Genomic DNA, 86,199 nt, shown 5'->3' on the forward strand with positions numbered 1-86,199 from the left:
CGAACAGCGCCGCCATGAAGGCAGCCGGCGTGGAGGCGGGCGTGAAGGATCCCGAAGGCGGCCGGGTGGAACGCCTTGGCAAGTCGCTGGTCCCGTCCGGCGTATTCGTCGACAATGCGATGTCGCTGATCGATGCCGCCGCGCCCCCCGCGCGCCCGGCGGAGCGGGATCTTGCCTTCTCCAAGGCGCAGGAGATTCTACATCGCAACGGCGTGACCGCGGCCGCCGACATGGGGACCACCATCGAAGACTGGCAGACCTACCGCCGCGCCGGGGACGAAGGCCGGCTGACGCTGCGCATCATGGCCTATGCCGGGGGGCCGGACGCGATGGACCTTATCGCCGGGGCGCGCCCAACCCCCTGGCTCTATAACGACAAGCTGAGGCTGGGCGGCGTCAAACTCTATCTTGACGGGGCCCTCGGTTCGCGCGGGGCGTGGCTCAAGCTGCCCTATGCCGACGATGCGGGTAACACCGGCCTTCCCCTGATGTCGCAGGCGCAGTTGCGCAACACACTCGTCCGCGCCGCCATCGGCAATTTCCAGCCCGCTATCCATGCGATCGGTGATGCCGCCAATGCGGAGGCGCTGGCCGCGATCGACGAAATCGCTGAAAGTTACGGCGGCGATCGGCGCTGGCGGATCGAACATGCCCAGATCGTCGATCCCGCCGATATTGCCAAGTTCGGCAGACACGGAATCATCGCTTCCATGCAGCCGGTCCATCAGACATCCGACCGCCTGATGGCGGAGGCAAGACTGGGTGAAAGCCGCTTGCCCGGCGCCTATGCCTGGCGCAGTATCAAAGACGCAGGCGGTCGGCTCGCCTTCGGTTCGGATGCGCCGGTAGAGGCGGCCGACCCCTTCGCAGGCTGGGCCGCCGCGGTTACCCGCACCGATGCGGCGGGCGAACCGTTCGGCGGCTGGCTGCCACGGGAGCGGGTTACTCGGGAGGAAGCTCTGGCCGCCTACACCTCGGACGCAGCATTGGCGGGCTTTGCCGAAGACAGGTTCGGCAGGCTGGTGGTCGGCGCCCGCGCCGACTTCCTGCTGGTCGATAGGGATCCGCTCCTGGCGTCCGCCGACGATCTGCGCGCCACGCGCGTTCTGGAAACCTGGGTCGGCGGCACCCGGGTCTTCGTTGCAGGGGAAGAGGATTAGACTAAGGAGCGCCGACTTAATGTTTTGGAAAGCATGCCTCGACTAGGGCGCCCGCGGCGAAACATGGGCAGCCCATTGGAACCAAAGGACAAGGGTTGAATATGACCAGATTTCTTATCGCAGTTGCGGCGGCCCTTGGCCTCGTTTCGGCTCCCATGGCGGCTTCGGCCGTTGAACGTCAGTCCAAGCCTGCAACGCATTCGTCGAATTTGGCCGGGACGAATGCGGTCTTCTTTCTAGGGGGGATTGTCGCCGTAGTGGCGGCCGTACTGCTTTTGCCGGAAGAAGACGATACTCCGGTCAGTGCTTGAGAGTGTGGCTCCAGGGCTACAGATTACAGTGAAATATCGTGGTTTTTGAGTGTTACAGCGGATCGGTTGTGCCATTTTGGGTTGCTTGCTTTCGGTGAGCGCCCTATCAGAAACCACGAAGCGAGAAGAATCAGTTCTCCAAGGAGATAGAATATGAAGTTCCGCACTATCGCCACCGCAGTCGTCGGCACCGCACTGGTTGCCGCCCCCGTCGTGGCTGCTGACCGCGCTGCCGCTCCGGCTTCCGACGAATCCGAACTCGCCGGTGGCGGGATCGTTGTCGCCCTTCTGGCTGCGGCCGCCGTCGTCGCTGGTATCGTCATTGCGGTCGACGCTGCTGACGACGATGAGCCTGTCAGCGCCTGATCCCAGCGATCACGAAATAGAAAACGGGGCCATCCGGCCCCGTTTTTTTTTAGCGTTTTGCATTGTGGGTTTGGGAGCGTCGGTTTGGGGGCTTCCCAAATTCGGGCGAATGCACTTTCCCTAGAAAACCCGCAGCTATTCCGTGTCGATCGCAGGCTCCGCGTCGCCCTCGGCCTCTTTCTCCCGACGGTTGAGCAGCCACATCACGAAAAGCGATCCTTCGAAAAGCAGGATCAGCGGCACCGCCAGCATGAACTGGGACATGATATCGGGCGGCGTCGCGACCGCAGCGATGATGAACGCGACCACGATCATGTAGCGCCGTCCCTTCACCAGTTGGTCGCGCTGCACGATCCCCGCGCGGTTCAGCAGCAGCAGCAGCACCGGCAGCAGGAAGCTGATCCCGAACGCCAGGATGAACTGCATCACCAGGCTGAGATAATCGCCGACTGCCGGCAGCGCCTCCACCGTGAGACCGCCCGCCGAACCCTCAAAGCCCAGCATCCAGCGAAATGCCGTGGGCATGACGATGAAATAGGCCAGCGACGCGCCAAGCGCGAACAGGATCGGCGTCGCGATGATAAACGGCAAAAACGCCTTCTTCTCCTTGGCATAGAGGCCAGGAGCGACGAAGGCCCATACCTGATTGGCGATGATCGGGAAGCTCAGGAAGAATGCCGCGAACAGCGCGACCTTCAATTCCACAAAAAACTGCTCGTAGAGCTTGGTGAACACCAGCCTGCCTTCGCCCGGAGGAAAAGCGTCGGTCAACGGGCGGACCAGAAAGCCGAAAATATCCTTGGCGAAATACAGGCAGATGCCGAACGCCACGGCCAGCGCCAGCACCGCCCGCAGCAGCCTTGCTCTCAGCTCCACCAGATGGTCGAGCAGCGGAGCCTGCGATTCGTCGATGTCCTTGACGAATCCCATCGTCAGTCGTCCTTTTTCGGCGTGGGAGCCGGCGGCTCGGCAGGCGCGTTTTCCGCCGCTTCCGGCTCGGTGTCCGACCGGGGCGGAGGTGCATCTGTCGAAGGTGGAAGGGACGGGGTATCGAGCGGCGTCATGACGGCTGTCTGGTCCAGTGTTTCAGCGTCCGGATGCTCGGCCATTATGCGCTTGTTGCGCTCCTGCCATTCCTTCTCGATCTCCGCCAGCTCCGCCTCGCGGATCATGGCATCGACGCCGGCGCGGAAATGGTTGGACATGCGGCGCATCTTTCCCATCCATTTGCCCAGCGAACGCAAGGCCAGCGGCAGGTCCTTGGGGCCGATCGCGATCAGCGCCACGATCGCGACCAGAAGCAGTTCGGATGGGGCGATGTCGAACATCGGATCAACGATTTACCAGCGTGATCGGAAGGGTGATCAGCGCTTGTTCTCGACCGGGTCGGCGGATTGTGTGTCCTTCACCGTCTCGCCGGCCGGCTTGGCATCGTGCTGGGGCCCTTCGATCCGGCGCGAGGCCGTTTCGTCGGCATCGTCCTTTATGCCATCCTTGAAGCTTTTCAGACCCTTGCCGAATTCACCCATGATGTCCGACACCCGGCCGCGGCCGAACAGGACCAGCACGATGGCGAGGACGACAAGCCAGTGCCAGATGGAAAACGAGCCCATTGGTAATCTCCGATTGGCCGCGCGACGACGGCGACAGCAGTACGCCTACGATAATTAGGTCAATACCAGCCTAATTGCCACCCTCGGCATTCGCTTCACCGGTTTGGTCATCCAAGCGGTCCAGCAATCCCGCCGCGCGCAGTTCCGCCAGCCCCGGCAAATCCCTGCGACTGGTAAGGCCGAAATGGTCGAGAAACTCCGGAGTCGTCGCATAGATCGTGGGGCGCCCCGGAGCCTCGCGCCGCCCGGCGATCCTGACCCAGCCTTCCTCCATCAGCACATCGAGCGTTCCCGACGACGTCTGCACGCCGCGGATGGCTTCGATCTCGGCGCGGCTGACCGGCTCGTGGTAGGCGATGATGGCGAGGATCTCTGTCGCGGCGCGGCTAAGCTTTCGGGTCTGCTCGCGCGTGCGCCGCAACAGGTGCGCCAGATCAGGTGCGGTCTCGAAATGCCAGCGACCCCCCCGCTGGACGAGGTGAATGCCGCGCTCGGCATACTGCGCTTCCAGACCGGCAAGGGCCTGTCGCAGATCGGCTTTACTCGCATCGCCAAGGCATTGGGCGAGATCGTCCAGAGCCAGCGGCTCCTCGGCCGCGAACAAGGCCGCTTCCACAGCCCGTTCAAGCGGGTCGGTCATGCGATCTTTCGCAGGGTCAAAGGCCCGAACACGTCTGCCTGCGCGAGTTCCGCCCTGCCCAGCCGCGCCAGTTCGAGGGCCGCGACGAAGCTCGATGCCAGTGCGGATCGTCTAAGCTGCGGATCCGCATAGGGCGGCAGGAAATCTTCCAGCTGCATCCAGTCCACCGCGACGCCAAGCATCGCCGAAACGCGCGACAACGCGCTGTCGAGTGTGACCACGGGCCTCTCCCGCACCATGTGCACCACGGGCGCGGTGCGCGCGCGGACGCGTCCATAGGCCTCGAGCAAGGCGAACTGATCGCAATGCCATCGCGTCTTGACTTGGGTTTCGAGACCCTCGGGCGCCCCCCTCGTGAACACGTCCCGCCCGATGCGGTCGCGCGCCATCAACCGCGCCGACGCCTCGCGCATCGCCCCGAGCCGCTGGAGCCGAATTTGCAGTGCGAGCGCGAGCTCTTCGGCGCTGGGTTCCTCCTGCTCATCGCGAGGCAGAAGAAGCGCCGATTTGAGATAGGCGAGCCATGCCGCCATCACGAGGTAATCCGCAGCGAGTTCCAGCCGCAGCGCCTCCGCTTCCTCGATATATGCCAAATACTGATCGACAAGCGAGAGGAGGGAAATCTGCCGAAGATCGACCTTCTGGCGCCTCGCGAGGTCCAGTAGCAGGTCGAGCGGCCCCTCCCACCCATCTATATCGAGATAGAGCGCGTCTTCATTCTTTTCCACCCCGGCGATACCGTCCCACGCCTCGTGATCGGCGGTATCCGCGGGGAGGGCCTCCACCGCTACGCCCGTTCCGCGACCGCCAGCAGCGCGTCACGCTTGGCAAGCAGTTCGTCCGGCGAAGCACGATCTGCCGTTGTTTCCATCGCCTGATGCACCCGGTCGAGCCTGGCCATGCTCGCCTCGCCGAGATGTCCGCACCGTTCCGCGATGCCGACCATCTCATCCATCTTGGCCCAGCAGTTGAGGACCACGTCGCACCCTGCCGCAATTGCGCGCTCCGCCCGTTCGGGCACCGACCCGGACAGCGCTTCCATGTCGATATCGTCCGTGAGCAGGAGGCCATCGAAGCCGATGGAGCCACGAATGATGTCCCGAACGACGATGGGAGACAAAGTGGCGGGATTTTCGGCATCCCATGCGGTAAAGAGCAGATGACCTGTCATTCCGAGCGGCGCATCCTTGAGGCTCCGGAAGGGCGCGAGATCGGTTTCCAGTTCTTCCGCGGAGGCCGTGACTGTCGGCAGCGATTTATGCGTATCGGTCGTGGTGCGGCCATGGCCAGGCATATGCTTGATGCAGCCTACGACCCCTTCCAGCGCCAAGCCTTCCAGTATCGCGCGGCCCAGGGCCGCGACCTGCATCGCATCCTCCCCCAGTGCCCGATCGCCGATGACGTCGTGGGCGTCCGGGCGCCGCACATCCAGGGGGGGGTGATAATCGACGCTTATGCCCACTTCCGCCAATTCGTGCGCGATCAGGCGCGCGCCAATCCTGGCAGCTTCGATCGCACTTATCGGCGCCTTACGATAAAGGGCCGCATAGGCGTCTCCTGCCGGATGATCGCGCCATTCGGGAGGCCTCAAGCGGCGGACCCGCCCCCCCTCCTGATCGATGCTGATCATGAGCCTGTCTCGCCCGTGAATCTCTCGCAGGGAATCGGTCAAGGCACGCAGCGGCGCCCGATCGATACAGTTGCGCCCGAACAGGATGTAGCCCACCGGGTCTGCATCCTTGAAAAATGCGCGCTCATCATCCGTCAGTACGGGTCCAGAGCAGCCGAAGATTGCTGGCGTCATACCGTGATTTTCGCAGCCCGCCGCGCATCCGGCAAGGCAAGATCGGCAACCGGCGGGGGATAGGCGGTCGTCACTTCACCTGGCAGGCGATGCCGGCATCCTTCAAGCTGTTGCACAATTGCCTGGCTCCAGCGCTATCCCCGCCCCCGGCCTGCAGGCGATAGACCGTTCCGATATCGGCCCGCCCCCGAATGACGCGATGCGAGATGCCGGACAGCAGTTCCGTTCGCCGGATCAACGTCGCCCATCCGGCTTCCGCATCGGATCGCGAGGAATAGGCGCCGACCTGAACGGCGGTACCGGCGGGATAGCGCTCGTCGTCAGACTCTTCCGGAGAGGCTTTCGCCGTTGGCGTCGCTACCGGCGCGGTCTCCGGCGTCGGGGTGACCGTGGGTGTGGGTGTCGGTGTGCCCAGCCGCGCCTCTACCGCCTGCCCTTCGCCAACGGCATAGCTGAGATCGCCGGTGCCGGCGAACGTCTTGCCACCCGGATCTCGCGGCCGTTCCTTGTACGGGGTCTGCGGGGCAGCAATCAGCGACCCATCCGCCTCGGGCTCATCGGAGCCCACGCTGTGTGAAAGGTACCAGACGCCGCCCACCACGATGGCGAGCGCGACCAGCATGATCAACGCGATGCCGATCAGCCTGCCGGTATCCATACCAGCGGGTTCTTCTCCATCGTCGTCCGATTCGAGCCAGGGCAGCCGTTCGCCGGATTCGGCAAGTGCCAATTCGCCATCGCGACTGTGCGACTGCTTAAACCAATTCCCTGTGCTTCCCTCCCCCGGGCTGGTCATCGCTCCTACATCTCCTCCACCGCTTCGACTCCTAGAATGGCCAGGCCATTACGGATAACCTGGCCGACTTGAGAGGCTAGGTACAGCCTCGCCGCCGTCATTTCGGGGTCATCGGCCTGGATGATGCGGAGCGAAGGATCGTCGTTCCCCGCATTCCAGAAGCTGTGAAATGCCGCAGCGAGGTCAAAGAGGTAAAACGCAATACGATGGGGCTCACGGGCTGTGGCCGCAGCTTCCACCAGGCGCGGAAACTGCGCGACATCCCTGACGAGAGCCAGTTCCGCCTGACCCAGCCTTTCGAGATTGGCATCGGACGGCTCGACCCCAGCCTTGCGCAGTGTGGAACGGATGCGGGCATGGGCATACTGGACATAAAAGACCGGATTGTCCTTGGACGCTTCGATCACCTTGGCGAAATCGAAGTCCATCTGCGCATCCGGCTTTCGCGAAAGCATGGTGAAGCGCACCACATCCTTGCCGACCTCTTCCACCATGTCCGCGATGGTCACGAAGACACCGGAGCGCTTGGACATCTTCACCGGCTCGCCGCCGCGCAGCAGCTTGACCATCTGCACCAGCTTGACGTCGAAAGGCACGTCACGCCCGGCCCCCTGCGTCAGCGCGCTGACGGCCGCCTTGATCCTTTTGACGGTACCGGCATGGTCGGCGCCCCATATGTCGATCAGCGCATCGGCATTTTCGGCCTTCTGGAAATGATAGGCCAGATCGGCACCGAAATAGGTCCAAGTCCCATCGGATTTCTTGATCGGACGGTCCTGGTCATCGCCGAACCGGGTTGACCGGAACAGCGGCAGTTCGACCGGCTCCCAGTCATCGGGCGGCGCCTTTCCCTTCGGCGCTTCCAGCACGCCGTCGTAGACCAGATCGCGATCGCGCAACCACGCTTCCGCCTCGGCTGGTTTCCCGGCAGCTTGCAATTCGGCTTCGGAAGCGAAGACGTCGTGCGCGATGCCCAGCAGCGCGAGATCGGAGCGGATGCGGCCCATCATCTCGGCGACAACCTTCGGCTTGAAAACCGGCAGCCATTCGCTTTCGGGTGCCGATGCGAACTGGTCGCCGAATTCATCCGCCAGCGCCCTGCCCACCGGCACGAGATAGTCGCCCGGGTACAGGCCTTCCGGAATTGCGCCGATATCCTCGCCCAAGGCCTCTCGATAGCGCAGGTGCGCGGATCGGGCGAGTGTATCGACCTGCCCGCCCGCATCGTTGACGTAATATTCGCGGATCACGTCGTAACCCGCGAATTCGAGCAGACCCGCCAGCGCATCTCCAACCACTGCGCCGCGGCAGTGCCCCATGTGCATGGGCCCCGTCGGGTTGGCGGAAACATATTCGATGTTGACGCGCTTGCCGCTTCCTAGCGCGGAACGTCCATAGTCATTTCCCAGCTCGCCCACCGCACGAAGTTCGCGCCGCCATGCATCGTCGGTCACGCGCAGGTTGATGAAACCGGGCCCCGCGATGCTGGCCTCCACGATGTCGGGATCGCGATCGAGGTGCGCGACGATCTTTTCGGCCAGAGCGCGCGGATTGCTGCGCGCGGGCTTTGCGAGAACCATCGCGGCGTTGGTTGCCAGATCGCCGTGCGATAGATCGCGCGGAGGCTCCACCGTCACGCCGGACCGAGGGGCATCGGACGGAAGGGCCGCCTCCAGCACCAGGGCATCCAGCACGGCATCAATCCGCGCCGCAAAGGCGGCGTACAATGTCTGGGTAGCGCTCATGAAATCAACGCGCGACGTTATAGGCGAGCTGTTGCTGCGTCAGATTGAACCCGACCAGCAGTTCGAAGGTCGCGCGCTGAACCGCGGCGCGCACCGCCGGATCGGCCAGCGGATCGATCGCAGCGTCCTGATCGCCGGCCTCGCGCCGCCTGGTGATCTGCTCCCTGATGTCTTGAGGCAAGCTTGCCTCAGTCGCATTTACATAGGCGGCCGCCTGGGCGGTGGCCTGTGCGCGTTCCGCGCCATCCGCAAAGGCCAGGGTTACCCTGCCCACTTCCTTGCTGACCACCGCGCTGCCACCACGCAGGACGGTGACGAAATAAGGCAGCTCGACACTGCGTGCGCCCCTGGTGTCGGTCCGGCGCGCATAGACGTCGAAATCGGCCACGCTGTAGACCCGCTCTCCGGTTTCATTGCAGGAGGAGCGAAGGTTGGTGATTGCAGCGGTGACATCGATATCGGTCGCCAGTTGCTGTCCCCCACTGCGGAACATGGTGATATCGCCAGTATAATCGGGAATGCCCACCGCGGGGCACTTCGAACGCAGCGCCGTGATGCCAACGCCCTGATCGACGACGATATCGCCCTGCTTGGCGCAAGCGGACAGCGTGGCGGCGGTCGCAAGAATGAGGGCAAGGCGAACGGAACGGGTCATCATCGCGGCAGTAAACCTGACTTCAAAAGGATGTGAACGGACTGCGCGCCCTAGCTTGGCGCGGCGCGAAGCGCTAGGGGGCGCGGTATGAACGCTCCCTTGCGCCACCAGCCGGAAGCCGACCCGTTGCTTCCGCCGCTTACCGTCCTCATCGCCGCACCCCGCGGGTTCTGTGCGGGGGTGGATCGTGCCATCGAAATCGTGGAACGCGCGCTCGAGAAATACGGCGCCCCCGTCTACGTTCGGCACGAGATCGTCCACAACCGGCATGTCGTTGAAAGCCTGAAGGAAAAGGGCGCTATCTTCGTAGAGGAACTGGACGAGGTGCCGACCGATGCGCCGGTGGTGTTCAGCGCGCATGGTGTCCCCAAGAGCGTGCCTGCGGAGGCGGAGCGGCGCAACATGCTCTACGTGGATGCCACCTGCCCCTTGGTGAGCAAGGTCCACCGGCAGGCGGAGCGGCAGATCGAGAAGGGACAGCACATCATCTTCATCGGTCATGCTGGCCATCCCGAAGTCATTGGAACCATGGGGCAAGTTCCCGAGGGCCGCATCACGCTGGTCGAGACGATCGAAGACGTGGGCCGGCTTACATTCGGCGCCGACGAGAATTTATCCTTCCTCAGCCAGACCACCTTGTCGGTGGACGACACTGCCGAGATAATAGAGGCGCTGAAGGTGCGGTTTCCGGGCATTGTGGCTCCGAAGGCGGAAGACATCTGTTACGCCACCTCCAATCGGCAGGCGGCCGTCAAGCAGATCGCCCCCGCGAGCGATCTGGTGCTGGTGATCGGCGCTCCCAACTCTTCCAATTCCGTGCGACTCGTCGAAGTTTCTCGAAGGCTTGGAACCGACGCACATCTGATTCAGAGCGCTGCGGAAATCGATCCCGCCTGGCTTGAGGGGATCGGCACGCTGGGTCTTTCCGCCGGCGCTTCGGCGCCCGAGGTTCTGGTCCGCGAGGTCATCGCGAAGCTGGGCGAATGGCGGACGGTGGAAGAGCAGCAGGTGATGGCAGCCGAGGAAAAGATGGTTTTCAAGCTCCCCCGCCAGCTAACCGACTGAATTGGCTGTCTATACCCACCTCGGAGCCGAAGAGCTCGCGCGCCTCATCGCGCATTACGATGTGGGAGAGCTGGTCAGTGCGAAGGGAATTGCCGAGGGCGTTTCCAACAGCAACTGGCTGATCGAGACGCGCCGGGCCGGCAGGACCGCATCGCGCTTCATCCTGACGATGTACGAGCGGCGGATCGACATCGAAGAACTGCCTTTCTTTCTCAAACTACTGGATTTTCTTGCAGAACAAGGCTGCGCGGTGCCCGCCACCATCCATGACCGGGACGGGGCGCTTTGGCGGGAGATCGATGGCAAGGCAGTGGCTCTCATCGAATTCCTGCCCGGAATTTCCCCTTCCATGCCAACCGCTTCGCAGGCAGCCGCCGTCGGCGCGGCACTGGCGCGGGTCCATCTCGCCGCCGCCGGCTTCCCCGAGACCCGCGTCAACAGGCTCGGCCCGCAGCAGTCCTATTCGGTGCTGAAAAACGTCGATCACCCGCTTGCTGAAATATCCGAATGCGTGAAACGCGCCCTCGATCTTGCCTGGAACACTCTCGATTCCTGGCCGACCGATCTGCCCACCTCGATCATCCATTCGGACCTGTTTCCCGACAATGTGCTGATGCTGGGCGACAGGGTTTCGGGCATGATCGATTTCTATTTCGCCTGCACCGGAGCCATGGCCTACGATCTGGCCGTAACCCATGCCGCGTGGAGTTTCGATGCGCGCGGGGAGCGGCTGGATCATGCCATCGGCGCGGCGCTGCTTGCGGGATACGAATCGGTTCGCCCGCTGGAGCAGGCTGAGACCGAGGCCCTGCCCGTGCTGGCGGAGGGGGCCTGCCTTCGCTTCGTGGCCAGCCGCGCGGAAGACTGGTTCGACACGCCGGAGGGGGCGCAGGTTCAGCGCAAGGATCCGATGGATTTCCTGCGCCGCTGGGAAATCTATCGCTGCGAGGGTGCCGACGCCTTCCGCGGGGCCTTCCGGGCCGCGTGATCCGGCGCTAGGAGCCGGAGCCATATGAAACGGGTCGAGATATTCACCGATGGCGCCTGCAAGGGCAATCCCGGCCCCGGTGGCTGGGGCGCGCTGCTGCGGCTGGGCCAGCACGAGAAGGAGCTGTCCGGCTCCGAGCCCGATACCACCAACAACCGCATGGAGATGACCGCCGCGATCCGCGCGCTGTCCGCGCTGATCGAGCCGTGCGAAGTCGATCTTCACACCGACAGCAAATATCTGATCGACGGCATCACCAAATGGGTCCACGGCTGGCAGAAACGCGGCTGGATCAACGCCAGCAAGAAACCGGTCCGCAATGCCGATCTGTGGCACGAACTCATCGAACTGACGGCGACGCACCGGGTGGAGTGGCACTGGGTCAAAGGCCACGCCGGTCATCCGGAAAACGAGCGGGTGGACCGGCTGGCCAGCGACGCCGCCCAGGCTGCGACCTAGACGCTGCGACGCATCGCAACCGCTTCCTGGCGGACGCAATCCCGAAACTGGCAACGCACCGGGGCATCTGGGTCAATGTCGTTACATCGCGGCCTTAATGACCGCAGTTACGCCGAAAGCCGCAGGGCTCCACTCCTCGCCCCTCGAGCGCGATCAGGCCAAATCGCGCAGCTTCGCCGCCGGACTTAAATATCTGGCAGCGGCGGTCGTGGGCACGCGCAGTAATTCCAGGCAGGCGCCGCATTTGCCCAGGCAGCCATGGCTGCCGCTTCGATGGTCAGAGACAAGGTGGTGATAGTCCTCGATCGGGGCCGGCCTGCCGATCAGATAACCCTGTAGCTTGTCGCACCCCAGTTCGCTCAGAAGATAGGCCTGCTCCTCGGTTTCGACCCCCTCCGCGATGATCAACATGCCTAGGCCGCTGCCCAAGGCGACCACGGCCTTAACGATAGCGTAAGCTTCTCGACTCTCTGTGATCGCCCTGATGAAGGATTGGTCGATCTTCACCTTGTCGAACGGGAAATGCAGAAAATATCCCAGCGAGGAATAGCCGGTGCCAAAATCGTCGACGGCAATCCGGACGCCAAGGCCTTTCAGCCGACGAAGGGTTTCGATCGTCTTGTCCGTATTCTCGATCATGACGTTTTCCGTCACTTCCAGATCGAGCCTATTGGGGTCCAGACCCGTATCGGAAAGCACCTCTTCGATGAGCGATACGATGTCAGTCCGCTCCATTTGATAGGGCGAGAGGTTGACTGAAACCTTCAGCGGTTGCTGCCACCCGGCCGCCTCCTCGCATGCTCGTCTCAGAACCCATTCGCCCAGCATCGGAATAAGGTCCAGCCGCTCCGCCATCGGAATAAAGAAAGCTGGTTCTATTTCACCCAGCTTCGGGTGGCGCCATCGGCACAAGATCTCGAACCCGGTGATGCCCCCGGTGCGCAGGCAAGCAATGGGCTGGAAATGCGCATGCAAGCCACCCGCCAGGACAGCGTCGCGCAGATCGTCCTCGATCTGCCGACCCAATGGCTGGATTTGTCCTATGGTATCGTTCCGCGGCACGAGGTCATCGTTACCAGCCTGGAAAGGATAAATTGGGGACTTCGCATTACGCACTCATACCTATTTCCCTCATGGGATTAAAGGTATTCACTTGCGGCGTATATATGCAGTTTCCGCTATAAAGGTTTGAATGTGAACGAAGACAGTGCCGAAAACGCCGATCGTTCAGCTCAAAGAAGGCTTGAAGGCATCGTCGCCAGTGCGATGGATGCGATCATCACCGTTAACGAAGAACAGAGGATAATCCTGTTCAATCCCGCCGCCGAACAGATGTTCGGTGTCGACCAAGCTGTTGCGATGGGACAACCCATTTCGAGGTTCATTCCCGCCCGCTATCGCGAGGCGCATGACGGCCATATCCGCCGCTTTCGCGAAACCGGCGCGACCGGCCGAAGGATGGGGGCGCTGGGTGCGATCAGCGGGCTGCGTGAAGATGGAACGGAGTTTCCCATTGAGGCATCCATTTCGCAGGTGGATTTGCAGGGCGAACGCCTGTCGACGGTTATCTTGCGCGACATTACCGAACGCATCGCCAACGAGGAGGCACGGTTGCTGCTGGCGCGGGAGGTCGATCATCGGGCCAAGAATGCGCTGGCCGTGGTTCAAGCCCTCGTTTCCCTGACCACCGCACCCAGCAAGGAGGAATTCATTGCGGCGCTGCGCGGCCGCGTCTCCGCCCTTGGTCGAGCCCACAGCCTGCTGGCACAAAACAGGTGGACCGGGGCAGAACTGGCCAAGATAATTGAAGACGAGACGGCCCCCTATTGTAAACCCGGCCAGACAAGGGTCCGCAGTTTCTCCGTTTCACTCCTCCCGCATGCTGTTCAACCTGTCAGCCTGCTGATCCACGAATTGGCGACCAATGCAGTCAAATACGGGGCCTTCTCGGTCCCGTCGGGCCGGGTGGATGTGTCCTGGTTCATCGACGAGGATGATGCGCTGGTCGTCAGCTGGATTGAAACCGGCCTGTCCGCCGCTCCTAAAAAACCCGAAAGCAGCGGTTTTGGCTCTACCCTGATCGACACGGTGACGCGTCAACTGGGCGGCGAGGTTTCCACGCAGTGGGAGCGGGACGGGGTGCATGTCGTTGCTCGCCTTCCAGCGGCAAGCTATCGTCGCAACGCGTCGGCAAAGGACACCGCCGAGGCAAAGGAATCTGCCAATCTCCCGGAGAAGAAAAAACGCGGACGCCTGCTTATCGCGGAAGACGAATTGCTGGTGGCGATGGAATTGTGCCAGGCGCTGGAGGCCAACGGGTGGGAAACGATCGGGCCAGCCGCGACTGTGGAGGATGCGTTCCGCATCCTGGCCAACGAGCCGCGGCCCGACGCGGCGATACTTGACATCAATCTGAATGGTGAGGTCGTTTACCCGGTGGCCGATCTGCTGAACGCCAAGGGCATACCCTACCTCTTTTGCACCGGTTATGAAGCAGCCGGCGGGGGACCGGCGCATCAGAATGCCCCCATACTTAAAAAGCCGACCAATCTCGACAGTCTTCTGGCGGAGGTGCAGATGCTGATCGATTATCCGCCGCCGCCTAATGGCATTCAGGCGGCCTGATCGGTTGGACGCAGATCGCTCGAGAGGTTTCTCTCAGGCGAATCGCGCCGGCGAATAGAGCGCGGCGTCCAGACCCCGCGTGATCGCATCGCGGCCCAGCCCCAGCAGCTCCTGCGCCGCCAGCCGGGCCGCCGCGGGGGCCGTCTGGATGCCAAAGCCTCCTTGCCCCGCGAACCAGGCAAAGCCTTCCACGCGCGGGTCCGGGCCGTAGACGGGCAGGCGATCGGGGGCGAAGCTCCTCAGACCGGCCCAGCGCCGCTCCACCGCCAGCACGCGCCAGTCCACCACCTGCTGGAAACGGTCGATCGCCTCGGCCACCGCGAGTTCCTCGGGAGCGGCGTCGCAAGGCTCGCTGGGCGTTTCGTCGTGCGGGCTCAGCCACAACCGCCCGGCATCGGGCTTGAAATAGAACCGTCCCGCGATGTCGAGCACCAGCGGAAGGTCTTCGAGTGGTGCGGGATCGGTGCGTAGCTGCGCTATGGTCCGGCGCAGCGGCTGTATGCCGAGCGGTTTCGCGCTCGCCAGTCCGGCGATCTCGTCGGCCCACGCGCCTGCCGCGTCGACCACGGTGGCGGCGGTGAAACGTTCGCCCCGCTCGGTTTCGATCCGCCATGCGCCAATGTCCCGGCGCATCTCCTTCACCCGGGCACTCATCTGCGCCGCAACACCGCGCCGGCGGCCCATGGAGAGATAATGCTGGTGAAGTGCCGCCACGTCGATGTCGGCGCAGGCCGGTTCGTGGATAGCGCCGGTCCAGTCCTCCCGCAGACGGGGCAGCATCCCGGCAAGCTCCGCGCGGTCAAGGCGGGCGATGGTAGCACCGGTATCGCCGAACCGCTGCATGAAGCCATCCAGCAGGCTTCGATCCGCATCGCGCCCGATGTAGAGCGCGCCGCGCCGGGTCAGGAAATCATGCTCCCTCAGGTAATCGCCGGACGCGAGCGTGAGTGGCACGATCTCCGGGCCGCCGTAGCATTCCTCCCAAAAGGCTGCCGAGCGTCCGGTGGTGTGGTAACCGGGCGCGCTTTCCGCCTCTAGCATCAGCACGCTGGCGTGAGCGGCCAACTCGGCGGCCACGCTGGCGCCGGCCATTCCGGCACCGATCACTGCGAAATCGAATGCGGTCACGGCGTTGCGGCGGGGGCCACCGCGTCCAGGAAGCGGGCAATCTCGTCCATCACCTTGTTGCGCACCCGATCGGCCTCCCGCAGGATCTCATGCCGCGCTTCCTGTCCGAACTGCACCAACCGGGCTTCTGGCATGCGCGCGCAGGCCCGCTGGATAGGACCGAAGGGCACCAGCTCGTCGGCGGTGGTGGCGATCATCAGCGTGGGAACCGTGGCATGCTCAAGGACGCCGGGCGCGAAGAGGGCGCGCGAGGAGGCATAGGCCGCCGCGACCCAGCCCCAGCTTCCCGGCCCCATCGACACCTCGGGCCTCTCGCGCCGCCACCATAGCTCGTCCTCGTAGCGGTCTGCGTCATGCGTCAGCAGATCGCCGCGCGCCGAAGGCGCTTCGCCGGGCTTCTCGCTCCATTTCCAAGCGGGGCGCGTTGGGCCGCCGATGCGCGCCATCAGCCGCGCGATGGCGTGCAGCGCGGCGATCGGCAGCGGCGGTCCCGCCATGCCCAGCATGGGCGCGGACAGCACCAGCGCATCGGGATCGACGGCGTGTTCCGCCACCGCCCGCAGCGTCAGATGCCCGCCCATCGAATGACCAGACAGGACATGTGGGCTAGGCGTATCGGCCTTCCACGCGCGCCAGAAAGCGGCCAGATCACCGATCCACTGGCAGAAATCCTCGATATGGCCGGTGGTCTCGTCGCTCCCCAGCCGGCCCGATCCACCCTGCCCGCGCCAGTCGGCGGCGGTCACGCGCCAGCCGGCGCGATGCCACTGGTCCAGCGTCTCGAGATATTTTTCGTAGTGATCGCCCCGCCCAGGCATGAACAGGATCGAGCCGCGCGCGCCACCGGCCCGCCCCGGCCAGTCGATCCGGCGGATGGGGTGTCCGTCGGGCGCCTGCCAGACGGATTCACGCGCCTCGGCAGGTATCGCCCGCCGGTCGAACGGCGCCGGTGTTTGCGCAGTTATGCCGTTGTCCATCCTGTGCGCCCGCCCGTCCTTCAACCCGCAGAATTGTGGTTACCGTTTGGTAAGCCCTGCCCTGTAATCGACATGGCCCATACGGTTTTACCGGGGGTCCCATGTCGCTCGACACGATTTACTACGGATTGCTGGCCGCACTGGCAATCGCGCTGCTCTACGCCGCGTTCACCGATATCCGCCGCCGCCAGATCGATAACTGGCTGAACATCGCCATCGCGGCGAGCGCGCCGCTGTTCTGGTGGGCCAGCGGGCTCGACCTATGGCCCGGCGTGGCGCTGCAACTGGGCGTGGCGCTTGCCGCCTTCGCCGTGCTGGCCGGCCTGTTCGCCATCGGAATGATGGGCGGCGGCGACGTGAAGCTGCTGACCGCACTGGCACTGTGGGTGCCGCCGCTGGCCTTCGTGAACCTGCTGTTCGTCATGGCGGTGACCGGCGGCATCCTGACTATCGTCCTCGGCAGCTGGCACGTGGCGCGGCGGCGCAAGGATCGATTGGCGGTCCCCTATGGCATAGCGATCGCCCTGGGCGGCCTGTGGACCATCGCGTCCGAAGGCATGGCGCGCGGCGGGACCGCAAGCCTTGGTTTTGCCTGACAACGCCATCTTAACCACTGCCGCCCTATTGAGCGGAAACCATGATTGCCCGCGTGCGCTTGCCGGGGCCGAATAGAGGGTTCGATTCATCCATGGACAGGAAAAAAGTGGTTCTGCTGATTGCGGCATCGATCGTTGCGATCGGCACCGCCTTCATGGCGCGAAGCTTGCTCACGGGATCCGCCGCGCCTGTGGCAGAAGCCGCCGTGGTGCCGCTCGCAGAGCCCGTTCCGCAGGGTCCAAAGGTGCTGGTGGCGCAGCGCGCGCTTACTCCGGGCACCATCATCACCGCCGATTCGCTTTCCTTTCAGCCCTGGCCGGGCGAACTTGTGAAGGACGCCTATTTCCTCGAGGGCGAGGCGGACATGAACAAGCTGCTCGGCACGGTGGTGCGCTTCGCCATCACTGCCGGTGAGCCCGTGACGCAGGGTGCGCTGGTCGCGCCGGGCGATCGCGGCTTCCTTGCAGCCGCCCTGTCCCCCGGCATGCGCGCTGTGACGGTTCCGGTGAACGACCTGTCGGGTGTCGCCGGCTTCGTGTTTCCGGGCGACCGCGTCGACATGATGCTGACGCAGAGCGTGGAAGGCGACGGCGGCGAGTTGAAGGCGACGGAAACGATCCTTCGCAACCTTCGCGTGCTGGCGACGGACCAGGCGACGTCCCAGGAAGTGGTGGAAGGCCGCGTGCAGGTGCGCAAGAGCACCACCGTCACCCTCGAAGTCACCCCGCGCATCGCGGAAAAGGTGGCCGTCGCCCGCAACCTCGGCACCCTGGAGCTCTCGCTCCGTTCGCTGGCCGAAAATCAGAACGACCTCGAACGGGCACTGGCATCCGGCGCGATTAAGGTGCCCGACGATGCGACGCCCGAAGAGGAGGAGCGGATCCTGCGCCGGGCCGCCAGCCGCCCGATGGATGGCCGCACCAGCTTCGTGACTGGCGGCGACGTATCGCGCTTCCAGACGGCGCGGCTCCCGGGAACCGACAAGGCCGCCCCCCAGCCCCCCACCGTCACCATCAACCGTGGCGGATCGCAGGAAGTTCATGTGATCGGCGGCGGCGGTGGACCGGTCGCAGCGCCGAGGAGCGGCATTCCGATGGCCCCCGGCGGTCCCGTTCCGACCACGCTGGTGTCCGGCGGCCAAGTGGCCAGTGCCGGAAACGCCAGCCGCCCGAACGGCATCGTACAGTGAAAATGCCCGCTGAATTTCTCCTGCAAAGGCGATCGATCATGACTTCTCGCATCTCCGCACCCCTGCTCGTGGCCGGTATGGCGCTGGCACCGATGGCCGCGCCACTGGTCCCCGCCGCACAGGCCCAGACCGTAACCGGTCCGACATCCCAGGATCTCGTGCTCTCGATCGGGCGCGGACAGCTCGTCAGCATCAAGAGCGGCACCATGAGCGATATCTTTATCGCCAATCCCGCGATTGCCGATGTCCAGATCAAGTCGCAGAAGCAGCTCTATATTTTCGGCAAGGGCGCCGGGACAACCACGCTCTACGCCAGCAACGCGCGCGGCGACATCATCTGGTCGGCCAATATCCGCGTCGGCTCCAACATCGACAGCATCGACCAGATGCTGAACCTGGCGATGCCCGAAGCGAAGGTATCGGTCGCCACGATGGGGTCCAAGACCATCCTCTTGACCGGCACGGTCGCGGCGCCGGAAGACGCCGCCGAAGTGCAGCGCCTGGTGGAAGCCTTCACCGATGGTAGCATGCAGGTGATCAGCCGCCTCAAGACGGCCACGCCATTGCAGGTCAACCTCCGCGTGCGAATAGCGGAAGTGAACCGCAACTTCGCCCGAAGCATCGGCACCAACCTGCTGACCGTGGACCGAGGGACCGGTGACGGCTTCAAGTTCGGGATCACCAACGGGCGCAAGATCACCACCAATTACACCGTCGGTAGCCCCGGCGGCCTGGGTGTGGGTGCAGGTGACGGTCCAGCAAACGCGACGGACGTCACCGGGAACGGCACGGGATCGACCATCGCCGCGTTCGGCCGATTCCTGGGCTTGGACATCGGTGCCGCGCTCGACCTGGCGGAACAGGACAACCTGGCCACAACGCTGGCCGAGCCGAACCTCACCGCACTGTCGGGCGAAACAGCAAATTTCCTGGCCGGCGGAGAAATCCCGCTTGTGACCAGCAGCCCGCTCTCGGGCCCGACCGTCACCTACAAGCCCTTCGGCGTCAGCCTCTCCTACACTCCGGTGGTTCTCGCCAATGGCCGCATCTCCCTGCGCGTGAAGCCGGAAGTCTCCGAGATTTCGAGTGTGTCCAACGTGGGCGGGATCCAAACGGCGGCGCTTTCCACGCGCAGCGCCGAAACCACCGTGGAGCTGGGTTCGGGCCAGAGCTTCATGATCGCCGGCCTGATCCAGAACAATGCGATCAATTTCATCGACAAGGCTCCGGGCCTGGGCGACGTTCCGATTCTGGGCAGCCTGTTCCGTTCGACCAGCTTCCGCCGCAATGAAACCGAACTGGTGATCGTAGTCACGCCCTATCTGGTGAAGCCGGTGGACGATGCGGACATCCGCCTGCCCACCGATGGTTTCCACAGCCCGACCGAACTCCAGCGCCTGCTCGGCAATCAAGCCCACGACAACCAGCCCGGATCCGATCGTCCCGCACCGACCGCGATCGAGACCGGCGCGGTCGCCAATCCGACACTCGGCGCAGCGCCGGCGGCACAAGCCGCACTCCCTGGCTCGCAGCCCCGGCGCGAGGAAAAGGTCGCGACCGCCGCGCCCGGCTTCAGCTTCAACTGAGAGGAACGTCCATCATGCGCACTTCCAACCGTTTCCTCGCCAGCGCCATCGGCCTTTCGCTGGCCTTCGGCCTCACCGCCTGTGGGGGTATGCCCACCAACCGGACGGTGTACAGCGTGCACCAGCCGGTGGTGGAACGCAGCTCCATGGCGCTGGACGTGACCACATCTCCCGATGGCCTGCCGCTTTACGAACAGCGCCGCGTGGCATCCTGGTTCGAGACCATGGATCTCGATTACGGCGATCGCGTCTCGGTCGACGACCCCAGCGGCAATGAGGATGCACGCGCCGCGGTGGCACTACTCGCCGGTCGTTACGGCATCATGCTGGCAGATGGCTCCCCCATTCCCTCTGCTGAAATCGCGCCCGGACAGGCGCGCATCATCATCACCCGCTCGCGCGCCAGCGTGCCCGGCTGCCCCGATTGGTCGGCCTCCAGCGACTCAACACTCGGCAACGGGCTGAGCGCGAATTACGGTTGTGCCACCAATAGCAATCTGGCCGCGATGGTCGCCAATCCCGAAGACCTGATCAAGGGCCAGAAGGGATCGCCAGACACCTATATCGACACCTCGAAAACCACGATCGACACCTATGGGGAAAGCGTCGGCAAGGCGGTTGGCCAAGTCAGTGGCGGCGTCGGCGGAGGGAACTGAGATCATGAACGCACCCTGGAAGCCCGGTATGCCCGGCAATCGCGATCCCTTCGCCGCTTTCGTCTGCGATGAGGCCAGCCTGGATGTTCTGCGTCCCGTCGCCATCGAACTCGGCTGGGCGCCCGAAAAATGCAACAAAGGGGGCTTGCGCAACGCGGTCCAGGCTCTCTCCGTCAGTGCCAGCCCCAACATCCTGCTGGTCGATCTGTCGGAAAGCGGCGACCCGCTGAACGACATCAATGCGCTGGCCGAAGTGTGCGAGCCCGGCACGGTGGTGATTGCCATCGGCCAGGTCAACGACGTGCGCCTCTATCGCGATCTCATCGCCAGCGGCATTCACGATTACCTGCTCAAGCCTCTGGCGGCGAGCGCGGTGCGCGATGCGCTGAACAATGCGCAGGCGGTGTTCATGGCACCCAAGTCGAGCGATCCGGATTCGGCCAAGCGCCACCTTTCGACGGCCGTAGTGGGCACTCGTGGCGGTGCCGGCGCCTCCACGCTGGCCACCTCGCTTGCCTGGTATTACGCCAGCAAGAAGGGTTATCCCACCGCGCTGCTCGACCTAGACATCCATTTCGGGACCGGCGCGCTGGCGCTGGACCTTGAGCCGGGCCGCGGCCTGACCGACGCCATCGACAATCCCAGCCGCATCGACGGACTGTTCATCGAGCGCGCCATGATCCGCGCGCAGGACAATCTGGCCATCCTGTCGGCGGAAGCGCCGATCAATTCGCCCCTTATCACCGATGGCGCTGCCTTCCTGCAGTTGCAGGAAGAATTCCGGACCGCCTTCGAGATGACGGTGATCGACCTGCCGCGCAACATGCTGATCAATTTCCCGCATCTCTTCAACGAGGTGAACGTGGTGGTGATCTCTACCGAGCTTACCTTGGCATCGGCGCGCGACACCATTCGCCTGCTATCGTGGTTCAAGACCCAGGCGGCGCATGTCGCCCCGCTGATCGTGGCGAACAAGGTCCAGTCGAGCGCGCTTGAGATCAGCAAGGCCGATTTCGAAGCATCCATCGAACGCAAGATCGATTACTTGATCCCCAACGACGTGGCGGCAGCGGCGAAGGCGGCGAAGCTGGGACAAGCGCTGATCGAAGCATCCCCGCAGAGCAAAGCCTCTGCCCAGATCAAGGCGCTGGCGGACCATATCCATAGCTTCGGCGAAGATGGCGAAGCGGGCGATGCCCCGTCGGGCGGTAGCCGGTCGAGCGATACGAAGAAGTCGCTTCTCGCCGGGCTCTCGCTGAGCCTGGGCGCGAAGAAGAAAAAGAAGGCCAAGGAGGCGGCGTGAGAGCCGCCGAATTGGAATGGCCGGGGCATGAAGGCGATTGCGCCCCCGCCGGGATGCAGCGGATGAAGACGGGAGCACGGTCATGATCCAGCTCATGCTGGTTGCGGTGGGGATCGTTGTGATGTGCGGCCTCGGCTATGCCGCCTTTGCCGGTCCCTCGACCGGAAAGGCCGGCAGCCGTCGCCTGAAGCAGATCCGCTACCGCCACTCGGAAAGCGCCGAGGCGAAGGTGGAATCCCAGCTCAAGAAAGCGATCGCCGCACGCAAGCCCGCTGCGCATCACCTCGCCGGGTCTGGTTCGCGCGTCGAAGCGATCGCCATGCGTCTCGACCGGACAGGCAAAGGGTGGACCCTGACGCAATACGCCTATTCCTCCGCCGGAGTGGCGCTGGCCGTTGCGCTGCTCATCTATCTGAAGACCAGTTCTTTCGCTCTGTCGCTGGCGATCTGCCTCGGTGCCGGCGCCGGTATTCCCCACTTCGTGGTCAACAAGACGATCACCCGGCGTACCGCCAAATTCAATGCCAAGTTCGCCGACGCGATCGAACTGCTGGTGCGTGGCCTACGGTCCGGCCTGCCCGTCGCCGAGACGCTTCAGGTCGTGAGCCAGGAAGTGCCTGGCCCGGTTGGCGAGGAGTTCAAGGCCATCGTCGATCGCACCCGCGTGGGCCGTACTCTTGAGGAATCCCTGCAAGTCGCGGCGGACAAGCTGGGCATTCCCGAATTCAACTTCTTTTGCATCACCCTGGCGATCCAGCGTGAGACCGGCGGCAACCTCGCCGAAACGCTTTCGAATCTTGCCGATGTTCTGCGCAAGCGCGCGCAGATGAAGCTCAAGATCAAGGCCATGAGCTCGGAATCGAAGGCATCCGCCATGATCGTGGGCGCGCTGCCGTTCATCGTCTTCGGCCTGATCACCTGGATCAACCCGGGCTACACCGCCCAGTTCTTCACCGAAGAGCGCCTGATCGTGGCGGGCCTGGGGGGCGGTATCTGGATGGGCCTGGGCGTTTTCATCATGGCCAAGATGGTCAGTTTCGAGATCTGAGGGCGAGCGCATCATGGAATCCACCCCCGGCCCGACGCTGCTCGGCTTCGATGTTATCTACATCGGCACCATCATGGCCGCGGTCGCGGCTCTTGCCGTCATGTTCGCGGTCTATACCGCGGTCACGATCAAGGATCCGATGGCCAAGCGCGTCAAGGCCCTCAACGCCCGGCGCGAGGAACTGAAGGCGGGCATCGTCACCGCCACGGCCAAGAAGCGCCAGAGCCTGGTCCGCAAGACCGAGAAAACGGAGCGGGTCAAGGACACGCTGAGCAGCATGAATGTGCTGCAGCAGAGCCAGGTCGAACAGATGGTGCAGAAGCTGGCTTGGGCCGGCATCCGCAACAAGGAACTGGCCGTCATCATCATCGGCTTGCGGCTCGTGCTGCCAGTAGTCCTGGGCCTCGCCGGTTTTATTTTTCTCTATGTCCTCGAGGTTTACCCGGACTGGCAGATGAAGCGCGTCATGGCGATGGGTGCGCTGATATTCGCAGGATACAAGGGGCCCGAAATCTATCTCGGAAACCTGGCGAAAAAACGCACCGATGCCATCCGCAAGGGGCTTCCGGATGCGCTCGACCTGCTGGTGATCTGTGCCGAGGCTGGCCTCACCGTCGATGCAAGTTTCAGCCGGGTCGCCCGCGAGCTGGGCCGCGCCTATCCCGAACTGGGCGAGGAATTCACGCTTACCTCGATCGAACTTTCGTTCCTGAACGAGCGGAAGAAGGCCTTCGACAATCTGGCGTTCCGCGTGAACCTGGAAGCGGTCAAGGGCGTGGTCACCACTATGGTCCAGACAGAGCGTTACGGTACGCCGCTGGCTTCCGCCCTCCGTGTCCTGTCAGGCGAGTTCCGCAACGAGCGCATGATGCGCGCCGAGGAAAAGGCCGCGCGGCTGCCGGCGATTATGACGGTGCCGCTGATCCTGTTCATCCTGCCGACGCTGTTCATCGTCATTCTCGGCCCGGCGGCTTGCAGCATCGCCGACGCCTTCACCACCACGGGCACCTGACGATCATATTGATGCGAGACGAGATGCGGAGCGGGAGCGGTTCGCTCCGTTTTCGCTAACTTTCTAGATTGGCGGCGTCGAAGTCTCCGGCGGCTTCGCGCACGCGCACGAGCATGTCCGTGAGCGCCGCGCGCTGCTTTTCGTCGAGGACCCCGAACAACTCATCCTCGATGGCTTCGGCGAGCGGCATCACGCGGCTGCGTACGGCACGCCCTTCGACCGTGAGCTCGAGAAGATGCGATCGCCCGTCGCGTTCATTGGGCGTTCGCAACGCGAGCCCGCGATCTTCCAGGGTACGGCAGGCGCGGTTCACCGGCACTTTGTCCATGAGCGTGAGCCGGCACAAATCGCGCTGGGTTAAAGCTCCGGAATCGCCCAGCACGGCCATCACGCGCCACTCGGTCGGCTTCAGCGCGAAACGCCGCCGGTACTGTTCTGCGATGCGCGTGGATACCGCATTGCTGGCGATCGAAAGCTGGTAGGGGAGGAAATCAGCAAGGCGCTTGGCGGGACGGGATTGGGCTTTCATGCCCCTTCCCTATCCCGCCGCCTTGCGATTTCAAGTTGCAAAGGCAACCAATGTCCCGGTTACCGCGGAGACATTCGGATCGCGCCGTCCAGCCGCACGTCTTCTCCGTTGAAATAGCCGGTTTCGATCATGCACATGGCAAGCTTGGCATATTCCTCGGGATTGCCAAGCCGCTTGGGGAACGGCACCGAGGCGGCAAGCGCCTCTTTAACCTGGGGCGGCGCGGCATTCATCAGCGGCGTGTTGAAGATGCCGGGCAGGATGGTGTTGACGCGAATTCCTTCCCTCATGAGATCGCGGGCGATCGGCAATGTCATGCCCACGACGCCCCCCTTCGACGCGGAATAGGCCGCCTGCCCCATCTGGCCATCTTCGGCAGCCACCGATGCGGTATTCACGATGGCACCGCGATCCCCATCTTCGCTCAGGGGATCCAACGTCATCATGCCGGCGGCCGATTTCGCGATGCAGCGGAACGTGCCGATCAGATTGACCTGGATCACGAATTCGAAAGCGGACAGCGGAAAGTGCTTGATCTCGCCGCTCTGCTTGTCGCGGCTCGCTGTCTTGATGGCGTTGCCGATCCCCGCGCAGTTCACCAGGATACGCTCTTGGCCATGCGCCTCGCGCGCCTTCGCGAAAGCCGCGTCAACTTCTTCCTCGCTGGTGACATTGACCTTGCAGAAAACGCCGCCCAGTTCGCTGGCGAGCGCGTTGCCCTTCTCCTCGTTCATGTCGAACAGGGCGACCTTGGCCCCCTTGGCGGCCAAGGCCCTTGCGGTTGCGGCGCCCAAACCTGAAGCGCCGCCGGTCACGATGGCGGGGGTATTGCTGCTTACGTCCATTTTTCTCTCCTGATCCTTAGATTAAAGAGCCTCGATGATGGTGACATTGGCTACGCCGCCGCCTTCGCACATCGTCTGCAGGCCATATTTCTTGCCCCGCGCCCTCAAGGCGTGGACCAGCGTTGCCATCAGCTTGGTACCGCTGGCGCCCAGCGGATGCCCGAGAGCGATGGCGCCGCCGTTCACGTTGAGCTTTTCGGGATCGGCGCCGGTGTGCTTGAGCCAGGCAAGCGGCACGGGCGCGAAAGCCTCGTTCACCTCGTAAAGGTCGATGTCGCCGATCGACATGCCCGCGCGCTTGAGCGCACGATCGGTGGCGAACAATGGCTCTTCCAGCATGATCACCGGATCTCCCGCCGTCACGGTGAGGTTGTGAATACGGGCGAGCGGCGTCAGGCCATGCGCCTTCAGCGCCGCCTCGCTCACCACCAGTACGGCGCTCGAACCGTCGCAGATCTGGCTGCTGGTGGCGGCCGTCATCCTGCCCTCGGGGCTGAGCAGCTTGACGCCCGCGATGCCTTCCAGGGTGGCGTCGAACCGGATGCCCTCATCGACGGTATGGCAATCCTCACCTTCAGGCGTCTCGATCTCCACCGGGACGATTTCATCCTTGAATGCGCCCACTTCGGTCGCGGTAGCCGCCTTCTGGTGGCTGGCCAGCGCAAAGCGGTCGAGATCGTCCTTGGAGAAGCCATGCTTCTTGGCGATCATCTCCGCGCCGGCGAACTGGCTCCACTGAATGCCTGGATATTTTTCTTCCAGCCCCGGGGATTTGTAGTGCCCCAGGCCTTCCTTCATGTGCAGCGTTGCGGTGCTGCCCATGGGCACGCGCGTCATGCTCTCCACACCGCTGGCGATGACGACGTCCTGCGTGCCGCTCATCACCGCCTGCGCGGCGAACTGGATGGCTTGCTGGCTGGAGCCGCATTGCCGGTCGATGGTGACGGCCGGCGTGGATTGCGGCAATCGCTTGGCGGCAAGCACGGCGTTGCGCCCGACCTGCATCGCCTGTTCGCCGCCTTGGCCCACGCATCCCATCACCACATCCTCGACCGCCGCCGGATCGATTCCAGTACGCTCCACGATGGCGTCGAGCGACTTGGCCGCGAGGTCAACGGGATGAACCCCGGCAAGGCGCCCGCCCCGTTTCGCGCCGGCGGTACGAACGGCTTCAACGATATAGGCGTCTGGCATCTGTAGTTTTCTCCCAAGTCCGTCGGCAACGGCGCGAATTGTCGAAAGATAGTACGCATAAGGTGGCCGGTTGCAACCTAACAGCGCATGGGGCCGACCTGTTTTCACCGAAGGTATCTTCACTTCACCAAGTACAAACCTCGCCGTAACATGCTCAACCAAGCATCCAAATTGATGTGTCAAAATTGTCACGATCAGAACGTGTATAGCGCGAAAGCGCGACAAAACTGTTGCAGGTCGGCGTATCGCACCTGCATTACGCCAACTTCAGCCCAACCGATTGGGCCAGAAGTTCGGTTGGATATGCATCCAACAGGGGCAACCACTAGCGACCTAAGGTCACAAGGGGACAACATGAAACTCACCAGTTATCTAAAGATATCGGCTGCACCGGCGGTGCTCGGTCTTGCGCTGATTGCTCAGCCAACACTTGCGCAAGATACGGATACCGTTTCGGCCGATGAGCGGCCCACCGGCACCGCGATTGTGGTCACGGGTTCGCGCATCGCTTCACCTACCGTTGAATCGCCTGCACCGCTTCAGGTCATCGATGATCAGGTGGTGGACGACGCCGGTGTGACCAATATCCAAGAGCTTCTGCTCGAGAACCCGGTTTTCGGCACTCCAGCTCTTAGCCGCACGAACTCGGCCTTCTTAACCTCTGGAACGGGCGTCGCCACCGTCGACCTCCGCGATCTCGGCTCCGACCGTACGCTGGTTCTGATCGACGGGCGCCGCGTTGTTGCTTCGCTTCCGGGTTCCGCTACCGTCGACCTCAACGTAATCCCCACGCAGTTCATCGAACGGATCGACATTCTGACCGGTGGCGCCTCGGCCCTGTATGGGTCTGATGCTATCGCGGGCGTGGTGAACTTCGTTTACAAGACCGATTTCGAGGGCGTCGAAGCCAACGCGCAGTACGGCATCACCGAGCGTGGCGACGATGCGCGCTATCAAGCCAACGTAACTGCGGGCGCCAACGTCGCTGACGGTCGCGGCAATATCATGCTGCACTTGGGCTACTCCAACGAAGAAGGTTTGCTTTCTCGTCAGCGTAGCAACACGCGCATCGACGATGGCGATCGCGCCGCGTTCGTTACTGGGGATCTGGCCGACTTCGGAGTTGTAGCAGAACCGTTCTTCTCAAGCTTTCCTCCGCAGGGTCGCTTCATTGTTGGACAGCGCTTTAACGGGAGTGGAGATGTAATTGGATCGCTTTACACTTTCACCTATGGTCCCAATGGTCAGCTTCAGCCGTGCTTCCAGGGCAACGCTTCGGCAGCGTGCAGCAGCGCTCGTCCAGCTATCGCAGATAATCCCGCCACACCGAACGTGAATGAAGCTTCGCCGGCAATCCCGGGGATTGGTACCGGATTTGGTCCCAATGGTTTCAACCGCCAGAACTTCCGTACTCTGGCGGTTCCAGTAGAACGCTACCTTTTCGCCGCTCGCGGCAACTACGAGCTCACTGATGACGTTGAAGCGTACTTCGAAGGGACATTTAATCGGACGACCTCTTCGCGTATTATTGAGCCCTTTCCTCTCGAATCCGGCGGCGCGAACGGTGTCTTTCCGACGGGTGGCGGCTACAATATCGAGAATTATCTTCCCGGAACCAACACGATTGTCGCCAATCCACTCGTCCCTGCAGCTATCCTAGCTCAAGCGAACGATACTAATGGCGACGGCCTTCGTGACATTGGCTTCGCTCGCCGCTTAAGCGAGTTTGGTCCGCGTGCGGGGACGACCTCACGTGACTTCTACCGCTTCGTTGTGGGCGCTCGTGGTGACTTCCTCGACAATCGGTTCACCTGGGATCTCAGCTACAACTACGGTGAAGTTGCTGAAAACCAGACCTCAAGTGGGCAGGTCAACGTCGTTAACTTCCGTGATGCCCTCGCAGTTCGTTCGGAGGTCGGTGACGAAAATGGAAACGGAATCGCTGGTGAAGCGATCTGTGTGAGTGCAGAAGCTCGCGCCAACGGTTGTGTGCCAGCTAACATTTTCGGTGCCGGGGCCCTCTCACAGGCCGCGATCGACTATATCCAGGCGCAGGGCACTTATCAGACCGGCATCCGTCAAAGTGTCGTGCAAGGTCTCGTTTCCGGTTCGCTGTTCGACCTGCCTGCCGGTCCAGTCGGCATCGCTGTCGGCGGCGAATACCGGAAGGAAAGCTCGTTTGAAGATAACGATGCGCTTACCAACGCGGGTTTGAATGCAGGCAACAAGTTGCCTGACACCAGCGGCAGTTTCGACGTCTCGGAAGTCTTCGCCGAAGTGAAGATTCCGATCCTCGCTGATACCCCTGGTTTCGAACTGCTCGAGATTGGTGGTGCGATCCGCTACGCTGACTATTCTACAGTCGGTGGTATCACGAGCTACAACGGCACAGTAACCTGGCAACCGTTCACTCCGCTACGTCTTCGTGGTACCTACGCCAAGTCGGTCCGCGCTCCGAACGTTGGTGAGCTATTCTCGGGACTCTCGCAGACCTTCCCAAGTGGTTTGACCGATCCTTGTGTTGGAATTGGTGCTACCGGCGGTGGAGCCACCGGGGATAATTGCCGCGCAGACCCAGGGGTCGCTGCAAATATCGCAGCCAATGGTGTGTTTACGCTCAACCAAGCTGACCTTCAGGGCATCAGCGGCTTCAACGGTGGCAATCCCAATCTGGAAGAGGAAGAGTCGGAGTCCTATACCTTCGGTGGCGTTTTCGACGCTCGCTCGCTCGGTCTTGGTAACCTGACGCTCACAGCTGACTACTACAATATCAGCATCGACAATGTGATTGCATCGTTCCCACGTCAGTTCAGCCTCGACCAGTGCTACGGTCAGGGCAACCAGACCTTCTGTGACCTTATAACGCGCCGTGGTGCGCCGACTGCGGTCAACAGCGCGGGTTCTATCGATCTGATTAACGCTCTCGCTGTTAACGCGGCCATTCTCGAGACGGAAGGTTTGGACGTTACCCTGAACTACAGCACCCCCATTGGTCTTAGCATCAATGACCGGGTGTCGGCGCGGGTGGCATACACTCACGTGTTCCGGAACGACTACACGCCGCTTGCAGGAGAGGATGTCGATCCAGCTGCAGGAGAAATCGGAACTCCCGAGGACAAGTTCACTGCGAACGTTGCGTATGGAAACGATGACTTCCGTCTGACCTTCACCGGCACCTACATTGGGCGCTCCTATGAAGATCAGAACTTCTGCGCTGCGTTCGATGCTGAGCCGAAATGTGTAGGCGTAGGGGCCGAGTTCTATCTTGACACCCAGGCGACCTTCTACGCTTCGGATATCCTTGAGTTCTACGTCGGTGCGGATAACCTGCTCGACAACGATGCGCCGAACCTTCTTTCCGGTACGACGTTCAATGTCACCGGTACGGATACCGCAGCGGATGTGTACGACGTCTTCGGTCGTCGTTACTACTTCGGTGTTCGGATGCGCTTCTGATCGCATCAGACCTGGAAACGAAAGGGGCGGCCATTGGCCGCCCCTTTTTTTGTCAGTCGTGCAAGTGAAACAGAGCGCAAAATCAGATCATGTAATCAGTTGGTCGAACCTTCCACCAACCTAAAAAAAAGGGCGCGATGAAAGCGCCCTTTCAACCTACGATGGTAGATTTCACTCGATACGTTTGACGCGTGCGCCGCGGCTGCCGCCTATTTTCGCCATGTAACTCCCCAAGGCCGCGCGTTTGATTGTGATCGTATCCCCCTCCTGCACGTTCCCCAAATACACCTTATCGGTTTGTTCCCAGACCGCACCATCGGCAAGCTTTAAAACGAGTCCGCGCTGACCTCTTCCAACTCCCGCAATTGTGGACGAAATTTCGCTGAATTCCTCCTGTTCACTCTCATCGCCGTCCCTGGAACCAAAAAGCTTTATTCTCGGAAGCGAAAGACCAAAGAGTCCACGCCTCACGTCGCGTACTTCCTCTCTACTCACAATCACGACGTCCCTTTGCCGGCGGGCTTCGTCGAGAGAGGCAATTGATTTATCGAAACAGACTAGCCGCGCATCCTCGTCGGCAATAGATCGACATTGCAAAACATTTTCGAAGACCTCGGGCATTCGGTCTCCACCTGCAGTGTTGTTTTGCGCGAGCGCTGCTGTTCCCGTCACAAACAAGGAAACGCACGCAACCGAGTTCGATAAATTCACTTAGTTTTCCTCCGGCCAACACGGGTCTCGATGTGAACTATGCCCATCCTGTCATTCCGATCAAGCTATCCCAGGGAAGGTTCATTTTTTCCAGCCTCATCTTGGTTGATTTGACATTCGAGACGGCTGGCGACTGTACGTCCCCGTATTTCAAGCTATTGTCATCACCAGCGCCCCGTCGCCCTCGTCGATCTCGACCGTTGCACCGTCGGGCACGTCGCCTTTCAGGATCATGTCGGCGAGAGGATCCTGGAGATAGCGTTGCACCGCGCGCTTCAACGGCCGGGCGCCGTATACTGGATCATAACCCACCCGCCCGAGCCAACGCTTGGCGGCTTCAGTCAGGTCGAGCGTGATCTTGCGATCCCGCAGCAGCTTCTGAACGCGATTGACCTGGATTTCCACGATCGGCGCCATGTGTTCGGCCGCAAGGCGGTGAAACAGGATGATCTCGTCGAGGCGGTTGAGGAACTCGGGCCGGAAATGCGCCCTCACGACATCCATCACCTGCGGTTCGACGCTATCGACATCGGCGCCATCTTCGATCTGGGTCAGGAACTGGCTGCCAAGATTGCTGGTGAGGATGATCAGCGTATTGGTGAAGTCTACGACACGGCCCTGCCCATCCGTCAGGCGCCCGTCGTCGAGAACCTGTAGAAGCACGTTAAATACATCCGGGTGTGCCTTTTCCACCTCGTCGAAGAGCACGACCTGGTAGGGGCGGCGGCGCACCGCCTCGGTCAGGACCCCGCCCTCGTCATATCCGACATAGCCCGGGGGCGCGCCGATCAGCCTGGCAACCGCGTGCTTCTCCATGAATTCGCTCATGTCGATGCGGACAAGCGCCTGATCGTCGTCGAACAGGAAGCCCGCCAGCGCCTTGGTCAGTTCGGTCTTGCCGACGCCGGTCGGACCCAGGAACAGGAAGCTGCCCAGCGGGCGGTTGGGATCCTGCAATCCTGCGCGCGCGCGTCGCACGGCCTTGCTCACCGCGCTCACCGCCTGCTCCTGACCGATGACGCGCTTGCCGATGATGTTCTCCATATCGAGCAGCTTCTCGCGCTCTCCCGCCATCATCCGATCGACCGGAATCCCGGTCCAGCGGCTGACTACCCCGGCGATGTCGTCTTCGGTCACCTCTTCGCGCAGCATCGCGTTCTGAGACTGGCTTTCGACCTCCTTCAGCCTTTTCTCCAGTTCCGGAATGCGACCGTACTGAAGCTCTCCCGCCTTGCCGAGATCGCCCTCGCGCTGTGCCTGCTCAAGTTCGAGGCGCGCAGAATCCAGTTCCTCCTTCACCCGCGCCTCGGCATGGATCTTGTCGCGTTCGTTCTGCCAGCGGGTGGTGAGCTCGCTCGACTGCTGCTCAAGATCGGCCAGCTCCTTGCGCAAGGTCGCCAGCCGATCCGCGGAGGCATCGTCGGTTTCCTTCTGGAGCGCCTGCTCCTCGATCTTGAGCTGAATGATCCGGCGGTCGAGGTTTTCTATCTCCTCCGGCTTGCTTTCCACCTCCATGCGGATGCGGCTCGCCGCTTCGTCCATAAGGTCGATGGCTTTGTCGGGCAGGAAACGGTTCTGGATATAGCGGTTCGATAGCTGCGCGGCGGCCACAATCGCGCCATCGGTGATGCGGACTCCGTGGTGAAGCTCGTACTTCTCCTTGATCCCGCGCAGGATGCTGATCGTGTCCTCAACACTGGGCTCGTCGATATAGACCGGCTGGAACCGCCGCTGAAGCGCCGGGTCCTTTTCAACGTATTTCTGATATTCGTCGAGCGTGGTTGCGCCGATGCAATGCAGCTCGCCGCGGCTCAGCGCGGGCTTGAGCAGATTGCCGGCGTCCATCGAACCTTCGCTTGCACCCGCCCCGATCAGCGTGTGCATCTCGTCGATGAACAGAATGATCTGGCCGTCCGCGCCCTTCACCTCATCGAGCACCGCCTTCAGCCGCTCCTCGAACTCGCCGCGATATTTCGCCCCAGCGATTAGCGCGCCCATGTCGAGCGCCATCAGTGTGCGGCCTTTTAGGCTGTCGGGCACGTCGCCATTGGCGATGCGAAGCGCGAGGCCTTCGGCGATGGCGGTCTTCCCGGTGCCGGGTTCTCCGATCAGCGCGGGATTGTTCTTGGTCCTGCGCGCAAGGATCTGAACCGTCCGCCGAATTTCCTCGTCGCGTCCGATAACGGGGTCGAGCTTGCCGTCGCGGGCTGCCTGTGTGAGGTCGCGGGCGTATTTCTTCATCGCGTCATAGGCGTTTTCGGCACTGGCGCTGTCCGCCGTCCTCCCGCCGCGAAGCTTGGTGATGGCCTCCTCGAGCGCCTTGGGTTCGACGCCCGCCGCCTTCAGCGCCTGCCCCGCGGCAGTGGTGCTCGAAAGCGCCAGGGCAAGCAGCAGCCGTTCCACCGTGACATAGCTGTCACCCGACTTTTCGGAAATCTGCTCGGCCTGATCGAGAATGCGAACGGCATCGTTGTCGAGCCCGGGGGTCTGCTGCGCACCGCCACCGCTCACCGCGGGTATCTTGGCAAGCGCGGCATCGATCGAATCGACCGCAGCTTTCGCATTGCCGCCGGCACGCTGGATCAGCCCGGCAGCCATCCCCTCATTGTCTTCGAGCAGGGCCTTCAGGAGGTGCGCTGGGCTGATCCGCTGATGGCTCATGCGGATGGCAACGGTCTGCGCGCTCTGGAGGAAGCCCTTTGCGCGGTCGGTGAATTTCTCCAAGTTCATCCATATCCTCTTGCGATTAGCCACCCCTAGATAGTGTTGCTATTATGCAACACAACCCCCGCGAGCGATGTCCTGACGGTGTGTTACCTGCATATAGGGGCGGCCTTGTGACCGACAAGCGCCGCGGCCCTTCCCTTCACCGCTGCGGCGTGTAGGTAACGCAGGGTCAGGAGAGGCCGGAAAATGAAAATTGTCGGACGGATTGCGCTCGCACTGGTGGCAGTTGCGGTGATTGCGATCGTAGCGCTGATGGTGTGGGAACCGTTCTTCGCGCAGGAGGCCGAGGGTTACGAACGGCCACAGCGTAGCTATCGGGCCGAGATAATCCGGGACGAATTCGGCGTGCCCCATATTCACGGCAAGACCGATGCCGATGTCGCCTACGGCGTTGCGCAGGCCCACGCAGAGGATGATTTCGCCACCCTGCAAGACGTGGTTGCCATGTCGCGCGGGCGATATGGCGCCATCGCCGGCCAGGATGGAGCAGCGGTGGATTATGTCTATCATTTGCTCGGCGCGCGCGACACTGCGCGCAAGCGTTACCCCCTCCTCCCCGCGGACACGCGCGCGCTGTTCGAAGCCTACGCCGTCGGTCTCAACGATTTCGCCCGCAAGCATCCGGGAGAGGTCAAGCTGGCCCGCCTGTTCCCGATCAACGGACTGGACGTGGCGACGGGTTTCGCGCTGCGCCAACCGTTCTTTTTCGGCCTCAATGGCGTGATCGAACCACTGGTCAACGGCGAGCCCCTGCGCCCCGAGAACGGCCCGCCAATCCCCCTCGACAAGCCCGCCGAAAGCCCGGTCGAACCAATGACCGTGGAGCCGGCCCGTTCGAGCCGGACAGGCCCGATGCCGTTGCCCTGGGGCGAGGACGCAGCGCTGGCCGGGTCCAATGCATTCGTGGTTGCCCCCAAAGCCAGCGGCGGTCCGTCGATCATGGTGTCAAACAGCCACCAGCCTTGGCGCGGGGGCGTGGCATGGTATGAACTGGTCGTAGAGAGCGACGAGGGCTGGCACTTTGCCGGCGCCAATTTCCCCGGCAGCCCCTATCCATTCCTGGGCCACAACGAACATCTGGGCTGGACCAATACGGTCAACCGTCCCGACATGGTCGATATCTACAAGCTGGTGCTGGATGACAGCGGCAAGAACTACAAGCTGGGCGACCGCTGGCTGCCCTTGCAGGAAGAGACCGTCACCCTCCCCGTCAAGATCGGCCCCCTGGTGCTGCCGGTTCGCCGCACGGTCTACCGCAGTGCGCACGGGCCTGTGATCATCAACGACAACGGCGCCTTTGCATTCAGATACGGCGGCATCGACCAGCTCGAGCAGCTCGATGCGTACTACCGCCTCAACAAGGCCGAAGATCTGGAAGAGTGGCAGGCCCAGCTGGCGCGCATGGCGGTACCCTCCACCAATTTCCTCTATGCGGACGAGGAAGGAAATATCGCGTATATCTATAACGCTGCCATACCGCAGCGGCTTCCCGGCCACGACTGGCGCGGCATCTTGCCGGGGGACGATCCCTCGCTCATCTGGACCGGCCCGGTCAGCTACGATGCCTTGCCGAAATACGTAAATCCGGCAAGCGGGTGGCTGTTCAACGCCAACAACACCCCGTTCTATGCCGCAGGACCGGGCAGCGATCTGGACCCGGACAGCGTGCCGCCCGAAATGGGCGTGGAACTGGCCATGACCAACCGGGCGAGACGATCCTGGCGACTGATGAGCGCGGCGGAGCAGCTCGACCCCGACACGCTGGAGCGGATCAAGTTCGACACCATCTATGACGAGGCGGGCTATGTCGCGAAGATGCTCTCCGACATCCGGGGCTTCGACACGGGTGACGACGAGCAACTGGGCGCCGCGCGGCGGCTGCTGCTGAACTGGGATCGCAGTGCCGACAACATCGGCCGGGGAGACGCGCTCGCCCTGCTGATGGTGCGCGAATGGATGGCATCGAGCTACAATAGCAAGCCGTGGCCCGATACGGGCGAAGAGCTCCGCCGTTCGGTCGACCATCTGATGACGCATTTCGGTAGACTGGATCCACCGATGAGCGAACTGCTGCGTCTGCGGCGAGGCCCTGGCCCGTGGGCCATCGACCTTCCGCTGGATGGCGGATCGGACACCTTGCGCGCGTCGACGACCTGGGACGTGGCCGACGACGGCCGCCTGGTGGTCAAACATGGCGACAGCTTCATCCAGTGGGCGGAATGGTGGCCGGGTCAGCGGGTGAGGTCTAAATCGATCCAGCCTTTCGGTGCGGCGGTCACACGCCCCGACAATCCGCATTTCACCGATCAGGGTACGCTGTTCGTCCAGCACCGCTTCAAACCGGTCCATTTCTGGCGTGAGGATATCCTCGCCAATGCTGCGTCCAAGAAAATAGTGGCGCACAGATGAAAGGGCCTTATTCTGGCCCGAAACCGATAATTGAGGGAATTTCATGCGTTTGAAGCTTGTCCTGGGCTCCAGTATCGCCGCACTTGCGCTGGCGGGCTGCGCCACCACCGCGCCGATGGCAACCCAATCGTCCATGGCGGCTCCGGTGGCGGCATCGGAAGCACGGGCGGCGCCACTTTCGACGCTGGTCGACGAAGTCTCCATTCCTTACGAGAAATTCCAGCTGCAGAACGGCCTGGATGTGATCGTCCATACCGATCGCAAGGCGCCTATCGTGGGCGTGGCCGTCTGGTACAATGTCGGCTCCAAGGACGAGCCGGAGGGCAAGACGGGCTTTGCGCACCTGTTTGAACATCTGATGTTCAACGGTTCGGAAAACGCGCAAGAGGATTATTTCCAGTACCTCCAGGAGATGGGCGCCACCGATTACAACGGCACCACCAATTTCGACCGAACGAATTACTTCCAGACCGTACCGCGGCCGGCGCTGGAACGCGCGCTGTGGCTGGAAAGCGACCGCATGGGTTATCTGCTCGGCGCTGTGACGCAGGCCAAGCTCGATAACCAGCGCGGTGTCGTCCAGAACGAGAAGCGCCAAGGCGACAACCAGCCGGGCGGGCTCGTGTTCTACGAGATCATCCAGACGCTGTTCCCCGCGCCGCACCCTTACGATCACTCCCCGATCGGCTCCATGGCCGATCTGGATGCCGCCTCTATGGCCGATGTTCAGGACTGGTTTCGCGACAATTACGGTCCGAACAACGCCACGCTGGTACTGGCGGGGGATGTCTCGGCGGCCGAAGCGCGCCCTATGGTCGAGAAATATTTCGGCCCGATCGCCAGGGGGCCGGTCAACGACCCCGCGCAAGCCTCCGTGCCGGAACTCGCTCAGGACGTGCGCACCGTGATGAAGGATCAGGTCGCGGCGACCGACATCACCAAGTACTGGGCCGTGCCCGGCATAACTGATCGCGAGCTGACGGCGCTAAGCGTCGGCTCCAGCATATTGGGCGGCCTCGCCTCCAGTAGGCTGGACAATGTTCTGGTCCGTGACGAGAAGCTCGCCGTCGGCGTTTCGGCTTTCAACTACGCGCTCCAGCGTGTCGGCATCCTGGGTGTGGGCGCCACCGCCAAGCCCGGCGTTGCCACCGAAGTCGTCGAGAAGCGTCTCAACGAGCTCATTGCCGATTTCATCGCCACAGGTCCGACCCAGGACGAGGTCAATCGCGCTGCGACCAGCACCGTCTCCGGCACGATCCGCGGTTTGGAACAGGTTGGCGGTTTCGGCGGAAAGGCCGTGACGCTTGCTACCGGCGAAGTGCTGGCAGGTGATCCGGACTTCTACGCCAAGCAGTTGGAAATCCTCGCTTCCATTACCCCCGCCGAAGTCAAGTCGGCGATGGAGCGATGGATGACCCGCCCGGCGCTGACTTTGATCCTGGAGCCCGGCGAGCGCGACGGCAGCTATGAGGAAGCCGCCTCCGTCGACGGAGATGGCTCTTCGGAAAAGACCGGCGCGCAAGGCGAGATCACGGTGACCAAGGAGCGCCCTGCCCCGCCCATCGCGAGCGTTGCCGCTCTCGATTTCCCCGATGTCAGTCACACACAGCTCGCCAATGGCATGCGCCTGCATTATGCGCAGCGCGACGCGGTCCCCGCAACCTATGTGACCTTGTCCTTCGACGCCGGCTCCGCCGCCGATCCGGCTGACAAGCGTGGGCTGGAAGGCTTGGCTCTCGATCTTTTCGACGAAGGGACCGAGACAATGTCCTCGCAGGAAATCGCCGAGGCACGCGAACGGCTGGGTGCGGCAATCTCGCTTGGCGGCGGTGCGGATCGTTCGACCTTCACCCTCTCGGCCCTGTCCGCAAACCTTGTCCCCTCGCTTGAGCTGCTGGCGGATATCGTACGCGATCCCGCACTCGACCAAGGCGAACTGGAGCGGCTGCGCACAAGAGCCCTCACCGGTATCGAGCAAGAGCTCAAGACCCCGCAGAGCATCGCCGCACGCACGCTCACGCCGCTGATCTACGGCAAGGACAGCCCCTATGCCGGCCCCGACAGCGGTACCGCCGCTTCGGTCGGCGCCATCACCCGCGCGGATATCGTTTCGTTCAAGGATCGCTGGATCCGCCCCGACAACGGCGAGGTCTTCGTGGTTTCAGACCGTCCGCTGGCTGAGATCGTCTCGGCACTCAACACGGCCTTCGGGGACTGGCAGGCGCCCGCCGTGGCCAAGGGACAAAAGAGCTTCGCCTCGACCACCGGACCCGGCGATGCAGCGGGCCGTATCATCCTCATCAATAGGCCCAACTCTCCGCAGAGCTACATTCTCGGCGGGTTGCTCACACCCGCGTCGGCCAATGATGAAACCTACGTCGATTTCCTCAACGCCAACAACGCGCTGGGCGGCAATTTCCTGTCTCGCCTCAACATGAACCTGCGTGAGACCAAGGGGTGGAGCTATGGTGTGCGCGGAGGCCCTCAGACCAGGCAGAATGCGGTGGCCTATACGATCTCCGCACCGGTCCAACAGGACCGCACGGGCGATGCGCTGACCGAACTCATTCGCGAAACGGGTGAATTCCTCGACACCAAGGGTATCAGCGATGCCGAACGGACGCGCATCGTCGCTGCCGAGATCGGCGAATTGCCAGGCCAGTTCGAAACCTCGGGCTCGATCCTGTCGGCGATGCAGAGCAACGCGCTCTACGGCCGGCCGGACAACTACTACGAACTGCTGGCCGATCGTTATCGCCAGCAGACCAGCACCAGCCTCGATTCCGCCATCCGGGGTGCGATCGATCCCGAACGGTTCGTGTGGGTGGTGGTCGGCGATGCCAGCAAGGTGCGCTCGCAGCTTGACGCGGTCGGCTTACCCGTGGAAGTGCGCGAGATGTCGGGTAACTGATGTCCAGTTGCCAGCAATCAATTTCAGAGGAGAGCGTTCATGTCCGTTGAAGGAACCTACAACACCACCGTGAAGAGCCCGATGGGCGATCAGAAGGGCACGCTCACCGTGAATTGCGGCGAAGGCAACAGCTGGAGCGGCAGCATGGCCGGCGGCATGGGTTCGATGGATATCAAGGACGGGACCGTCGATGGCAACACGCTGCACTGGACCATGGACATGACGGTGCCGATGCCGATGAAACTGACCTGCGAAGCGACCGTGGAAGGCGATACGCTGGCCGGCAAGGTCAATGCCGGCGCTTTCGGCGACATGCCGCTGACCGGCGAGCGCGCCTGAGCCGCTTCGCGCCTTATAGGTGATCAGCAGGGGGTGTCGGTGGCTGAAGTGGCCTCGGCACCCCTTCCTTTTGCCCGCTCGACCGTGACGACCCCATCCATGCCCCTCGAACTCGGCATCGTGCTGCCGACTTTCAACGAGCGCGCCAATATCGCCACGATGGTGGACCGCATCGCCCGGGCGCTCGAAGGCGTCGGGTGGGAGGCGATCTTCGTGGATGATCACAGCGTGGATGGAACCGCCGATGCGGTGCGCGCGATTTCCCGCACCGATCCGCGGATCCGGATCATCGAGAGGATAGGCAGGCGCGGCCTCGCGAGTGCGGCGATTGAGGGAATGTGTGCTACGAGCGCACCACTGGTCGCCGTGATGGATGCAGACCACCAGCACGATCCGAATTTGCTGGTCGCTATGCTGGAGGCGCTGCGGTCGGGCGACTACGACCTCGCCTATGCCAGCCGCTTCGCCGCGGGATCGAGTACCGCGCGATGGAACCGGCCCGACCGTGAACGTATGTCCGGCGTGGCGAACGATCTCGCGCGCAAGCTGACCGGCGTAGAGCTGAGCGATCCGATGAGCGGCTATTTCATGCTTCGGACCGAGGATGTGCGGTCCCGCGTGGACCGGCTATCGGGGATCGGCTTCAAGATCCTGCTCGACATCCTGGCGACATCGAAGGAACCCATGCGGGTCAAGGAACTGCCGCTCGATTTCGCCGCGCGCGAAGCGGGGGAAAGCAAGCTCGACCGCGTAGTGGCTTTCGAATTCCTGGTGGGCCTGTACGATAAATGGCTGGGGCGGATCATCCCGACGCGCTTCGCCCTGTTCGGCACCATCGGCGCGATGGGCGTATTGGTCCACATGGCGGTTCTGTTCGCCTTCTTCCAGACCATTCACGTGGGTGCGGGCAAGGCCGTTTTCACCGATTTCGCCATCGGCCAGACCATCGCCGCGCTGGTCGCCATGACGTTCAACTTCACACTCAACAACGCATTGACCTACGCCGACCAGCGCCTTCACGGCACCGGCCCGCTGCTGCGGGGCTGGCTCAAATTCGCGCTGACCTGCTCGGTTGGCCTGCTCTCCAACGTTGGCGCTGGGGCACTGCTGGTGGAGATCGGCGTGCAGCCCTATCTCGCTGGGCTCGCGGGCATTCTGATCGGCTCGGTGTGGAATTACGCGCTGTCGAGCCGCTTCGTGTGGGGCAAATTCGGTTAGAGCTTTCCTCGCAGCGCCTGATAAGCGGCGGCGGTCACCGTATTGGCGAGATTGAGCGAGCGGATATGCTCGCTGCGCATCGGCAGGTGAAACTGCCGCCCGGGATAGCGCCGCCAGATGTCTTCCGGAATGCCCTTGGTCTCCCGCCCGAACACGAGCATCGCATCATCCGGGTAGTCCGCATCGAAGAACGATGTGCTGGCATATTCCTCGAACAGGAAAAGCTGGTCGGCACGCGGAGACCGTTGTTCGACAAAATCCTCCCAGCTGCGGTATTCGCTAAGACGCACGTGAGGCCAGTAATCCAGCCCGGATCGCTTCACGCGCGCGTCGGAAATCACGAAGCCGAGCGGGTGGATCAGGATCAGCTCCGCATCCAGCGCCACGCAAGTCCGCCCCACCGCGCCGGTGTTTCCGGGAATTTCGGGCTGGACGAGGATTATGGAGAGCATCGCGTCCTGATAAGGCCAAGAGCGAACAGCGCCCAGCCGATCGCAAGCGCGGCGCTGGAAAGCAGTACCAGGGCTGCTGTCACCATCTCCGCCAGCGGCGCGGCCGCGAAACCTGCTCCTGCCAACGGCAGTACCTGGCTCGCCCCTGTCAGGGCCGCGAGCGTGAGCCCCAGCCACAGACCGACCATGCCCGTGGCCAACGCCCAGCGTGCGACCGCTTCGCTTTTCGCGTCGAACGTGCAGTAGCCCCAAAAGAGACCCGCGATCATCAGCGCCATGCCGCTCTGCACCGCATCGAGGTGAGCCGACAGGGCCATGCGCGGATTCGTGAACGCGGAGATCGCTCCGCCCTGAACCAGCCCCGCCAGAAACAGCAAAGCCCCTGTCACCGCCAATGCCTTCGCGTGGCGCGAAAGCTTGTGGATCGTCACCCCAGCTTGTCCTTCAGCAGCTGATTGACAACCGCCGGGTTACCCTTGCCCTGCATGGCCTTCATCGTCTGGCCCACGAAGAAGCCGAACAGCTTGTCCTTGCCGCCGCGGTACTCGGCCACCTTGTCCTGGTTGGCAGCAAGCACCTCGTCGATGACCCTCTCTATCGCGCCGGTGTCGCTGGTCTGCTTCAGGCTCTCGGACTCGGCTATTTCGGCGGGGTCGCGTCCCGACTTGAGAACGATTTCATAAATTTCCTTGGCCTGACCGCCAGAAATCTCGCCCTTGGACTGCATATCGAGGATCGCGGCCTGCGCTTCCGCCGTCGCATGTGCGGGGTTGGCCTCAGCCCCCAAAGCATTCATCACCCCCGGTGCGACCGAAAGAGACCAGTTCGCGACCTGGGTTGCGACGTCTTTTTCCGACTTGCCGGTGCCCTTTGCAGTTGCGGAGAGCAGCGTTTCGAACCGGGCGAAAGTTTCGACCTCGGCGGTCAGTTCGCGCGCGTTGTAGGGGGTGAGACCCAGCTCATCCTCATACCTCTTGCGCTTCGCATCGGGGAGTTCGGGGAGCGACTTGCGGCAATCCTCTAGAAACGCGTCGTCCAGCTCGACCGGCAGCAGGTCAGGATCGGGGAAGTAGCGGTAATCATGCGCATCTTCCTTGCTGCGCATCGACCGCGTGGTGCCAGTGTTCGGATCGAACAGGCGGGTTTCCTGAACCACCTTTCCGCCATCCTCGATCAAATCGACCTGGCGGCGCGCCTCGTGCTCGATGGCCTGCATCACAAAGCGGACGGAATTCACGTTCTTGGTCTCGGTTCGCGTGCCGAATTCCTCGCCCGGCTTGCGGACGGAAACGTTGACGTCGGCCCGCATGGAGCCCTCCTCCATATTGCCGTCGCAGCTTCCGACATAGCGCAGAATGGAGCGCAGCTTGCGGACATAGGCGCCCGCTTCGGCGGGGCTGCGCATGTCGGGCCGGCTGACGATTTCCATCAGCGCGACGCCGCTACGGTTCAAATCGACATAGCTCATCGACGGGTGCTGATCGTGCATCAGCTTGCCCGCGTCCTGCTCGACATGGATACGCTCGATGCCGATGACCTTGTCTTCGGGAATACCGGCCTTCTCGTCCGCCTCGATCAGGAGCTGCCCCTCGCCCACGATGGGGTGGTAAAGCTGGCTGATCTGATAGCCCTGCGGCAGATCGGCATAGAAGTAGTTCTTGCGGTCGAAGCGCGAATATTTGTTGATCTCCGCGTCGATCGCCATGCCCGTACGCACCGCCTGCCGGATACATTCGCGGTTCGGCACCGGCAGCATGCCCGGCATGGCCGCATCGACCAGGCTGACCTGGCTGTTGGGCTCAGCGCCGAAGGCGGTGGCCGCTCCGCTGAACAGCTTGGAGTTGGAGACGACCTGCGCATGAACCTCGAGGCCGATCACGACCTCCCACTCACCCGTTGCGCCCTGAATGCGGTATGTGCTCATTTCCACTCTCACGTCATCCCAGCGGAAGGCTGGGATCTTTCTCAATCACGTCCGACCCGACGGACAGCGATCCCAGCATCCGCTGGGATGACGGATATTACCACCACTTCTCCGGCCGCGCCGCAAACCCGGCACGTTGTTCGATCGCCAGTCCCGCATTCAGCACGCCCTGCTCATCGAAGGGTTTGCCGACGATCTGCAAACCCAGCGGCAGGCCGTCGCCGTTCGTCATTGCAGGCACGCTCATCGCTGGCAGGCCGGCGAGGCTGGCGGGGACCGCGAAGACGTCGTTCAGATACATCGTCAGCGGATCTTTATCGAGGCTGCCCAGCGGGAAGCTGGCGGTCGGCGTCGTGGGCGCCAGGATCGCGTCGCATTCGGCAAAGGCGTTCTCGAAATCGCGCGCCACCAGTGTGCGGACCTTTTGCGCCTGCGTGTAATAGGCGTCGTAAAAGCCTGCGCTCAGCACATAGGTGCCGATCAGGATGCGGCGCTTGACCTCGTCCCCGAAACCGGCGGCGCGGGTCGCGGCGTACATGTCCTGCAAGCCCGCCCCCTCGGGAAGGTCGCGCAGGCCGTAACGCACGCCGTCATAGCGGGCGAGGTTCGACGAGGCTTCGGCAGGGGCGATGATGTAGTAGGCGGGCAGAGCGTATTTCGTGTGCGGCAGGCTGATGTCGACGATCTCGGCACCCGCATCGCGCAGCCATTCCTTGCCGCGTTCCCAGCTGTCGAGAATTTCGGCGTCGGTGCCGTCCATGCGATATTCGCGCGGTATGCCGATCTTCTTGCCCTTGAGATCGCCAGACAGGTTCGCTTCCCACTCTGGAACCGGCATGTCGAGGCTGGTCGCGTCCTTGGGGTCGAAGCCCGCCATTGCTTCCAGCATGATCGCGCAATCGGTGACATCACGCGCCATCGGTCCTGCCTGATCCAGACTGCTGGCGAAGGCGACCACGCCCCAGCGGCTGCAGCGACCATAGGTCGGCTTGATCCCGGTGATTCCCGTAAAGGCGGCGGGCTGGCGGATCGATCCGCCCGTGTCGGTGCCCGTGGCGGCTGGCGCAATGCGCGAGGAGACTGCGCTGGACGACCCGCCCGAGGAGCCGCCCGGGCTCATCGCGGCATTGGTGCCTTCCTTTTTCCATGGCGAAGAGACGTTGCCGAAATAGCTCGTCTCGTTGGAGGAGCCCATCGCGAACTGGTCGAGGTTGAGTTTGCCCAGCATCCCCGCCCCCGCGTCCCATAGGTTCTGCGACACCGTGCTTTCGTATTCGGGCGTGAAGCCTTCCAGGATGTGACTGGCTGCCGTGGTCTGGACGCCCTTCGTGGCAAACAGGTCCTTCATGCCGATGGGGACGCCGCCCATCTTGCCCAGCTTTTCACCCTTTGCCCGCTTCGCATCGGTGGCGTCGGCGCCGGCGAGCGCATGATCGGGCGTGGTGACGATGAAAGCGTTGAGCTCGCTGGCGGCGGCAACGGCTGCGTTGAAGGCTTCCGCCACTTCGCGCGCGGTAAAATCGCCGCCGGCAACGCCATCGCGGATGGCCTTGACGCCAAGATCGGTGAGGTTGGTCATGATTATTCGATCACCTTGGGTACGCCGAAGAAGCCGTGCTCGGCGGCGGGCGCATTGGCCAGCACGGCGTCGCGCTTGCCGCCGCCCGTCTTCGGGTCGGCATCAACGACATCGTCGCGCAGGCGCAGGTGGTTGGGGATAACGGCGGTCATCGGCTCAACGCCGGTGACGTCCACTTCACCGAGTTGTTCGACCCAGTTCAGGATGCCGTTCAGTTCGGGGACCATGCGCTCCAGCGCGGCATCATCCATCTTGATGCGCGCCAGATTCGCGATCTTGGCTACGGTTGCTTTGTCTACGGACATGAATGCGCGTTAGCCGCGCGTTTCGCCACCTTCAAGCGGCGGGTTTATTGCGGCGGTGCCGGCACGCCCTGACCATCGGCACCCTGCTGCATCTGCATGGCCTGCTGAAGCACCTGCAGGCGCTGCTGGAAATCCTGTTCGCTCATGAAGTCGACCAGTTCGACTTCGAACGTGAGGTCGGAATTGGGCGGGATCACGTCATTGCCCTGCTGGTCCTTCTGCCCTTCGGCTCCGTATCCCTTGTCCGCGGGGATATGGAAGACATACTTGCCACCCTTCTTCATCTGGACGGCGGCTTCCGAAAAGCCGGGGATCATGCGCGAGAGGGGAAGCGGGCTACCCTGCGGAAAAATACCTTCGATCGGGAGCGGGACATCCTGAGACCGGTCGAACTCCGTTCCATCATCCAGCGTGCCGACGTAGCGCACGAACACCACATCGTCAGGACCTGGGCTGGCGCCGCTGCCTTCCGCCACGGTTTCGACGTCCACGCCGTGCGGCAGCGCAGCCCAGGCCAGACCGGCGCCCAGCAAAACGGCCGCAGCAACGCCCAGCCACAGCTTGGTGAGAGAGCCCTTCTTGATCGGCTGCAGGGGCACGCGGGTGATCTCGGTCATGAAAAGGGTCCTGGAATGCGAAAGGGCGCGGAATGATCCGCGCCCTCATGGCTTGGCTCAAATTGCTTGGCAAGGGTCGCATTGCAGGCCGGATATGGCCCGCAATGCACGGGATCACTTGATCCCGTCACGCTCCATGCGCTTGCGCTCCATCTTGCGAGCCCGGCGAACCGCGGCGGCCTTTTCGCGCGCGCGCTTCTCACTGGGCTTTTCGTAGTGGCGGCGCAGCTTCATTTCGCGGTACACACCCTCGCGCTGCAGCTTCTTCTTGAGCGCGCGCAGGGCCTGGTCGACGTTGTTATCGCGAACGATGATCTGCATAAAAGTCCAACACCTCAATCTTACGGGCCTGAGCCCGCTGATGCGGACCTGCCTCCTTAGCCGGTTGCTTTCGTCGAATTAACGAAAAACGCGCCGAATCCATTCCGGACCGGCTCGAACGTGCGCCCGATATAGGGATGGACCGCGAAATGCAAGCGGTAAGAGCGGCGCATAGCTCTTTCCCCCTCCCCCCACCATCGCTAAGGGAAGCCCGGCATGCCCGCCTCCCTTTCCCCACTCGCCGCCACCATTAACGTCGCCGTCGGCGGCGCGTTCGGTGCCGCGCTGCGCTATCAGCTCGGCCGCGCGATCACCCATTGGCTGGGGCCGGTCGCCGTGACGACCTTTCCCTGGGCCACGCTGGCCGCCAATGCGGTTGGCAGTATGCTGATGGGTTTTCTGGCCGGCTGGTTCGCCCGCCACGGTCAAGGCAATGGAGAGCAACTGCGCTTGCTGCTGGGTGTGGGGCTGCTGGGCGGCTTCACCACCTTTTCCTCCTTCAGCCTGGAACTCGTGCTGCTGGTCGAACGGGGACAATACACCCTGGCCGCGCTTTACGCATTCCTGTCGCTGGCGCTCGGCGTGTGCGGACTGTTCGCCGCACTTATGGTGATGAGGGTGGCGGCGTAATGGCAAACGATGTCCGTCAGTTCACCGTGGGCGAAGACGATGCAGGTGTTCGGCTCGACCGGTGGTTCAAACGCCATCTGCCACAGATCGGCTTCGCGACGGTCAGTCGCTGGGCGCGCACCGGGCAGATCCGGGTCGATGGCAAGCGCGCGAAGCCCGACGACCGGCTGGAGCCGGGGCAGCAGATCCGCGTCCCGCCCGGCGGCGAAGCGAAGACCCGCAAGGGCCCTGAACGCAAGCCGCTGAGCCCGGAGGATCGCGAGGCGGCTACGGCCATGGTCATTCTGGAGACGCAGGCGGCGCTCGTGCTCAACAAGCCGCCCGGGCTCGCAACCCAGGGCGGCACGAAGACGACGCGGCATGTCGATGGGCTGCTGGATGCTTTTGCGGATGAGGACGATCCGCGCCCACGGCTCGTGCACCGTCTGGACAAGGACACCAGCGGCGTACTCCTCGTTGCGCGCACGCCGGGCAGCGCAGCGTTCTTTTCCAAGCGATTTTCCGGGCGCAGCGCCAAGAAGATCTACTGGGCGCTGGTGACGGGCGTGCCGGACGTTCGCGCAGGCACCATCGATGCACCCCTGGCCAAGCAGCCGGGATCGGGCGGCGAAAAGATGCATGTCGACCACGAAGGCGGCCAGCCGGCGAAGACGCGCTATCGCGTGGTGGATACGGCGGGCAAGAAAGCCGCATGGCTCGAACTGGAGCCGCTGACGGGTCGCACCCACCAGTTGCGCGTCCACTGCGCGGCAATGGGGCACCCGATCGTGGGCGATGGAAAATATGGTGGGCAGGATGCTTTCCTGACCGGGACGATCAGCCGCAAGATGCATCTTCATGCGCGCCGACTGGTTATCGATGCGCCCGGTGGTAGCTCCATCGATACCACTGCCGAGCTTCCGGAACATTTCGCGGCGAGCATGGAACAACTGGGTTTCGATCAGGCCGCAAGCGATGCCGAACCCTTGCGCGAAAGCCCGCCCGAACGCTCCAAGGAAGAGAAGAAGCAGGCGGCACGTCAGCACGCCAAGCAATATCGCAAGGCGCGTCGGGGCGAACGGAGGACACGGGTCACCGGCAAGCCCGCGAAGGTCAGCCCTGCCAAGGGGCCGGGCGGAGGAAAGGGCAAAAAGAGCCGCTGATGCACCCCAATCCCGTATTCCGCAGCGAGGATCGCGCGCTGTTCGAAACGCTTATCGACCAGATCGGCTTCGGAATGATCTTCCTGACCACACCGGACGGGCCGCGAGTGGCGCACACACCTTTGTTATCTACCGGCGACGGGGCGGTGCAATTCCATCTGTCGCGGGGCAATGCGCTAACCCGGTATCTCGACGCATCGACGGCGCTGGTTACGGTGAACGGACCCGATGGCTATGTCAGCCCACGCTGGTACGATGATCGCAACACGGTGCCCACCTGGGATTATATCGCTCTTGAAATGGAGGGCCGGGTCCGGCGAATGGAGGAGGAGGGCCTGGAAGCTCTGCTCCACAGCCTGATCGAGCGGTCCGAGGGGCGGATTTCCGGTGACCCCTGGCGGGCGCAAGAGGCAAGTGAGGGCTTGTGGCAGAGCCAACTGCGGGGCATCATCGGTTTTGAAATGGAAATACTGGCCTGGCGCCCGACGCTGAAAATGTCGCAAAAAAGAACCGCACGGGAACGCGAAACGATCGCACGAGGCTTGGAGCAGAGCGGATCGACCGCACTTGCCCATCTGATGCGGACCTTGGCATGAGGGCCGTGGCGGCCAAGACCGCGACACGTCTGGTGGTGTTCGATTGTGACGGGACGCTCGTGGATGGGCAGTCGGCAATCTGCGATGCCATGGAAAGCGCGTTCGCCGCCGCCGATCTCCCTCCCCCCGAACGCAACGAGATCCGCCGTATCGTGGGTCTAAGCCTGCCGCAGGCTATCTCCCGCCTGGCCCCCGACGGCGCTCCCGAAGGGCATGCCCGGGCGATCGAAATCTACAAAAGCAATTTTCGCTCGGCACGGACCGAGGGGCGGCTGGAAGAACCGCTCTATCCGGGTATCGCGGAATTATTGCAGCGGCTTTCCGCCAATGGCCGGATGCTGGGTGTCGCGACCGGCAAGAGCGACCGAGGGCTGTTTTCCTGCCTGGCCCAGCATGGCGTGAGCGAGCTTTTCCATACGTTGCAGACTGCCGATCACCACCCGTCCAAACCCGATCCCGCAATGCTGCAGGCCGCTTTACAGGAAGCTTACGTGGATCCGCAGGATGCCGTGATGATCGGCGACACCATCTTCGATATCTCGATGGCCGTGGCCGCCGGCGTGCGCGCGATTGGCGTTGCGTGGGGATATCACGATCCGGCAGAACTCCTTGCCGCAGGAGCGGTCGCCGTCGCGGAAACGGCGGAAGAGCTGGAGCGGCTGATCGATGGCTGACAAGGACCCCGCGCGCGCGCGCTATTACCTGATGGCGGGCCATCGCCTGGTAGGCGCGGTGATGCTGATCCTGGGCATGGCCGTGTTTGCCGGCGGGCTCGATTGGGGGACGCCGGTCGGGCTCGTGCTGTTGTTCTTCGGCTTTCTCGATTTCCTTGTCGTCCCGACAATGCTGGCGCGCAGATGGCGCAGCCCGTCCGAATGAAGCGTTTCTACAAGGAAGCGCGATCGGTCGATACCGGGATTGGCTGGCAGGTCGAGCTTGATGGGAGGCCCATCAAGACTCAGGGAGGCGGGCCACAGGTGGTGCCGGGGGAGAACCTGTCGCATCTGCTTGCGGCGGAATGGTCGGCCCAGGGTGAAGAGATCGATCCACGCAGCTTCCGCCATCGCGACATGGCCGACTATGCTATCGATAGCGTGGCACCGGACCGCGACGCCGCGGTCGAGGGGCTGCTGCGTTATGCCGAGACCGACACGCTGTGTTATCGTGCCGATCCCGACGAAGCGCTGTGGAAGCGACAGCAGGACGTTTGGGAGCCGCTGCTGACGTCATTCGAAGATCGCGAGGGGATCAAGATGCAGCGTGTCAGCGGCATCATCCATCGCGCGCAAGATCCGCGCGCCATCGAGGCCATTCGCGGTCGCCTGCATGAATTGGACGATTTCACACTCGCGGCGCTGACTACGCTGACGTCCCTCGCCACCTCCCTAGTGATCGGCCTGGCGGCGCTGGACGGTGCCGATGGAGAGTTTCTCTGGAGCGCCGCCAATCTCGAAGAGGAATGGCAGGCGGAACTGTGGGGCAGCGACGAGGAAGCACAGGCTAGACGCCAGACCCGCAAGGACCAATTTCTTGGCGCGCTCGATTTCGCCCAGGCCGCCGCCGCAGCATAGGTGCGGGCGCGCGCAGTGTGAATACGCTGGTCTAAGAGACCCGTGATGAAAGGGTCATTCCATCGATCGTCTAGGCCCAGTGTTTGCGGAAGCACTGGTCGCATCGGTGTCACTGAAGCAAAAACTTATCCTATGTTAATGCGCGAGGTATTTGCACTCTCGCGCGCAGATGATACCCGCGAGGCGTGCCGGATGATGAACTGCCCGAAATCGATGCCGTGCGGTTTGCCACCATCGTGGCGCATTCGTCCGATGCAATCGTCTCCAAAACGCTTGAAGGGGTTGTAGAATCCTGGAACCCTGCCGCGGAGAGGCTGTTCGGTTGGTCCGCCGAGGAGATGATCGGCGAATCGATCCGTCGAATCGTGCCGCCCGATCGCCAGGACGAGGAAGACGCCATCCTCGCCCGCGTTTGCAGCGGCGACATCGTACCCAAGTTCGAAACCATGCGTCTGACCAAAAGCGGCAGCGAGATTCCTGTCGCCGTCACCGTATCCCCGATGCGGGATGCCAGCGGGGCCATTGTCGGAGCCTCTAAGATCGCAAATGATCTGCGCGAACAATACAATCTGCGCGAAGGACTGAAGGAAAAGTCCGACCAGTTCACCGCACTGGCCGAAAACATCCCGCAACTTGCCTGGATCGCGGATCCCAAGGGCTACATCTACTGGTACAATCGCAGGTGGTTCGACTTCACCGGGACGACGCTGGAGTCGATGGAAGGCTGGGGATGGCGCAAGGTCCACCATCCCGATCATGTCGACCGCGTGGTCGATAAGGTCCAGCGAGCCTGGGACTCCGGCGAGCCGTGGGAGGATACCTTCCCGCTCCGCCGGCACGATGGCGTCTATCGCTGGTTCCTGAGCCGTGCGAACCCGCTCCGCGACGAGGCCGGCAACGTCATTCTTTGGTGCGGCACCAACACCGACATTACCGATCAGCGCGAAGCTAGCGAGCGCATCGGGTTGCTGATGCAGGAGGTCAATCACCGCGCTCGCAACATGCTGGCGATCGTGCAAGCCATCATCAGCCGGTCTTCGGGCCGCTCCGCCGAAGCCCTTTCCACTTCGTTGCGCAACCGAATCAGGGCACTCGCATCCAGTCAGGAATTGCTTAACGGCGGTGACTGGTCGGGGGCCAGAGTCAAACACGTCGTCGGCACGCAAGTCTTGCATGTCGCCGAACCCGGCAGCGATCAGCTACGGATTTCAGGCGATGATGATCTTGTGATGCGGGCTCAGCCGAGCGAAGCGCTGGGGCTGGCCATCCATGAACTGGCGACCAACGCGCTCACATATGGTTCGCTTTCGTCGCCGACGGGTCGCGTCGATATCGCCTGGTCGCTCAATGGCACGCCTCACGACGGAGAATTCGAAATCACGTGGCAGGAAAGTGGGGGGCCCAAGATCACCTCGCCCTTGTCCAGCGGGTTCGGGACCATTCTCATGAAGCGAAATGTGGAACTGGCGTTCGGCGGCAAGGTGAAACTGGAATTCGCCGAGGAAGGCCTACGCTGGAGTGCCAGCGGGCCGGCGCATAAAATCCTGACAGGTGAGAGGGAACCGGTCGAGCTCGACAACCTTTTCGATCTGCGCCGGAAAAGATAACCACCCAGCCCTTCGCTGAGCAAGCGTTGGCCGGTTAAACCCCGGTCACTCCCGACCCTGTCGGAAGCGCACGGCCGCTAAAGCATCCAGGCTGCAACCTCGGCCGCAACGCGGTTGGCGACATCGTTAAGCGCGGTGCCAACGGGTGCAGCTTCCGGAACCACGCCGGGAACCCGCGCCTCGAAGCGGCGAGTGGTAAGACTGCTCCCGGCGCCCGATTTGGCGGCGTCGAGCACCAGAACAACCTCGCCGGTTCTTGCATCATAGCCGAATTCGCGCAACGTCCCGGACAAGCGCGTTTCCGCCTGCGCGCCCGGATCGTCGCCGTCGATGACCAGCCTGTTCCCGCGCGAACGGATCGTCTCTGCGATCAGGCGGCCCAGAAGACGAGCGGGTTTTTCGTTCCAAACCGCGTCTTTCACATAAGCGATCTCGCTGTCGGTGACCTGCACCGGAACGCGCGTCACATCCAGTTTGGCGGGCGCCTCGAACTCGGAAAGCGCAATTGCGGTCCGGGCATTGCCGGTGGAGGTGGACCCTGCCGGTGCGGTGGCGCTCGGGGTAAGCGTAATCAGGCTATCGGGCGTCTTGCCCCCAAAGCTGACGCAGCCGGTGAGCGCGATGAATGCCAGCGCCATTGTTATGGGGCGGAAGGGCGTGGTCATGGGGTTCCTCATGGCTCGTAATCCGGCAGCTTGGGCCCGCCAAGCAATGCGCCCGCGCCCTTGTTGTCGATCTTCTCGGTCACCTGCCGCAATGCCTTGCTCGTGGCGCGCAGATCACGCAGCGTGGCTTCTGCCGCCGGAAGCGTGCTTTCGGTCAGTTGCTTGGAGGCGGGGCGCGCCTCTGCCAGCGTCTGGTTCAGCGATTCCGCCGCGCCGCTCGCCGATTTGAGCGTTGCGCGCAGCTGGTCCGCGATCTCCGCCCCCTGGTCGTTCAGCAGCCGGTCGGTCGACGCGGTCACCTTCTCGAACTGGTCCAGCGCCTCGCTCGCCTCGCGAAGGGTAACTTGCAGTTCCGCCATGGTGCGTTCGACCTGCGGGCTGGCATTGGCGAGATTTTCGCTGATGCGATTGGTGTTGGCGAGGATGCCGGACAGCTCTTCCTGATTGCGATCGGATAAAAGCTGGGTCAGACGCTCGGTCAATGTCGCCAGTCGCTCCAGCAGAAGCGGTGCGTTGGCCAGGATTTCCCCGAAACCGCCCGGCTTGGGAGGAATGATGGGAACACCCTCCGTACAGGCGGTGGTGTCGCAGGTGATAGGCGGCCTGCCGCGGCGTGCGCCGTCGAGCAGGATGGTGGATACGCCCGTGAAACTGGACTGCATCGTGGCCGTCGTGCCGACCAGGATCGGCACGTCCTGCCCCACCTTGATTCGAACACGGACGAATTCGGGGTCCTTTTCCCACAGCCGGATCTGGTTGACCTGCCCCACTGGAACACCGGCAAAGTTCACTTCCGATCCCTTGGCCAGGCCTGACACCGACTGCTTGAAGAAAATGTCGTATTCCTTCTGGTCGGCGGTGCCCAGGCGCGCGAGCCAGACGATGAAGGCGGCCAGCATCGCCAGCAACACCAGCGTGACCGCACCGACCCAGATATGATTTGCCCTGGTTTCCATCCGTCCGCTCTATGCCCCTTCGCCCTTGTCGTTGTCCAACGCTTTGATCGCATTGGCGGCGACGGGCTTGTCCATGTGTTTGCGAAGCTCGTCGAGCGCCTGCGCGGTCAGCGCGGCGCGGCCACGTGGCCCGTTGAAATACTCCTGGATCCAGGGATGGTCGAGCTTCATCAGGTTCGGCACGGTGTCCACCGCGATCACCTTCTTGTCCGCCAGCACCGCGACCCGGTCGCAAATCTCGTGCAGCGTATCGAGATCGTGCGTGATCAGGAACACGGTGAGACCGAGCGTTTCCTTGAGTTCCTTGGTCAGCTGATCGAAGGCCGCCGCGCCGATCGGGTCCAGTCCAGCGGTAGGCTCGTCGAGGAACAGCAATTCGGGGTCGAGCGCCAGTGCACGGGCCAGGCCGGCGCGCTTTTTCATCCCGCCGGAAAGCTCACTGGGGAACTTGCTGACCGCCTCTTCCGGCAAGCCCGAAAGGCGCACCTTGTAGCGTGCGATATCGTGCATCAATTCGGGAGAAATCTCGGAATAGAACTGCTTGAGCGGAACCTCCACGTTCTCGCCCACGGTCAGGGTCGAAAACAGCGCGCCGCCTTGAAACAGAATGCCCCAGCGATTGCGCACGCCAAGCACTTCATCCGGCTCGCCGTCGGTGATCGACCGTCCGAACACGTCGATATGGCCCGCGGAAGGAATTTGCAGGCCGATGATCGAGCGCATCAGAACGCTCTTGCCCGTGCCCGAACCGCCAACCACGCCCAGGATCTCACCCCGCCGGACCTTGAGATCGAGGTTTTCGTGAATGGTCTGATCGCCGAACTTGTTGACCAGGCCTTCCACCACGATGGGATAATCGCCGCGATAGCGCTCGTGCCGGCCCAGAACGGGCTCGTCACCCTCATCCTCCTGGGCGCGCTCAATCTCTTCTGCGTCTTCAGCCATCAGCCCCACCCTATATTGCTGAAGAACACCGCGAAGAACGCATCGATCACGATAACCGCGAAGATCGCCGAAACCACCGCCATCGTCGTGCGCAGGCCGACCTGCTCCGAATCGCCCTTTACCTGCATGCCGTTATAGCACCCCGCCAGAGCAACGATCAGGCCGAACACGGGCGCCTTGATGAGCCCTACCCACAGATCGTAGATCGGCACGACTTCCTGGATACGGGTCAGGAATGTGAGGAAGGGGATGCCGAGCATCACGTCCCCGATCACGGCCCCACCGATTATCGACATCAGCGACGCATAAAATCCCAGCACGATCATCATGAAAACGCAGGCCAGGATGCGCGGGATCACCAGCGCTTCCATCGGGGAAATCCCGATGGTGCGCATGGCATCGATTTCCTCGGTCAGATTCATCGTGCCGATCTGGGCGGCGAATGCGCTGCCCGATCGGCCGGCCACCATGATCGCCGTCATCAACACGCCCAGTTCGCGCAGGGTAATCCGGCCGACCAGATTGACGGTCAGCGTTTCCGCGCCGAACTGGGCCAGCTGCACAGCGCCCTGTTGCGCGATGACGACCCCGATCAGGAAGCTCATCAACCCGACGATGGGAAGCGCGGACACGCCCACCACCTCCAGTTGGCGGATGAAAGCGTTCATGCGGAAGCGGCGCGGATGGCGGATCACGCTGCCGAACGCCATGATGAGAGCGCCGAGAAAACCGACGATTCCGGTGAAACCCTTGCCGGCATTGCCGACCATTTCGCCCATGCGTTCGGGTACGCGGGTGAGCATCCCTTCGCGAGGCGCGGCAACGGCCACATCCGAATCGAACCCGCCGACCGCACCGAGCAGACGCTGGGCCCGATCGTCGGCGCCGGCGATTTCGGCATCGTGCTCGTTCGCGATCCGGCTTGCCAGCCACGCGCCCGCCGTGTCGATCTCGCTTATATCGGACAGATCCACCGTCGCCACATCGCGGTCGCGCGCGGCGTTGACCTCTTTTTCGACGGCACCGATGGTCGAAACGAGCCATGGGCCGGACAGCGCCATGGTGGCGCCCCCCTCCCCTTCCTCGATCTCGAATGCGGCTGAGCGCTCCATAGCTGCCACGCTATGCGCAGGTTTCGCCGGCTAAACAAGTCGCTCTCGCCAGTGACCCACGCCCGTGTTGCGTGCGCGCGGGGGCGCTGGCATGGGCCGTCTCACGATGACCGATACAAACGAAACGCTGTCCAAAACCTTCGACCCCGCCCAGATCGAGGCGCGCTGGTATGCGCACTGGGAGGAAAACGGCTGCTTCCGGCCCGAACGCCCGGATGCCGAGCCCTTCACGATCGTGAACCCGCCCCCCAATGTGACGGGCAGCCTGCATATCGGCCACGCGCTCGACAACACGCTGCAGGATATCGTCATCCGCTACGAACGGATGCGCGGCAAGGATGCGCTGTGGGTAGTGGGCACCGACCACGCGGGCATCGCCACGCAAATGGTGGTCGAGCGCCAGCTTGAGGCGAAGCAGGACAAGCGCACCAACTATTCGCGCGAAGAATTCATCGACAAGGTGTGGGAATGGAAGGAAGAAAGCGGCGGCACGATCACCCGCCAGCTCCGCCGCCTCGGCTGCTCGATGGACTGGAGCCGCGAGCAGTTCACGATGGACCCGCACTTCACCAAGGCGGTGCTTAAGACCTTCGTCGATCTCCACAATGACGGTCTCATCTATCGCGACAAGCGGCTGGTGAACTGGGACCCGAAGCTCAAGACCGCGATCAGCGATCTGGAGGTCGAGACGCAGGACGTGCAGGGCGGCTTCTGGACCTTCGAATATCCCTTTGCCGATGGCAGCGGTTCCATCCGCGTGTCCACCACGCGGCCCGAAACGATGCTGGCCGACATGGCGGTAGCGGTCCACCCGGATGACGAGCGCTACAAGGACCTCGTCGCGCGCGGCGTGAAGGTGAAGCTGCCGATCACGGGACGCGAAATCCCCATCGTGGCCGACGAACACGCCGATCCGGAACTGGGCAGCGGCGCGGTGAAGATCACGCCGGGGCACGATTTCAACGACTTCGAAGTGGGCAAGCGCGCCGGCATCCAGCCGGGCGAAATGCTCAACATGCTCGATGCCAACGCCGCCATCTGTCAGACCGCCGACGGGCTGGTGCCCGAGGAACTGATCGGCCTCGACCGGTTCGAAGCGCGCAGCCGCGTGGTCGAAATGCTCAAGGACAGCGGCAATCTCGTCCCACATGTCACCATGGACAAGGAAGGCAACGAGGCCGAGCAAGACTTCGAACCGCGCACCATCCCCACCCCCTTCGGCGACCGCGGCGGCGTTGTGATCGAACCTTGGCTGACCGACCAATGGTACGTCGACGCCGAAAAACTGGCCAAGGCCCCGATCGAGGCGGTGAAGAACGGCACGGTCGAGATCGTCCCAAAGAGCTGGGAAAAGACCTTCTTCAACTGGATGGAGAACATCCAGCCCTGGTGCGTCAGTCGCCAGCTATGGTGGGGCCATCGAATCCCGGCTTGGTACGATGAGAATGGCAAGGCCTATGTCGCCGAAACCGAGCAAGAGGCGCAAGCGCAGGCGGGTAAAGGCGTTGCCCTTACCCGCGACCCCGACGTCCTCGACACCTGGTTCTCCTCCGCGCTGTGGCCCTTCGCCACGCTCGGCTGGCCGGACAAGACCGACCTTCTCGACAAGCATTATCCCAACAACCTGCTGATAAGCGGTTTCGACATCCTTTTCTTCTGGGATGCGCGGATGCTTATGCAGGGGATGCATCTGACCGGGCAGGCGCCCTGGCCGCGCCTGTACCTCCATGGCCTCGTCCGCGCCGCCGATGGCGCGAAGATGTCGAAATCCAAGGGCAATGTCGTCGATCCGCTGGGCCTGATCGACCAGTACGGCGCCGATGCGCTGCGTTTCTTCATGGCGGCAATGGAAAGTCAGGGCCGCGACATCAAGATGGATGAAAAGCGGGTCGAGGGATATCGCAACTTCGCCACCAAGCTGTGGAACGCCACCCGCTTCTGCCAATCCAACGGCATCGGCGCGTCCAGCACCATTGCCGCGCCGGAGGCAAAGCTCGCCGCCAACCAGTGGATCATCGGCGAGGTGGCCGAGACTGTCGCCGAACTCGACAAGGCGATGGCCGATCTGCGCTTCGATGCGGCTGCCAACACTATCTATCACTTCACCTGGGACCGGTTCTGCGACTGGTATCTGGAGCTGATCAAGCCGGTTTTTCAGGGCGATGCCGACAGCCCCGCCGCCGTGGAAACCCACGCGGTCGCCGGCTGGGCGCTCGACCAGATCCTGGTCATGCTGCACCCTTTCATGCCCTTCATCACCGAAGAGCTGTGGCATGCGCAAGGCACGCGCCCCTACGATCTGATCGTGGCCAAATGGCCCGAACCCGAAGCATCCGTCAGCAAACACGCCACCGATGCAATCGACTGGGTGATCGCGCTCACCACCGCCACCCGTGCGGCACGCAACGAGCTGGGCATTTCGCCGGGCGAGAAGCTGCCCGCTTTCTGCCCCAACCCGTCCGAAACGGCGACGGGCGTGATCGACCGCAGCTCTGCCGCCATCGAACGTCTGGCCCGGCTCGCCCCGATCACCGTCGGCGAGCCCCCGGCGGGCGCGGCAATGCAGGTAACGGCGGGCGAGGACGTGTTCATCGTTCCGCTGGAAGGCGTGATCGACATCGCAGCGGAAAAGGCGCGGCTGGAAAAGGCGCTTGCCGCCTCGCAGAAGGAGGCAAAGTCGCTGGAAGGGCGTCTGAACAACGCCAATTTCGTCGAACGTGCCAAGCCCGAAGCTGTGGAGAAGGCCCGTGCCGACCATGCCCACCACGCGGCGGAGGCGGAGCGCCTGGAGGCGGCACTGACTCGCCTCGGCTAACGAAAGGATTTTCCTACACACAGCCGATTGTGCCATGCGGGAAAGGATGATGACTGCGCGTCCGCCCCTCTCCCGCATCGCATGCGCCCCGTGCGCGAATTGTATGCGACCAAACCGGAAAGTGACACTTTCGCGCGGTCGATCGGGCCTAATTGCTCTTTTGAAACAATCGATTGTGGCGATTTACGGCTCTGCGTCAGTTTTGCAAAACCCCCCGGTGCGCGGTCCACGCCAGGGGTTGGGATGGTTTTAGTCCTCGCCACGCAGACGCCGGGAGAACCCGAGATCTTCGCCTCGGTTCAGGGCGAAGGGCCGAGCGCGGGCATGCCTGTCGCCTTCGTGCGGCTGTCGCGCTGCAACCTTGCCTGCCAATGGTGCGACACCGCCTACACCTGGCACTTCGAGGGCGACGAGCGTCCGCACCGGTCCGGCGAGACCTTCGACCGAAGCGCCAATCAGGTGACGATGGAGGTCGTGGACGTGGCGGAGCGCATCCGCGCACTGGGGCAGAAGCGCCTCGTCGTCACCGGCGGAGAACCGGGTCTTCAGGCCGGGCCGCTGGCTCAGCTTCTGGAAGACCTCGAGGATATGACCGTCGAGATCGAAACCAACGGGACCACCAAGGCCCCACCCCGGCTAGACATCCGCATCGACCAGTACAACGTCAGTCCCAAGCTCTCCCATTCCGGCAATCCGGCCGAGCTCGCCCTGATCCCCGAACGCCTGGCTGCCTATGCCGCCGATCCGCGCGCCTTTTTCAAGTTCGTGATCGCCGAACCGTCCGACGTGGAGGAGGTGCTGGCGCTTCAGCGCAGCTACGCGATTCCGCCAAGCCGCATCTTCCTCATGCCGGAAGGCACCGACAGCGCCACGATCCGCGCCCGCGAGGAATGGCTGGCGCCGCTTTGTCTCCAGCATGGCTTCCGCCTCAGCGACAGGCTCCATATTCATCTTTTCGGCGATACCCGCGGCACATGAGACCGCCCCGCCCCGCCGCGCAGCCCCGCAGCCTGACCGAAGGGCCAGTCATGAAGACGCTGATCCTCTTCAGCGTTCCGACGCTCGGGTCCAACCTGCTGCAATCTCTCAACGGATCGGTCAATTCGATCTGGGTCGGGCGCTTGCTGGGCGAAGCCGCGCTGGCTGCCACCGCCAATGCGAATATCGTGATGTTCCTGGTGTTCGCCGCAGTCTTCGGCTTCGGCATGGCTGCGACCGTCAAGATGGGCCAGGCCTTCGGGGCGGGCCAGATGGATCAGGCGCGGCGCACCTTCGGCACCGCCATGGGGCTGTGCGTGATCCTGGCGGCTCTGGTGGCCGGCATCGGCTGGGTCATGGCGCCCGCCCTGCTTCGATTGCTGGCCACACCGGGGGAGGCGTTTCCACTGGCGCTCACTTATCTGCGCGTGATCTTCATCGCGATCCCCGGCGCGATGGCATCGGTCATGCTGGCGATGGGTCTGCGCGGCGCCGGTGACGCCAAGACGCCTTTCCTCTTCATGGGATTGAGCGTGGTGCTGGACATTGCCTTCAACCCGCTGCTGATCGCCGGGATCGGACCCTTTCCGCGTCTGGGCATCGCGGGATCGGCGCTGGCGACGGCATTGGCGGGCTATCTCTCGCTGCTGGCGCAGATCGTCTATGTCTATGCGCGCGACCTGCCGCTGCGCTTGCGCGGTGCCGAGCTTTCCTATCTGATCCCACGGCGAGTGGAGCTGGGCTACATCCTGGGCAAAGGTCTGCCGATGGGGGCGCAGATGCTGCTGGTCTCATCGGCCGGAATAGTGGTGATCGGGCTGGTGAACAGGGAAGGCCTGCTGGCGGCGGCGGCCTATGGTGCCTCGCTCCAGCTGTGGACCTATCTCCAGATGCCCGCGATGGCGATCAGCGCCGCCGCCAGCGCGATGGCCGCACAGGCGATAGGCGCCGGCCTTTCCGATCGGATCGACCAGATCACGCGCGCGGGCATCATCGTCAACGTGTTGCTTACGGGCGCGATGACCGCCCTGTTGCTGACCTTCGACCGGTCCGCGCTGGTCCTGTTCCTGGGGCCGGACAGCCCGGCGGTGCCGCTCGCCCGCCATATCCAGCTTCTGGCCAGTTGGAGCTTCATAATTTTCGGCGTTACCATCGTGCTGTTCGGCACCATGCGCGCCGGCGGCGTCGTGATCGCGCCGCTGATCGTGCTTGCAATCGGATTGTTTCCGGCCCGGCTGGGCTTCTATTACGCCTTGCGCGGCAGTTTGGGGCAGGACGCGCTGTGGCTTTCGTTTCCGTTCGGATCGCTGGTCGCGGTGCTTCTCGCCATTGCGGCCTATCGACGCAAAGGCTGGCGGGAGAAAGCGCGCGCCATATTGCCGGAACGCGCAGCCAAGGAATCGCAGGCCGACGGGGAGACCGCCGGGCGCTTCAAGCCCGAGCTATAGGGCGCTTGGCGGCTGGCCTCAGCCCTGGCTTCGCCAGCGCTGGACGATACGGCGGACCGACTCTTCTTCGCCCCCCGTGCGTGCCCACAGCTCAACGAAGCTGGGATCGTCGGATGCCGGTCGCTTCGCCTCGTCGAGTGTGTCGAAACTCACGCGCATGGGTATGGCGACACCCTCGCCGCAGATGATGCATTCGCGATTGCGCAAGGCGGGGATCGCGTCGAGGAAGCCGCGTGCGCCTTCGGGCATGGCGGCCTTGACGAAGTTCTGGTCGCGCTCGTTGTTGAGGCGCATCGAAATGATAGTGCCGCACTGTGACAATACGCCTTCGGCAAGATCGCTGGGGCGCTGGGTGATGAGGCCGAGGCTGATCCCGTATTTCCGCCCTTCCTTCGCAATACGGCTGAGGATCTTGCCCACGGAATTGCCGTCCGCGTTCTTTTCGCTCGGGACGTAGCGATGCGCCTCCTCGCAGACCAGCAACACCGGGCGCGTCTTCTCCTCGCGGCCCCAAATGGCGAAATCGAACACCAGCCGGCTGAGCACCGCCACGACGGTGGCGGTGATGTCCGAGGGGACGCCCGACACATCGATGATGGCGACAGGGCGCCCATCCGAGGGCATGCGAAAAATCTTGCCGATGAACTCCGTCATGGTGTCGCCAACCAGCATGCCGGAGAACATGAACTGGTAGCGCGGATCTGCCTTGATCTCGTCCAGCTTGTTCTTAATCCGCATGTAGGGGGCGGAGTTCGTCGATTTATCCAGCTTGCCCATCTGCGTCTGGATCTCGTTGGCGAGGTCCGAGAGCAGATATGGGATCGGGCTGTCGACGGTGATCTTGCCCATTGCCCCGGCCAGCCGGCTTTTCGTGCGCGCCGCGAGCAGACACTTGGCGAGAATGTCCGCGTCCACATTGCGGTCGCTGCCCGTCGCCGTCAGCAGGACTTCGCAGTGCTCTTCGTAGTTCATCAGCCAGTACGGCATCTGAAGGTTCGACACGTCCAGGATCATGCCGGTGTTGCGGAAGGCCGACGCGTATTCGCCATGGGGGTCGATCATCACGATATGACCTTCGGGCGCGGCTTCGCATATGCGGTGCAGGATAAGCGCGGCGCTCGTCGATTTGCCCGTCCCCGTGGAACCCAGCAGCGCAAAGTGCTTGCCGAGCATGGCATCGATATAGATTCCTGCGCGGATATCCTTGGTCGGATACACCTTGCCTATCGTGATCGCATCGCGTCCGTCGCTGGCATAGACCTGGCGCAGATCCTGCGTCGTGGCGGGATAGACAAGCGCGCCTGGCACCGGATAGCGCGTCACACCGCGCTTGAAGCCGTGGAGCTTCCCGGTGAGTTTTTCCTCCATTCCCTCGCCTAGAAAATCGATGTTGGCGAGAATCGAATTCTGGGCGCGGCCCTGCTTCTGATTGCGGACATTGGCGAGCAACCAGGTCTGGCCCACGCGAATCTTGATCTGGCTCCCGACCTGCCCCGCCAGCGCGACCGATGGATCAGGATCATCCATGCATTCGTTGAGACGAATGAGATCGATTGCGATCTGGGATCCCGAACCCGCAATCTCCAGCACCACACCGATCGGCTCCAGCGCATTTTCGCTGACGACCTCGGGGGCTGGTTCCGGCGCGGGCGGCGGCGCCGCCTTCGGCTTGACCGGTTCAGGTCGCGGCGGCGCGCGGTCCGCCAATTCCTTCGCACTGAGCGGCTGGAGACCGGCGGAAGCAGGCTCGGGTGCGGGCGTGGGCACATAGGTGCGAGGCGGCTCTGCCGGTCCCGATGGCGCGGGCGCCCCACCGTTGCGCAACCGATCGCGCAATGCATTGCGGCGTGGCGGTTCGGGAGTCCCATTCTGTGCGCGGTCGAACGTACGAAAGGATTCGTGACTGGCGTCGGTCATCAGGTCCCTTGGGCTGGGGGCGGCAGATCGAGCCACACATAGGATCGGCGCGGTTAAGATCGGGTCAACTCTGCCGCGAAGGGGAGGGCCCGCAGACGCGATCAGATGAGCGCGTAAAATCGCCCGGCCGCCCAGCCCATGGCGATCGAAAGCGCCACGGCGAAGAGGCCATAGAAGAGCGGCCAGCTGTCGGCGAACCAGACGATGTCCCGTTCCACGCCGACTTTCTTCACCTCCACTTCCGACATTGCAGAAGCGATGACCCGCCCATCACGCACCGCGAAGGTTTCCGCCGTATAGAGACCGGTGACCACGCTGGAGGGGAGTATAATGCGCGCCTGATAAAGCACTTTCTCGCTCACCGTGACCCCGCCGATATTCTCGTAAAACAGCCCTTCTCGCAGCCGCCGTTCCACGAGCCCCGCTGAAAACCGCGCCTGCTCCTCCGGATCGATCACGCCGCTCGGTGAAAGCTGGATATACTTGGTCCCGAACTCGTAAATCGCGGCGGTTCGATCATCGACGATCTCGTCGATGGGCCGGGTGCTTGCCACTCCGAAATAGGATGGCACGCTGCGAAAATCGGTGCTTGCCGCATTGACCCAGATACCACCAAAACGCTCCTTCTCTCGCAGTCGAATGGGTTCCGACGGGCCCTGAAGCACCACCACGACATCGTAATCGGTGGTCGCAGCGCGACCGGCGGGGTCCAGAATTGCGCCGAAGAGCAGCAATTCGGTGCCAGTGAAGCCCTGGCGAACCTCGATCTCATGCTGGCTGACTTCCGGCACCAGAATGGGATCGCGCTGGCCCATCAGCAGCAGCGAGGCTGCCAGCAGGAGAAATGCGCGGATCACAGCGGCGTGATCGTGAAAATCTCAGCCGGTCGCACGCCAAGCTGAAACAACATGACGAAGGCGATGGCGAGAACGATGACGGCGAGCACCAGACGAAGTGCCTCCGGTCGCCAACGGCCGGCAAACTGGGTCCCCATCTGTGCGCCGGTCACCGATCCGATCAGCAAAAAGAGGACGAGCACCATGTCCACCGCATGCGTAGTCAACGCATGCATCATCGTAGTCAGGATGGTCACGAACACGATATTGAAGAGGCTGGTGCCGACCACGACATTGGCGCTCATGCCAAGAATATAGAGCATGGCCGGGACCAGAATGAATCCGCCGCCCACGCCCATCAGCATGGTGAGCATTCCGGTCACCAGACCCAGGATCAATGGCGCGAGCGGGGATATGTAAAGGCCCGAGCCATAGAACCGCCACCGCCCCGGCAACGCGGCGACCAGGGGATGGTGGCGGCGACGGCGCGGCTGGGTGGCGGATGCGGAACCCCGGATTGCCTGCCAGGCCTCACGCGCCATCAACGATCCGATCGTGCCCAGCAGCAGGAAATAGAGCGCGTTGATGACGACATCGATCTGCCCGATCGACCTGAAGAAGCGAAAAAGAAGCGCTCCCATTCCCGACCCCAGGGCACCGCCCGCCACCATGACCAGACCCATCTTGTAGTCGACGCCGCCGCGCTTCGAATGCGCCATAAGGCCCGACACGCTGGCCCCTGTGACCTGCGTCGCGGCCGAGGCCGCCGCCACCGTAGGCGGTATCCCGTAGAAAATGAGTAGCGGTGTTGTCAGAAACCCGCCGCCTACGCCGAACAGGCCCGAGAGCATGCCGGTCAGCAGGCCCAGGCCGACGATCACCAGCCCGTTCACCGAGAGATTCGCGATGGGCAGGTAAAGGTCCATGCAGCGCGCCGTATCGCAGCCGGCCGCAGGTTGGAAGGTGGCGCGCGCGGCTGCGCGCCTCGCTAACCGCGAGCTATCCGTGCGGCATGTTCCTGAACCAGAGCGATCATGTTGGGCACGCCCTGCGTCCGGTTGGAGCTCAGCTGGTTTTTGAGGTCGAAAGGCTCCAGCGCTTTGGCGACATCCATTTGCGCAACCTCGGCGGCGGGCTTGTCCTGTACGGCGGCAATCACCAGCGCGACGATCCCTTTGGTTATGGCCGCATTGCTGTCGGCCAGAAAGTGGAGCCTGTCCGCTTCTCCGGTGGGATACACCCATACCTGCGCCGAACAGCCCCGCACCAGAGTGGCGTCCGTTTTTAGAGCGCCCGGCATCGGTTCGAGTTCGCGGCCCAGTTCGATGAGCAGCCGATACCGGTCATCGGCATCGAGGAAATCATATTCTTCTGAAATGTCGGAAAGGGAACGCATGGTCTTGCGCCCTTATCGTAAGCACCATCACCCGGAAAGGCCGCCGGGTCGTGTGAAAGCGAAATAGATCACGTAGAACCAGGACAGAAAACCGTGGACGACCGCCCAGACGATGGATTTATGCAGGCTCCAGCTGATCGCGACCGCGATCGCGCTACCCAGCCCGATCCCCGCGCGAGCGGCATCGCCGCGCGCCGTGCTCACAGATCCACCCCGCTAGCGATCGCTTCCAGCTTACGGATACGTTCCTTCAGATCGCTGATCTCGATCCGCGCCGCGCCCAATGGAGCGCCCTTGTCGGGATCGGAAGCATTCCTGCGCTCCAGTTCACGCTCCTTGAGCGCCAGCCACCCCTGCCAGGCCCTCAGCAACGCCGCGACCACGATCACCAGCCCCACCAGGGCCGCCGCGGCAATAACTAGCAAAGGATCCACCATGCTCACCTCCTGATGGTTTGCAATCAACCGTCCTGCCGGTCGCGAAGCGCCTCGATATCGGCGGCGATCTGTCGCGTTTGCTGGGACGAAAGCGAATTGTTGTCGGTCGCGATGCGTTCGAGAACCTTGATCCGTTCACGTAACTCGGCGATCTCGCGTGCCTGCTCGGCGGCGTCGGTGGGCGGAAAAACCGGGTTGCCGTCCTCGTCGCGGGTCACCCCCAACGCACCGTCGTTGCGTCGCGAATAGATGGTCACCAAGGCCCAGATGGCCACAATGACGACGGCGGCAGTCCAGAAACTCATTGCAAGGCGCTCCCCTTGGATCCGGTATCGCGAAGATCCTCGATCTGCATGGCCAACTCGTTGCCCTCGTCGACCGCGATGCGTTCGAGCACGCGCATACGCTGTTCGAGCCGCTCCACCTGCGCCGCATATTGCGCGGCCTTCTCCGCGGTTCGCTCAGCGGTGATCTCCATCTGACGTTCGCGATGTTTCAGCCATATTTTCAATGTTTCCATGCCGATGCCCAGAATGACGGGCAGTCCCACCACGATAAAGGCGACGAGTACCATGGCTTGGGCAAAGCTCATCAGTTCACTTCCCTTCCGTCGCGAAGGCGATCGATCTCATGCGTCAGCTGGTAACCGCTGTCGGTGACGATGCGCTCCACATTGGCCAGGCGGTCCTTGACAGCACCCAGTTCGGCCCGAAGTTGTGCGTTGTCCTGAGTGAGCAGCTTCACGCGCTCTTCAGACACCTTGTCCTTGGGATAGATGGCCTTGCCCCAGCTGGATTCCAGCGGATAACCGTTCTTGATGCGCAGCCATGTCGTGAGCACCCACCCCCCGGTCCCTACCAGGGTGACCACGGCGATCAGCGGCGCGAGCATGCTGAGAGCCTCTATGATATGCGGTTCCATCACGAGTCCCCCTTTGCATCGACGGTCCCGCGGAGCGCCTTGCGCTCGTCGTGACGCAGCGCCTCGATTTCCTCGCTCAGCGAATAGCCGCGATCGGTGACGATCTTTTCCAGAACGATCATCCGGTCCTGCATCGTATCGAGCTTATCGTGCAGCATGGCGTTCTCCTCGCGCAGGCGCTTGGTCTCACCGCTGTCGATCTTGTCGCTCTTTCCGCCCCATTCGTCTTCCAACGGGTAGCCATGCTTGGCACGGATCCAGTTGTTTATCAGCCAGCCAAGTGTCGCGACCAGCACGATGACGGCGATGAACATATTATCCATTACACGGTCTCCTTGCGCGCGAAGTCCAGGCTTACGCCATTGTCGGCACTTTCAACCGAGCGACTGTCCCGCAGCGCTTCGATCTGCGTCGCAACGTCATAGCCCTTGTCGGTCACGATGCGTTCGAGCACACGGACGCGGTCTTCGAGTTCCTGAACCCGGCTGGCGTATTGGGCAGCGCGTTCGGCCGTGCTGTGGGCGGCGGCGCTCGCGTTGATCTGCGCCATTTTCAACTGAGTCTTGGACCTGATCGCCACCATGGGGATGCCGCACCCCATGACTATGCCCGCGATCGGTATGAGTATGCCCAAATCCATAGCTTTGCCTTCCCCTGTTACCTCGCCCTCAGCGCAGGCGTTCGATCTCCGCATTGAGGCGCGGGTTGCTGCTGACGTAGAAGCTTTCGACTTCGGCCAAGCGGCGATCGATGTCCTTCATGCGGCTGCGGATTTCGCGCGCCGTGCGCTTCGGGCTCTGCCGCACGCCTTGCCAATACTTCTGTTCCTTCTGGTCGGAATAAAGGTAGGGCGGCTTCTTCTCCAACAGCATTCCGGCGATGAAATAAGCGGGGATCATGATTCCGGCGAGCGGCCCCATCAGCGCAAGAAGTACAGTGAAAATGCGGATCCAGAAGACGTTTACTCCGGTGTAGTCGGCGATCCCCGAGCACACACCCAGGAGCTTCGCATTCTGCTTGTCTCGATAAAGAGTGGTACGAGGTGTGTTCACCGGCTCAGTCCTTTCTTCTCGGCCATCAATTGTTCCAGCTCGCGCAGTTGCTGGTTGTCCGATTCCAGGTCGGCGACGAGGCGTCTGGGCTGGAATTCGGGGTTGTCGCTCGCCACCAGTCGCTCGACCGTGTCCATCCGCTCGTCCAGCCTCTTGGCCAGGTTGTAGAGCTCTTCCAGCAGCACCTCGTCGTCAGAAGTGATGGTGGCGGATGTCTTCCACTTCGTGATGTAATGAAGGATGATCCACGGCAGCGCGATAAAGATCGCGACGATTGCAAGTACCTCCTCCATGGCTCAACCCTCCTGCTTGCCGTTGTCGCCCTTGCCGAGCGCGCGTTTCATCTGTTCGAGTTCGTCATCGATCACGTCGGCGCCTTCGAGCGCAGCGATTTCGTCGGACAAGCTCGGCTTACCGTTGCCATCCGCGATCTGAAGCGCATCGGCGCGTCCCTCGGCGTAATCCACCCGGCGCTCGAGCTGGTCGAATCGGGCGAGCGCATCGTCGACCCGCTCGTTCGTCATCAGGCTCCTGAGCTTCACGCGGTTCTCCGCGCTTTCGAGCCGCGCCGCGATTGCCGTCTGTCGGCTGCGCGCTTCGCGCAGGCGGTTCTGCAGCTTCTGGATGTCCTGCTCATAGGCGCGCAGTGCATCGTCGAGCACCGCGATCTCGGCCTTGAGCTGCTCCGACATGTCCGTGGCCTTCTTGCGTTCGACCAGGGCCGCGCGCGCCAGATCCTCGCGATCTTTGCTCAGAGCGAGCTGCGCCTTTTCGGACCAGTCGGCCTGCAGCTTGTCCAGCTTGATCGTGTGCCGGTGCATCTCCTTCTGGTCGGCGATCGTGCGGGCGGCGCTCGCGCGGACCTCGACGAGGGTTTCCTCCATCTCGAGGATGATCATGCGGATCATCTTCTGCGGATCGTCCGCCTTATCGAGCATGTCGTTAAAATTGGCCGCGATAATATCGCGCGTGCGGCTGAAAATACCCATCAGAGGTGCTCCGTTGGAGAAAAATTCATCGATTTTGGCCCCCACCTTGGCGGTGTCCGTCCAGTCGGAGGCGGACATCGCCTCGCCCTTGCCGCGCTGTGTCGGCGTGGGCGAGCGACGCAGACGCTCGACCTCGACCTCGAGGCGCGAGCGGCGCCGGGGCTCCTCGCCACCGGGTCTATCGCCGCGGTCCTGGGTCACGCGAGTTCCGTGGTCTGCATGGCGGCAATATGCGCCGTTGGCGCCGACACCGCAATCTGAGTCGACATGACGACGAAAACCGTCATCGCCGCGATCGAAGCCAGGGCAGCCTGGCCAAGACGGGTCGAAAAGAAGCGGCGATCGTACATGGTGGGTTCCTCCCGATTGGTGTTGCAAACAGTTTTGCAACGGCCATGCCAAACCCCGCGAAAGGCGGAAATTCGTCGTTTGTCGAGTGATATGGTGCTTTGGTATCGGGAATTCTTGCCAAGAATCGGTGAAAAGCACTATTCTGCGGTCATGGAGCGGGAAAATCAGTTCATCGGTCAGTCCTCGGCATTCCTCGACGCGGTGGAGCGGACGAGTCGTGCCGCTCCGATGCAGCGCCCGGTCCTCGTAATCGGGGAGCGCGGAACCGGTAAGGAACTGATCGCCGAGCGCCTGCATCGCCTTTCCTCTCGCTGGGACGAGCCGCTCGTCACCATGAACTGCGCCGCGCTGCCCGAGACTCTGATCGAAGCCGAGCTGTTCGGGCACGAAGCGGGTGCCTTCACCGGTGCTACCAAGGCGCGCGTCGGCCGTTTCGAGGAGGCCGACCGGGGCACGCTATTTCTCGACGAACTGGGCACATTGTCGATGGGCGCGCAGGAACGGCTGCTGCGCGCGGTGGAATATGGCGAAGTGACGCGCATCGGCGCATCGCGTCCGATCCGGGTGAGCGTGCGCATCGTCGCTGCCACCAACGAGAACCTGCCGGCCAAGGCGAAGCGCGGGGAATTCCGTTCCGACCTGCTCGACCGGTTGAGCTTCGAGGTCATCACCCTCCCACCTCTGCGCGCGCGCGAAGGAGACGTGCTGGTTCTGTCCGATTACTTCGGGCGCCGCATGGCCGCGGAGCTGGGATGGGACACCTGGCCCGGCTTCGCATCGCATGTCGCGGAAGAGCTGGCCGCCTATGCCTGGCCCGGTAACGTGCGGGAATTGCGCAATGTCGTGGAGCGCGCGATCTATCGCTGGGACGATCCGGAGGAGCCGGTGGGGCACGTACAGTTCGACCCCTTCGACAGCCCCTGGAAGCCCGCGCCGCCGCCGCCTGCAGGCGCGGCGCGCGGCCATACGGAGGCCCCACAAGCGGCGGTTTCGGGCCCGGATTACGGATCGATCGACGATCTGCGCGGGGCCGTGGAAGCGCACGAACGCGCCATTCTGGAGCATGCGCTGGGCAAGCATCGCTGGAACCAGAGGCATACCGCGCAGGCGCTGGGCCTCAGCTACGACCAACTGCGCCACTGCATCAAGAAGCACAGCCTGTTGCAGGAAGATTAGGGCCTCGATCGCACGCACCCTCCGCCCGAAATCGACACCACACGCCGAAGTGTTCACAGGCCAGCGTGGTTGGGGATTGCCTTTCGCATCGCCCGCGCCTATCTGGACTCGCATCCCGACATTGTCGCAACTTTGAAGGGCTGGCGCCGCAAGGGGCCGGCACGAAACCGCGTTGCAGCAATGCGAACCGACAAGTGGAGCGCAATGGCCGATATCGCACGCCTGACCGAAGTCATCGAACCCGAAGCCGCCGCGCTCGGGCTTGATCTGGTACGCGTGAAGATGATGCCGTCCGAAGCCGGCGACGGCGCGCTGGCGCTGCAGATCATGGCGGAGGACCCGGCGACGGGCCAGCTCATCATCGACCAGTGCGCCGCGCTGAGCCGCCGCGTGTCCGACGCGCTGGACACGCTGGAGGAACAGGGCACCGTTCTGGTCGAGGGTGCCTATCACCTCGAGGTCAGCAGCCCCGGCATCGACCGCCCGCTGACCCGCGCGAAGGACTTCGCCGAATGGGCGGGCCACGAAGCGCGCATCGTCATGGACACGGGCTATGACGGCCAGCGCGTGTTCAAGGGCGATCTCAAGGGTATCGAGGGCGACATGGTCGCCCTCGCGGATCGCAAGGCGGGCGAAATCGCCGTGCCGCGCGATCAGATTCATTCGGCCCAGCTCGTCCTTACCGACGCGCTGATCGCCGCCACCCGCCCGCTCGACACCAGCGGCGCGGATGAAATCGTTGAAATCGAAGACATCGAAGAAGAAAAGGCAGACAACTGATGGCCAGTGCCATTTCCGCTAACAAGGCTGAACTGCTCGCGATCGCCAATTCGGTCGCATCCGAGAAGATGATCGACAAGGCCATCGTCATCGAGGCGATGGAAGAGGCGATCCAGAAGGCCGCCCGGTCCCGCTACGGCGCCGAGAACGACATCCGTGCCAAGCTCGATCCGATGAGCGGCGACCTGCGCCTGTGGCGCGTCGTCGAAGTGGTCGAGGAGGTCGAGGATTACTTCAAGCAGGTCGATCTGAAGGCCGCCGAAAAGCTCGACAAGAACGCCAAGCTGGGTGACTTCATCGTCGATCCGCTGCCCCCGGTCGATCTGGGCCGCATCGACGCCCAGAGCGCCAAGCAGGTGATCTTCCAGAAGGTCCGCGACGCCGAGCGCGAGCGCCAGTTCGAGGAATTCAAGGATCGCGCCGGCGAGATCATCACCGGCGTCATCAAGTCGGTCGAGTTCGGCCATGTGATCGTAAACCTGGGCCGCGCCGAAGGCGTGATCCGCCGCGACCAGCAGATCCCGCGCGAGGCCGCGCGTGTTGGCGAGCGCGTCCGCGCGCTGATCACCAAGGTGGAGCGCAACAACCGCGGGCCGCAGATCTTCCTCAGCCGCGCGCATCCCGACTTCATGAAGAAGCTGTTCGCGCAGGAAGTGCCCGAAATCTACGACGGCATCATCGAGATCAAGGCCGCCGCCCGCGATCCGGGCAGCCGCGCCAAGATCGGCGTCATAAGCCATGACAGCAGCATCGACCCCGTCGGCGCCTGTGTCGGCATGAAGGGCAGCCGCGTCCAGGCGGTGGTGCAGGAACTGCAGGGCGAGAAGATCGACATCATCCCCTGGAGCGAGGATCAGGCGACCTTCATCGTCAACGCGTTGCAGCCAGCCACGGTCAGCCGCGTGGTGCTGGACGAAGAGGATGGCCGCATCGAGGTGGTGGTCCCCGACGATCAGCTTTCGCTGGCCATCGGGCGCCGCGGCCAGAACGTGCGCCTCGCCAGCCAGCTCACCGCCAACCAGATCGACATCATGACCGAGGAGGAATCCTCCGCCAAGCGGCAGAAGGAATTCGCGGAGCGGTCCAAGATGTTCGAAGAGGAACTGGACGTGGACGAGACACTCTCCCAGCTGCTGGTGGCCGAAGGCTTCGCCGAGCTTGAAGAGGTCGCCTATGTCGAGATCGAGGAACTGGCAGGCATCGAAGGCTTCGACGAGGAGCTGGCCGAAGAGCTCCAGAGCCGCGCCATCGAAGCGCTGGAGCGGCAGGAAGCCGCACACCGCGAAGAGCGCAAGGGCCTGGGCGTGGAAGACGCGCTGGCCGACATCCCTCATCTCACCGAGGCCATGCTGGTCACGCTGGGCAAGGCAGGCATCACCACGCTCGACGATCTGGCCGATCTCGCCACCGACGAGCTGATCGCCAAGAAGCGCGAAGCGCCGCGCCGCCGGTCCGGCCCCGAAACGGGCCCGCCGATGCGCCGCGATCGCGACCGCGCCCGTCCCGAGGACAAGGGCGGCGTGCTGGGCGAATACGGTCTGAACGAGGAACAGGGCAACGAGATCATCATGGCTGCCCGCGCGCACTGGTTCGAGGACGAGGAGCCGACTGCCCAAGCCGAGCCCGCCACCGAGGAGGCCGCGCATGCGGACTCCGAACAATGAGCGCCTGACGCCCGACATCGCTGACGGCCGGCCGGCTCGGGGTTCCGAGCCGGAGCGGCGCTGCATCCTCACGGGGCAGAACGGGGCGCGCGCCGCGCTGGTGCGGCTCGCCGTGTCGCCCGATGGGCTGGTGCTGCCCGATGCGCAGGCCAAGGCGCCCGGACGCGGCGCCTGGATCGGTGTGTCGCGTGCGGAACTGGAAGCCGCGCTGGCCAACGGAAAGCTGAAGGGTGCGCTGGCACGCGCGTTCAAGACCGGTGGGCTGGACATTCCCGGCGATCTGCCCGCGCGCACCGAGGCCGCCCTGCGCCGCGCGCTTGCCGATCGGCTGGGGTTGGAAATGCGCAGTGGCGCCATCATATTGGGCACCCAGCGCATTGCCGAAACGGCGCGGGCCGGCGGCGTCGCGCTGCTGCTGCATGCCAGTGATGCCAGTGAAGACGGGCGCAAGAAGCTCGATCAGGCCTGGCGCGTGGGTGAGGAACGCGAAGGGTCGGGCGACAGGGGCACAATCTTGCCTCTGGACCGGGAGGCTTTGTCTGTGGCACTGGGCCGCGACAATGTCGTCCACCTAGCGCTGGCCGACCCCAGGGCGGCCGAGCGGATTTTGAGTCCGCTTCAGCGCCTGCTGCATTTCCTTGGGGCCGAACCGGGGCCTGCGGAAGCCGATTTACGGGGCGAGCGGCCATCGCACGCCCTGGACGATGACGAGATTTGAAGGACCGACGAACCAGATGAGCGAAGACACCGACAAGCCAACCCGCAAGCCGCTGGGCCTCAAGAGGTCCGTGGAAGCGGGTGAGGTCAAACAGACCTTCAGCCACGGCCGCACCAACAAGGTGGCGGTCGAGGTAAAGCGGCGCCGCAAGCTGGTGAAGCCGGGCGAGGCCGCGCCTCCGCCGCCCCCGCCCCCGCCGCCCGCTCCGGAGCCGACACCGGCCACCGCACCCGCGCCCGCGCCGGTCGCCAACAAGCCCGCGCCCAAGGCCCCTGCCGGGGAAACGCCGCAGGAACGCGTCGCCCGTCTCCAGCGCGAGGCCGAAGACGATCGCATGCGGCAGGCCGAAGAGGCCCGCAAGCGCGAGGAAGAACAGGCCCGCGCCGCCGCCGAGGAAGAAAAGCGCCGCGCGGAGGAAAACCGCAAGGCCGAGGCCGAAGCCGCCGAGCGTGGAGAAGAAGAGCCCGCCGCCGCCGAAGCGACAAGCGAAGAGCCCGAGGCAGCGGAAGCGTCCGAGGCCGAGGCCCCCGCAGACGACAGCGCGACTCCGGCCCCCGTGCCGCGTCGGTTCACTCCGGTGCAGCGCCCGGAGCCCAAGAAGCCTGCCAAGAAAGCCAAGGACGACAAGCGTGCCGCCACCGCGACGCCGGAACGCGCCGAGGGCGCCGACAAGCGCCGTTCGGGCAAGCTGACCGTCACCCGCGCCCTCAACGAGGACGAAGGCCGCCGGGCCCGCAGCCTCGCCGCGCTCAAGCGTGCGCGCGAGAAGGAACGCCGCATGCATGGCGGCGGTTCGTCCAAGCCGCGCGAGAAGCAGGTCCGCGACGTGGTCGTCCCCGAGGCTATCACGGTGCAGGAACTCGCCAACCGCATGGCGGAAAAGGGCGCCGACCTGGTGAAGGAGCTGTTCAACCTGGGCATGATGGTCACCGTCAACCAGACCATCGATCAGGACACGGCGGAGCTGCTGGTCGAACAGTTCGGCCACAACATTACGCGCGTTTCGGAAAGCGATGTCGACATCGATACCTCCGTCGATACCGATCCGGAGGAGTCGCAGAAACCGCGTCCGCCGGTGGTGACCATCATGGGCCACGTCGATCACGGCAAGACCAGCCTGCTCGATGCGCTGCGCGGCACCAATGTGGTGCGCGGCGAGGCGGGCGGCATCACCCAGCACATCGGCAGCTATCAGGTGAAGACGAAGAGCGGCGACAAGATCACCTTCCTCGACACCCCGGGCCACGCCGCCTTCACGGAAATGCGTGCGCGCGGTGCCAATGTCACCGATATCGTGGTGCTGGTTGTGGCTGCCGACGACGGCATCATGCCGCAGACGATCGAGGCCATCAATCACACCAAGGCCGCGGGCGTGCCCATGATCGTCGCGATCAACAAGATCGACAAGGACGACGCCAACCCCAAGCGGGTGCGCGAACGCCTGCTCGAACATGAGGTGATCGTCGAGGATATGGGCGGCGACACGCAGGATGTGGAGATCTCGGCCAAGAACAAGACCAATCTCGACGAGCTGCTCGAAGAGATCGCGCTCCAGGCCGAACTGCTGGAGCTGAAGGCCAACCCCGATCGCGCAGCGGAAGCCACCGTAATCGAGGCGCAGCTGGACAAGGGCCGCGGCCCCGTGGCGACCGTGCTGGTGACGCGCGGCACGCTGAAGCGCGGCGACACCTTCGTGGTGGGCGTGGAAAGCGGGCGTGTACGCGCCATCGTCGACGATCAGGGCAAGCAAATCAAGGAAGCCGGCCCGTCCATGCCGGTCGAGGTCCTGGGCCTCGGCGGGGTGCCGGGTGCGGGCGATGTGCTGACCGTGGTCGAAAACGAGCAGCGCGCGCGAGAAGTGGCGCAGTATCGCCAGGAAAAGGCGACCGAGAAGCGCACCGCGCTGGCCCCGACCAGCTTCGACACGATGTTCGCCGGCCTCCAGTCGAACGTCATCGAGTTCCCGGTGCTGGTGAAGGCCGACGTGCAGGGTTCGGTCGAGGCGATCAACTCCGCGCTTCACGGCCTGTCCAACGACGACATCAAGGTGCGCGTGCTTCACGCGGGCGTCGGTGCGATCACGGAAAGCGACGTGCAACTCGCCGCGGCCAGCAATGCGCCGATCATCGGCTTCAACGTGCGCCCCAATCCCAAGGCGCGCGAACTGGTGAAGCGCGACAATGTGGAGATGAAGTACTACGACGTCATCTATCACCTCACCGAGGACATCACCAAGGAGATGCTCGGCGAGCTCGGCCCGCTCAAGGTCGAGAACGTGGTGGGCCGCGCCGAGGTCAAGGAAGTCTTCAAGTCAGGCAAGCGCGACAAGGCGGCCGGTCTGCTGGTGGTGGAAGGCGTCATCCGCAAGGGTCTCCATGCCCGTCTCACGCGCGAGGACGTCATCGTCTCGGCGACGACCATCGCCTCGCTACGGCGCTTCAAGGACGATGTGGACGAAGTCCGCTCAGGCCTGGAATGCGGCGTGGTGCTGGCTGATACGAACGACATCAGGGCCGGCGACCAGCTCGAGGTCTTCGAGGTCGAGGAGCGCGAGCGCACCCTCTGATCCCACGACACAACCGAAACAAAAAAGGGGCGCCCTGGATAGGGGCGCCCCAGTTTTTGGAAGGGTCACTTTCGCGGCGCAGGCCCGGGGGGAAGGGAAGGGTCTTGGCCCGCGCCGCGTTGTGTTACAGTCTATACGGCCAAAAGCGCGCCAGGTTGCGTCGCGTTTTGTCGCAAGTTGTCCGGAGAGCGCACATATGCCGCATCGCGTCGCCCTGCTGGGATCGATCAACGTCGGCGGCAATCGTCTCACGATGGCGGAGCTGAAGGCCGCGCTCGAAAAGGACGGGTTCGAAGACGTGTCGACCGTCGTCGCCAGCGGCATTATGGCGCTGTGGAACCAATTAGCGCCTAGCAGGGAGAGATCACTCGCGATCGCAGACAGTGCTTCACTTCTGATCTTGTGGCCGGGTCCACCGTATCGGCCATCTAGGCCTTCAATACGGGGATCTGCTGGTTGGATGCAACGAGCGCAGTCAGTTGCGCGATGAAGTCGTTCCCCAGCCCCTCCCGCCGCACATAGAGGCGAGACAGATGCTTCCAGTTCAGCGCGATGACGGAAACGGTCCTGAACCTGTGATCGTGGCTTCCAGATTGTGCCATATGCAGCATACCGGCGAGGACCCAAGTATCGTGGTCTTCAGTCGGCAGCATTAGCATGTTCGTTTCCACCTGCAGATCTTCTCTTATCGAAAGTTCGTAGGCGAACTGCTTTATCGCGTCAGGCGTTTGTGGAAGAGAGTTCGCGTCCAGCAAATACCATTTTGCGTCGGCGAGTATGATCCGTCCCGACCGGTCGAGTAGGATGTCAGGACGCTGCGGCTTGAGGCTGAATTCGTGCCCATTGATAAGGTAAGCTGGCTGACTAGCCACTTCTGCATGCGATACCGGACTGCCTAGGTTCGCCATGGTCCTGACGCAGATGTCTTCCCAGACTGTATGGAAGGACGAAATGCCATATGCCATGACCGAAGAGCCAGCGGACCAAGTTTCGGTTGTCCAGTCGCGTAGCAATGCGATGAGCTCCATATCCTCGTCGCGGTTTGTCGTCGCTGCGTAATTGTCGATGCTGCTTTCTATCAGGTCCGGTATCGCGATAGCGTCGCCTTGATCGAGGATCTGATGGCATTCGTGCCAGAGGTCTGTCGAACTTGGTGCCAACAAGTCAGCGAAGGGGCCAAGCCGCTTCTGTAAATCAAGGAGCGCGATTGCCTGGATCTCGGCTAGTGAACTTATCGCGGATGAATTGATCCGGGTTACGGGGGCGGGATACACGACTGAGCCGTTAGAATGCATTGCCGGCGTCGAGCTGATCGTTCGATCCCAATCGATCGCCTCGAGCACCATTCTATTCTGGACCACCGCCTCGTGATGGAAGCCGCGATCTAGTGTCCATGTCGTCAGCGCTTTGAATGTGTCCACGATCGTTCCGATCTTCATTCGATCAGCGTCTTGCGAGAAGTCGGCCGATGAGCGCGTGCGATCGGTGCGATGCCGATAGTCGATTATTGTTTGCAGGATGAGGTCGGCGTCTTCCATCCTGTGCGCTCGACTGGCCTTCGGGAAGGAGAACCAGACCGAACGTCCTGTCGCAAGCACGCCCACGAAATTGAGAGAGAACTGGCGCTTTCCGCGCACGGTGCCAGTATTTCTGAGTATCCCGTCAGAGAGTAAGGATGAGAATACAGACCGATCGCCATCGAAGTTCGATATCCAGTCGGCCTCCGAAGCGACGCTGCCTTCCGATAATATGCCGAAGCCGTCAGGCATAGATCAGTTAGAGAGAGGCCCGATGACGGAACCCTCTCCGGCCTTCCATTTCTCCCGAACCTCCGCGAGAGTCGCGCAGTCAACGAATATCTGCGGGGCTCTTGTCTTGAGAACGTCGTTCCAGAGATAGCCCCAGAGTTCTTCGAATACCGCGTTCGGATCGGTTAGCTTCCGCGCCGAGATCATGTAGGCGCCGACGAACTTGTCTTCAGCTATGCCCCCGGCGTCGAGAAGCCGCTTGTTGACGGCGTTCCGCAGGACGCTCCACGCGACGTCCTGACCGCCGTAGCGAACGGGAATATCGTCGAAGCTGCTTCCTTCGAGATACGAAACGTAAGTCTTCGACCAGCGGCGGAGGAAGGCGGCGTCCAGCTGACGGGCGTTCTGGTCGGCCCTGTTCATAGTGGCCCAAATGTATAGGTTGGCTGGCAGGCGAAGTTTTCCTGCGTCGACGTTTGCATGTTGGACTTCGTTGAGCAAAAGCCAGGATTCGATGTCCGGCCTCGCGTCTACGTCGTAGACGCTTAGTCCGGTTTCCGGTCCGTCCTCGATCCTGTCGAGCAACTGTAGAACGTCCCCCATTACGTGGGCCGCCACGGCGCGACTGAGTTCTTCGATAATCAGAACCACTGACTTGTCGGGGAAGTCGCATGCGAGCCTGTATGCCTTGAGGAAGGCGCCTGGCTGGACGACGTATTGAATGACTGGTTCGCCTGGGACGTCGATCGTCGAGCCGATGTATGATGAAGGCTCGTCGGTGACCCGATAAATCGACTGCGGCCTCAGACCGCCTACGAAGTCGTAATAGCTCGTTTCCTGGAAAAACACCGTCCTGACAGTGAAGTGGGCTTTCTTAGCGTCCTCATTGACAAGATGACTTTTCCCCGACCCGGGGCATCCGTATACGATCCGCTGCAGCGGCTGTTCCAGCGGATATGTTCCGTTTGGGTTCTCGGTGACCGTGGCGGCAGATTGGCTAGAAGGACTTGTGGTCGACTGGGTTGCCCCAGCCCGGTTTGCCTGCACGATCGCCAGCGAGTTTCTGTCAATCGACGGGCCGAAGGTATATTCAGTGACCGGGGCTCCCTTCCGCGCCGGAGTGATGGCTTTTGTGCTCCCGCCGGTTCCGACGATATAATCTTCCTTTTTAAGGATATTGATCAGTGCGTGGGGAGTCCTATCCAAATCGTTTGGATCGATATACTCCCAGAGCTTGTCCGGCGGAAAGCAGTAGCCGGCGCCCTCATCCGCATAGAGAGCGCGCACGGCGTCATAGAGCTCGTCCACGTTGTCGTCCCCTTTAGGCGGCCGTTTCTTGAAGACGCTCGGCCAGCGCTGCAGCCAGCGCCCGTGCCACAGGCGGCGGCACCGAATTGGCGATCTGGCGATGTTGATCTAGGTTCTTGACTGAGCCGGACCTGCCGCGGATCGGACCTTCGAGAATGTAGTCGTCCGGAAACCCGTGCAGCCGCATATATTCGCGGGGCGTCAGATAGCGGTCCTGCGTGGGATGGAAGAAGATCTCTCCACAGCGCAGAGTGTTGCTCTGCTTCTTTCGTCCGAGGCGCAGAAATTTTGTAGTGTCTTTTTTGGTAAGTCGTCCCTTAACCTCGATCGGTGCGTCTTCCATCTTGGCCAGGAACTTGCCTTCGCTGACGAAGCTGATTCGATGCTTATCGCCATCGGGCGTCACATCGATGTGATTCGCGAACTTGGGCGTTTTGCCCTTCGCGACTGGCTTGGGGAGGCCAGAGATCGCCTCGCCCACCGTCCTGAAGCTATCTGGTTCGTGATCGGGCTGAGGAAAGGAAAAGGCATCGCCCTTGGTAGCGATGATGAAGATGCGCTGACGAAGCTGTGCCACCCCAAATTCGGCGGAATTGATGACGCGGCATGCGACTGCGTATCCCAGATCTTCCAACGCTTTCCGCAACTGCCGAAGCGCGCCGCCACGAACACCGTTGAGATCGGGCGCGGACTGCAGCGCTTTAACGTTCTCGATGAGAATGGCCTTGGGCTGGAGAATACGGGCATAGTCGACCATGGCGAAAAGGAGACGGCCGCGAACGTCGTTCAGATTGTCCTTCTTGCCGATCTGGCTGAAGGATTGGCAAGGCGGCCCCCCGTAGAGGACGTCCAACTCACCCGGCTTTAGGCCGTGCCGAACCATCAGTTCGTCCTTGTCGACTTCGGTGACGTCAGCGTTGATGATCTCAGCCTCGGGGAAATAGCGAGCCCGGTTAGCTTCGAGGGTCAAGCAGGCCTGATCATCGATTTCGACGCACGCCAGCGTGCGATATCCTGCCTGATGGAAGCCAACATCGAGACCGCCGCCGCCCGAGAAGAGCGAGATCGCCGTAGGTTGCCTGCGAACCTCATCCATGACGCTCCCGACGTCCGGCCCTTCGCCGAAGTCGAAGCCATTCTGGGACTGGTCATCAAGCATATTATTCTCCCGGAACGTAGGCAGAACAATGGCGGGCGGTTGCCTGCGGTTCCTACGTGCAGGCATTATAGGATGGAATGTCTGCTATCTGCAAATGCGATGATTTGTATATGTATTTTATGATCATATGCCGTTCCGGCCTCTAGGGTTAACTGACCACAACCATAATTGGTCGGACGCCGCAGGAAGGCGCCGATAGAGAGCTTGCTTAGCGCCGTAAGATGCATTCACATCTCCAGATGCGTCCAGGGCACTCGAGCTTTAGTCAGACGTTCTGGATTTCTTGGCGAGATGTTGAGCGCCCTGCTTGCCAGTTGCTTCTTCCAAAGATGCAGGAATGTGTATCCACTCCGCCTCGAGAGCCTTGAGGCATTGCATCAAGAACACCGCAGTGAAACGGCCGCGGGCAACCTTGTTCCGCAAGTTCACCTCGTTGTCGTGCACGCCTATTTCCTCGAGCCGCTCAGCCAAGACGGCATAGGAAACACCTCGCTGCATCATCGCTGCGCGAAGGGTGTTCTTCGCGAGAGCTTCCCAGACTTTCTCGTCATTTGCCATCGACGCGGCTCCTCCTTTGCGAACCTTGTAGGACGTAGTTTCCGCTACGCCAACCGGCGATGCATATGATACTGAAGGCGAACGCCATCATATATGATGGTAATTTCTCTGGACAATCCCGCCATACCACCATATATGCTGGTATTCACTACCAGAACCCATGGCGCAGCACTTCCTCCTTTCTCCACAATGCCGGTCGATGAGTCTTCTCACCATCGCCGAAATGTCGGAGGACTCTGCCCATGAGAAATTCAAGAGCATCATCTGGGAATCAAACGGCGGAAATCCGATCTGCCCTGAATGCGGCTGCACCGATGTCTGGATGATCCGCAAGAACCGTCGCTGGAAATGCTCGGACAAGGCGTGCCGCGCACAATTCAGCGTGACCAGCCATACGATTTTCAAGGACCGTAAGCTCTCGTTCCGAAAGATACTCACAGCCTGCGCGATCTTCGCCAACGGTGTGATGGGAGTTGCTGCCTGCCGGCTCTCGCGTGAAATCGACATCACCTACAAGTCCGCCTGGGTGCTCTTACACAAGGTTCGGGATGCTATGGGCAAAGATGCCGAAGCGATGCAGCTCGGTGGCGTGGTTGAGATTGATGGCGCCGTGTTCGGCGGCAGCCTCCCCCGCCTGCCCAATTCGAAAGAGCTGTGGGCCGAGTTCAAGAAGAAGCACAAGGCGGCGGCGAAGAAGAAGCAGAAGCTCATCGTCGTCATGCGCGAGCGTGATGACCATGAAGCGGGTGTGATCGGCCGTCTGCGGACTTTCCTGCTAGGAAAGGAAGGTGACGCAATCGAGATCGCACGTGATACCCTCCTGCCAGATACCGTCGTTCATGCTGACATGAGTCCGCAGTGGGAAGGGTTGCATATGCTCTTCGATACGAAACGCATCAACCACTCGGAGCATTTCTCAAAGAACGGCGCCTGCACCAATATGGCGGAAAGCTTCTTCGAACGCATGCGATGCGCCGAGCGTGGCGTGCACAAGCATATCTCCGGCGGCCATGTTCATCGATATGCGATGGAGCTTGGCTGGCGTGAGCAATACCGGCGCAGGGCGAATGGAGAACACCTGCGCCTGATGATCTCAACCATTGGAAACACACCGCCCTCGGCTTCGCTTGTCGGCTACTGGCAAGGCCGCAAATCCAAACGAGTCGGACCGTCGCCTGCCAACGATCAAGATGGCAGCGATGCCGTAACTTACCTTACTGGGTAGGCTCTTTAGGTCCGCCGCGCTTAATGACGAACCATTTCCGATGGAACTTCTCTCCTGTGTAGTCCGCTAGCTTTCCCTTCTTGGCTCGAAGGCTGGCATCGATAGCCACCTTCAAACGATTGAGAAGGTCGCGATCTTCTGGATCAAGCCCCTGCTCCTGAACGAGTAGCTTCGCAATTTCACGCGTCCTTAAAGGGCGATCCGCACGTCGCATTATATCAAAGGCGAGGCGCGTCGCTTCTCCCGTATCGAACGGGATCTTGATCTGGTTCTTGCGACTGGGACGGATAGATTCAGGCTTCCAGGTCGGGGCGATCTCCGACATGATCGTCTTCATGCTTTCCAGCAGAAGATCCACCTTCTCGAGGCGCTCGCGCTTTTCATCAAGCGCCTCGTAGGCGGCAGTAACCTCGTCGATGTGTTTCTGAAGATCCTGCTGTTCGCCGAGCCAGTCGGCGAACTTCCGCTCCAGCATAATTCGCAGATTCGTCATCCCCATGATGCCTTGGTAGAAACCCGAGCGGGCAACGGGCAAGCGGGAGCGCTTGGGAGACGGGGAAAACCATCCTAAAACCTGTGTATCAACAAGGAGCCACGTCGGTGCGTCACATCTTGAAAGGCCTTCTCGTCGTTATTTCGCTGACGACCGGTGGTGCGGCTTCCGCCCAATGTGCGGTTGAGGCCGCTCTGCGTGGAAATGCAGAAGCGTTCGAGATCAAGAATGAGTGGGATGGCAAGACATATTCAACTTATCTCGTCCGAAATGCTGATCGCGATGATCAAGGCGTGCTTCGTCAAGCGATCCGCTATGAGATCAGCTCGCAGCGCTGGGGGTTTGACCTACGCTCTCCCAATGATCGCCTGCTTGCACAAATCCGGAAAGAAGCAGTTGGCAACGACGGCCGCGCTTACAGCCAATGGGTGATTGAGCCTTATCCCGATCACGAACAGGCATGTGTGGGACGAAAGTTCGTCCTACAGGTGGTGTCGAGAACTGAGGCTCGCGCCGTAATGAATGGGACGACGATCGGGACAATTGATAAATTCCCATTCCACGAGGCATTCTAGAGTTGGGAGGTCAATCCAGTGAGCAGTATGAAAATTCTTGCGGCATTAACAGTGGCAGCCGCGCTATCAATGCCGGCAGCATCGGCGGGCCAGTCAGGCACAGACCCTATCATCGCCGAAGGCGCCTGCGATCCCGATTCTGGCGTGACCATTGACGGTGAAAAGAACGACTTCGCCTGCGACGTGGCCGTCATCATGCGGGCGCAGCTGGGAACCGTCCTCATCCAATTCACTGATAAGGCAGGCGACGATGGCCGAATTGTTGGGTTCGGCGGTGTGATCGAGGGCAAACAGGGCTTCGGTGCCGATGCGACCCAGATGATGGCGGTTCAGAGAATCTATCTCGCAGGGGGCGCGCAACCGGTGCCTGCTGACAGAGGCACCTGTATCATGAATTGGACTGGACTGCATCGCACTGGCGGACGCTTGAAAAGTGTATTGTGCGGTGGCGCGGGAGAGGCCGATGGTTATGACATTAAAGCGATGGTGATCCTTGAAACGGAGGCAGGGGAATGAACAAAATAGTTACGGCTCTGGCGCTAGGGCTCGGCCCCCTCACCGTTGCAGGCGCACCGCCTGCTCAAGCACAGGCTTCCGCTTCACCCGATTATCAGGCACCTGACTTCACAGGCCGTGATAGGGCGTATTCGTATCTTCGCACCCGGATCCTCGAAGGGATGCACGAAGGCGTCAATTTTAACGGACATTACACGATCGTCAGGATCGGTTGCGGCAGCGGATGTAGCAACAATTTGCTGGTCAACCGTAGGACCGGTCAGATCCACCCCATCCCCTTCGGCGGGGAAGAGCAGCAGATGCTCACCCTTCGCCACAGCGTAAGAAGCGACATGCTGACAGCCGTATGGACGGACTACGAGGCGTGCTATTTGCAACAGGTGCGTTGGAACGGCGCAGGCTTTGAAGTCCGCTCATCTCCTCGCGTGGTTTCCGAAGAGCTTTGCCGATCCTAGCTTAAGAAGCAGGTTCCACTGCGCCATAATGCCGGTCGCCAGCGGTAACGTATTGTTCGCGCATCGCGAGGGTGACGATGCCGCGCTGGAAACGCGCATCGCGAACATCCTTCAAGGCACCTTTGGCATAAACAGCTTCGCCGCCGTCCGCACGAAAGGCGAACTGGAACAGGCCGTTGCCGAAAATCCGTTTACGCCGGATGGGGAGGACAAGTTCGTCCACGTCCATTTCCTCGCTGCCCAGCCCGCCCCCGCGCGCTTCACGGCGCTCCTCGCGGATCACGAAGGCCGTGGGCCGGAAAGACTTGCACCCGGAACGCGCGCGCTGCACATCGATTATGTCGCCGGTGCCAGCAACTCCAGGCTAACGGGCGCCTTCATCGAACGCCGCCTGGGGTGCAAAGGCACCGCGCGCAACATCCGCTCGATCAAGAGAATTATCGAAAAGTTTCCCTGATGGCCCGTCACCAATCCACTCCCGAACAACAATCGGTCCGCGTCCTCAAGGTGGGCGAACGGGTCCGCCATATCCTGAGCGAACTGCTCGCCCGGGGCGAGGCGCATGACGAGGTGCTGACCGCCCATTCCGTGTCCGTGACCGAAGTGCGGATGACGCCCGATCTCCGCAACGCCAAGGCCTATGTCAAACCCCTGCTGGGAGAGGACGAGGGCGCGGTGCTCAAGGCGCTGCGCACCAACACGGCTTTTTTCCAGAAAGAGGTCGCCCAGCGGCTCGGCCTGAAATTCGCGCCCAAGCTTAATTTTCAGCCCGACGAAAGCTTCGACGAGGCCGAGCGGATCGAAAGCCTGCTCAACGATCCCAAGGTCGCGCGCGATCTGGAAGACGACGACGGCGCCTGATGGCCAAGCTCTATTTCTACTATGCCAGCATGAACGCGGGCAAATCGACCAATCTGCTGCAGGCCGATTTTAACTATCGCGAACGCGGCATGGCGACCATGCTGTGGACCGCCGCGCTCGACACACGGTCCGAAGGCATGGTGCGCAGCCGCATCGGGCTGGAAGCCGATTCGCACCGCTTCACGCCCGGCACCGATCTGTGGAAGGCAGTGACGCAGCAGCATGACGAAACCCCGCTGGCCTGCCTGCTGATCGACGAGGCGCAGTTCCTGACCGCCAAGCAGGTGTGGCAATGCGCGCGGATCGCTGACGAGGCCGGGATCCCGGTGCTGTGCTATGGCCTGAGGACCGATTTCCGCGGCGATCTGTTCCCCGGCTCCGCCGTGCTGCTGGGCATCGCTGATTCGCTGATCGAGGTGAAGAGCGTGTGTCATTGCGGGCGCAAAGCCACGATGAACCTGCGGGTGGGTGAAGACGGCATGGCGGTGAAGGCCGGCGCGCAGACTGAGGTCGGAGGCAACGAACGCTATGTCGCGCTTTGTCGCCGCCACTTCAGCCAGGCGCTCGGCGACACTAAATAGCCAGCATGTCAGAAACGCTGCAGCTTGCGCTGATCCTCATTCCCTGTCTGGTGGTGGCCATCGTGTTTCACGAGGTGGCGCACGGCTGGGCCGCCCTCGCCCTGGGCGATCCGACCGCGAAGGAGCAGCGGCGCCTGACGCTCAACCCCATCCGCCATGTCGATCCAGTGGGCACGCTGCTGGTTCCGGGCGTCCTCGCCCTGGCCGGGGCGCCAGTGTTCGGCTGGGCGAAACCGGTGCCGGTCAACCATCATCGCCTGGATAATCCGCGCTTCGGCATGATGGCGGTGGCCGCCGCCGGGCCCGCCACCAATATCGTCCTCGCCACGCTGGGCGCCATCGCGCTCGGGCTTACCGCGCCGGGGATGGCGATGGGCGCGGGACTGGTCGAACAGGCGCTGTTCTACTTCATTCTGATCAATATCTTCCTGGCGCTGTTCAACCTGCTGCCCATCCCGCCGTTCGACGGATCGCACATTGTGGAAGGCGCCCTGCCCCGGCGCTGGGCGCGCGCCTACGAACGGCTGCGCCCTTATGGCATGCTGCTGTTTTTCGGCCTTGTCGCGCTCACCTGGTTCGCACCGCAATGGGGCGTGCTGGAAAAGACCGTGGGACCTGCGGTCGACTGCGCGATGAGCGGGTTCCTGCACCTTGCCGCGCTGGTCGCGGGTGGCTGACCGCCCTCACCCCCACGGCTGGCTGATCCTCGACAAACCGCCCGGCCTCGGCTCCACCAAGGCAGTCGGCGCGGTCAAGCGCAACCTGCGTGAAGCGGGATACGGCAAGGTAAAGGTGGGGCACGGCGGCACGCTGGATCCGCTGGCCGAAGGCGTGCTGCCCATCGCGGTGGGCGAGGCGACGAAGCTGGCGGGGCGCCTGCTGGATGCCAGCAAGATCTATGAATTCACCATCCGGTTCGGTGTCGAGACGGACACGCTCGATGCCGAGGGGGCGGTCGTTCGCACATCCGATCGTTATCCGCCGATGGAAGCTGTCGCCGCGGTGCTCGAGCTTTTCCGGGGGCCGATAGAGCAGGTGCCTCCTGCCTATTCCGCGCTAAAGGTCGATGGCAAGCGCGCCTATGATCGCGCCCGAGCGGGCGAGGATGTCGAGCTCAAAACCCGCAGCGTCACGATCCATTCGCTGGATCTGGTGAGCGGGTTCCAGGGGCAAGAATATCCCTCTCAACTGGCCGTCGGTTTCGCCCAGCCCGATCCCTACAACCCTGCCGCCCCGCTCGTGTCCGCGGAGACGGTGACTCTGCTCGCGGGCGTCTCCAAAGGCACCTATATCCGGTCTCTGGCACGGGACATCGCACATGCGCTTGGAACTTGCGGGCACGTTACCTATCTCAGGCGGGTAAAGGCTGGCCCGTTCCTCGCGGAACAGGCGATTTCGCTGGACAAGCTGAACGAAATCGGTAAGGGCGCGCCGCTTCAAGACCACCTCCTGCCGCTGGAGGCGGGGCTGGACGACATCCCGGCCCTCGCACTCGATCCGACAGGCGCGCAGGCGGTCCGCCAGGGCCGGATACTGTCGGGATTGCCCCAGTCTGACGGGCTTCACCTTGCGAAACTGGGCGATGTGCCCGTGGCGCTGATGGAGATCGCGGGCGGGACGGCCAAGGTCGTCCGGGGTTTCAACCTAAACTAGATGTCGCGGAGTAGAATGCATGACCGTTACTGCTGAAAAGAAGCAGGAAATCATCACCGACAATGCCCGTGAAAAGGGCGATACCGGTTCCCCCGAAGTGCAGGTCGCGATCCTCACCGAGCGTATCCGCAACCTGACAGAACACTTCAAGGAACACCACAAAGACAATCACTCGCGTCGTGGCCTTCTGACGATGGTCAACAAGCGCCGTACCCTCCTCGCCTATCTCAAGAAGAAGGATGTGGAGCGCTACAACGCGCTGATCGCGAAGCTGGGCCTTCGCAAGTAAGAGTTTCTCGAAGGGGCGGCTCCAAGGGCCGCCCCTTCGTCTATCCGGGCTGGGCGCAATTCGGCACCCACCCATTCACTGGGGCGACAGACCCCGCACCGGGCCGGGACGGCATACCCGGCATATGAGGCCCCGCGGCGCAATCTGGCCCGTGGGTCAAAAGGAAAATCAATGTTCGACACCAAGAAAGTAGAACTGGAGTGGGGCGGAAAGACCCTCACTCTGGAAACCGGCCGCATTGCCCGTCAGG

The 86,199-nt window shown here is 62.6% G+C and carries 93 protein-coding genes; 45 read left to right on the top strand and 48 right to left on the bottom strand.

Annotated elements, in window-relative coordinates:
* The 3 genes from ACFDTG_RS02580 to ACFDTG_RS02590 all read left to right on the top strand — a co-directional run.
* On the top strand, positions 1 to 1,160 hold a 1,160-nt coding region (locus tag ACFDTG_RS02580), incomplete at its 5' end, for an amidohydrolase (protein WP_375289524.1).
* 101 nt (positions 1,161 to 1,261) lie between these two features.
* Positions 1,262 to 1,471, top strand: a complete 210-nt coding sequence (locus ACFDTG_RS02585) for a hypothetical protein (RefSeq protein WP_375289525.1) — start codon at positions 1,262 to 1,264, stop codon at positions 1,469 to 1,471.
* Between the two features lie 153 nt (positions 1,472 to 1,624).
* Positions 1,625 to 1,837, top strand: a complete 213-nt coding sequence (locus tag ACFDTG_RS02590; RefSeq protein WP_375289526.1) for a hypothetical protein — start codon at positions 1,625 to 1,627, stop codon at positions 1,835 to 1,837.
* A gap of 135 nt (positions 1,838 to 1,972) precedes the next feature.
* Here the strand turns inward: ACFDTG_RS02590 and tatC are convergent, their stop codons facing one another.
* The 9 genes from tatC to ACFDTG_RS02635 all read right to left on the bottom strand — a co-directional run bounded on the left by tatC (position 1,973) and on the right by ACFDTG_RS02635 (position 9,090).
* Positions 1,973 to 2,767, bottom strand: coding sequence for a twin-arginine translocase subunit TatC (gene tatC, locus ACFDTG_RS02595; protein ID WP_375289527.1), 795 nt, complete (start codon positions 2,765 to 2,767; stop codon positions 1,973 to 1,975).
* 2 nt (positions 2,768 to 2,769) lie between these two features.
* Positions 2,770 to 3,165 (bottom strand): Sec-independent protein translocase protein TatB, encoded by a 396-nt coding sequence (gene tatB, locus ACFDTG_RS02600; RefSeq protein WP_375289528.1) that lies wholly within the window; start codon positions 3,163 to 3,165, stop codon positions 2,770 to 2,772.
* A 36-nt stretch (positions 3,166 to 3,201) separates the two neighbouring features.
* Positions 3,202 to 3,450: a twin-arginine translocase TatA/TatE family subunit gene (locus ACFDTG_RS02605; RefSeq protein ID WP_375289529.1), complete on the bottom strand. Its 249-nt coding sequence runs from the start codon at positions 3,448 to 3,450 to the stop codon at positions 3,202 to 3,204.
* A gap of 70 nt (positions 3,451 to 3,520) precedes the next feature.
* Positions 3,521 to 4,090, bottom strand: a complete 570-nt coding sequence (gene scpB / locus ACFDTG_RS02610) for an SMC-Scp complex subunit ScpB (protein ID WP_375289530.1) — start codon at positions 4,088 to 4,090, stop codon at positions 3,521 to 3,523.
* Complete coding sequence (locus ACFDTG_RS02615; RefSeq protein WP_375289531.1) at positions 4,087 to 4,875, bottom strand: segregation and condensation protein A; 789 nt, start codon at positions 4,873 to 4,875, stop codon at positions 4,087 to 4,089. Before ACFDTG_RS02615 ends, scpB begins: the two co-directional genes overlap by 4 nt.
* A gap of 2 nt (positions 4,876 to 4,877) precedes the next feature.
* A complete protein-coding gene (nagZ, locus tag ACFDTG_RS02620) occupies positions 4,878 to 5,894 on the bottom strand; it encodes a beta-N-acetylhexosaminidase (protein ID WP_375289532.1) in 1,017 nt (338 codons plus the stop codon).
* 70 nt (positions 5,895 to 5,964) lie between these two features.
* Positions 5,965 to 6,690: an SPOR domain-containing protein gene (locus ACFDTG_RS02625; RefSeq protein ID WP_375289533.1), complete on the bottom strand. Its 726-nt coding sequence runs from the start codon at positions 6,688 to 6,690 to the stop codon at positions 5,965 to 5,967.
* Between the two features lie 5 nt (positions 6,691 to 6,695).
* Positions 6,696 to 8,435 carry an arginine--tRNA ligase gene (gene argS, locus ACFDTG_RS02630; RefSeq protein ID WP_375289534.1) on the bottom strand — a complete coding sequence of 580 codons (1,740 nt, stop codon included), beginning with the start codon at positions 8,433 to 8,435 and terminating at the stop codon, positions 6,696 to 6,698.
* Positions 8,436 to 8,439: 4 nt separating this feature from the next.
* Positions 8,440 to 9,090 (bottom strand): hypothetical protein, encoded by a 651-nt coding sequence (locus ACFDTG_RS02635; protein WP_375289614.1) that lies wholly within the window; start codon positions 9,088 to 9,090, stop codon positions 8,440 to 8,442.
* Between the two features lie 87 nt (positions 9,091 to 9,177).
* On the opposite strand from ACFDTG_RS02635, the gene ispH reads away from it, so the two are divergent.
* The 3 genes from ispH to rnhA are packed head-to-tail and all read left to right on the top strand — an operon-like array spanning position 9,178 to position 11,602.
* Positions 9,178 to 10,155 carry a 4-hydroxy-3-methylbut-2-enyl diphosphate reductase gene (gene ispH, locus ACFDTG_RS02640; RefSeq protein ID WP_375289535.1) on the top strand — a complete coding sequence of 326 codons (978 nt, stop codon included), beginning with the start codon at positions 9,178 to 9,180 and terminating at the stop codon, positions 10,153 to 10,155.
* A gap of 1 nt (position 10,156) precedes the next feature.
* Positions 10,157 to 11,143 (top strand): homoserine kinase, encoded by a 987-nt coding sequence (thrB, locus tag ACFDTG_RS02645; protein WP_375289537.1) that lies wholly within the window; start codon positions 10,157 to 10,159, stop codon positions 11,141 to 11,143.
* 24 nt (positions 11,144 to 11,167) lie between these two features.
* Positions 11,168 to 11,602 carry a ribonuclease HI gene (gene rnhA / locus ACFDTG_RS02650; protein ID WP_375289538.1) on the top strand — a complete coding sequence of 145 codons (435 nt, stop codon included), beginning with the start codon at positions 11,168 to 11,170 and terminating at the stop codon, positions 11,600 to 11,602.
* 153 nt (positions 11,603 to 11,755) lie between these two features.
* On the opposite strand, the gene ACFDTG_RS02655 is transcribed toward rnhA, so the two are convergent.
* Positions 11,756 to 12,628: a putative bifunctional diguanylate cyclase/phosphodiesterase gene (locus tag ACFDTG_RS02655; protein ID WP_375289539.1), complete on the bottom strand. Its 873-nt coding sequence runs from the start codon at positions 12,626 to 12,628 to the stop codon at positions 11,756 to 11,758.
* 168 nt (positions 12,629 to 12,796) lie between these two features.
* Here ACFDTG_RS02655 and ACFDTG_RS02660 point away from each other — a divergent pair, with 168 nt between their 5' ends.
* A complete protein-coding gene (locus tag ACFDTG_RS02660; protein ID WP_375289540.1) occupies positions 12,797 to 14,227 on the top strand; it encodes an HWE histidine kinase domain-containing protein in 1,431 nt (476 codons plus the stop codon).
* Positions 14,228 to 14,260: 33 nt separating this feature from the next.
* Here ACFDTG_RS02660 and ACFDTG_RS02665 read toward each other — a convergent pair whose 3' ends face one another.
* Positions 14,261 to 15,355 carry an NAD(P)/FAD-dependent oxidoreductase gene (locus tag ACFDTG_RS02665; RefSeq protein ID WP_375289541.1) on the bottom strand — a complete coding sequence of 365 codons (1,095 nt, stop codon included), beginning with the start codon at positions 15,353 to 15,355 and terminating at the stop codon, positions 14,261 to 14,263.
* The gene (locus tag ACFDTG_RS02670) at positions 15,352 to 16,332 is read right to left on the bottom strand and encodes an alpha/beta fold hydrolase (RefSeq protein WP_375289542.1); all 981 of its coding nucleotides are present in this window, start codon (positions 16,330 to 16,332) and stop codon (positions 15,352 to 15,354) included. The genes ACFDTG_RS02665 and ACFDTG_RS02670 overlap by 4 nt, the downstream gene beginning before the upstream one ends.
* 101 nt (positions 16,333 to 16,433) lie before the next feature.
* Between ACFDTG_RS02670 and ACFDTG_RS02675 the strand changes: the two genes are divergently transcribed.
* The 7 genes from ACFDTG_RS02675 (at position 16,434) to ACFDTG_RS02705 (ending at position 23,723) form a co-directional block, all read left to right on the top strand.
* Positions 16,434 to 16,928 (top strand): prepilin peptidase, encoded by a 495-nt coding sequence (locus ACFDTG_RS02675; protein ID WP_375289543.1) that lies wholly within the window; start codon positions 16,434 to 16,436, stop codon positions 16,926 to 16,928.
* 92 nt (positions 16,929 to 17,020) lie between these two features.
* The gene (cpaB, locus tag ACFDTG_RS02680; protein WP_375289544.1) at positions 17,021 to 18,118 is read left to right on the top strand and encodes a Flp pilus assembly protein CpaB; all 1,098 of its coding nucleotides are present in this window, start codon (positions 17,021 to 17,023) and stop codon (positions 18,116 to 18,118) included.
* A gap of 38 nt (positions 18,119 to 18,156) precedes the next feature.
* The gene (locus tag ACFDTG_RS02685; protein WP_375289545.1) at positions 18,157 to 19,704 is read left to right on the top strand and encodes a type II and III secretion system protein family protein; all 1,548 of its coding nucleotides are present in this window, start codon (positions 18,157 to 18,159) and stop codon (positions 19,702 to 19,704) included.
* A gap of 14 nt (positions 19,705 to 19,718) precedes the next feature.
* Positions 19,719 to 20,360, top strand: coding sequence for a CpaD family pilus assembly protein (locus ACFDTG_RS02690; protein ID WP_375289546.1), 642 nt, complete (start codon positions 19,719 to 19,721; stop codon positions 20,358 to 20,360).
* A gap of 4 nt (positions 20,361 to 20,364) precedes the next feature.
* Complete coding sequence (locus tag ACFDTG_RS02695; protein WP_375289547.1) at positions 20,365 to 21,663, top strand: pilus assembly protein CpaE; 1,299 nt, start codon at positions 20,365 to 20,367, stop codon at positions 21,661 to 21,663.
* An 82-nt stretch (positions 21,664 to 21,745) separates the two neighbouring features.
* Positions 21,746 to 22,711 carry a type II secretion system F family protein gene (locus tag ACFDTG_RS02700; RefSeq protein ID WP_375289548.1) on the top strand — a complete coding sequence of 322 codons (966 nt, stop codon included), beginning with the start codon at positions 21,746 to 21,748 and terminating at the stop codon, positions 22,709 to 22,711.
* A 13-nt stretch (positions 22,712 to 22,724) separates the two neighbouring features.
* On the top strand, positions 22,725 to 23,723 hold the full coding sequence (locus ACFDTG_RS02705; RefSeq protein ID WP_375289549.1) for a type II secretion system F family protein: 999 nt from the start codon (positions 22,725 to 22,727) through the stop codon (positions 23,721 to 23,723).
* A 55-nt stretch (positions 23,724 to 23,778) separates the two neighbouring features.
* Here the strand turns inward: ACFDTG_RS02705 and ACFDTG_RS02710 are convergent, their stop codons facing one another.
* The 3 genes from ACFDTG_RS02710 to ACFDTG_RS02720 are packed head-to-tail and all read right to left on the bottom strand — an operon-like array spanning position 23,779 to position 26,291.
* Positions 23,779 to 24,252 (bottom strand): MarR family winged helix-turn-helix transcriptional regulator, encoded by a 474-nt coding sequence (locus ACFDTG_RS02710; protein ID WP_375289550.1) that lies wholly within the window; start codon positions 24,250 to 24,252, stop codon positions 23,779 to 23,781.
* Between the two features lie 59 nt (positions 24,253 to 24,311).
* Positions 24,312 to 25,097, bottom strand: coding sequence for an SDR family NAD(P)-dependent oxidoreductase (locus ACFDTG_RS02715; protein WP_375289551.1), 786 nt, complete (start codon positions 25,095 to 25,097; stop codon positions 24,312 to 24,314).
* 21 nt (positions 25,098 to 25,118) lie between these two features.
* Entirely contained in the window at positions 25,119 to 26,291 is a 1,173-nt protein-coding gene (locus tag ACFDTG_RS02720) for an acetyl-CoA C-acetyltransferase (RefSeq protein WP_375289552.1), read from the bottom strand.
* A 354-nt stretch (positions 26,292 to 26,645) separates the two neighbouring features.
* Between ACFDTG_RS02720 and ACFDTG_RS02725 the strand changes: the two genes are divergently transcribed.
* Complete coding sequence (locus ACFDTG_RS02725) at positions 26,646 to 29,747, top strand: TonB-dependent receptor domain-containing protein (RefSeq protein ID WP_375289553.1); 3,102 nt, start codon at positions 26,646 to 26,648, stop codon at positions 29,745 to 29,747.
* A 171-nt stretch (positions 29,748 to 29,918) separates the two neighbouring features.
* On the opposite strand, the gene ACFDTG_RS02730 is transcribed toward ACFDTG_RS02725, so the two are convergent.
* Together ACFDTG_RS02730 and clpB are read right to left on the bottom strand one after the other, a co-directional pair.
* A complete protein-coding gene (locus ACFDTG_RS02730) occupies positions 29,919 to 30,368 on the bottom strand; it encodes a hypothetical protein (protein ID WP_375289554.1) in 450 nt (149 codons plus the stop codon).
* A 240-nt stretch (positions 30,369 to 30,608) separates the two neighbouring features.
* Positions 30,609 to 33,188, bottom strand: coding sequence for an ATP-dependent chaperone ClpB (clpB, locus tag ACFDTG_RS02735; protein WP_375289555.1), 2,580 nt, complete (start codon positions 33,186 to 33,188; stop codon positions 30,609 to 30,611).
* 183 nt (positions 33,189 to 33,371) lie between these two features.
* Between clpB and ACFDTG_RS02740 the strand changes: the two genes are divergently transcribed.
* The 4 genes from ACFDTG_RS02740 to ACFDTG_RS02755 all read left to right on the top strand — a co-directional run bounded on the left by ACFDTG_RS02740 (position 33,372) and on the right by ACFDTG_RS02755 (position 40,062).
* On the top strand, positions 33,372 to 35,594 hold the full coding sequence (locus ACFDTG_RS02740) for an acylase (protein WP_375289556.1): 2,223 nt from the start codon (positions 33,372 to 33,374) through the stop codon (positions 35,592 to 35,594).
* Between the two features lie 43 nt (positions 35,595 to 35,637).
* Positions 35,638 to 38,505 (top strand): M16 family metallopeptidase, encoded by a 2,868-nt coding sequence (locus ACFDTG_RS02745; protein ID WP_375289557.1) that lies wholly within the window; start codon positions 35,638 to 35,640, stop codon positions 38,503 to 38,505.
* A 39-nt stretch (positions 38,506 to 38,544) separates the two neighbouring features.
* Positions 38,545 to 38,844 (top strand): hypothetical protein, encoded by a 300-nt coding sequence (locus ACFDTG_RS02750; RefSeq protein WP_375289558.1) that lies wholly within the window; start codon positions 38,545 to 38,547, stop codon positions 38,842 to 38,844.
* Positions 38,845 to 38,943: 99 nt separating this feature from the next.
* Complete coding sequence (locus ACFDTG_RS02755) at positions 38,944 to 40,062, top strand: glycosyltransferase (protein WP_375289615.1); 1,119 nt, start codon at positions 38,944 to 38,946, stop codon at positions 40,060 to 40,062.
* Here the strand turns inward: ACFDTG_RS02755 and ACFDTG_RS02760 are convergent.
* The 7 genes from ACFDTG_RS02760 to rpsU form a co-directional block, all read right to left on the bottom strand.
* On the bottom strand, positions 40,059 to 40,514 hold the full coding sequence (locus ACFDTG_RS02760) for a tRNA (cytidine(34)-2'-O)-methyltransferase (protein WP_375289559.1): 456 nt from the start codon (positions 40,512 to 40,514) through the stop codon (positions 40,059 to 40,061). The two genes, ACFDTG_RS02755 and ACFDTG_RS02760, sit on opposite strands and share 4 nt — an antisense overlap.
* The gene (locus tag ACFDTG_RS02765) at positions 40,502 to 40,945 is read right to left on the bottom strand and encodes a hypothetical protein (RefSeq protein ID WP_375289560.1); all 444 of its coding nucleotides are present in this window, start codon (positions 40,943 to 40,945) and stop codon (positions 40,502 to 40,504) included. Before ACFDTG_RS02765 ends, ACFDTG_RS02760 begins: the two co-directional genes overlap by 13 nt.
* The gene (gatB, locus tag ACFDTG_RS02770; RefSeq protein ID WP_375289616.1) at positions 40,942 to 42,438 is read right to left on the bottom strand and encodes an Asp-tRNA(Asn)/Glu-tRNA(Gln) amidotransferase subunit GatB; all 1,497 of its coding nucleotides are present in this window, start codon (positions 42,436 to 42,438) and stop codon (positions 40,942 to 40,944) included. Before gatB ends, ACFDTG_RS02765 begins: the two co-directional genes overlap by 4 nt.
* Before the next feature lie 97 nt (positions 42,439 to 42,535).
* The gene (gatA, locus tag ACFDTG_RS02775) at positions 42,536 to 44,017 is read right to left on the bottom strand and encodes an Asp-tRNA(Asn)/Glu-tRNA(Gln) amidotransferase subunit GatA (RefSeq protein WP_375289561.1); all 1,482 of its coding nucleotides are present in this window, start codon (positions 44,015 to 44,017) and stop codon (positions 42,536 to 42,538) included.
* A gap of 2 nt (positions 44,018 to 44,019) precedes the next feature.
* Entirely contained in the window at positions 44,020 to 44,322 is a 303-nt protein-coding gene (gene gatC, locus ACFDTG_RS02780; RefSeq protein ID WP_375289562.1) for an Asp-tRNA(Asn)/Glu-tRNA(Gln) amidotransferase subunit GatC, read from the bottom strand.
* A 44-nt stretch (positions 44,323 to 44,366) separates the two neighbouring features.
* Positions 44,367 to 44,939, bottom strand: coding sequence for an FKBP-type peptidyl-prolyl cis-trans isomerase (locus ACFDTG_RS02785; protein WP_375289563.1), 573 nt, complete (start codon positions 44,937 to 44,939; stop codon positions 44,367 to 44,369).
* Between the two features lie 114 nt (positions 44,940 to 45,053).
* Positions 45,054 to 45,260, bottom strand: coding sequence for a 30S ribosomal protein S21 (gene rpsU / locus ACFDTG_RS02790; RefSeq protein WP_095012790.1), 207 nt, complete (start codon positions 45,258 to 45,260; stop codon positions 45,054 to 45,056).
* A gap of 216 nt (positions 45,261 to 45,476) precedes the next feature.
* On the opposite strand from rpsU, the gene crcB reads away from it, so the two are divergent.
* The 7 genes from crcB (at position 45,477) to ACFDTG_RS02825 (ending at position 50,806) form a co-directional block, all read left to right on the top strand.
* A complete protein-coding gene (gene crcB, locus ACFDTG_RS02795) occupies positions 45,477 to 45,890 on the top strand; it encodes a fluoride efflux transporter CrcB (RefSeq protein WP_375289564.1) in 414 nt (137 codons plus the stop codon).
* Positions 45,890 to 47,032, top strand: a complete 1,143-nt coding sequence (locus ACFDTG_RS02800) for an RluA family pseudouridine synthase (RefSeq protein WP_375289565.1) — start codon at positions 45,890 to 45,892, stop codon at positions 47,030 to 47,032. The genes crcB and ACFDTG_RS02800 overlap by 1 nt, the downstream gene beginning before the upstream one ends.
* The gene (locus ACFDTG_RS02805; RefSeq protein ID WP_375289566.1) at positions 47,032 to 47,628 is read left to right on the top strand and encodes an FMN-binding negative transcriptional regulator; all 597 of its coding nucleotides are present in this window, start codon (positions 47,032 to 47,034) and stop codon (positions 47,626 to 47,628) included. The genes ACFDTG_RS02800 and ACFDTG_RS02805 overlap by 1 nt, the downstream gene beginning before the upstream one ends.
* A 5-nt stretch (positions 47,629 to 47,633) precedes the next feature.
* Entirely contained in the window at positions 47,634 to 48,302 is a 669-nt protein-coding gene (locus ACFDTG_RS02810; protein ID WP_375289567.1) for an HAD-IA family hydrolase, read from the top strand.
* Positions 48,295 to 48,507: a hypothetical protein gene (locus ACFDTG_RS02815; protein WP_375289568.1), complete on the top strand. Its 213-nt coding sequence runs from the start codon at positions 48,295 to 48,297 to the stop codon at positions 48,505 to 48,507. The genes ACFDTG_RS02810 and ACFDTG_RS02815 overlap by 8 nt, the downstream gene beginning before the upstream one ends.
* Positions 48,504 to 49,199: an ATP12 family chaperone protein gene (locus tag ACFDTG_RS02820; protein ID WP_375289569.1), complete on the top strand. Its 696-nt coding sequence runs from the start codon at positions 48,504 to 48,506 to the stop codon at positions 49,197 to 49,199. Before ACFDTG_RS02815 ends, ACFDTG_RS02820 begins: the two co-directional genes overlap by 4 nt.
* Before the next feature lie 185 nt (positions 49,200 to 49,384).
* Positions 49,385 to 50,806, top strand: a complete 1,422-nt coding sequence (locus ACFDTG_RS02825) for a PAS domain S-box protein (RefSeq protein WP_375289570.1) — start codon at positions 49,385 to 49,387, stop codon at positions 50,804 to 50,806.
* A gap of 77 nt (positions 50,807 to 50,883) precedes the next feature.
* Here ACFDTG_RS02825 and ACFDTG_RS02830 read toward each other — a convergent pair whose 3' ends face one another.
* From ACFDTG_RS02830 to ACFDTG_RS02845, 4 genes are read right to left on the bottom strand one after another with little or no spacing between them, the layout of a single operon-like run.
* Positions 50,884 to 51,471 (bottom strand): ABC-type transport auxiliary lipoprotein family protein, encoded by a 588-nt coding sequence (locus ACFDTG_RS02830; protein WP_375289571.1) that lies wholly within the window; start codon positions 51,469 to 51,471, stop codon positions 50,884 to 50,886.
* An 8-nt stretch (positions 51,472 to 51,479) separates the two neighbouring features.
* Entirely contained in the window at positions 51,480 to 52,427 is a 948-nt protein-coding gene (locus ACFDTG_RS02835; protein ID WP_375289572.1) for an MlaD family protein, read from the bottom strand.
* Between the two features lie 9 nt (positions 52,428 to 52,436).
* Positions 52,437 to 53,372, bottom strand: coding sequence for an ABC transporter ATP-binding protein (locus tag ACFDTG_RS02840; RefSeq protein WP_375289573.1), 936 nt, complete (start codon positions 53,370 to 53,372; stop codon positions 52,437 to 52,439).
* Positions 53,372 to 54,484, bottom strand: coding sequence for an MlaE family lipid ABC transporter permease subunit (locus ACFDTG_RS02845; RefSeq protein WP_375289574.1), 1,113 nt, complete (start codon positions 54,482 to 54,484; stop codon positions 53,372 to 53,374). The genes ACFDTG_RS02840 and ACFDTG_RS02845 overlap by 1 nt, the downstream gene beginning before the upstream one ends.
* Before the next feature lie 106 nt (positions 54,485 to 54,590).
* Here ACFDTG_RS02845 and ACFDTG_RS02850 point away from each other — a divergent pair, with 106 nt between their 5' ends.
* From ACFDTG_RS02850 to ACFDTG_RS02860, 3 genes are all read left to right on the top strand, one after another.
* Positions 54,591 to 57,299, top strand: coding sequence for a valine--tRNA ligase (locus tag ACFDTG_RS02850; protein ID WP_375289575.1), 2,709 nt, complete (start codon positions 54,591 to 54,593; stop codon positions 57,297 to 57,299).
* 243 nt (positions 57,300 to 57,542) lie between these two features.
* Positions 57,543 to 58,277, top strand: coding sequence for a 7-carboxy-7-deazaguanine synthase QueE (locus tag ACFDTG_RS02855; RefSeq protein WP_375289576.1), 735 nt, complete (start codon positions 57,543 to 57,545; stop codon positions 58,275 to 58,277).
* Positions 58,274 to 59,725: an MATE family efflux transporter gene (locus ACFDTG_RS02860; RefSeq protein ID WP_375289577.1), complete on the top strand. Its 1,452-nt coding sequence runs from the start codon at positions 58,274 to 58,276 to the stop codon at positions 59,723 to 59,725. The genes ACFDTG_RS02855 and ACFDTG_RS02860 overlap by 4 nt, the downstream gene beginning before the upstream one ends.
* 18 nt (positions 59,726 to 59,743) lie before the next feature.
* Here the strand turns inward: ACFDTG_RS02860 and ACFDTG_RS02865 are convergent, their stop codons facing one another.
* From ACFDTG_RS02865 to ACFDTG_RS02935, 15 genes are all read right to left on the bottom strand, one after another.
* A complete protein-coding gene (locus ACFDTG_RS02865; RefSeq protein ID WP_375289578.1) occupies positions 59,744 to 61,642 on the bottom strand; it encodes an ATP-binding protein in 1,899 nt (632 codons plus the stop codon).
* Between the two features lie 101 nt (positions 61,643 to 61,743).
* Positions 61,744 to 62,457, bottom strand: a complete 714-nt coding sequence (locus tag ACFDTG_RS02870) for a TIGR02186 family protein (RefSeq protein ID WP_375289617.1) — start codon at positions 62,455 to 62,457, stop codon at positions 61,744 to 61,746.
* A 38-nt stretch (positions 62,458 to 62,495) separates the two neighbouring features.
* Complete coding sequence (locus ACFDTG_RS02875; RefSeq protein WP_375289579.1) at positions 62,496 to 63,404, bottom strand: sulfite exporter TauE/SafE family protein; 909 nt, start codon at positions 63,402 to 63,404, stop codon at positions 62,496 to 62,498.
* A gap of 62 nt (positions 63,405 to 63,466) precedes the next feature.
* On the bottom strand, positions 63,467 to 63,874 hold the full coding sequence (locus tag ACFDTG_RS02880; RefSeq protein ID WP_375289580.1) for a SufE family protein: 408 nt from the start codon (positions 63,872 to 63,874) through the stop codon (positions 63,467 to 63,469).
* A gap of 27 nt (positions 63,875 to 63,901) precedes the next feature.
* The gene (locus ACFDTG_RS02885) at positions 63,902 to 64,078 is read right to left on the bottom strand and encodes a hypothetical protein (protein WP_375289581.1); all 177 of its coding nucleotides are present in this window, start codon (positions 64,076 to 64,078) and stop codon (positions 63,902 to 63,904) included.
* Entirely contained in the window at positions 64,075 to 64,311 is a 237-nt protein-coding gene (locus ACFDTG_RS02890; protein WP_375289582.1) for a hypothetical protein, read from the bottom strand. Before ACFDTG_RS02890 ends, ACFDTG_RS02885 begins: the two co-directional genes overlap by 4 nt.
* A 23-nt stretch (positions 64,312 to 64,334) precedes the next feature.
* On the bottom strand, positions 64,335 to 64,616 hold the full coding sequence (locus ACFDTG_RS02895) for a hypothetical protein (RefSeq protein ID WP_375289583.1): 282 nt from the start codon (positions 64,614 to 64,616) through the stop codon (positions 64,335 to 64,337).
* A complete protein-coding gene (locus ACFDTG_RS02900) occupies positions 64,613 to 64,903 on the bottom strand; it encodes a hypothetical protein (protein ID WP_375289584.1) in 291 nt (96 codons plus the stop codon). The genes ACFDTG_RS02895 and ACFDTG_RS02900 overlap by 4 nt, the downstream gene beginning before the upstream one ends.
* Positions 64,903 to 65,232: a hypothetical protein gene (locus tag ACFDTG_RS02905; protein WP_375289585.1), complete on the bottom strand. Its 330-nt coding sequence runs from the start codon at positions 65,230 to 65,232 to the stop codon at positions 64,903 to 64,905. The genes ACFDTG_RS02900 and ACFDTG_RS02905 overlap by 1 nt, the downstream gene beginning before the upstream one ends.
* The gene (locus ACFDTG_RS02910; RefSeq protein WP_375289586.1) at positions 65,232 to 65,555 is read right to left on the bottom strand and encodes a hypothetical protein; all 324 of its coding nucleotides are present in this window, start codon (positions 65,553 to 65,555) and stop codon (positions 65,232 to 65,234) included. Before ACFDTG_RS02910 ends, ACFDTG_RS02905 begins: the two co-directional genes overlap by 1 nt.
* Positions 65,555 to 65,872, bottom strand: coding sequence for a hypothetical protein (locus tag ACFDTG_RS02915; protein ID WP_375289587.1), 318 nt, complete (start codon positions 65,870 to 65,872; stop codon positions 65,555 to 65,557). Before ACFDTG_RS02915 ends, ACFDTG_RS02910 begins: the two co-directional genes overlap by 1 nt.
* Positions 65,873 to 65,900: 28 nt before the next feature.
* Complete coding sequence (pspC, locus tag ACFDTG_RS02920) at positions 65,901 to 66,284, bottom strand: envelope stress response membrane protein PspC (RefSeq protein ID WP_375289588.1); 384 nt, start codon at positions 66,282 to 66,284, stop codon at positions 65,901 to 65,903.
* Entirely contained in the window at positions 66,281 to 66,577 is a 297-nt protein-coding gene (gene pspB / locus ACFDTG_RS02925) for an envelope stress response membrane protein PspB (RefSeq protein ID WP_375289589.1), read from the bottom strand. The genes pspC and pspB overlap by 4 nt, the downstream gene beginning before the upstream one ends.
* 3 nt (positions 66,578 to 66,580) lie before the next feature.
* Entirely contained in the window at positions 66,581 to 67,474 is an 894-nt protein-coding gene (gene pspA, locus ACFDTG_RS02930; protein WP_375289590.1) for a phage shock protein PspA, read from the bottom strand.
* A complete protein-coding gene (locus ACFDTG_RS02935) occupies positions 67,471 to 67,623 on the bottom strand; it encodes a hypothetical protein (protein WP_375289591.1) in 153 nt (50 codons plus the stop codon). Before ACFDTG_RS02935 ends, pspA begins: the two co-directional genes overlap by 4 nt.
* Before the next feature lie 151 nt (positions 67,624 to 67,774).
* Between ACFDTG_RS02935 and pspF the strand changes: the two genes are divergently transcribed.
* From pspF to ACFDTG_RS02965, 6 genes are all read left to right on the top strand, one after another.
* Positions 67,775 to 68,800 (top strand): phage shock protein operon transcriptional activator, encoded by a 1,026-nt coding sequence (pspF, locus tag ACFDTG_RS02940; protein ID WP_375289592.1) that lies wholly within the window; start codon positions 67,775 to 67,777, stop codon positions 68,798 to 68,800.
* 204 nt (positions 68,801 to 69,004) lie between these two features.
* The gene (rimP, locus tag ACFDTG_RS02945) at positions 69,005 to 69,580 is read left to right on the top strand and encodes a ribosome maturation protein RimP (RefSeq protein WP_375289593.1); all 576 of its coding nucleotides are present in this window, start codon (positions 69,005 to 69,007) and stop codon (positions 69,578 to 69,580) included.
* Positions 69,580 to 71,244 (top strand): transcription termination factor NusA, encoded by a 1,665-nt coding sequence (nusA, locus tag ACFDTG_RS02950; RefSeq protein WP_375289594.1) that lies wholly within the window; start codon positions 69,580 to 69,582, stop codon positions 71,242 to 71,244. The genes rimP and nusA overlap by 1 nt, the downstream gene beginning before the upstream one ends.
* Positions 71,225 to 71,962, top strand: coding sequence for a DUF448 domain-containing protein (locus tag ACFDTG_RS02955; RefSeq protein ID WP_375289595.1), 738 nt, complete (start codon positions 71,225 to 71,227; stop codon positions 71,960 to 71,962). Before nusA ends, ACFDTG_RS02955 begins: the two co-directional genes overlap by 20 nt.
* A 16-nt stretch (positions 71,963 to 71,978) precedes the next feature.
* Complete coding sequence (gene infB / locus ACFDTG_RS02960) at positions 71,979 to 74,528, top strand: translation initiation factor IF-2 (protein WP_375289596.1); 2,550 nt, start codon at positions 71,979 to 71,981, stop codon at positions 74,526 to 74,528.
* Positions 74,529 to 74,724: 196 nt separating this feature from the next.
* Positions 74,725 to 75,018 (top strand): DUF1697 domain-containing protein, encoded by a 294-nt coding sequence (locus ACFDTG_RS02965; protein WP_375289597.1) that lies wholly within the window; start codon positions 74,725 to 74,727, stop codon positions 75,016 to 75,018.
* Here ACFDTG_RS02965 and ACFDTG_RS02970 read toward each other — a convergent pair.
* The 4 genes from ACFDTG_RS02970 to ACFDTG_RS02985 form a co-directional block, all read right to left on the bottom strand.
* Positions 74,957 to 76,297, bottom strand: a complete 1,341-nt coding sequence (locus ACFDTG_RS02970) for an LlaJI family restriction endonuclease (RefSeq protein WP_375289598.1) — start codon at positions 76,295 to 76,297, stop codon at positions 74,957 to 74,959. The two genes, ACFDTG_RS02965 and ACFDTG_RS02970, sit on opposite strands and share 62 nt — an antisense overlap.
* Before the next feature lie 3 nt (positions 76,298 to 76,300).
* Positions 76,301 to 77,584: an AAA family ATPase gene (locus ACFDTG_RS02975; protein WP_375289599.1), complete on the bottom strand. Its 1,284-nt coding sequence runs from the start codon at positions 77,582 to 77,584 to the stop codon at positions 76,301 to 76,303.
* Between the two features lie 13 nt (positions 77,585 to 77,597).
* Positions 77,598 to 78,743, bottom strand: coding sequence for a DNA cytosine methyltransferase (locus tag ACFDTG_RS02980; RefSeq protein ID WP_375289600.1), 1,146 nt, complete (start codon positions 78,741 to 78,743; stop codon positions 77,598 to 77,600).
* Between the two features lie 261 nt (positions 78,744 to 79,004).
* Positions 79,005 to 79,301 carry a DUF6471 domain-containing protein gene (locus ACFDTG_RS02985; protein ID WP_375289602.1) on the bottom strand — a complete coding sequence of 99 codons (297 nt, stop codon included), beginning with the start codon at positions 79,299 to 79,301 and terminating at the stop codon, positions 79,005 to 79,007.
* Between the two features lie 199 nt (positions 79,302 to 79,500).
* On the opposite strand from ACFDTG_RS02985, the gene ACFDTG_RS02990 reads away from it, so the two are divergent.
* The gene (locus ACFDTG_RS02990; protein WP_375289603.1) at positions 79,501 to 80,526 is read left to right on the top strand and encodes an IS1595 family transposase; all 1,026 of its coding nucleotides are present in this window, start codon (positions 79,501 to 79,503) and stop codon (positions 80,524 to 80,526) included.
* Here the strand turns inward: ACFDTG_RS02990 and ACFDTG_RS02995 are convergent.
* Positions 80,516 to 81,025, bottom strand: a complete 510-nt coding sequence (locus ACFDTG_RS02995) for a hypothetical protein (protein ID WP_375289604.1) — start codon at positions 81,023 to 81,025, stop codon at positions 80,516 to 80,518. The two genes, ACFDTG_RS02990 and ACFDTG_RS02995, sit on opposite strands and share 11 nt — an antisense overlap.
* Positions 81,026 to 81,126: 101 nt before the next feature.
* On the opposite strand from ACFDTG_RS02995, the gene ACFDTG_RS03000 reads away from it, so the two are divergent.
* From ACFDTG_RS03000 to rpsO, 9 genes are read left to right on the top strand one after another with little or no spacing between them, the layout of a single operon-like run.
* Positions 81,127 to 81,594 carry a hypothetical protein gene (locus tag ACFDTG_RS03000; protein WP_375289605.1) on the top strand — a complete coding sequence of 156 codons (468 nt, stop codon included), beginning with the start codon at positions 81,127 to 81,129 and terminating at the stop codon, positions 81,592 to 81,594.
* Positions 81,595 to 81,612: 18 nt separating this feature from the next.
* Complete coding sequence (locus tag ACFDTG_RS03005; RefSeq protein ID WP_375289606.1) at positions 81,613 to 82,110, top strand: hypothetical protein; 498 nt, start codon at positions 81,613 to 81,615, stop codon at positions 82,108 to 82,110.
* Entirely contained in the window at positions 82,107 to 82,565 is a 459-nt protein-coding gene (locus tag ACFDTG_RS03010; protein WP_375289607.1) for a hypothetical protein, read from the top strand. Before ACFDTG_RS03005 ends, ACFDTG_RS03010 begins: the two co-directional genes overlap by 4 nt.
* Before the next feature lie 28 nt (positions 82,566 to 82,593).
* Positions 82,594 to 83,022 carry a DUF1697 domain-containing protein gene (locus ACFDTG_RS03015; protein ID WP_375289608.1) on the top strand — a complete coding sequence of 143 codons (429 nt, stop codon included), beginning with the start codon at positions 82,594 to 82,596 and terminating at the stop codon, positions 83,020 to 83,022.
* Positions 83,022 to 83,426 (top strand): 30S ribosome-binding factor RbfA, encoded by a 405-nt coding sequence (gene rbfA, locus ACFDTG_RS03020; RefSeq protein ID WP_375289609.1) that lies wholly within the window; start codon positions 83,022 to 83,024, stop codon positions 83,424 to 83,426. Before ACFDTG_RS03015 ends, rbfA begins: the two co-directional genes overlap by 1 nt.
* Positions 83,426 to 84,007 carry a thymidine kinase gene (locus tag ACFDTG_RS03025; RefSeq protein ID WP_375289610.1) on the top strand — a complete coding sequence of 194 codons (582 nt, stop codon included), beginning with the start codon at positions 83,426 to 83,428 and terminating at the stop codon, positions 84,005 to 84,007. Before rbfA ends, ACFDTG_RS03025 begins: the two co-directional genes overlap by 1 nt.
* Before the next feature lie 5 nt (positions 84,008 to 84,012).
* The gene (locus tag ACFDTG_RS03030) at positions 84,013 to 84,684 is read left to right on the top strand and encodes a site-2 protease family protein (RefSeq protein WP_375289611.1); all 672 of its coding nucleotides are present in this window, start codon (positions 84,013 to 84,015) and stop codon (positions 84,682 to 84,684) included.
* The gene (gene truB / locus ACFDTG_RS03035) at positions 84,677 to 85,660 is read left to right on the top strand and encodes a tRNA pseudouridine(55) synthase TruB (RefSeq protein WP_375289612.1); all 984 of its coding nucleotides are present in this window, start codon (positions 84,677 to 84,679) and stop codon (positions 85,658 to 85,660) included. The genes ACFDTG_RS03030 and truB overlap by 8 nt, the downstream gene beginning before the upstream one ends.
* Before the next feature lie 19 nt (positions 85,661 to 85,679).
* Entirely contained in the window at positions 85,680 to 85,949 is a 270-nt protein-coding gene (rpsO, locus tag ACFDTG_RS03040) for a 30S ribosomal protein S15 (protein ID WP_375289613.1), read from the top strand.
* Positions 85,950 to 86,199: the final 250 nt, after the last annotated feature.

The organism is Qipengyuania sp. (assembly GCF_042095715.1).
GTDB lineage: Bacteria > Pseudomonadota > Alphaproteobacteria > Sphingomonadales > Sphingomonadaceae > Qipengyuania.

What these genes read in the sequence shown, in the direction of transcription:
- ACFDTG_RS02590 (WP_375289526.1), top strand. Translation starts at nt 1,625, where the DNA reads ATGAAGTTCCGCACTATCGCCACCGCAGTCGTCGGCACCGCACTGGTT.
- ACFDTG_RS02670 (WP_375289542.1), bottom strand. Translation starts at nt 16,332, where the DNA reads ATGGACAACGGCATAACTGCGCAAACACCGGCGCCGTTCGACCGGCGG.
- nagZ (WP_375289532.1), bottom strand. Translation starts at nt 5,894, where the DNA reads ATGACGCCAGCAATCTTCGGCTGCTCTGGACCCGTACTGACGGATGAT.
- ACFDTG_RS03030 (WP_375289611.1), top strand. Translation starts at nt 84,013, where the DNA reads ATGTCAGAAACGCTGCAGCTTGCGCTGATCCTCATTCCCTGTCTGGTG.
- gatA (WP_375289561.1), bottom strand. Translation starts at nt 44,017, where the DNA reads ATGACCAACCTCACCGATCTTGGCGTCAAGGCCATCCGCGATGGCGTT.
- ACFDTG_RS02980 (WP_375289600.1), bottom strand. Translation starts at nt 78,743, where the DNA reads ATGCTTGATGACCAGTCCCAGAATGGCTTCGACTTCGGCGAAGGGCCG.
- ACFDTG_RS02710 (WP_375289550.1), bottom strand. Translation starts at nt 24,252, where the DNA reads ATGAAAGCCCAATCCCGTCCCGCCAAGCGCCTTGCTGATTTCCTCCCC.
- tatB (WP_375289528.1), bottom strand. Translation starts at nt 3,165, where the DNA reads ATGTTCGACATCGCCCCATCCGAACTGCTTCTGGTCGCGATCGTGGCG.
- cpaB (WP_375289544.1), top strand. Translation starts at nt 17,021, where the DNA reads ATGGACAGGAAAAAAGTGGTTCTGCTGATTGCGGCATCGATCGTTGCG.
- ACFDTG_RS02605 (WP_375289529.1), bottom strand. Translation starts at nt 3,450, where the DNA reads ATGGGCTCGTTTTCCATCTGGCACTGGCTTGTCGTCCTCGCCATCGTG.
- ACFDTG_RS02725 (WP_375289553.1), top strand. Translation starts at nt 26,646, where the DNA reads ATGAAACTCACCAGTTATCTAAAGATATCGGCTGCACCGGCGGTGCTC.
- scpB (WP_375289530.1), bottom strand. Translation starts at nt 4,090, where the DNA reads ATGACCGACCCGCTTGAACGGGCTGTGGAAGCGGCCTTGTTCGCGGCC.
- ACFDTG_RS02705 (WP_375289549.1), top strand. Translation starts at nt 22,725, where the DNA reads ATGGAATCCACCCCCGGCCCGACGCTGCTCGGCTTCGATGTTATCTAC.
- ACFDTG_RS02690 (WP_375289546.1), top strand. Translation starts at nt 19,719, where the DNA reads ATGCGCACTTCCAACCGTTTCCTCGCCAGCGCCATCGGCCTTTCGCTG.
- ACFDTG_RS03010 (WP_375289607.1), top strand. Translation starts at nt 82,107, where the DNA reads ATGAACAAAATAGTTACGGCTCTGGCGCTAGGGCTCGGCCCCCTCACC.
- rpsU (WP_095012790.1), bottom strand. Translation starts at nt 45,260, where the DNA reads ATGCAGATCATCGTTCGCGATAACAACGTCGACCAGGCCCTGCGCGCG.
- ACFDTG_RS02970 (WP_375289598.1), bottom strand. Translation starts at nt 76,297, where the DNA reads ATGCCTGACGGCTTCGGCATATTATCGGAAGGCAGCGTCGCTTCGGAG.
- ACFDTG_RS02625 (WP_375289533.1), bottom strand. Translation starts at nt 6,690, where the DNA reads ATGACCAGCCCGGGGGAGGGAAGCACAGGGAATTGGTTTAAGCAGTCG.
- ACFDTG_RS02855 (WP_375289576.1), top strand. Translation starts at nt 57,543, where the DNA reads ATGGTTTTAGTCCTCGCCACGCAGACGCCGGGAGAACCCGAGATCTTC.
- infB (WP_375289596.1), top strand. Translation starts at nt 71,979, where the DNA reads ATGAGCGAAGACACCGACAAGCCAACCCGCAAGCCGCTGGGCCTCAAG.
- ACFDTG_RS02740 (WP_375289556.1), top strand. Translation starts at nt 33,372, where the DNA reads ATGAAAATTGTCGGACGGATTGCGCTCGCACTGGTGGCAGTTGCGGTG.
- ACFDTG_RS02675 (WP_375289543.1), top strand. Translation starts at nt 16,434, where the DNA reads ATGTCGCTCGACACGATTTACTACGGATTGCTGGCCGCACTGGCAATC.
- ACFDTG_RS02915 (WP_375289587.1), bottom strand. Translation starts at nt 65,872, where the DNA reads ATGGATTTGGGCATACTCATACCGATCGCGGGCATAGTCATGGGGTGC.
- rpsO (WP_375289613.1), top strand. Translation starts at nt 85,680, where the DNA reads ATGACCGTTACTGCTGAAAAGAAGCAGGAAATCATCACCGACAATGCC.
- ACFDTG_RS02890 (WP_375289582.1), bottom strand. Translation starts at nt 64,311, where the DNA reads ATGGTGGATCCTTTGCTAGTTATTGCCGCGGCGGCCCTGGTGGGGCTG.
- ACFDTG_RS03015 (WP_375289608.1), top strand. Translation starts at nt 82,594, where the DNA reads ATGCCGGTCGCCAGCGGTAACGTATTGTTCGCGCATCGCGAGGGTGAC.
- ACFDTG_RS02965 (WP_375289597.1), top strand. Translation starts at nt 74,725, where the DNA reads ATGCCGCATCGCGTCGCCCTGCTGGGATCGATCAACGTCGGCGGCAAT.
- ACFDTG_RS02830 (WP_375289571.1), bottom strand. Translation starts at nt 51,471, where the DNA reads ATGACCACGCCCTTCCGCCCCATAACAATGGCGCTGGCATTCATCGCG.
- ACFDTG_RS02900 (WP_375289584.1), bottom strand. Translation starts at nt 64,903, where the DNA reads ATGAGCTTTGCCCAAGCCATGGTACTCGTCGCCTTTATCGTGGTGGGA.
- pspB (WP_375289589.1), bottom strand. Translation starts at nt 66,577, where the DNA reads ATGGAGGAGGTACTTGCAATCGTCGCGATCTTTATCGCGCTGCCGTGG.
- ACFDTG_RS02755 (WP_375289615.1), top strand. Translation starts at nt 38,944, where the DNA reads ATGCCCCTCGAACTCGGCATCGTGCTGCCGACTTTCAACGAGCGCGCC.
- ACFDTG_RS02685 (WP_375289545.1), top strand. Translation starts at nt 18,157, where the DNA reads ATGACTTCTCGCATCTCCGCACCCCTGCTCGTGGCCGGTATGGCGCTG.
- ACFDTG_RS02935 (WP_375289591.1), bottom strand. Translation starts at nt 67,623, where the DNA reads ATGTACGATCGCCGCTTCTTTTCGACCCGTCTTGGCCAGGCTGCCCTG.
- ACFDTG_RS02865 (WP_375289578.1), bottom strand. Translation starts at nt 61,642, where the DNA reads ATGACCGACGCCAGTCACGAATCCTTTCGTACGTTCGACCGCGCACAG.
- ACFDTG_RS02785 (WP_375289563.1), bottom strand. Translation starts at nt 44,939, where the DNA reads ATGACCGAGATCACCCGCGTGCCCCTGCAGCCGATCAAGAAGGGCTCT.
- ACFDTG_RS02585 (WP_375289525.1), top strand. Translation starts at nt 1,262, where the DNA reads ATGACCAGATTTCTTATCGCAGTTGCGGCGGCCCTTGGCCTCGTTTCG.
- clpB (WP_375289555.1), bottom strand. Translation starts at nt 33,188, where the DNA reads ATGAACTTGGAGAAATTCACCGACCGCGCAAAGGGCTTCCTCCAGAGC.
- ACFDTG_RS03025 (WP_375289610.1), top strand. Translation starts at nt 83,426, where the DNA reads ATGGCCAAGCTCTATTTCTACTATGCCAGCATGAACGCGGGCAAATCG.
- ACFDTG_RS02995 (WP_375289604.1), bottom strand. Translation starts at nt 81,025, where the DNA reads ATGGGGATGACGAATCTGCGAATTATGCTGGAGCGGAAGTTCGCCGAC.
- ACFDTG_RS02905 (WP_375289585.1), bottom strand. Translation starts at nt 65,232, where the DNA reads ATGGAACCGCATATCATAGAGGCTCTCAGCATGCTCGCGCCGCTGATC.
- ACFDTG_RS02835 (WP_375289572.1), bottom strand. Translation starts at nt 52,427, where the DNA reads ATGGAAACCAGGGCAAATCATATCTGGGTCGGTGCGGTCACGCTGGTG.
- ACFDTG_RS02850 (WP_375289575.1), top strand. Translation starts at nt 54,591, where the DNA reads ATGACCGATACAAACGAAACGCTGTCCAAAACCTTCGACCCCGCCCAG.
- ACFDTG_RS02870 (WP_375289617.1), bottom strand. Translation starts at nt 62,457, where the DNA reads ATGGGCCAGCGCGATCCCATTCTGGTGCCGGAAGTCAGCCAGCATGAG.
- ACFDTG_RS02700 (WP_375289548.1), top strand. Translation starts at nt 21,746, where the DNA reads ATGATCCAGCTCATGCTGGTTGCGGTGGGGATCGTTGTGATGTGCGGC.
- ACFDTG_RS02880 (WP_375289580.1), bottom strand. Translation starts at nt 63,874, where the DNA reads ATGCGTTCCCTTTCCGACATTTCAGAAGAATATGATTTCCTCGATGCC.
- ACFDTG_RS02750 (WP_375289558.1), top strand. Translation starts at nt 38,545, where the DNA reads ATGTCCGTTGAAGGAACCTACAACACCACCGTGAAGAGCCCGATGGGC.
- ACFDTG_RS02955 (WP_375289595.1), top strand. Translation starts at nt 71,225, where the DNA reads ATGCGGACTCCGAACAATGAGCGCCTGACGCCCGACATCGCTGACGGC.
- argS (WP_375289534.1), bottom strand. Translation starts at nt 8,435, where the DNA reads ATGAGCGCTACCCAGACATTGTACGCCGCCTTTGCGGCGCGGATTGAT.
- ACFDTG_RS02990 (WP_375289603.1), top strand. Translation starts at nt 79,501, where the DNA reads ATGAGTCTTCTCACCATCGCCGAAATGTCGGAGGACTCTGCCCATGAG.
- rnhA (WP_375289538.1), top strand. Translation starts at nt 11,168, where the DNA reads ATGAAACGGGTCGAGATATTCACCGATGGCGCCTGCAAGGGCAATCCC.
- ACFDTG_RS02635 (WP_375289614.1), bottom strand. Translation starts at nt 9,090, where the DNA reads ATGACCCGTTCCGTTCGCCTTGCCCTCATTCTTGCGACCGCCGCCACG.
- ACFDTG_RS02845 (WP_375289574.1), bottom strand. Translation starts at nt 54,484, where the DNA reads ATGGAGCGCTCAGCCGCATTCGAGATCGAGGAAGGGGAGGGGGGCGCC.
- crcB (WP_375289564.1), top strand. Translation starts at nt 45,477, where the DNA reads ATGCCCGCCTCCCTTTCCCCACTCGCCGCCACCATTAACGTCGCCGTC.
- rbfA (WP_375289609.1), top strand. Translation starts at nt 83,022, where the DNA reads ATGGCCCGTCACCAATCCACTCCCGAACAACAATCGGTCCGCGTCCTC.
- ACFDTG_RS02895 (WP_375289583.1), bottom strand. Translation starts at nt 64,616, where the DNA reads ATGAGTTTCTGGACTGCCGCCGTCGTCATTGTGGCCATCTGGGCCTTG.
- ACFDTG_RS02715 (WP_375289551.1), bottom strand. Translation starts at nt 25,097, where the DNA reads ATGGACGTAAGCAGCAATACCCCCGCCATCGTGACCGGCGGCGCTTCA.
- ACFDTG_RS02760 (WP_375289559.1), bottom strand. Translation starts at nt 40,514, where the DNA reads ATGCTCTCCATAATCCTCGTCCAGCCCGAAATTCCCGGAAACACCGGC.
- gatB (WP_375289616.1), bottom strand. Translation starts at nt 42,438, where the DNA reads ATGAGCACATACCGCATTCAGGGCGCAACGGGTGAGTGGGAGGTCGTG.
- ACFDTG_RS02745 (WP_375289557.1), top strand. Translation starts at nt 35,638, where the DNA reads ATGCGTTTGAAGCTTGTCCTGGGCTCCAGTATCGCCGCACTTGCGCTG.
- gatC (WP_375289562.1), bottom strand. Translation starts at nt 44,322, where the DNA reads ATGTCCGTAGACAAAGCAACCGTAGCCAAGATCGCGAATCTGGCGCGC.
- ACFDTG_RS02805 (WP_375289566.1), top strand. Translation starts at nt 47,032, where the DNA reads ATGCACCCCAATCCCGTATTCCGCAGCGAGGATCGCGCGCTGTTCGAA.
- ACFDTG_RS02820 (WP_375289569.1), top strand. Translation starts at nt 48,504, where the DNA reads ATGAAGCGTTTCTACAAGGAAGCGCGATCGGTCGATACCGGGATTGGC.
- ACFDTG_RS02860 (WP_375289577.1), top strand. Translation starts at nt 58,274, where the DNA reads ATGAGACCGCCCCGCCCCGCCGCGCAGCCCCGCAGCCTGACCGAAGGG.
- ispH (WP_375289535.1), top strand. Translation starts at nt 9,178, where the DNA reads ATGAACGCTCCCTTGCGCCACCAGCCGGAAGCCGACCCGTTGCTTCCG.
- pspF (WP_375289592.1), top strand. Translation starts at nt 67,775, where the DNA reads ATGGAGCGGGAAAATCAGTTCATCGGTCAGTCCTCGGCATTCCTCGAC.
- ACFDTG_RS02910 (WP_375289586.1), bottom strand. Translation starts at nt 65,555, where the DNA reads ATGGATAATATGTTCATCGCCGTCATCGTGCTGGTCGCGACACTTGGC.
- ACFDTG_RS02815 (WP_375289568.1), top strand. Translation starts at nt 48,295, where the DNA reads ATGGCTGACAAGGACCCCGCGCGCGCGCGCTATTACCTGATGGCGGGC.
- ACFDTG_RS02695 (WP_375289547.1), top strand. Translation starts at nt 20,365, where the DNA reads ATGAACGCACCCTGGAAGCCCGGTATGCCCGGCAATCGCGATCCCTTC.
- ACFDTG_RS02720 (WP_375289552.1), bottom strand. Translation starts at nt 26,291, where the DNA reads ATGCCAGACGCCTATATCGTTGAAGCCGTTCGTACCGCCGGCGCGAAA.
- ACFDTG_RS02840 (WP_375289573.1), bottom strand. Translation starts at nt 53,372, where the DNA reads ATGGCTGAAGACGCAGAAGAGATTGAGCGCGCCCAGGAGGATGAGGGT.
- ACFDTG_RS02985 (WP_375289602.1), bottom strand. Translation starts at nt 79,301, where the DNA reads ATGGCAAATGACGAGAAAGTCTGGGAAGCTCTCGCGAAGAACACCCTT.
- nusA (WP_375289594.1), top strand. Translation starts at nt 69,580, where the DNA reads ATGGCCAGTGCCATTTCCGCTAACAAGGCTGAACTGCTCGCGATCGCC.
- ACFDTG_RS02730 (WP_375289554.1), bottom strand. Translation starts at nt 30,368, where the DNA reads ATGCCCGAGGTCTTCGAAAATGTTTTGCAATGTCGATCTATTGCCGAC.
- rimP (WP_375289593.1), top strand. Translation starts at nt 69,005, where the DNA reads ATGGCCGATATCGCACGCCTGACCGAAGTCATCGAACCCGAAGCCGCC.
- ACFDTG_RS02875 (WP_375289579.1), bottom strand. Translation starts at nt 63,404, where the DNA reads ATGGACCTTTACCTGCCCATCGCGAATCTCTCGGTGAACGGGCTGGTG.
- ACFDTG_RS02800 (WP_375289565.1), top strand. Translation starts at nt 45,890, where the DNA reads ATGGCAAACGATGTCCGTCAGTTCACCGTGGGCGAAGACGATGCAGGT.
- tatC (WP_375289527.1), bottom strand. Translation starts at nt 2,767, where the DNA reads ATGGGATTCGTCAAGGACATCGACGAATCGCAGGCTCCGCTGCTCGAC.